The sequence below is a fragment of the Jonesia quinghaiensis DSM 15701 genome, assembly GCF_000423205.1.
Classification (GTDB): domain Bacteria; phylum Actinomycetota; class Actinomycetes; order Actinomycetales; family Cellulomonadaceae; genus Jonesia; species Jonesia quinghaiensis.
Genome location: NZ_AUHN01000010.1, coordinates 1 through 115,343 on the forward strand (window position 1 = coordinate 1; position 115,343 = coordinate 115,343).

The 115,343-nt window shown below is 56.8% G+C and carries 103 protein-coding genes, 4 tRNA genes, 1 other RNA gene and 1 pseudogene (1 of these 109 running past the window's edge); 44 read left to right on the forward strand and 65 right to left on the reverse strand.

The features are described 5' to 3' along the window. Together sucB and G538_RS0109510 are read left to right on the forward strand one after the other, a co-directional pair. Positions 1-1,299 (forward strand): 2-oxoglutarate dehydrogenase, E2 component, dihydrolipoamide succinyltransferase (gene sucB, locus G538_RS0109505; protein WP_029069140.1); only part of this gene is annotated, 1,299 nt, incomplete at its 5' end. A gap of 127 nt (positions 1,300-1,426) precedes the next feature. Further along, positions 1,427-2,356 carry a TIGR01777 family oxidoreductase gene (locus G538_RS0109510; protein ID WP_029069141.1) on the forward strand — a complete coding sequence of 310 codons (930 nt, stop codon included), beginning with the start codon at positions 1,427-1,429 and terminating at the stop codon, positions 2,354-2,356. A gap of 14 nt (positions 2,357-2,370) precedes the next feature. Here the strand turns inward: G538_RS0109510 and G538_RS0109515 are convergent, their stop codons facing one another. Continuing rightward, positions 2,371-3,762 (reverse strand): hypothetical protein, encoded by a 1,392-nt coding sequence (locus G538_RS0109515; protein ID WP_029069142.1) that lies wholly within the window; start codon positions 3,760-3,762, stop codon positions 2,371-2,373. A gap of 72 nt (positions 3,763-3,834) precedes the next feature. After that, the gene (locus G538_RS16065) at positions 3,835-4,872 is read right to left on the reverse strand and encodes a Gfo/Idh/MocA family protein (RefSeq protein ID WP_035834062.1); all 1,038 of its coding nucleotides are present in this window, start codon (positions 4,870-4,872) and stop codon (positions 3,835-3,837) included. A 78-nt stretch (positions 4,873-4,950) separates the two neighbouring features. Between G538_RS16065 and lipB the strand changes: the two genes are divergently transcribed. From lipB to G538_RS0109535, 3 genes are read left to right on the forward strand one after another with little or no spacing between them, the layout of a single operon-like run. After that, entirely contained in the window at positions 4,951-5,622 is a 672-nt protein-coding gene (lipB, locus tag G538_RS16070) for a lipoyl(octanoyl) transferase LipB (RefSeq protein ID WP_051196891.1), read from the forward strand. An 11-nt stretch (positions 5,623-5,633) separates the two neighbouring features. Beyond that, positions 5,634-6,662, forward strand: coding sequence for a lipoyl synthase (gene lipA / locus G538_RS0109530; protein WP_029069143.1), 1,029 nt, complete (start codon positions 5,634-5,636; stop codon positions 6,660-6,662). A gap of 40 nt (positions 6,663-6,702) precedes the next feature. Further along, positions 6,703-7,428: a DUF4191 domain-containing protein gene (locus G538_RS0109535; RefSeq protein ID WP_029069144.1), complete on the forward strand. Its 726-nt coding sequence runs from the start codon at positions 6,703-6,705 to the stop codon at positions 7,426-7,428. 93 nt (positions 7,429-7,521) lie between these two features. On the opposite strand, the gene G538_RS0109540 is transcribed toward G538_RS0109535, so the two are convergent. Then, a complete protein-coding gene (locus G538_RS0109540; protein ID WP_029069145.1) occupies positions 7,522-7,968 on the reverse strand; it encodes an RDD family protein in 447 nt (148 codons plus the stop codon). A gap of 222 nt (positions 7,969-8,190) precedes the next feature. Between G538_RS0109540 and glnA the strand changes: the two genes are divergently transcribed. After that, entirely contained in the window at positions 8,191-9,615 is a 1,425-nt protein-coding gene (gene glnA, locus G538_RS0109545; protein WP_029069146.1) for a type I glutamate--ammonia ligase, read from the forward strand. Between the two features lie 401 nt (positions 9,616-10,016). Next, on the forward strand, positions 10,017-11,366 hold the full coding sequence (locus G538_RS16075) for an AI-2E family transporter (protein WP_084618293.1): 1,350 nt from the start codon (positions 10,017-10,019) through the stop codon (positions 11,364-11,366). A 12-nt stretch (positions 11,367-11,378) separates the two neighbouring features. Here G538_RS16075 and G538_RS0109555 read toward each other — a convergent pair whose 3' ends face one another. Both G538_RS0109555 and G538_RS0109560 read right to left on the reverse strand, forming a co-directional pair. After that, entirely contained in the window at positions 11,379-14,513 is a 3,135-nt protein-coding gene (locus tag G538_RS0109555) for a bifunctional [glutamine synthetase] adenylyltransferase/[glutamine synthetase]-adenylyl-L-tyrosine phosphorylase (protein ID WP_029069147.1), read from the reverse strand. 80 nt (positions 14,514-14,593) lie between these two features. Further along, positions 14,594-15,928: a glutamine synthetase family protein gene (locus G538_RS0109560; RefSeq protein ID WP_029069148.1), complete on the reverse strand. Its 1,335-nt coding sequence runs from the start codon at positions 15,926-15,928 to the stop codon at positions 14,594-14,596. 81 nt (positions 15,929-16,009) lie between these two features. Between G538_RS0109560 and G538_RS0109565 the strand changes: the two genes are divergently transcribed. Next, positions 16,010-17,671 carry an NAD+ synthase gene (locus G538_RS0109565; RefSeq protein WP_029069149.1) on the forward strand — a complete coding sequence of 554 codons (1,662 nt, stop codon included), beginning with the start codon at positions 16,010-16,012 and terminating at the stop codon, positions 17,669-17,671. A gap of 32 nt (positions 17,672-17,703) precedes the next feature. Continuing rightward, positions 17,704-18,540, forward strand: coding sequence for a 3-methyl-2-oxobutanoate hydroxymethyltransferase (gene panB / locus G538_RS0109570; protein WP_029069150.1), 837 nt, complete (start codon positions 17,704-17,706; stop codon positions 18,538-18,540). 95 nt (positions 18,541-18,635) lie between these two features. Here panB and G538_RS0109575 read toward each other — a convergent pair whose 3' ends face one another. Continuing rightward, positions 18,636-18,824 carry a hypothetical protein gene (locus G538_RS0109575; RefSeq protein WP_029069151.1) on the reverse strand — a complete coding sequence of 63 codons (189 nt, stop codon included), beginning with the start codon at positions 18,822-18,824 and terminating at the stop codon, positions 18,636-18,638. A gap of 127 nt (positions 18,825-18,951) precedes the next feature. Here G538_RS0109575 and G538_RS0109580 point away from each other — a divergent pair, with 127 nt between their 5' ends. The 4 genes from G538_RS0109580 to ppgK all read left to right on the forward strand — a co-directional run bounded on the left by G538_RS0109580 (position 18,952) and on the right by ppgK (position 21,712). Beyond that, positions 18,952-19,323 (forward strand): hypothetical protein, encoded by a 372-nt coding sequence (locus tag G538_RS0109580; RefSeq protein WP_029069152.1) that lies wholly within the window; start codon positions 18,952-18,954, stop codon positions 19,321-19,323. 47 nt (positions 19,324-19,370) lie between these two features. Then, positions 19,371-19,925 carry a hypothetical protein gene (locus G538_RS0109585; protein WP_029069153.1) on the forward strand — a complete coding sequence of 185 codons (555 nt, stop codon included), beginning with the start codon at positions 19,371-19,373 and terminating at the stop codon, positions 19,923-19,925. 90 nt (positions 19,926-20,015) lie between these two features. Then, positions 20,016-20,888 carry a type I methionyl aminopeptidase gene (gene map, locus G538_RS0109590; RefSeq protein ID WP_029069154.1) on the forward strand — a complete coding sequence of 291 codons (873 nt, stop codon included), beginning with the start codon at positions 20,016-20,018 and terminating at the stop codon, positions 20,886-20,888. Continuing rightward, positions 20,885-21,712 carry a polyphosphate--glucose phosphotransferase gene (gene ppgK, locus G538_RS16080; RefSeq protein WP_035834064.1) on the forward strand — a complete coding sequence of 276 codons (828 nt, stop codon included), beginning with the start codon at positions 20,885-20,887 and terminating at the stop codon, positions 21,710-21,712. Before map ends, ppgK begins: the two co-directional genes overlap by 4 nt. Before the next feature lie 69 nt (positions 21,713-21,781). Here the strand turns inward: ppgK and G538_RS0109600 are convergent, their stop codons facing one another. The 5 genes from G538_RS0109600 to rnpB form a co-directional block, all read right to left on the reverse strand. Continuing rightward, positions 21,782-22,096, reverse strand: a complete 315-nt coding sequence (locus G538_RS0109600) for a hypothetical protein (RefSeq protein WP_029069155.1) — start codon at positions 22,094-22,096, stop codon at positions 21,782-21,784. Positions 22,097-22,329: 233 nt separating this feature from the next. Further along, on the reverse strand, positions 22,330-22,521 hold the full coding sequence (locus G538_RS0109605) for a hypothetical protein (protein WP_029069156.1): 192 nt from the start codon (positions 22,519-22,521) through the stop codon (positions 22,330-22,332). Positions 22,522-22,792: 271 nt separating this feature from the next. Continuing rightward, complete coding sequence (locus G538_RS0109610; RefSeq protein WP_029069157.1) at positions 22,793-23,107, reverse strand: hypothetical protein; 315 nt, start codon at positions 23,105-23,107, stop codon at positions 22,793-22,795. Between the two features lie 84 nt (positions 23,108-23,191). Continuing rightward, complete coding sequence (locus G538_RS0109615; protein ID WP_157544414.1) at positions 23,192-23,608, reverse strand: hypothetical protein; 417 nt, start codon at positions 23,606-23,608, stop codon at positions 23,192-23,194. 41 nt (positions 23,609-23,649) lie between these two features. Then, positions 23,650-24,017, reverse strand: an RNA gene (rnpB, locus tag G538_RS17470) — RNase P RNA component class A. A 139-nt stretch (positions 24,018-24,156) separates the two neighbouring features. Between rnpB and G538_RS0109625 the strand changes: the two genes are divergently transcribed. Beyond that, positions 24,157-24,933 (forward strand): YaaA family protein, encoded by a 777-nt coding sequence (locus tag G538_RS0109625; protein WP_029069159.1) that lies wholly within the window; start codon positions 24,157-24,159, stop codon positions 24,931-24,933. A 69-nt stretch (positions 24,934-25,002) separates the two neighbouring features. Here the strand turns inward: G538_RS0109625 and G538_RS0109630 are convergent, their stop codons facing one another. Beyond that, complete coding sequence (locus G538_RS0109630) at positions 25,003-25,734, reverse strand: zinc ribbon domain-containing protein (RefSeq protein ID WP_029069160.1); 732 nt, start codon at positions 25,732-25,734, stop codon at positions 25,003-25,005. Between the two features lie 72 nt (positions 25,735-25,806). Next, positions 25,807-26,697 carry a Nif3-like dinuclear metal center hexameric protein gene (locus G538_RS0109635; RefSeq protein ID WP_029069161.1) on the reverse strand — a complete coding sequence of 297 codons (891 nt, stop codon included), beginning with the start codon at positions 26,695-26,697 and terminating at the stop codon, positions 25,807-25,809. Positions 26,698-26,830: 133 nt separating this feature from the next. Here G538_RS0109635 and G538_RS0109640 point away from each other — a divergent pair. Together G538_RS0109640 and G538_RS18335 are read left to right on the forward strand one after the other, a co-directional pair. Then, positions 26,831-26,907, forward strand: a tRNA-Val gene (locus tag G538_RS0109640). A gap of 34 nt (positions 26,908-26,941) precedes the next feature. Beyond that, positions 26,942-27,106 (forward strand): hypothetical protein, encoded by a 165-nt coding sequence (locus tag G538_RS18335; RefSeq protein ID WP_245566841.1) that lies wholly within the window; start codon positions 26,942-26,944, stop codon positions 27,104-27,106. 399 nt (positions 27,107-27,505) lie between these two features. On the opposite strand, the pseudogene G538_RS18340 reads toward G538_RS18335, so the two are convergent. From G538_RS18340 to G538_RS0109670, 4 genes and pseudogenes are all read right to left on the reverse strand, one after another. Next, a pseudogene (locus G538_RS18340) lies at positions 27,506-28,699 on the reverse strand (recombinase family protein); the annotation flags it as partial. 33 nt (positions 28,700-28,732) lie between these two features. Next, on the reverse strand, positions 28,733-28,939 hold the full coding sequence (locus G538_RS0109660) for a hypothetical protein (protein WP_029069164.1): 207 nt from the start codon (positions 28,937-28,939) through the stop codon (positions 28,733-28,735). Beyond that, entirely contained in the window at positions 28,936-29,460 is a 525-nt protein-coding gene (locus tag G538_RS16095; RefSeq protein WP_051196894.1) for a hypothetical protein, read from the reverse strand. The genes G538_RS0109660 and G538_RS16095 overlap by 4 nt, the downstream gene beginning before the upstream one ends. Then, the gene (locus G538_RS0109670; protein ID WP_157544416.1) at positions 29,453-30,334 is read right to left on the reverse strand and encodes a hypothetical protein; all 882 of its coding nucleotides are present in this window, start codon (positions 30,332-30,334) and stop codon (positions 29,453-29,455) included. The genes G538_RS16095 and G538_RS0109670 overlap by 8 nt, the downstream gene beginning before the upstream one ends. Positions 30,335-30,488: 154 nt before the next feature. Here G538_RS0109670 and mobF point away from each other — a divergent pair, with 154 nt between their 5' ends. The 4 genes from mobF (at position 30,489) to G538_RS0109690 (ending at position 38,990) form a co-directional block, all read left to right on the forward strand. Beyond that, positions 30,489-34,034, forward strand: a complete 3,546-nt coding sequence (mobF, locus tag G538_RS16100; protein ID WP_051196896.1) for a MobF family relaxase — start codon at positions 30,489-30,491, stop codon at positions 34,032-34,034. A 336-nt stretch (positions 34,035-34,370) separates the two neighbouring features. Further along, positions 34,371-36,551, forward strand: coding sequence for an ATP-dependent nuclease (locus G538_RS0109680; RefSeq protein WP_029069166.1), 2,181 nt, complete (start codon positions 34,371-34,373; stop codon positions 36,549-36,551). Then, positions 36,527-38,320 (forward strand): UvrD-helicase domain-containing protein, encoded by a 1,794-nt coding sequence (locus tag G538_RS16105; RefSeq protein WP_035834070.1) that lies wholly within the window; start codon positions 36,527-36,529, stop codon positions 38,318-38,320. Before G538_RS0109680 ends, G538_RS16105 begins: the two co-directional genes overlap by 25 nt. A 340-nt stretch (positions 38,321-38,660) precedes the next feature. After that, positions 38,661-38,990: a sulfate permease gene (locus G538_RS0109690; RefSeq protein WP_342664646.1), complete on the forward strand. Its 330-nt coding sequence runs from the start codon at positions 38,661-38,663 to the stop codon at positions 38,988-38,990. A gap of 270 nt (positions 38,991-39,260) precedes the next feature. Here G538_RS0109690 and G538_RS0109695 read toward each other — a convergent pair whose 3' ends face one another. The 4 genes from G538_RS0109695 to G538_RS18480 all read right to left on the reverse strand — a co-directional run bounded on the left by G538_RS0109695 (position 39,261) and on the right by G538_RS18480 (position 43,120). Further along, a complete protein-coding gene (locus G538_RS0109695; protein ID WP_029069168.1) occupies positions 39,261-40,037 on the reverse strand; it encodes an ATP-binding protein in 777 nt (258 codons plus the stop codon). After that, a complete protein-coding gene (gene istA / locus G538_RS0109700) occupies positions 40,037-41,665 on the reverse strand; it encodes an IS21 family transposase (RefSeq protein ID WP_029069169.1) in 1,629 nt (542 codons plus the stop codon). Before istA ends, G538_RS0109695 begins: the two co-directional genes overlap by 1 nt. Before the next feature lie 91 nt (positions 41,666-41,756). Further along, entirely contained in the window at positions 41,757-42,728 is a 972-nt protein-coding gene (locus tag G538_RS16110) for a DNA-processing protein DprA (RefSeq protein ID WP_245566842.1), read from the reverse strand. A 50-nt stretch (positions 42,729-42,778) separates the two neighbouring features. After that, positions 42,779-43,120, reverse strand: coding sequence for a helix-turn-helix domain-containing protein (locus G538_RS18480; RefSeq protein ID WP_342664647.1), 342 nt, complete (start codon positions 43,118-43,120; stop codon positions 42,779-42,781). 286 nt (positions 43,121-43,406) lie between these two features. On the opposite strand from G538_RS18480, the gene G538_RS0109710 reads away from it, so the two are divergent. Further along, positions 43,407-47,444 carry a helix-turn-helix domain-containing protein gene (locus tag G538_RS0109710; protein ID WP_029069170.1) on the forward strand — a complete coding sequence of 1,346 codons (4,038 nt, stop codon included), beginning with the start codon at positions 43,407-43,409 and terminating at the stop codon, positions 47,442-47,444. 31 nt (positions 47,445-47,475) lie between these two features. Here the strand turns inward: G538_RS0109710 and G538_RS18485 are convergent, their stop codons facing one another. After that, positions 47,476-48,102 (reverse strand): helix-turn-helix domain-containing protein, encoded by a 627-nt coding sequence (locus tag G538_RS18485; protein WP_342664648.1) that lies wholly within the window; start codon positions 48,100-48,102, stop codon positions 47,476-47,478. A gap of 162 nt (positions 48,103-48,264) precedes the next feature. Here G538_RS18485 and G538_RS0109725 point away from each other — a divergent pair, with 162 nt between their 5' ends. Then, positions 48,265-48,855: a hypothetical protein gene (locus G538_RS0109725; protein WP_029069172.1), complete on the forward strand. Its 591-nt coding sequence runs from the start codon at positions 48,265-48,267 to the stop codon at positions 48,853-48,855. A gap of 44 nt (positions 48,856-48,899) precedes the next feature. Here the strand turns inward: G538_RS0109725 and G538_RS0109730 are convergent, their stop codons facing one another. From G538_RS0109730 to G538_RS16115, 5 genes are all read right to left on the reverse strand, one after another. Continuing rightward, positions 48,900-49,637: a phosphotransferase gene (locus G538_RS0109730; RefSeq protein WP_029069173.1), complete on the reverse strand. Its 738-nt coding sequence runs from the start codon at positions 49,635-49,637 to the stop codon at positions 48,900-48,902. A gap of 80 nt (positions 49,638-49,717) precedes the next feature. Next, the gene (locus G538_RS0109735) at positions 49,718-50,179 is read right to left on the reverse strand and encodes a hypothetical protein (RefSeq protein WP_051196899.1); all 462 of its coding nucleotides are present in this window, start codon (positions 50,177-50,179) and stop codon (positions 49,718-49,720) included. A 57-nt stretch (positions 50,180-50,236) separates the two neighbouring features. Further along, positions 50,237-51,169 (reverse strand): FAD-dependent oxidoreductase, encoded by a 933-nt coding sequence (locus tag G538_RS0109740; RefSeq protein WP_029069175.1) that lies wholly within the window; start codon positions 51,167-51,169, stop codon positions 50,237-50,239. A 75-nt stretch (positions 51,170-51,244) separates the two neighbouring features. Further along, entirely contained in the window at positions 51,245-51,874 is a 630-nt protein-coding gene (locus tag G538_RS0109745) for a helix-turn-helix domain-containing protein (RefSeq protein WP_245566843.1), read from the reverse strand. A gap of 11 nt (positions 51,875-51,885) precedes the next feature. After that, positions 51,886-52,377 (reverse strand): DUF1648 domain-containing protein, encoded by a 492-nt coding sequence (locus tag G538_RS16115; protein ID WP_051196901.1) that lies wholly within the window; start codon positions 52,375-52,377, stop codon positions 51,886-51,888. Positions 52,378-52,590: 213 nt separating this feature from the next. Here G538_RS16115 and G538_RS0109755 point away from each other — a divergent pair, with 213 nt between their 5' ends. After that, a complete protein-coding gene (locus G538_RS0109755) occupies positions 52,591-54,864 on the forward strand; it encodes a glycoside hydrolase family 3 C-terminal domain-containing protein (RefSeq protein WP_035834073.1) in 2,274 nt (757 codons plus the stop codon). A gap of 150 nt (positions 54,865-55,014) precedes the next feature. Here G538_RS0109755 and G538_RS16120 read toward each other — a convergent pair whose 3' ends face one another. The 4 genes from G538_RS16120 to G538_RS0109775 all read right to left on the reverse strand — a co-directional run bounded on the left by G538_RS16120 (position 55,015) and on the right by G538_RS0109775 (position 57,771). Next, on the reverse strand, positions 55,015-55,635 hold the full coding sequence (locus G538_RS16120) for a TetR/AcrR family transcriptional regulator (protein WP_035834075.1): 621 nt from the start codon (positions 55,633-55,635) through the stop codon (positions 55,015-55,017). Positions 55,636-55,721: 86 nt separating this feature from the next. Further along, complete coding sequence (gene tal, locus G538_RS0109765; RefSeq protein ID WP_029069178.1) at positions 55,722-56,840, reverse strand: transaldolase; 1,119 nt, start codon at positions 56,838-56,840, stop codon at positions 55,722-55,724. 9 nt (positions 56,841-56,849) lie between these two features. After that, positions 56,850-57,368 (reverse strand): peroxiredoxin, encoded by a 519-nt coding sequence (locus G538_RS0109770; protein WP_245566844.1) that lies wholly within the window; start codon positions 57,366-57,368, stop codon positions 56,850-56,852. Beyond that, positions 57,358-57,771 carry a DUF3052 domain-containing protein gene (locus G538_RS0109775; RefSeq protein WP_029069180.1) on the reverse strand — a complete coding sequence of 138 codons (414 nt, stop codon included), beginning with the start codon at positions 57,769-57,771 and terminating at the stop codon, positions 57,358-57,360. The genes G538_RS0109770 and G538_RS0109775 overlap by 11 nt, the downstream gene beginning before the upstream one ends. Positions 57,772-58,186: 415 nt before the next feature. Here G538_RS0109775 and aceE point away from each other — a divergent pair, with 415 nt between their 5' ends. After that, positions 58,187-60,934 (forward strand): pyruvate dehydrogenase (acetyl-transferring), homodimeric type, encoded by a 2,748-nt coding sequence (gene aceE, locus G538_RS0109780; protein ID WP_029069181.1) that lies wholly within the window; start codon positions 58,187-58,189, stop codon positions 60,932-60,934. 93 nt (positions 60,935-61,027) lie between these two features. On the opposite strand, the gene G538_RS16125 is transcribed toward aceE, so the two are convergent. After that, positions 61,028-61,711, reverse strand: a complete 684-nt coding sequence (locus tag G538_RS16125; RefSeq protein WP_051196906.1) for a hypothetical protein — start codon at positions 61,709-61,711, stop codon at positions 61,028-61,030. A 133-nt stretch (positions 61,712-61,844) separates the two neighbouring features. Here G538_RS16125 and G538_RS16130 point away from each other — a divergent pair, with 133 nt between their 5' ends. From G538_RS16130 to G538_RS16135, 6 genes are all read left to right on the forward strand, one after another. Next, on the forward strand, positions 61,845-63,038 hold the full coding sequence (locus G538_RS16130; RefSeq protein WP_051196908.1) for a PucR family transcriptional regulator: 1,194 nt from the start codon (positions 61,845-61,847) through the stop codon (positions 63,036-63,038). Positions 63,039-63,201: 163 nt separating this feature from the next. Continuing rightward, positions 63,202-64,146 carry an ACP S-malonyltransferase gene (locus G538_RS0109795; protein ID WP_029069182.1) on the forward strand — a complete coding sequence of 315 codons (945 nt, stop codon included), beginning with the start codon at positions 63,202-63,204 and terminating at the stop codon, positions 64,144-64,146. A 17-nt stretch (positions 64,147-64,163) separates the two neighbouring features. After that, positions 64,164-65,165, forward strand: coding sequence for a beta-ketoacyl-ACP synthase III (locus G538_RS0109800; protein WP_029069183.1), 1,002 nt, complete (start codon positions 64,164-64,166; stop codon positions 65,163-65,165). A 48-nt stretch (positions 65,166-65,213) separates the two neighbouring features. Continuing rightward, the gene (locus G538_RS0109805) at positions 65,214-65,462 is read left to right on the forward strand and encodes an acyl carrier protein (RefSeq protein ID WP_029069184.1); all 249 of its coding nucleotides are present in this window, start codon (positions 65,214-65,216) and stop codon (positions 65,460-65,462) included. 58 nt (positions 65,463-65,520) lie between these two features. Further along, positions 65,521-66,759 (forward strand): beta-ketoacyl-ACP synthase II, encoded by a 1,239-nt coding sequence (gene fabF, locus G538_RS0109810; RefSeq protein WP_029069185.1) that lies wholly within the window; start codon positions 65,521-65,523, stop codon positions 66,757-66,759. A gap of 199 nt (positions 66,760-66,958) precedes the next feature. Further along, entirely contained in the window at positions 66,959-67,711 is a 753-nt protein-coding gene (locus G538_RS16135; RefSeq protein WP_051196909.1) for a siderophore-interacting protein, read from the forward strand. On the opposite strand, the gene G538_RS0109820 is transcribed toward G538_RS16135, so the two are convergent. The 3 genes from G538_RS0109820 to G538_RS0109830 form a co-directional block, all read right to left on the reverse strand. Next, complete coding sequence (locus G538_RS0109820; RefSeq protein ID WP_029069186.1) at positions 67,699-68,199, reverse strand: DUF3145 domain-containing protein; 501 nt, start codon at positions 68,197-68,199, stop codon at positions 67,699-67,701. The genes G538_RS16135 and G538_RS0109820 overlap by 13 nt on opposite strands. Before the next feature lie 174 nt (positions 68,200-68,373). Next, positions 68,374-68,862, reverse strand: a complete 489-nt coding sequence (gene def, locus G538_RS0109825) for a peptide deformylase (protein ID WP_029069187.1) — start codon at positions 68,860-68,862, stop codon at positions 68,374-68,376. Positions 68,863-68,943: 81 nt separating this feature from the next. Continuing rightward, positions 68,944-69,020: transfer RNA gene (locus G538_RS0109830), tRNA-Ile, on the reverse strand. Between the two features lie 64 nt (positions 69,021-69,084). Between G538_RS0109830 and G538_RS17400 the strand changes: the two genes are divergently transcribed. The 3 genes from G538_RS17400 (at position 69,085) to G538_RS0109845 (ending at position 69,848) form a co-directional block, all read left to right on the forward strand. Next, positions 69,085-69,636, forward strand: a complete 552-nt coding sequence (locus G538_RS17400; RefSeq protein ID WP_051196911.1) for a hypothetical protein — start codon at positions 69,085-69,087, stop codon at positions 69,634-69,636. Positions 69,637-69,682: 46 nt separating this feature from the next. Beyond that, positions 69,683-69,754 (forward strand) — tRNA-Asn (locus G538_RS0109840). Positions 69,755-69,776: 22 nt separating this feature from the next. Continuing rightward, positions 69,777-69,848: transfer RNA gene (locus G538_RS0109845), tRNA-Asn, on the forward strand. A 91-nt stretch (positions 69,849-69,939) separates the two neighbouring features. Here the strand turns inward: G538_RS0109845 and dnaG are convergent. The 6 genes from dnaG to G538_RS0109875 all read right to left on the reverse strand — a co-directional run bounded on the left by dnaG (position 69,940) and on the right by G538_RS0109875 (position 79,044). Then, the gene (gene dnaG / locus G538_RS0109850) at positions 69,940-71,841 is read right to left on the reverse strand and encodes a DNA primase (protein WP_029069188.1); all 1,902 of its coding nucleotides are present in this window, start codon (positions 71,839-71,841) and stop codon (positions 69,940-69,942) included. Between the two features lie 91 nt (positions 71,842-71,932). Next, on the reverse strand, positions 71,933-73,222 hold the full coding sequence (locus G538_RS0109855; protein ID WP_029069189.1) for a deoxyguanosinetriphosphate triphosphohydrolase: 1,290 nt from the start codon (positions 73,220-73,222) through the stop codon (positions 71,933-71,935). A 33-nt stretch (positions 73,223-73,255) separates the two neighbouring features. Continuing rightward, on the reverse strand, positions 73,256-75,139 hold the full coding sequence (locus G538_RS0109860) for a glycoside hydrolase family 13 protein (RefSeq protein WP_029069190.1): 1,884 nt from the start codon (positions 75,137-75,139) through the stop codon (positions 73,256-73,258). 9 nt (positions 75,140-75,148) lie between these two features. Further along, a complete protein-coding gene (locus tag G538_RS0109865) occupies positions 75,149-76,048 on the reverse strand; it encodes a sugar ABC transporter permease (protein ID WP_029069191.1) in 900 nt (299 codons plus the stop codon). 1 nt (position 76,049) lies between these two features. Further along, positions 76,050-77,654, reverse strand: a complete 1,605-nt coding sequence (locus tag G538_RS0109870) for an ABC transporter permease subunit (protein ID WP_029069192.1) — start codon at positions 77,652-77,654, stop codon at positions 76,050-76,052. A gap of 154 nt (positions 77,655-77,808) precedes the next feature. Next, a complete protein-coding gene (locus tag G538_RS0109875) occupies positions 77,809-79,044 on the reverse strand; it encodes a sugar ABC transporter substrate-binding protein (protein ID WP_029069193.1) in 1,236 nt (411 codons plus the stop codon). A gap of 319 nt (positions 79,045-79,363) precedes the next feature. On the opposite strand from G538_RS0109875, the gene G538_RS0109880 reads away from it, so the two are divergent. Both G538_RS0109880 and G538_RS0109885 read left to right on the forward strand, forming a co-directional pair. After that, the gene (locus G538_RS0109880) at positions 79,364-80,437 is read left to right on the forward strand and encodes a LacI family DNA-binding transcriptional regulator (RefSeq protein ID WP_245566845.1); all 1,074 of its coding nucleotides are present in this window, start codon (positions 79,364-79,366) and stop codon (positions 80,435-80,437) included. Between the two features lie 44 nt (positions 80,438-80,481). Next, positions 80,482-82,263, forward strand: a complete 1,782-nt coding sequence (locus G538_RS0109885; RefSeq protein ID WP_029069195.1) for a glycoside hydrolase family 13 protein — start codon at positions 80,482-80,484, stop codon at positions 82,261-82,263. 69 nt (positions 82,264-82,332) lie between these two features. Here G538_RS0109885 and dusB read toward each other — a convergent pair whose 3' ends face one another. Further along, positions 82,333-83,472 (reverse strand): tRNA dihydrouridine synthase DusB, encoded by a 1,140-nt coding sequence (dusB, locus tag G538_RS0109890; protein ID WP_035834155.1) that lies wholly within the window; start codon positions 83,470-83,472, stop codon positions 82,333-82,335. A gap of 219 nt (positions 83,473-83,691) precedes the next feature. On the opposite strand from dusB, the gene G538_RS0109895 reads away from it, so the two are divergent. After that, positions 83,692-84,108 carry a hypothetical protein gene (locus tag G538_RS0109895; RefSeq protein WP_029069197.1) on the forward strand — a complete coding sequence of 139 codons (417 nt, stop codon included), beginning with the start codon at positions 83,692-83,694 and terminating at the stop codon, positions 84,106-84,108. Positions 84,109-84,198: 90 nt separating this feature from the next. Here the strand turns inward: G538_RS0109895 and G538_RS0109900 are convergent, their stop codons facing one another. Then, positions 84,199-85,584 carry a glycine--tRNA ligase gene (locus G538_RS0109900; protein ID WP_029069198.1) on the reverse strand — a complete coding sequence of 462 codons (1,386 nt, stop codon included), beginning with the start codon at positions 85,582-85,584 and terminating at the stop codon, positions 84,199-84,201. 171 nt (positions 85,585-85,755) lie between these two features. Here G538_RS0109900 and G538_RS0109905 point away from each other — a divergent pair, with 171 nt between their 5' ends. The 5 genes from G538_RS0109905 to G538_RS16145 all read left to right on the forward strand — a co-directional run bounded on the left by G538_RS0109905 (position 85,756) and on the right by G538_RS16145 (position 89,420). Continuing rightward, positions 85,756-86,664: a metal ABC transporter substrate-binding protein gene (locus tag G538_RS0109905; protein ID WP_342664649.1), complete on the forward strand. Its 909-nt coding sequence runs from the start codon at positions 85,756-85,758 to the stop codon at positions 86,662-86,664. Then, positions 86,664-87,443 (forward strand): metal ABC transporter ATP-binding protein, encoded by a 780-nt coding sequence (locus tag G538_RS0109910; RefSeq protein ID WP_029069200.1) that lies wholly within the window; start codon positions 86,664-86,666, stop codon positions 87,441-87,443. The genes G538_RS0109905 and G538_RS0109910 overlap by 1 nt, the downstream gene beginning before the upstream one ends. After that, entirely contained in the window at positions 87,440-88,381 is a 942-nt protein-coding gene (locus tag G538_RS0109915) for a metal ABC transporter permease (RefSeq protein WP_029069201.1), read from the forward strand. Before G538_RS0109910 ends, G538_RS0109915 begins: the two co-directional genes overlap by 4 nt. Further along, complete coding sequence (locus tag G538_RS0109920; RefSeq protein ID WP_029069202.1) at positions 88,369-88,767, forward strand: Fur family transcriptional regulator; 399 nt, start codon at positions 88,369-88,371, stop codon at positions 88,765-88,767. The genes G538_RS0109915 and G538_RS0109920 overlap by 13 nt, the downstream gene beginning before the upstream one ends. Positions 88,768-88,868: 101 nt before the next feature. Further along, on the forward strand, positions 88,869-89,420 hold the full coding sequence (locus G538_RS16145) for a DedA family protein (RefSeq protein WP_051196913.1): 552 nt from the start codon (positions 88,869-88,871) through the stop codon (positions 89,418-89,420). A 25-nt stretch (positions 89,421-89,445) separates the two neighbouring features. On the opposite strand, the gene G538_RS16150 is transcribed toward G538_RS16145, so the two are convergent. The 13 genes from G538_RS16150 to hrcA all read right to left on the reverse strand — a co-directional run bounded on the left by G538_RS16150 (position 89,446) and on the right by hrcA (position 104,453). Further along, on the reverse strand, positions 89,446-90,234 hold the full coding sequence (locus G538_RS16150) for an isoprenyl transferase (RefSeq protein ID WP_035834078.1): 789 nt from the start codon (positions 90,232-90,234) through the stop codon (positions 89,446-89,448). A gap of 1 nt (position 90,235) precedes the next feature. Continuing rightward, entirely contained in the window at positions 90,236-90,967 is a 732-nt protein-coding gene (recO, locus tag G538_RS0109935; RefSeq protein ID WP_029069203.1) for a DNA repair protein RecO, read from the reverse strand. 63 nt (positions 90,968-91,030) lie between these two features. Beyond that, on the reverse strand, positions 91,031-92,791 hold the full coding sequence (gene leuA, locus G538_RS0109940; protein ID WP_029069204.1) for a 2-isopropylmalate synthase: 1,761 nt from the start codon (positions 92,789-92,791) through the stop codon (positions 91,031-91,033). Positions 92,792-93,086: 295 nt separating this feature from the next. Further along, positions 93,087-95,123: a variant leucine-rich repeat-containing protein gene (locus G538_RS0109945; protein ID WP_029069205.1), complete on the reverse strand. Its 2,037-nt coding sequence runs from the start codon at positions 95,121-95,123 to the stop codon at positions 93,087-93,089. 124 nt (positions 95,124-95,247) lie between these two features. After that, positions 95,248-97,158: a DUF7937 domain-containing protein gene (locus G538_RS17405; protein ID WP_029069206.1), complete on the reverse strand. Its 1,911-nt coding sequence runs from the start codon at positions 97,156-97,158 to the stop codon at positions 95,248-95,250. Between the two features lie 67 nt (positions 97,159-97,225). Continuing rightward, the gene (era, locus tag G538_RS0109955) at positions 97,226-98,152 is read right to left on the reverse strand and encodes a GTPase Era (protein WP_029069207.1); all 927 of its coding nucleotides are present in this window, start codon (positions 98,150-98,152) and stop codon (positions 97,226-97,228) included. Next, a complete protein-coding gene (locus tag G538_RS0109960) occupies positions 98,149-99,465 on the reverse strand; it encodes a hemolysin family protein (protein WP_029069208.1) in 1,317 nt (438 codons plus the stop codon). The genes era and G538_RS0109960 overlap by 4 nt, the downstream gene beginning before the upstream one ends. A 6-nt stretch (positions 99,466-99,471) precedes the next feature. Beyond that, entirely contained in the window at positions 99,472-99,924 is a 453-nt protein-coding gene (ybeY, locus tag G538_RS0109965) for an rRNA maturation RNase YbeY (protein ID WP_029069209.1), read from the reverse strand. After that, entirely contained in the window at positions 99,925-100,980 is a 1,056-nt protein-coding gene (locus tag G538_RS16160; RefSeq protein WP_035834081.1) for a PhoH family protein, read from the reverse strand. 74 nt (positions 100,981-101,054) lie between these two features. Then, on the reverse strand, positions 101,055-101,414 hold the full coding sequence (locus G538_RS0109975; protein WP_029069210.1) for a histidine triad nucleotide-binding protein: 360 nt from the start codon (positions 101,412-101,414) through the stop codon (positions 101,055-101,057). Between the two features lie 67 nt (positions 101,415-101,481). Continuing rightward, entirely contained in the window at positions 101,482-102,267 is a 786-nt protein-coding gene (locus G538_RS0109980) for a 16S rRNA (uracil(1498)-N(3))-methyltransferase (protein ID WP_029069211.1), read from the reverse strand. Positions 102,268-102,270: 3 nt separating this feature from the next. Then, on the reverse strand, positions 102,271-103,389 hold the full coding sequence (gene dnaJ, locus G538_RS0109985) for a molecular chaperone DnaJ (protein WP_029069212.1): 1,119 nt from the start codon (positions 103,387-103,389) through the stop codon (positions 102,271-102,273). Between the two features lie 44 nt (positions 103,390-103,433). Next, on the reverse strand, positions 103,434-104,453 hold the full coding sequence (hrcA, locus tag G538_RS0109990; RefSeq protein WP_029069213.1) for a heat-inducible transcriptional repressor HrcA: 1,020 nt from the start codon (positions 104,451-104,453) through the stop codon (positions 103,434-103,436). A 141-nt stretch (positions 104,454-104,594) separates the two neighbouring features. Here hrcA and G538_RS0109995 point away from each other — a divergent pair, with 141 nt between their 5' ends. After that, positions 104,595-105,461, forward strand: a complete 867-nt coding sequence (locus tag G538_RS0109995; protein ID WP_029069214.1) for a DUF3097 domain-containing protein — start codon at positions 104,595-104,597, stop codon at positions 105,459-105,461. On the opposite strand, the gene G538_RS0110000 is transcribed toward G538_RS0109995, so the two are convergent. The 4 genes from G538_RS0110000 to lepA all read right to left on the reverse strand — a co-directional run bounded on the left by G538_RS0110000 (position 105,433) and on the right by lepA (position 110,649). Beyond that, positions 105,433-106,311, reverse strand: a complete 879-nt coding sequence (locus G538_RS0110000) for a hypothetical protein (protein WP_029069215.1) — start codon at positions 106,309-106,311, stop codon at positions 105,433-105,435. The genes G538_RS0109995 and G538_RS0110000 overlap by 29 nt on opposite strands. Before the next feature lie 153 nt (positions 106,312-106,464). Next, positions 106,465-107,382 carry a DUF2189 domain-containing protein gene (locus G538_RS0110005; RefSeq protein ID WP_029069216.1) on the reverse strand — a complete coding sequence of 306 codons (918 nt, stop codon included), beginning with the start codon at positions 107,380-107,382 and terminating at the stop codon, positions 106,465-106,467. A 106-nt stretch (positions 107,383-107,488) separates the two neighbouring features. Continuing rightward, positions 107,489-108,769, reverse strand: a complete 1,281-nt coding sequence (hemW, locus tag G538_RS0110010; protein WP_029069217.1) for a radical SAM family heme chaperone HemW — start codon at positions 108,767-108,769, stop codon at positions 107,489-107,491. Between the two features lie 8 nt (positions 108,770-108,777). Continuing rightward, positions 108,778-110,649, reverse strand: a complete 1,872-nt coding sequence (gene lepA / locus G538_RS0110015; RefSeq protein WP_157544418.1) for a translation elongation factor 4 — start codon at positions 110,647-110,649, stop codon at positions 108,778-108,780. A gap of 87 nt (positions 110,650-110,736) precedes the next feature. On the opposite strand from lepA, the gene G538_RS16165 reads away from it, so the two are divergent. Next, positions 110,737-111,276, forward strand: coding sequence for a type II toxin-antitoxin system PemK/MazF family toxin (locus tag G538_RS16165; RefSeq protein WP_084618295.1), 540 nt, complete (start codon positions 110,737-110,739; stop codon positions 111,274-111,276). A gap of 237 nt (positions 111,277-111,513) precedes the next feature. Then, on the forward strand, positions 111,514-111,774 hold the full coding sequence (gene rpsT / locus G538_RS0110025) for a 30S ribosomal protein S20 (protein WP_029069219.1): 261 nt from the start codon (positions 111,514-111,516) through the stop codon (positions 111,772-111,774). A 126-nt stretch (positions 111,775-111,900) separates the two neighbouring features. Here the strand turns inward: rpsT and G538_RS0110030 are convergent, their stop codons facing one another. The 5 genes from G538_RS0110030 to G538_RS16170 form a co-directional block, all read right to left on the reverse strand. Beyond that, complete coding sequence (locus tag G538_RS0110030; RefSeq protein WP_029069220.1) at positions 111,901-112,611, reverse strand: hypothetical protein; 711 nt, start codon at positions 112,609-112,611, stop codon at positions 111,901-111,903. Further along, on the reverse strand, positions 112,608-113,480 hold the full coding sequence (locus tag G538_RS0110035) for an ATP-binding cassette domain-containing protein (RefSeq protein ID WP_029069221.1): 873 nt from the start codon (positions 113,478-113,480) through the stop codon (positions 112,608-112,610). The genes G538_RS0110030 and G538_RS0110035 overlap by 4 nt, the downstream gene beginning before the upstream one ends. Next, positions 113,473-113,835 (reverse strand): GntR family transcriptional regulator, encoded by a 363-nt coding sequence (locus G538_RS0110040; protein ID WP_029069222.1) that lies wholly within the window; start codon positions 113,833-113,835, stop codon positions 113,473-113,475. Before G538_RS0110040 ends, G538_RS0110035 begins: the two co-directional genes overlap by 8 nt. Before the next feature lie 136 nt (positions 113,836-113,971). Beyond that, positions 113,972-114,964 (reverse strand): DNA polymerase III subunit delta, encoded by a 993-nt coding sequence (holA, locus tag G538_RS0110045; protein WP_029069223.1) that lies wholly within the window; start codon positions 114,962-114,964, stop codon positions 113,972-113,974. Between the two features lie 37 nt (positions 114,965-115,001). After that, on the reverse strand, positions 115,002-115,343 hold the 3' end of the coding sequence (locus tag G538_RS16170) for a ComEC/Rec2 family competence protein (protein WP_051196916.1). The gene runs 2,193 nt beyond the window's last position; 342 of the gene's 2,535 nt are visible here — the last part of the coding sequence; its start codon lies off the right edge, out of view; its stop codon occupies positions 115,002-115,004.

The following is a 115,343-nucleotide window of genomic DNA, read 5'->3' on the forward strand; positions in this document are numbered from 1 at the left end:
GGCGACACCGTCGAGGTCGATGAACCACTCCTGGAGGTATCCACCGACAAGGTAGACACCGAAGTTCCTTCACCTGTTGCCGGTGTTCTCGGACAAATCCTTGTCCAAGAAGACGAAACAGTTGAGGTCGGCGCTGTCCTCGCAATCATCGGCGACGGGTCACAACCCGCCCCAGCCGCAGCATCAGCTGCACCGGCCGCTGAATCAGCACCAGCGCCCGCAGCACAAACCCCAGCACCAGCCGCAGCATCGGCCGCCCCCGCAGCGTCCACGCCTGTCGCTCCTGCACCAGCAGCGCAGACTCCCGCTCCGGCTGAACCTGCTGCTCCTGCAAAGCCTGCACAAAATTCCGCGCTCAAGGGTGGTTACCTCACACCTCTCGTGCGCAAATTGGCTGCCGAGAAGGGCGTCGATCTCGCAACCGTCACTGGTACGGGAATCGGTGGGCGTATTCGTAAAGAAGACGTCTTGGCTGCAGCGGAGAAGGCAGCACCTGCTAGCCAACCTGCTCCAGCAGCAACAGGCTCCTCCGCACCATCAGGCGACAGCAAGAAGCCATCAACGATCTTGCCTGTCTCCGACCTTCGTGGAACCACCGAAAAAGCCTCTCGTCTGCGTCAGATCATTGCTGAGCGCATGGTTGAAGCACTGCAGACTCAAGCTCAGCTCACCACCGTCATGGAGGTGGATGTCACCAACGTTGTCCGCCTGCGGACCAAGGTGAAGGAAGCATTCAAGGAGAAGCACGGCGCGAACCTCACGTTCCTGTCGTTCTACGCCTTGGCAGCTGCAGAAGCGTTGAAGGCGTACCCCAAGATCAACGGGGTTTTGGCTGACAAAACAATCACTTACCCCGAGGCAGAACACATCGGCATCGCGGTAGACACTCCTCGTGGGTTGCTCGTGCCAGTTGTGAAGAACGCTGGAGACCTTGACCTCTCCGGTTTTGCCACATCAATTGCTGACCTTGGCGCACGCACCCGTGACAACAAGGTCAAGCCTGACGAGCTTTCTGGCGCGACGTTCACCATCACCAACACCGGTTCAGGCGGGGCGTTGTTCGACACCCCCATCGTTCCAGTTGGCACCTCAGCCATCATGGGCACCGGCACAATGGTGAAACGTGCAGCAGTCGTCAAGGGAGCAGACGGCGAAGACGTCATCGCTATCCGCACCTTCACCTACCTTGCTATCTCTTACGACCACCGTCTCGTTGACGGAGCGGACGCGTCACGCTTCCTCTCCGCAGTGAAGGCACGCATCGAAGAAGGCGCATTCGAGGGCAACCTCGGTCTGTGATGCACTCAATCACACACTAAGCACCACCTCACACAGGCGGGCATCAGGTAAAACTGATGCCCGTCTGTGGCATGTCGCTCACTCCTTCACCCGGCATCAACGGCTCAACCTGATTACTGTTGGAATCATGAACGACACTCGTACACCTCGCACCGTTGTGATTGCCGGCGCTAGCGGACTGATAGGACAAGCCCTATCCAGAGCGCTTCGGGCTCGCGGAGACCGCGTCATACACCTCACCCGTGCTGCCACTGGACGCACACATGCAGCTGATGGTCTCAGTACCGTCACCTGGGACCCAGCTCGGGGGTTTGTGCCCCAGCGTGTGATCGATTCAGCTGACGTTGTCGTGAACCTCGCTGGTGCAAGCATCGGCGGAAAGCGATGGGACAAGGCTTATAAGAAGAAAATTCTTGATTCCCGCGTTAAAGCAACCGCCACTTTAGCCCATGCTATCGCCCGGTCAGACACTCCCCCACGAACGCTCTTGCAGGCATCTGCTACAGGCTTTTATGGGTTCCCTGATAGCGACGTGGATGAGACGTCGTTCTCAGGCTCAACGTACCTTGCAGCTGTCTGCCGTGCTTGGGAAGCAGAAGCAAAATCAGCAATGACTGCTGGCGCCCGGGTAGTTTTCCTCCGCACCGGGATCGTCTTATCCCCGGAAGGTGGGGCGCTAAAGCAACTACTCCTCCCCTTGAAAATGGGAGTTGGTGGGCCACTTGGATCCGGGAAACAAGCATGGAGTTGGATCACTCTTGAGGATCACGTCCGTGCTTGCATGTTCCTCATGGACTCCCCTGAAGCGTGGGGGCCGGTCAACCTGGTTGCCCCGGGGACAGTCTCTAACCGGGTTCTTACCCAACACTTCGCAGAGGCATATCACCGCCCCGCGCTCTTTACCGTGCCATCCCCTGCGCTGCGCCTAGTTCTTGGTGAATTTTCACGAGAAATTACCCGTGGGGTCGTTGTTCAACCACGCATCCTTGAGGAACTTGGCTTCACGTGGCACCACCCCACTGTTGACAAAGCAGCGCAGTGGGCACGCACTCAATAGCGTGTGTTTAGCGTTTAGCTCTCTGATTCATCCGCCGTAGGTGCCGTCACCGAAGCAAGAAGCCAGTCGGCATCTTCCCTGTGGACAACGACACGTGCCTGCTCCTGGTAGGTTGCTTCCGTTGAATCCTCCCCCACTCCTGCAAGTGTTTGGTGGAGCTGGTAGTCCACTATCACAGTTGCAGTGTCCGGGGACAGGTCTTCCACGAGTGCGTCGGCGAATGTAACGTCTGCTTGGGAGACGGAGACTTTCTGTTGGCGTAATGACGCAACGAGATCAGCTGTTTGGGTTGCGATATCGCTGCCTTCCACAGCGAACGACGATGTATCAATCTCCGCAGTGGTGTCTTGCGTTTGATCAATGATGGTTGTGTAACGCAAGGTGATGAGGTCTTGCACCTCACTGACAGCAGTTTCTTCTTCTGCTGTCAGTTGGGGTGTCTCCTCAACGGCGACCACGCCGTCATCAGTTGTACTAGCCGGGGTGCGACGTGGGTCTGCACCAGATCCCCAGGTCATTGCGCCCCAGGTCACGCCCATCAGAACGATGGCGGTTCCTACGATGCCTGCAATGACAGGCACTTTGCGTTTACTGTGAGTTCCTTGGCCCGTGCGCTCACCTGGCGATGTTGTTGGTCGCGGTAGTGCTTGTGACTTACGTGCCGTCTCAGGTGACTCCGCGGGTCGCGGAGTTTCCGATGCAGAGGCTGGTTCCTCTGCTGTGTCATGGAGAGTCAGTGCAGCGTCACCCATCGCATGCGGACCGGCGTGCTCTATAACTGTTGTGAGTTGCTGACTCGCATGGAGTGCAACTCCATTGTCGATCAAACCTGCGCGCGCGAGGTCGGTGAGCACGGCACGTAGTTGCTCAACGATACCCATTGTTCGACGGCGCCCACCTTCCGTGACACCTGGGGTGCGCAATGTTGTCGTGTGGCTGATGAGGACGTTGTCATCTACGTCAAGCAGCAGATCCCCAGTAGCGAGGTGGTCAGGCTCATGCCCTAGCGTGCGCAACGTCATGATCGCAGTGACAAGTTGCGAGAGCACCGACACGGATCCAGCTGGGTCTGCTGGTCGTCGAGCAAGTTCCCTGGTCAGCGGCCGGGTCGGTTCCGTCACAAGCACAACTGCGGTGGTTAGTGCGATAGCGGCGTGGAGTGGCTCCACGTGCTCATGGTTACGGGACAGGTCTTGTGCGAGTTTTTCCCACGTGCCCGCTGCGTCTTTGGCTTGCTGTGCCTGTTCGTACCATTGGACGCGTAAGCGAACGGGTTCACCGTGGCGTTCGGCATCCAAAATGGTGCACGGCCCGTGAGGGGTCAACGCATGAGGGATGAGCACGTTATTAATCGTGATGCCGGCGTCAGCGAGGATCGCGACGTCCGCGTCATGGAGGTGGGACATGGTTACTATTCCACCTCATTGTGGGGGTCAATTTCCCCTTTTCCACAGTGCAGTGGTCCCCACTGTGAGGTGTTACCGCACCTGAGTGACTCTCTCAACGGTGTTGTGGTCAGCGCTGGTCTGCGCAAGGTCAAGAATATGTGCTGTGTACACGGCGTCCTGCGGATCGACAGGTGCACTTCGGTCACCAGCAAGCCACTGTTGCGATTCTCGGTAGAAGTCAGCGTGGTTCCCAGAAGCTGCCGGGACAGGAACAGTTTCGTTGCCTCGGCTCATCCACCCTTCGTGTTGCTCCGTGAGCACTACTGGGTCACTAAATGGCGTTGCTTCTCCTTCGAACTGGGTGACGCAATACGCGCCACGCGACCCCAGTACGCGTGTTCGCGGGCCTGGAGCGCCCACCAGCGCTCCGGCTTGGAGGCGCGACACAACGCCGTTTTCATGGGTCAATGTGAGGAAAACATCGTCATTTGCTGGTGTTGTGAGGGAGCGCACCGTTGCGTGAACGCTGCCTACGGGACCAAAGAGTTGCACTGCTGAATCAACGAGGTGGGCGCCAAGGTCGTGGAGGAGCCCACCAGAGGCTGGGTCGTTCTCTTTCCACCTATTTTTTGGTTCTGGGCGCCACCGTTCCCATCGCCGTTCAAACGTGTGAATGTCCCCTAGTTGGTGAGTGTCAACGAGGTGGCGAAGGGTGAGTTGTTCACGGTCCCATCGCCTGTTCTGGAAAACGGTGAGGGGAACGTTGTGTCGACTCGCGGCGTCAACGATGCTTTGCGCTGCTTGGGTGCCGACGGCAAGCGGTTTATCCACGATCACGGGGATGCCCGCTTCAATGAGTTGTGTTGCTTGATCGTGGTGTGTTGCGCTGGGGCTCACAATGATGACGACGTCGTAGTCATCACGTCGAGAAATGAGCTCTTCCACTGTGGACAAAATCTGCGGTGCACCCCAATCGTCACGCGCCTGGTTAGCCCGATCAGTGTTGTTGGTCACAACCGCGGTGACATTCCACCCTGCCTCCTGAAGGAGCGGGGTGTGGATCTGTCGACCTGCCATCCCATAGCCTGTCAACGCTGCGCGCGGGCTAGATTTCCGGAAGAAAGTCATAGAACCATCCTACTCAGCACAGCATCCACATGTCGGCCCAGTTCGCCCTGATGGTACGCCGGGGGTTACGGTGACGGTGTGGACACCGCTTCGCCCCATGCGACCATCCATTCCATCCCTTTCGCTGACGCGCTGACGCTTCAGCGGCAACTTCATGCCGCCGTTGTTGCAGGCACTGAGCCGCCAAGCGTCATATTTGTTGAGCATGAGGGCGTGTACACCGCCGGGAAACGCACCCGTGCGGCGGAAAAAACACTAGTACCCACCATTGACGTTGATCGTGGCGGAAAAATTACCTGGCATGGCCCAGGTCAACTCGTCGCATACCCCATAGTTCGCCTTGCCCCTCCGATTGATGTTGTTCGCTATGTTCGTGACCTCGAGGAAGCTGTGATGCGCAGTTGTGCACGCTTGGGTGTCGCCACAAAACGCGTGGAAGGTCGCTCCGGTGTGTGGGTCGCTAACCCTGCCGGGATGGACCGCAAGCTGTGCGCAATTGGGGTACGTGTTGCCCAAGGTGTTTCCATGCACGGGATTGCTTTGAACTGCAATAACTCGCTGGAGCCCTACCAACACATCGTGCCTTGCGGTATTAGTGACGCAGGCGTGTCAACACTGAGCCTCGAGGCTGGACACACCATTACAACTGATGATGCTGTCCCTATCCTTGACGAGGAACTACAACACCTCATTGGCCCCCTGACAACTGTTCGCTCCCTGGTGCATTGCGCACCACAGATCTCGCACTGAAGGAGAACTCCATGGCCATTCCCGCAGAGGGTCGTAAGATGCTGCGCATCGAAGCGCGCAACTCCCAAGTACCTATTGAGAAAAAACCAGAGTGGATTAAAACCAGGGCAACTGTTGGCCCTGAATACTCAGACATCAAATCACTGGTCAAGTCAGGAAATTTGCACACTGTGTGCGAAGAAGCTGGCTGCCCCAACATTTACGAGTGCTGGGAAGACCGTGAAGCAACATTCCTCATTGGTGGAGATCAATGCACACGACGGTGTGACTTCTGCCAGATCGACACCGGCAAACCTGCGGAATTTGATGCCGATGAGCCAAGACGCGTTGCGTTGTCCGTTCAAGAAATGGGTTTGCGGTATTCCACCGTAACCGGAGTGGCTCGCGACGACCTGCCTGACGGGGGCGCGTGGCTATATGCCGAAACTGTCCGCCAGATCCATGCCATGAACCCAACCACCGGTGTAGAACTTCTCATCCCGGACTTTAACGCGATCCCCGAACTCCTTGACCAGGTCAATGAGTCCCGCCCCGAGGTGTTGGCCCATAACGTGGAAACTGTTCCGCGAATTTTCAAAGCGATTCGCCCAGGCTTCCGCTACGAACGCTCACTGTCTGTCATTACCCGCGCCAGAGACGCAGGCCTGATCACAAAATCAAACCTGATCCTCGGAATGGGCGAAACAACAGACGAGATCGTTGAAGCAATGGTGTCCTTGCATGAGGCTGGATGCGACTTGTTGACAATCACCCAATATTTGCGCCCCACTCCACGCCACCACCCCGTGGATCGGTGGGTACGCCCAGAAGAGTTTGTGGAATTGTCGAACGAGGCAGAACGTATTGGATTCCTTGGAGTAATGTCCGGTCCCCTCGTTCGCTCGTCATACCGAGCCGGAAGGCTATGGGGCCAAGCAATGGGACGGCGCGGACTTCCCGTTCCAGAGGCTCTTGCCCACCTCAGCGAACCAACAGTGTCACGGCAAGAAGCCGCTTTCATCACCGCACATTCGCCCACGGCGAAAGCCCCTCTCGCCTGATGTGCGCTCAACCGCACAATCCCCGACTAGACTGGTAGCCATGGCTCGCAAGAACACCTCTGCCGATGTCCCTGCGGAAGGCGGCAAGCAGAAGAAACCGAAAAAGGTCCGTTGGTATCACCAGGTACACCAGGTGTACAAACTAACGGTGCAGCACGACCCTGCCACACGGTGGTGGATTCTCGGTTGGGCTGCCATCGTTTTGGCGGTCGCTGTCGTCGTTGGACTCTTGATTAACCAACTGATTTATCTTGTCATCGTTGGTTTGCCCTTCGCTGTGCTTGCTGGCATGTTCGTGCTGGCACGCCGCGCTGAAAAGGTGCAGTACGGGCTTCTTGATGGCCAAAAGGGCGCCTCCCGTGCCGTGCTAAACACGATTCGCCGTGGCTGGTCCTTCCCCGAAGAGCCTGTTGCGATGGATCCCAAGACTCAGGATTTGGTTTTCCGTGGTGTTGGGCGCCCAGGTGTTGTGCTCATTACTGAAGGCCCCGCTAAACGTGTAGAGCGCATGGTTGATAAAGAACAACGCCGGCTTCAGCGTATTTTGCCTGGTGTCCCTGTGACAGTTATTCAGGTTGGCCATGAAGAAGGTCAAGTTCCTGTCGCCAAGCTTGTGCGCACCGTTCAAAAGCTCAAGCCAAAGTTGACCAAAGCAGAACTTGGTGAAGTCAACAAACGCCTCATGGCATTGGGCCAAATGAGACTGCCCATTCCTAAAGGCGTAGACCCGATGCGTGCCCGGCCTGACCGTCGAGGTATGCGCTAATCCGACAATAGCTTTGATGCACCGCGTCTAGGCTTATGACTGTGGGGGTGTCACACGTTTGTGTGACACCCCCACAGTCATAAGCCGTCGTGGTCAGCGGCGAACAATAAATGTTCGGGCGGCCATGTCATGCAAGCCTCGCCCTGAGGAATCCCAGACCACGGCAGGAATGACAAGACTCAATAGAAGAGTACGAATAATCGCGGCGGCGAACCCCACATACCCGTTCGCTGTGTGCTCCGTACGCACACGTATGCCGCATAGACGGTGGCCGATAGTGTGCCCTAGCGTTGCGACCAGAATTATCGTCACACCAACAAATACTCCCAGTTGCCCCAGAGCATGCCCGTTAAACAGAAGCCAAGCAATCCCGCTAGCTACCAGCCAATCAATAATCAACGCAATGACGCGTCGGCCGAGCGGTGCAGGCGATCCAGGGCCCTGTTCAGGGATGTGATACCGACGAAGCGCCGCTTCTCGGCTTCCTTCTTGTGGTGTTTGCCCACCGAGCCAGGAACTGAAGTCTTTGCGTGAAGCCACTCACATAGACTACCCGCCATCTGATGAACACGACCTCACAAGGCAATGTGCTTCAGGTAACGTGGGAGAGGAACGTAGATCCACAGGGTCGGCTACCTGAATGTCACACAGAACGCGAATGTGTAACAACCGCGAAACATAAGGTACACCGCAGGGAAACCCCCACCCCGTAGATTCTTGTACAGCCCAGCATTGAGGGCACCACCGATCAAGGAGTAACGGATGTTCCAAACCCCCGAGGAAGCAATTGCCTTCCTGAAGGAAGAGAACGTCGAGTTCGTCGACGCACGCTTCTGTGACCTTCCGGGCCAGATGCAGCACTTCAACGTTCCGATCGAGCAATTCGATGCGGACGCATTCACCGAGGGCATGATGTTCGACGGATCATCGATCCGCGGTTTCCAGGCCATCCACGAGTCAGACATGAAGCTCGTGCCTGATGTTACGACGGCTTACATCGACCCTTACCGCAAGCGGAAGACGCTCGTCGTCAACTTCTCGATTGTGGACCCATTCACTGGTGAACCCTACTCACGCGACCCACGCAATGTTGCCCAGCGCGCCGAGGCGTACTTGAAGTCAACCGGTATCGCAGACACCGTTTTCTTCGGGCCTGAGGCAGAGTTCTACGCTTTCGACGGTATCCGTTACCAGACCACCCCCGGCTCAACACTGTACGAAATTGAGTCAGGCACCGCTGCGTGGAACATGGGCCGTGAAGAAGAAGGCTTCAACAAGGGTTACAAAACCCGTACCAAGGGCGGGTACTTCCCCGTTTCACCACTTGACCACTTCGCTGACTTCCGTGACGAAATCTGCGCTGACCTCGCTGCTGTCGGGATCGATGTAGAGCGCGCACACCACGAGGTCGGTACTGCAGGGCAGCAAGAAATCAACTACCGCTTCAGCACCCTCACCGCCGCTGGCGATGACTTGATGAAGTTCAAGTATGTTGTGAAGAACTCAGCATGGGCCCAGGGCAAGACTGTGACCTTCATGCCTAAGCCAATCTTCGGTGACAACGGTTCCGGTATGCACTGCCACCAGTCGCTGTGGAAAGACGGCAAGCCTCTGTTCTTCGATGAGAAGGGCTATGGCGGTCTATCTGACATGGCGCGTTGGTACATCGGTGGTTTGTTGAAGCACGCACCAGCAGTGCTCGCTTTCACCAACCCTTCCATCAACTCCTACCGTCGTTTGGTTCCCGGCTATGAAGCACCAGTGAACCTGGTGTACTCGGCTCGTAACCGTTCAGCAGCTATCCGCGTGCCTGTCACCGGTAACAACGCTAAAGCAAAGCGCGTTGAGTTCCGCGTACCAGACCCAACAGCGAACCCATACTTGGCTTTCGCCGCTCAGTTGCTTGCTGGTCTAGACGGAATCAAGAACCGCATCGAACCACCAGACCCAATCGACAAGGACCTGTACGAGCTCCCACCGGAGGAGTACACCCAAATCGCTAAGGTGCCAGAATCACTTGGTGAAGCACTCGAAGCACTCGAAGCTGACCATGACTTCTTGACCGTTGGCGGAGTCTTCCCTGAAGACCTCATCCAGACATGGATCGCTTACAAGCGTGAGAAGGAACTCGAGCCAATGAGCTTGCGTCCACACCCATACGAGTTCGAGTTGTACTACGACGTGTAAATCGTCATAGCTAATCGGCCTGCACTCGTTGGCCGTGATCGGTGCCAATAGTGCGGGCTAGATTGCACACATAGGGGCCAACCACACTTTTGTGGTTGGCCCCAATGGCGTTTCTTGAGTGCTTTAGTTTGTCCCGTGGCCGGTCTACAGGCGCTGGAAACGCCTCCGTATCCCCCACATGACCCATAGCGCCATTGCCACCAGTGTTTTGACGTGAGGTTCGTGTTGTCGCACGCGATGAAGTTCCCCCTCGTGAAGTTCATTGCAGCCTAGCAGGGCACCCCTCGTTACCCCTTGTTGTTTTCAACCGTGATCTTGTCGTATGCATGGAGTTTCCGCCGTCCACAAAAGACAGCTGGTGATACGGTCGAATCAATACCACCCTGCCCAAAGGAATTCTCGTGGACCTCAAGCGAATCTCTGCGTTTACCTCCCGCATGGTTGACGCCTCAAAACGCCTAGCTTTCGCGTCGCCAACAGAACGCGAAAAAGCCAGTGAACTCGGCTTGTCGCTTGATGAGGCACCTACTCCTCGCGACCCTGACGATTATTTGGCCTCTTCCAAGTTCGACAACGAGTACACCGGTGACTGGTTTACCTCACCTCGCCCGCCACGGTGGTTCATGAAAGCGTTATGGATCACGGTCATCACAATATTCGTTGCTATTTTCTTGTGGCGGGCGATGGGGTCACTCACTGGTTTGATCATTAACCTCGTGATTGCTTTGTTTTTGTCACTCGCCCTTGAACCAATGATTATTTGGTTTGTGCGCCGCGGGTGGAAGCGTGGCGCGGCAACTGCGGTCACAATCTTTGGTGCGCTCGTGACGGCTATCGTGGTGGTAGCAGTTTTTGGCCGAATGTTCATCGATCAGGCCACACAACTCATCAAAACTCTGCCTGACATGTACGATTCCATTGCCCTATGGATTGAACGGCGCACCGAGTATGACGTTCCTGAAATGAGTCAGCTCCAAAAGCAACTGATCGATCAAATTGGTTCTGCTGAGGCTGCGAACCAAGCTTTGGCTATTGGTGCCGGGTTGGTGTCGTTCCTCTTTAACCTCTCTGTTGTGCTGTTGGTTGCGTATTACCTGTGCGCTGCTGGCCCACGGTTCCGCGCGTCAATCTGTGCATGGCTGAGCCCAGCACATCAAACTGAGGTGTTGCGACTCTGGGACATCACGCAGCGCAAAATTGCTGACTATATCAACTCGCGTTTCCTGCTTGCCGCAATTTGTTCGTTCTTCACAGCGATATTCCTACAGATCATTGATGTCCCCTACGCCCTACCACTTGCTGTGTTCACTGGCGTGGTCTCACAGTTTGTTCCCACCATCGGTACGTATATCGGTGGCGCTTTACCCATTGTTTTTGCGTTGACAACAGGTAGTTTGACTGACGCGGTGGCCATTTTGATTTTCATTGTGGCGTACCAGCAAATCGAAAACCTGTGGTTGTCTCCGAAGATTTCGGCTCGTGCACTGGAACTGAATCCCGCTGTCGCCCTTATCGTGGTCCTTGGTTTTGGTGCTGTATTTGGCGCACTCGGCGCATTTTTAGCCTTACCTGTGGCCGCAACGATCACCGCGATCGCATCAACGTATTTGCGACGTCATGAGTTGATCGATTCAGAGATGCTCCGTGACCCGCGCGGTGTGGGACGCTCCTCGACGTCATCACCTGAAAAAGACTCTGAACCTCTCGAAGGATCTGAGGACAGCGATCCTGCTGGGACAGAAAGCCGGTAACGCGGGCGGTATCTACTCGTCAATTCCGTAAAATAGTCGTTCCATAACGTTTCGCGCCCGTCGCGCTGCCCGGAGGTAATCTTCCTCTACGAGGTGTGCACTGTCGCTGGTGTATCCCAGGACCCGCCCAACACCACCAAGTGACACCCGATCCTGCGGTAGAACATCCACGTGCGCACCTGTCGTGCGCCCCGACCACAGCACGTTCGCGTCCCGCAGATCAGACGCAAGTTGCCATGCATGGCGCAAAAACGTTGCGTCCTCTGGGGAGACGATTCCCGCGTCAGTTGCTGCCTGCAGAGCTCTCAACGTTTCTGTTGTGCGCAACCCCGAGACCCGATGCCCGTGTTCTAGTTGGATAAGTTGCACCAACCATTCCACGTCACTGATCGCCCCACGACCAAGTTTGAGGTGGTGGTTCGGGTGAACTCCGCGAGGTAGTCGTTCAGCTTCAACTCGCGCTTTGATGCGTCGAATTTCGCGGACCGTTGAAGACGGTATACCACCTTGTGGGTACCGTAGCGGGTCAATGAGTTCTGTGAACTGTTCCCTTAACTCGTTGTCACCAGCCACTGCGCGGGCGCGGAGCAGTGCTTGTTGTTCCCAGGGCTGGAACCACCGCTCATAGTATTCACGGTATGCGTCCAGTGATCGCACCAGTGGCCCGCTGCGGCCTTCGGGACGCAGGTCAGCATCAACATCGAGGCTGGGTTCGGGGTTCGCGTCGGTGAGGATTTTTTTCACCGCTGTCGCCAGTTGCAGTGCATACTGGTTCGCTACCTGTTCTTGTGCCCCATTGATGGGGTGGTACACAAACATCACGTCAGCATCGGACCCGTATCCCATCTCACGCCCGCCCATACGCCCCATGGCGATAATGGCGAACTGCGCTGGGACAGTGTCTAATGACATGGCTTGCGTTACTACGTGCCTCGCGATCCGCAGCGCACCATCCATGGTGACGTCCGCAGCATCGGTAATGCCGTGGGCGACGGCGCGTGGTTCGGTTAAACCCAACAATTTCGCGGTTGCGGTCCGCGCTAGTTCACGGCGTCTAATTGCCCTGATCAGGGTGGTTGCGGTTGCTGCGTCATCGGCACGCGTCAAAATTGCGTCAAGCTCACTGGCTAGGCGCTCTTTACTTCGGATCGTCACGTCTGTGTCATTATCGAGCCACGCAACAGATTCCGGTGAGCGCGATAGTGCGTCTGAAACATACCGTGAGGTAGACAGAAGATAAGCAAGCCGGTTTGCGACTTGCCCGGAGTCGCGCAGCATTTTGAGATACCAGTGGGTGGTACCAAGTTCCTCTGACAGGGTCCTAAACGCCAGCAACCCAGCGTCAGGGTCAGCTCCTTCAGCAAACCATCCCAACATCACAGGCAACAAATGCCGTTGAATGGAAGCCCTCCGTGTCACGCCGTCCGTCAGGGCGCTGATATGGCGCATCGCTCCTTCCGGATGCCGGTAACCAATAGCGCGCAAACGTGCTTGGGCTGCTTTGGGGGCTAGGGAGGCTTCGTCAGCGGAGAGGCGCGCGGTAGCAGGCAACAAAGGCCGGTAGAACATGTCCTCGTGGAGGGACCGGACATCGCGGCGAGTATTTTTCCACGCATTGACCACGGTCTTCGCCGAATCGCGGCGCATGTTCATGGCCCGTCCAAGAATTTCCAGTTCACGTTCCTGAGTGGGGATCAGGTGACTGCGGTGCATGCGACGCATTTGGATGCGATGCTCCATGGTGCGAAGGAGCCGATAGCACGAGGCTAAACGGGTAGCGTGCTCCCGCCCAATGTAGCCACCAGCAACGAGTTGCTCCAACGCAGTCAGCGTTGTAGCACTGTGAATCGTGTCATCGGATCGCCCATGGACCAACTGCAGGAGTTGCATCGTGAACTCAACATCACGCAACCCACCTTTACCCAGTTTGATTTGGCGTGCGGCTTCCTGGGCTGGAACATGCTCTTCAACGCGGCGACGCATCGCCTGCGCATCTTCGACGAAGTTGTCACGCTCCACGGCCGTCCACACCATGGGGTTGAGAACGTCAAGGTAGGCAGTTGACAACTCAGCGTCGCCAGCAACGTGGCGCGCTTTCAACAGGGCTTGGAACTCCCAGGTTTTCGCCCACCGTTCGTAGTAACTGACATGCGATGCCAGAGTCCGTACAAGCGGGCCATTTTTCCCCTCAGGGCGCAGAGCAGCATCGACAGGCCACAACGCTGGTTCTGTGCTCACACCAGAACACGCCACAGCAAGGTCTTGGGCGAGGGTTGCCCCCACCTCACACGCTTGGTCTTCAGTGTGCCCATCAGTTGGTTCCACGACGTAGATGACGTCAACATCTGACACATAATTCAGCTCACGGCCGCCACACTTTCCCATTCCCAACACACTGAGACGCACCTCAGTTCCGTGCGTAGGGTGGTTAAACCGTGCGATAGCGAGAGAAGCTTCCAAGGCTCCTGCAGCAAGGTCAGCGAGGGAAGCCGCAACGTCAGGCATGATGTCAGTGGGTTGCTCATGAGCCAGATCAGTGGCCGCAACTTTCATCAGTAGCCTGCGGTATTCGCGGCGCATCGCATCAATGTAATAGGTGGGGTCTTCAGGCAGCGCTGCACTGTCACACGTTTGCCCAGCAATTGGCGTCGTGGTAGCTGGGTCTGCGTCGACGGACTCTAGGAGCAAAGCCCGTATTTGCGCTTCGCTGAGAGCAGTACCGGGGGTTTCGTCAACAATGTCTTCGAGAAGTTCAGGGCGGCGAATGAGCTCATCAGTGAGCGCAGTAGACAACCCGACAAGTCCAATAAGTTGCCGCACACGCTGATTGATCACAACCGGTAGATTCGCTGGCGGCACTGGCGGGGTGTCTGGCTCCACCAAGTGCCTCAACGTTGCAGCGAGGCGCTGACTAGTCGCCACTGGTTGCTCCGAAATAGCCTCACACAAACGCACAATCCCCAACAATGCGTGGTCTTGATCAGCTGCGAGCGCTAGCGCGTCGAGGAGGGGGTGAGTTGCGGTGATGTCACCGAGGAGGGCGGTGAGTGCTTTGTCGGCGAGGAGGTTCTCTGCACGGCGGGCGTCGGTGAAGCCTAGGCGTACGAGGCGACCGGTGAGTGTGGTGGCGCGGGAAGGATCTGGCATGGTGTCAGGGGCGTGGGTCTCTGGGGTGGTGGGAGATGTGGCGAAGGCGCCGGCTGGTGTGCCGGCGCCTTCGTGGTGCATCAGAGGACTTGGAGTAGTCGGTTGATTTCGAATGGTGTGACTTGGCGTGCGTAGTCGTTCCATTCGGCGCGTTTGTTTTTCAGGAAGTAGTCGAACACGTGTTCTCCGAGGGTTTCTGCGACGAACTCGGAGTTTTCCATGATGTCGAGTGCTTCGTCGAGGTCTTCTGGGAGGGGGCGTATCCCCATGGCGCGTCGTTCGCCGTCGGTGAGGTGCCAGACGTCGTCTTCGGTGGCGTCGGGTAGTTCGTAGCCTTCTTCGATGCCTTTGAGTCCTGCTGCCAGGGTGATGGCGTAGGCAAGGTAGGGGTTGGCTGCGGTGTCGATGGCGCGGTATTCGATCCGGGTGGAGTTTGATTTACCGGGTTTGTACATCGGGACGCGGACGAGCGCTGAGCGGTTGTTGTGGCCCCAGCACACGTAAGACGGTGCTTCGGAGCCGCCCCATAGGCGCTTGTAGGAGTTGACGTATTGGTTGGTGACGGCAGTAATTTCTGCTGCGTGGTGGAGTAACCCGGCGATGAACTGGCGTCCTGTTTTGGACAGTTCGTATTGTGACTCGGGTTCGTGGAATGCGTTGCGGTCCCCTTCGAAAAGGGAGAAGTGGGTGTGCATGCCTGACCCTGGCTGCTCGGCGAGGGGTTTTGGCATGAAGGACGCGAAGACACCTTGTTCGAGGGCAACCTCTTTGACCACGGTTCTGAAGGTCATGAGGTTATCTGCTGTGGTGAGGGCGTCAGCGTAGCGTAGGTCGATTTCGTTTTGGCCTGGGCCAGCTTCGTGGTGGGAGAACTCTACGGAGATTCCCATGGATTCGAGCATGGTGATGACTTGGCGTCGGAAGTCGTGGCCTGCTGGCCGGGCGACGTGGTCGAAGTATCCGCCGTGATCGATGGGGACTAGTGGTCCGTTTTTGGTGGGTGTTTCGAAGAGGTAGAACTCAACTTCTGGGTGGGTGTAGAACGTGAAGCCTTGTTCGCTGGCTTTGTCCATGGCCCGTTTCAGGACGTTGCGTGAGTCTGCGAGGGACGGGGTGCCGTCCGGGTTGAGGATGTCGCAGAACATCCTGGCTGTTCCTTGGGTTTCGCCGCGCCATGGTAACAACGAGAACGTTGTTGGGTCGGGGCGGGCGACCATGTCAGCTTCGTAGACGCGGGTGAGCCCTTCAATGGCGGAGCCGTCGAACCCGATGCCTTCGGCGAAGGCTGACTCGAGTTCGGCTGGGGCGATCGCCACAGATTTGAGCATGCCCAGCACATCTGTGAACCAGAGACGTATGAAGCGTACGTCGCGCTCTTCTACCGTGCGTAGCACGAACTCTTGCTGCCTATCCATAGGTTCCATCTTGCCTGATGATGGGTTGATATACCGAGTGACCACGCGAAAAATCTCAAGAAAACGCAATATGGTTGTGTCATGACGAATTTAAAGGTGGCGATCGCACAGATCGACACGTGTGTTGGCGATGTTGTTGGCAACGTGAACAAGGTGGTGGACTTTACCCGCCAGGCGGCAGCTCAGGGCGCTGACCTGGTGGTTTTCCCAGAGATGACGGTGACTGGGTACCCCATTGAGGACTTGGCGTTGCGTGGTTCGTTCCAGCGGGCTGCTGAGGAAGCGCTGGCGGAGGTTGCGTATCGGCTTTCTGACGGTGATCTTCGTGAGATCACCGTGGTGGTGGGGACGCTCGGTTCGTTGGCTTTGAGTGACCATGTGGCGATGCCGCGTCCTACTAACCGTGCCGTGGTGATTCGTGGGGGCAAGATTGTTGCCGCTTACGACAAGCACCACTTGCCTAACTACGGCGTGTTTGATGAGTACCGCATTTTTGCGCCTGGGAACACCACAACGGTGATTGAGGTTGCTGGGCACCGGGTTGGGTTGGCAATTTGTGAGGACATCTGGCAAGACGGCGGTCCGGTGCACGAGTTGGAACAGGCTGGCATTGATGTGCTCGTGACGTTGAACGGTTCCCCGTATGAGGAAGGTAAACGTGCGCAACGAGTGGAGTTGGCTGCACGGCGTGCAGCTGCGGTGAATGCCCCGTTGGTTTATGCCAACCAGGTGGGTGGGCAAGATGACCTTGTTTTTGATGGGGGTTCCTTTGTGGTGGGGCCTTCTGGTGCGGTGCTTGCTCGCGCACCTAAGTTTGAGGAACACCTGTTGCTGTGGACGTTGACTCCTGGCAGCACGGAAGACCACACAGGTGAGGTCACTGATCTGTCAGACCTTGATGAAGAGGTGTATCAGGCCCTGGTCACGGGCTTGCAAGGGTATGTGACAAAGAATGGTTTCCGCACCGTGGTGTTGGGGCTATCGGGCGGTATTGACTCTGCGCTGGTTGCCGCTATTGCGGCTGATGCGCTTGGTGGCCAGAACGTGTACGGGGTATCTATGCCGTCCCGTTACTCGTCAGAGCACTCAAAGGACGATGCTGCTGACCTCGCGAAACGTCTTGGGGCGCACTATCGGGTGCAGCCTATTGGCCCCATGTTTGATGCGTTCCAAGACCAGTTGGGGCTGGAGGGCGTTGCGGAAGAGAACCTGCAAGCGCGCGTACGAGGCATGACGCTCATGGCGTTGTCCAACGCCGAAGGGCATCTGGTATTGGCGACAGGCAACAAAACAGAGTTGGCAGTCGGTTACTCCACCATTTATGGGGACGCCGTGGGTGGCTATGCGCCTATCAAGGACGTTGATAAATCCCGAGTATGGCAACTGTCACGGTGGCGAAATAACCTGGCGGTTGATCGAGGTGAAATCCCACCGATCCCCGAATCCTCCATCACCAAACCCCCCTCAGCGGAACTTCGCCCGGGGCAGGTTGATCAAGATTCATTGCCGCCTTATGACCTCCTCGACAAAGTTTTGGATGCCCACATCGAGCACGCCGAGGGGCGCCTCGAACTCATTGAGCGCGGTTTTGACCCCGAGATCGTGGATAAGGTGGTGTCTTTAGTAGACCGCGCTGAATGGAAACGCCGCCAATACCCTATGGGGCCTAAAGTGACGGCGTTGGCTTTTGGCCGTGATCGTCGCGTACCGGTAACCTCCCGGTGGCGTGAACCGCACCAGTGACCACCGGTGCACAAGGCAGGAAAACTCACACAATGATTGGACATGAGGTGACGACGCAGACCTCAACGCGTAAGCGTTTCCGCGTGCAGGACTTTGCCCGCAGTAAAGCTGAAGGGCGCAAGCTCACCATGCTGACCGCCTATGACGGGCTGACCGCGAAGATTTTTGACGAGGCTGGGGTGGATATCCTGCTCGTTGGGGATTCCGTTGCAGATAACCTATTGGGTTACGAGAACACCTTGCCGGTGACTCTTGATGAGATGGTTGTCGCCGCCCGTTCGGTGTGCCGCGCCACCAAGTACGCGATGGTGGTTGCTGACTTGCCGTTTGGCTCCTACGAGGCATCTCCGCAGGCTGCTTTTGATTCAGCGGCCCGCATGATGAAGCAATCTGGCGCGCAGGCGGTAAAGATTGAAGGTGGCGACCGTATCGCTGCGCATGTTCGCCTTCTCACCCAATCGGGCATTCCGGTTGTCGGGCACCTTGGGTTAACTCCACAGTCGGAGCACATGCTTGGTGGTAAGCGGGTGCAAGCACGTGATGATGCTGCGGCTGAACAACTCGCCCAGGACGCATTAGCGTTGCAGGAGGCAGGTGCGTGCGCTGTGGTGTTGGAAATGGTCCCAGAGCATGTCGCTGCCCGGGTCACAGAAATTCTCACGATCCCCACCATTGGGATCGGTGCGGGAACTGAAGTTGACGGTCAAGTATTGGTGTGGACCGACATGGCTGGAATGACCTCATGGTCGCCTCGCTTCGCGAAGCAGTTTGGGCAGGTTGGCCAGGCACTTTCCGATGCCACTCATGCGTACATTGATGAGGTTCGCTCTGGGACATTCCCCGCACCTGAGCACACCTTCACCACCTGATACCAAAAGGTCACCGCCCTTGCGTGACCGCTCCCCTACAAGGTGAGTACGATGCCCGCCGTACCGAGGTTCTCTGGTGCGGCGGGCATCGTCAGTTAGTCGCTGTCAGCCTCACGCTGTTTGTCTTCAGCTTCCCACGAGGCGGTTCGGGCTGCCGCTATATCTAGTGCCTTTTGTGCTTGTTCACGGGTGTCGTATGGGCCCATCACGTGCAACCAACTGAACCACCCTCTCCCCTGTTTAACTTGACCTGTTTTGGTGTTGTAAAACCACTTACCCGCCATGCGTTCTCCTTGACGTGATGAAAATAACCCGGTGGAATGGTGGTGACCCTTAAACCTTGAGGTTACTTAACCGATCTATGTTCTCGACAGATCATTTTGTTCTGCCCCCATCCGGAAAGGGTCCCCCATGGCCAACATCAATGACTCCCTCGAACAGGTTCTCGCTCTTGACGGCGCTGTTGCCGTTGCAATCGTTGACTTTGTGAGCGGTATGACTCTTGCTCACCGCTCTAACCAGCAGTTTGATCTTGAGCTTGCGGCAGCGGTCAACTCTGAGGTTGTTAAGTCAAAGCTTCGCGCTGTTGAACAACTTGGTCTAGGCGAGGACGTTGAGGACATCCTGATCACCCTCACCAACCACTATCACCTGATCCGTATTTCAGCGCGCCCTGAACTACGTAACCTTTTCTTTTACGTCGTCATTGACCGCGGGCGCGGGAACCTTGGTTTGGCTCGTCGGGTCATTGAAAAGGTTGATGCGCAGATTGATGGTTTCTGATCGGTAGTGTGTTGTGCGATACGCCCTGTTGTGTGTGAGGAGCTGTAATGTCGCAGTCCAGTGCGCCGATGAACAGTCCTTTTCAGGCGCTGTGTGTCGAGGTTCTTGAGGCGTTGTCTGAGGTGACGCTTGCCGCAGTGATTAGTGCTGAGGGTGAGATGTTGGCTGAGATTGGTGAGGGGTTCGAGGCGTTAAGGACGCTGGCGTTTAATACTGCCTACGCACAGTTAGTGTCGTTGCAGGAGGAGTTTTCTGCGGCGCATTCAACGGTGGTGTCGGGGTGTGGGACGGTCCTGGTTGAGATAGTGCGCCATGATTTTGCGTTGGTGTTGTTGGGGTCGGGCACTGTCAATGTGGCGCTTGCTCACCGGGCGCTCTCTCCGATTATGGCGGATGCTGCGGAGTATATTCCTCCCGTTCCGGGCACTGTGGTCCCGGTTGGGGCACGCCGTGTTGATGCTCCTGAGCAGTCAGTTCCTGTTGTTGAGCCCGAGCAGGTTGCTTTGGAGGCAACAGATTCTGGGTCGATGCGATCAACGGGGACAACTTTCGCGCAGCAGCGGCGCATCGATATGATGCGCTCCACCGCATCAGCGTTGTAGCGTGTGTTTTGTTCTCCTTTGTGGGGCCGTAAGCACTGTTGGTGCAGGGGCACCGGTGAGCCTATCAGCGCAGCCGCCTAGAATGGGGGCATGTCTGCTCAGCGAACCACGTTTGAGCCGCTCGTTCCGGGGACTGTGACCCCGCGGCGGACGGTTCCCCCGCACATTGCCCGTCCAGAGTATGTTGGCAAGCCCGGCCCCACTCCTTTCACTGGATCAAACATTCCCACACCCGAGGTGTTGGACAATATTCGGGTGGCTTCACGGATAGCTGCCCAAGCGTTGCAAGAGGTTGGGCGGGCTATCCGTCCCGGAATAACCACCGATGAGTTAGACGTCATTGGGCATGAGTTTGTTCTTGACCACAACGCCTACCCGTCAACGTTGGGGTACCGCGGGTTCCCTAAGTCGTTGTGCACGTCACTGAATGAGGTCATTTGCCACGGCATTCCGGACAGCACTGTGCTGGTGGACGGGGACATTGTCAATGTTGATATCACTGCGTTCATTCATGGTGTGCATGGGGACAATAACGCCACGTTTACTGTTGGGGAGGTCGATGAGGAGTCGGCGCTGCTTGTTGAACGGACCCGCGAGGCGTTAAACCGTGGCATTAAAGCTGTCAAACCTGGGCGTGAGGTCAACGTTATTGGCCGGGTTATCGAGAAGTATGCTGCCCGGTTTGGTTATGGTTCGGTGCGCGACTATACGGGGCATGGTGTTGGGGAAGCTTTCCACACTGGTTTAGTGATCCCCCACTACGATTCTGCTCCAATGTTTGACACGGTCATGGAGCCGGGCATGGTCTTCACCATTGAGCCGATGCTTACTGTGGGTGGCATCGAGGCTGATATCTGGGATGATGACTGGACTGTGGTCACCACGGATCGTAAGCGAACCGCCCAGTTTGAACACACATTGGTCGTCACTGAGGACGGCGCGGAGGTACTGACACTGCCATGAGTAAAGCAACTGTAGGTTTTGGCATCGACATTGGCGGTAGCGGCATCAAAGGTGCGCCTGTTGATTTGGTCACTGGAGAGTTCACAGCGGAGCGGGTTCGTATTCCCACTCCTCGTTCCTCTACCCCGCAGGCTGTTGCAGAGGTCATTAAGGACGTGTTCTCTGAGTTCGAGGACCTGCCACATGATATTCCTATCGGGGTGGCGTTCCCTGGGCCAATTGATCATGGTGTGGTCCGTATGGCAGCTAACCTCGATGATGCGTGGGTTGGTGTCAACATTGAAACCATGTTGGAGGACTTGCTAGGACAGCGGGTTCACGCGGTCAATGATGCGGACGCTGCTGGGTTTGGTGAAGCCACTTTTGGTGCGGCACGCAATGAAACTGGTGTCATCTTTTTGGCAACGCTTGGCACTGGTATTGGGTCAGCTCTCATTGTTGAGGGCCACCTGGTGCCAAACACCGAGTTTGGGCACTTAGAAATTGATGGCTTTGATGCGGAGTCGCGGGCAGCGGAATCTGCTCGGGCTCGTGAAGATCTTGATTGGGAGCAGTGGGCTGAGCGGTTGCAACGGTATTTCTCTCACGTGGAGATGTTGCTTTCCCCGGACCTGTTTGTCATTGGCGGTGGGGTCTCTAAGCACCATGAGAACTTTCTACCGCTCTTGGAGATGCGTGCACCGATCATTCCAGCGCAGTTGTTCAATGCCGCTGGTATTGCTGGCGCTGCAGCGTTTGCCGCTGACCGCGACCGCTATGAACGCAAGATCGCGAAGCGGGAGAAGGAACAGCTGAAGAAAGAGAAGAAGAAAAGCAAGAGTTAAGTGCTCTTGGTATGCAACGCACGATGCCCGCGGCCTGGACTCCGCGGGCATCGTGTATTGCGTGGTCGCTTACGCAGCGACGAGCGGTGACGGTAGTTCTGGCTGGTTTTCCGTCACTATTGTTACGGGAATACCAGCCTCATCACAGGCGTATCGAGTGGCGTTCACGAAGGACACCGCTACGGGGTTCCTCACGTCAACGCACGACACGTCAATCGTGACCGGGTAGGCCGCGAAGAGAACGGCTGCCAACACGCTACTGGCTTGATCCCGCGCGGTGATATCAATCGGATCATGAAGAGTGATGATGCTGCAGCCTGCTACCACAGCATAGGCAATTGCAGGTGTGTCAGTGTTACATGACGCCATCCCACGCGTAGCCATACTCATTCTTTACTCTCCGATCACACCTGCGGGATCAAGACATGTTTAACCCTATTAACGGTAAAGCAATTTTGCAATAGCTTTACCCGGCGTGTTGCGCCGTTCATCTTGCCTGTGTCTGGCGGAACCGCGGGGTTACAGGGCGATGCGAACTAATTTTTTGTGTACCGAGGGGAGAAGTAACCATCCGTTGACGAATGTGTTGGCCCGCGCGAGGTAAAGGACGGTGCAGCTCACACGCCTTCTGGGGTTAACGGCCTGTGCCGCGCTTTTTCTCCCGTGCCACCAGGCGGCCCATACACGAGCTCACACAGTTCACGGGTTGACCGACGCGCCGCTCGCGTACAGAACATCAAGAGCCAGTAAAACGCCACAGTGAGGGCGACGATGCCACCCACCGTGGTGAGCACAGCGATCCATGTCATGGCCGCCTCGCTTCTATGCCGTGCGCCCGCGCGCTAGATACCTTGGGTGAAGGTTAGATCCATAGTGTTCACACGGTCAATGCCTCTAACAAGTCTGGGCATGACAGTGGCCTTGGGTCGCGCATCCCAAGGCCACTATTTTCTCTATGTCAGGAACGTCAACAGACTTACACCGTTGAAAAAAACTTTTTTCACCGGTGCGAAGACAGACAGCTACTGGACACCCACATTGGGCCTGTTGTGGCTGCTAGCACGTGAAAAGTTGCCGCAGTTATGCCCCTGAAAATACTGAGTTCAGTTGGATCAGCCCGATGATGTTGAGGATGATTCCAAAGACAAAAAGAATCAGAGTGAGCCAACCGATGATGGTCCATGGCAGCAGCATGGTGGAGATCTTACTTAAGCGCCGGTTGCGGGACCGTTCCTGAGCAAGAAGCTCAACAAACCCTTGCCGCAGTATTTCATTGTGGTGCGCCTCAGGTGAGTATTGCCCTGGCTGCTGGTACTGACTATTCGCTGGGAACTGCCCGGTGGCATCTGTTGGCGGTTGCCCATACTGGGTGTGTTGTTGCTCTGGGAAACTCACGGTTCTCTCCTCGCTGCACGGCACTCGTGCCGCAAGCGTAGGTGAGTAGTCCCCATGCGCGGTGGGAGGCGTGCCCGTGCACTCCTAGACTTCATCCCCCGCGGACTTTTCCCCCACTAAGTTCAAATCCACGGTGTCTGCTGCAACGTCGCCCGGTACTGCTGGTGAGACGGAAGATGGGTTCAGAGCACGCAGCAGAGAAACCTGAAGTTCGAGCTGACGCTCCGCGATTTCTAGTTCATACACAGCCCGTTGTTTCTTGCCCGAAAGGGCGTAACACTGAAGAATCACAGCAACGGCAATGACAAACATGGCTAACACGATTACCCCCGAGACAGATGTTGAGTACTCATCGTAATAAAACGGATCGTAGTCGTTTGCCACCCGCCAATGGTAAGTCCAAGCAGCCCATAGAAGAAAAAGCGCACCAAAAGTACCTGTAATGAGTGCGGCAATCTGATACCCGTACCCGCGATGGCGAGCATTATCGTTAAGAGTCACACGGTATATGTATCACGGCTTAGGCTGAGAAAAGTTAAAAGCGGATGAGATGACCGATACGCCGGGTTCTGTGTCCAGCGCTGATCACTCAATGCTGGGTGACGGCCATCCATCTAGGCCATACGTTGCCGCATGGCTCAAGCAGCCTACCCGGACGCTCAGCGAGCAGCTTCACTGCGCCCTGTCTGGCCTTGCTCCAGGTGGGGTTTACCGAGCCACGCCAGTCACCTGGCATGCTGGTGGTCTCTTACACCACCGTTTCACCCTTACCCACACGAAGTGGGCGGTCTATTTTCTGTGGCACTTTCCCGCAGGTCACCCTGGGTGGGTGTTACCCACCACCTTGCTCTGTGGAGCCCGGACGTTCCTCGGGGACGCAATGCGTCCACGCGGCCGTCTAGCCATCTCATCCGCTCCCCCAGAGTACTGTGTCCGCCGATGCCCGCGCATCGGCCAGCTTGTGAGTTCCATTACCTGGGGCACGGTTTTCGCAGGTGAGCGCTTGAACTCACCCACCAACCCGCCCTAGTGGGCGGTATTGTGTCAGGGTGTTGATCCTGCTCCCACCCTCCGAAGGTAAAACCCCAGCAACCACTGGCGCACCCGTTGATGTTGACGCTTTAAGCAACCCCAGCCTCACATCAGCCCGTCAACGGGTCATGAAAGAACTTCAGCGAGTCAGCGCCCAACCAGACGCATTAACTGTGCTGAGTGTTGGGGCGAGCATTGCCCCCGAGGTGGAACGCAACATCACACTCGATCAGCAACCAGCCGCACCGGCGTCTTCGATATATAGCGGGGTGCTCTACGCCGCCGCTCACCTGGGTGAACTGAATGGTGAGGCAGCCATGCGAGCACAAAATTGTGTTGTTACCGTTTCCGCTTTGTGGGGTGCCGTCTCCCCCACCGATGCTATTCCCGCCTACCGGTTATCCATGAACACCAACCTTGGGGATCTTGGGCGCCTCAGCACGCTATGGCGCAAAGAGTTGGATGCCGTCTTGGCACCACGAGCCACAGGTGATGTTGTGGTCGATTGCCGGTCATCAAGTTACATCGCCGCATGGAAGCCCGCAGCAACGCTGCCCACCGAATGGGTCAGCGTCAAAGTGCTACGTGACGTCAACGGGAAACGCAGCGTCGTCTCCCACAACGCGAAACACGCCCGTGGGGTCCTCACCCACCATCTGTTAACCCGTAACGGTGAGGAACCACGTACTGCACAGGCTCTGGCACAGGCAGCGCGTGAGTGTGACCACTTCCTTGAGGTCACACTGCACGACGGCCCGAAAAACACGGCAACCTTAGAGTTAGTCGTCGCCTAGTAACCCGCCCCACACAGGGCAACGCCGCTCAGCGACCGTGTACGTGCTGTGTACACCCCACCGGGGAAACTACGCCACGCGAACGAGGATTCGCCCGCACTCCTCGCAGCGCACTACCGTTTCAGCTGACGCTGAACGGATCTCAGCTAGGTCGCTTGGGTTAAGGTCCAAGCGGCACCCACCACACTGGTTGCCCTGCAATTCAGCAGCACCCAACCCACCACGGTTTGCCCGGATTTTCTCGTACAAAGCCACCAGTGGGGCATCGATCGCTCCGGCAATAGCCTCACGGCGTGCCAAAACGTCAGCGAGGTCAGCATCGATTTGTTGCCACTGTGCGTCACGGTCTTTCTCCGCAGCAGCCAACGCGTCCACCATTTGCTGGTTTGCCGCCTCGACTTTTGCCAAAGCATCCTGGTGTGCCTCAAGGCGCTCCATCACGTCAAGCTGAATCTCTTCTAAGTCGCCTTGACGCTTCGTGAGTGTCTGGATTTCGTGAAGCAGGGCCTGCGCATCCTTCGCGCTTACCGCTCCAGAGTCCAAACGCTGTTGATCACGCGCAGTGCGGGTAGCGACCTGCGTGACGTCGTCCTCCGCTTTTGTCAGTTCACGCGTTAGATCAGCAGCACGGGTCCGTGACTCAACGAGCGCTGCAGAAAGATCGTGAATACGCGCCGTGATGTCAGTAATGGTTTGCAACACCTCAATGGTGGTGCGTTTGTGGCGAAGCTGGTTGACGGTCAGGTCAAGGGCTTGCAGGTCCAGGAGACGGCGTTGATCGGCGACTGGTGCTTGTGGCATGCGTGTGTCCTTGCTGGTGAGGTAGCAGCTGAGCCGAAGCGTCAGCGTGGGTTGCGAGCTGGTGGGTGGGTGTCAGGCGGTGCCGCCCTTGGGTTGGACGCGTGCAGTCCACGGGTCTGTGCGCAACGTGGAAACCCACGTGTCCATGCTATATCCCCGTTGCTCCATGGCGGTCTTCACGGCGCTGGCTGCCACTGGCAGCCAGGGCCACTCTGAGGCGTAGTGCGCCGTGTCAATCAGGTACGGAGTTTGCCCGATGCCCGCCGCCGTTGCGCTCCGGTGGTGCGCTGCTTCCCGGGCATCAAGCGCATCGTGATGCTTGAAGTCTGAAGTGATGTACACGTCAGGGTTAGCGTTCACCGCAGCGTCAAGCAAAGATGCACCGGACCCGCCAAGAACAGCGACAGTGGAAACCCGCGCACCCAAATCACCAGCAACCCGCACCCCTTGGGCTGTTACCGGAATAGCATCAGCGAGGCGCTGTGCAAGATCCCGCAACGACAAGGAATGCTCAAGTTTCCCCACTCGACCCAACCCACACGTTGGGTCCTGGGAGTCAGGGACAAGCGGTGTGGTGTCTTGTAACCCAATAAGGTCAGCCAAGGCGTCATTGACGCCACCCTGGGCGGAATCAGCGTTGGTGTGCGCGGTATACAGCGCACACCCACCAGCAATAAGTTGGTGAATGATGTGCCCACGGTCTGTGTCCGTGGACACCGAATGCACCGCAGAGAACAAGAATGGGTGGTGCGTCACAATCAGGTCAGCACCCCAGTCCAACGCCTCGGTAATTGTCGCGTACGTGGCGTCCACCGCGAAGCAGATGCGCCGCACCGGGGCTGAGCGATCCCCCACCGCCAAACCGACGTGATCCCAGTCCTCAGCGAGGCGTATTGGGTAAAGATCTTCAAGGACTTCAATGACCTGGCCAAGGGTGGCGTCGCTCTGGTTACCGCTATTCATGCCCCCAGCCTATCCGTGCGCCAGCTGTGGCGCGCATTACTCCACGCCGGTTAGGTATTCGCGGCAGATTCCATGTAGAGTTTTCTTCGTTGTCAGGCGCGGTTTCCTGCAGGTCAGGTAACCCGGTTGATGCGGGCCTATAGCTCAGTTGGCTAGAGCGCCACGTTTACACCGTGGATGTCGGGGGTTCGAGTCCCTCTGGGCCCACCAGAAGGTCGTTGTTCAAACCGGCGACATTACCGGTTTGAGGCCTCGACTCAGCGGCTCGCCCCTCGTGGCGGGCCGCTATCGTCTGCACTTCGGGGTCGAAGAACGCGTTGAACGGTTCCCCTGGTTCACCGATGACGGTGCCCTCCTCGCTGAGGTAGAGCTTGTCGAAGAATGCCTGGTTGGCGATGCGCCGCAGTGAGTCATCGATGCTCATGTACAACTTGTAGCAGTCTCTGCCCAGTGCGAGGCAGTCGTCCAGGTGGGCGCTTGCCAGTTCGTACTCCATGTCACCGGCTTCGATCTGTGCTTCGAGGAACGCGAGTCGTCTGCCGATGCGATCCTGCTCCGACTTGAGGAGATCGAGCGGCACCGCTCCTGCATAGTGGGCTTGCAGAAGTTTTGAACGTTCGGCTTGTAGGTCGTCTCGTTCGAGCACGTGTGCGTTGCGTTCTTGCTTCACGGTGGCGTGGAGCTGTGAGAATTGCGCCGTGATGAGGCTTCGCAATGCCTGGATGGTGTGGTCAGGGATTTGGATGCGCCGGTAGTAGTCTTCGACCGCGGCTTCAACGTCAGGCACATACATTGCTTTGCGTTCACAGTTGGTGCGTTTGGCGTGACGTCCGGCACAGATGAAGTACGGATAGATGACGCCACGGCGGCTCTTGGCGTTGGTGACCATGAGTCGGGAGCCGCACTCACCGCAGAAGACGGTGCCTTTAAGGTAGTGATCGTGGGTTTGGGTTTTCTCGCCGGATACTTGTTTTGCGCCGAGCACTGCTTGGACTCGGTACCAGACTTCGGGGCCGACGAGTGGTTCGTGGATGCCGTCATAGGTGGCACCCCGAAACGACACGCTGCCCTTGTAGTACGGGTTGGAGAGCATTTTCTGCACCGTCGATAGCGCGGGTGGCCGTGCTGGTCGTTTCGGTGTGGGCGGTGTGGTGAGGCCACGGTCGATGAGGGCTTCGCGGAGCATTGCAGTTGAGTAGTTGCCCGTCGCGTATGCCTCGAACGCCCACTTCACGATCTCCGCACGCGTGGGGTCAGGTTCAACGATGCGTAGCTCGCGGCCAAGTTCATCGCGCATGGTCACGTTGAGATACCCAATTGGCGCTTTTCCGTTGGTGCCACCTGTCATCGCTTTTTGGCTCATGCCCTTAGAGACTTCGTTGGCGAGGTTGCGGGAGTAGAACTCGGCGATGGTGGACATGATGCCGTGGAGCAGCATGCCCGAGGGAGTCTCGTCAATGTTCTCTGTTGCCGAGACCAGCATGACCCCGGCGTCTTTGAGCGCGACATGGATCGCGACGTCATCGGCTCGGTTACGGGCCAGTCGGTCAACCTTGTGCACGATGCAGTAGGCCACATGGTTGGTTTTGACGTACTCGATCATGCGCATGAGTTCCGGGCGGTCGGCCTTCCGGGCAGACTCCCCGGCGTCGACGAACTCTTCGACCACGATCGCCCCGAGGTCTCGGGCTTTGCGCAGATTCGCTTCGCGTTGAGCGGGAATAGAGAAGCCTTCGTCACGACCTCCGCGTTCAGCTTGCTCTTTCGTGGATACGCGCAGGTATGAGACTGCGATGGCGGTGGTTGCACCGAGGTGTGTGAAGTCGGTGGCGGTAGATTGCTGTGTGGTGCTCACGGGTTGTGTTTCCTCTCCCCATAGGTGGGGCCAACACGAGCAGCCTCTACCGCTCGTGCGGTGCGACTCGTAAAAGGAAACATGACCTGGACGACTCTCAGCGGAGCCAGCCAGGTAAGCCACGATGGGCCAAACAGGACTGCGCACCGCGGCCAAGCCGATGGCCTGACCGCTAGCTTCTTACATCTCTGATTCTATCTCACCGGGCTGACGGCTCCCAGCTGCGCCGCCCGACCCCTCGCGGCCGGTGCGGGTCTGCTCGGTGCGAGCGAGCGCCATTCCGATAAAGAGTTGGGCAAGGCGTTGAAGGTCGGGGGTTTCCCGAAGTTCGGCATGTACTTCATAATCTCGCATTCGGGCAGGGAGGGACGGATTAGGGGCGCTCATGACACCTCCCCGGTTTCAGGGTCGAGGGTTCGGTAGAACTCATCTTCTTGTGCACGCCGAACGTTCACTTCAGACAGTACGAAATCAGTGAACTCGTCATCGCGGTCCTCGATGACGATGTCTTCGATTTGCGGTGCCGGTTCTTCGCCGGGCCAGGTGGTCTGCCGGGTCGGGCGGTCTCGGTCGAGCCGGGTGCCAGAGGCCGCGACCCAGTCGCGGAGGCGTTGTCGGGCGTCCACGAAATCGCGGTGCCATCCCAGTGGTGCTGATCCGTTTTGTTCTGGGTCGTAGGCGCAGAGCCAGTGCAGGTGTAGTGCGGACAGCTCCCACACAAGTTCGGGGTGGTGGTGCCAGAACGGTGGGATCACGCTTGCCGGGAGCCCATATGTTTTGCGGAGCCAGTCAACCCACCGGTTAAGCTCAAGCCACTCGGCTTCCAGTTCATCAGCACTCAGGAGGTTCCAGTTCACTGGGTGTGGTGGCTCTGAAGGAGCATCAAAACTGTCTTGTGCTTCATCCATTCACGCGATGAAAGACCCATCCGTCGTACATATTCCAGTGATAAATCTCACCGGTGCCGCCATCAAGCCATAGATCTGTAATTGGCTCTGGGCAAGAAAAACTGCCCCAGGTGAAGAATGAAGGTGAGATGGGAAGTAGGCCACCGGAGTCACCCATAGAAGCCATGAGCAGATAAAGATGTTGCCGGTTCGAGCGGAGCCTGATTTTCTCCGCGATAAGCTTCTCCACCTTTTTGGTGATGAGATCAGAAGTAGAGAGATATGTGGAGAGACGGTCGAGATAAGGATCTTCTGAGGAATCCGGGATATTGGCGTTCCAGCTTGACAGACGCACTTGCTCTGGTGATTGCGCTGCGACACGATATCCCAAAACGTTTTCTGCAAGCTTCACAGGGGCATCAATATCGACACCTGGTGTTTCGCTTGCACTAATCAATTGTGCGCACAGATGTTCTGATAGCGCGGAGAGATCCCGGTTTGGCGGCAATGTCCACCCATGCTCAAATCCGAGTGCCCAGAAGTCTGAACCGTTGTAACGAAGGTTGATGGCTTCGACGAGGCGGCGCAACTGCGCGGAATTGCGCTGGAAGTTACCGTCAAGCGTTGAAGTGACCTCGGCAATCCCCGTCAGTTGGCCTGCGTCATGCAATGTGAGGTCGACAGCTTTTTGACGTCCATTTTTGTCCTCTAAACGAGGTAGATTCCCCGTGAAAATGTGAAGATAAGCAGCTGCCCGAGCCTCATCAGCATCTGACTGGCCAAACTCGGCCTCGCGTTCACGATGCGCGGCAGGAGAAACGGAGTCCGCAGCCGTGGCGAGTGTTATTCCCTCTCGGCACCAGTCCTCCATCAAATTACGGGGTCTTGTCGGCATAACTTCCATTATGGCCGTCGAAATGTCACGGTTCGAGAGATAGCAATCACGGGTTGTTCCAGCTACCGAACAGTCCTCACGTCCCCGGAACTTTGAGGCTCTGCACTTAGCAAGGGTTCTGCACGGCACACCTGTCATGCAGGAGGCAGCGGCGATGACGGTTTCGATGCGCGTAATGAGCGCGGGTGACGGTTACAAATACCTCCTGCGTGCTGTCGCTGCTGGCGACGGTGACCGGTCACTCTCGACCCCGTTGACGCGCTACTACGCCGAGCAGGGATCGCCACCCGGTAGGTGGGTCGGGCAAGGCCTCGGTGGGATCGGAACCGGTCAGCTCAGCACCGGCGACCAGGTGACCGAAACTCAGCTCCAGTTGCTTGTCGGGATGGGACGAGACCCCATCACCGGTGACCCCCTCGGCCGCGCGTATCAGTCCTTTGTGTCCGTCTCGGAGCGGATCGACGCTCGCGTAGCAGAGCTGGATGGGTTATTGTCGCCTGCCGTTCGCGCGGAACAAGTCGCGCAGATCGAAGCTGAGGAAACCAAACGAGGTACGCGTCGTGCCGTGGCGGGGTTTGATTACACGTTCTCGATACCAAAGTCCGCCTCGGTGTTGTGGGCAGTTGCGGATGCAGGGACGCAAGCGCTGATCGCGCAGGCGCACCATGCGGCGATTGCGGGGATGGTTGCATTCATCGAGCGCGAGGTTGCAGCCACGCGAGTCGGTGCAACCGGCACCGATGGTGCCGCAGCGCAAGTGGATGTCACCGGGGTGATCGCTACGGCATTCGATCATTACGATTCCCGTGCTGGTGACCCGCACTTGCACACGCACGTCGTGATCTCCAACAAAGTCCAGACGGCGCAAGACGGCAAGTGGCGCTCCCTTGATGGCAGGCCGATGCATGCCGCCGTTGTTGCGCTGTCCGAGCTGCATGAGGCGGTGTTTGCTGATCACATGACCCGCACGTTTGGAGTCGAATGGGAAACCCGGGATATGGGTCGTGATCGTAACACGGCATGGGCGATCAGCGCCGTACCTGAGGCGTTGGTATCGGAGTTCTCGACTCGTTCTCGGCATATTGAAGTCGAGAAGAACCGCCTCATCGCTGACTACATTGAGAAGCACGGTAAGCAGCCCACGACGGTGACGATTCTCAAGCTCCGTGCGCAGGCAACCCTTGCAACTCGGCCCGAGAAACAGGTGCGATCCCTGGCGAAACTCCCCTCAGATTGGCGTACCCGCGCAACGCGCTTACTCGGTCAAGATGCAACCCGGTGGGCACAAGACGTTGCAGTGAACCCTCCCGCGATGTTGTTGCGTGCTGATGATGTGCCCCTCGATGTGATTGCTGAGATCGGGCAAGCGGTCGTGGAGGTGGTGGGTGAGAAACGGTCGACTTGGCGGCGTTGGAACCTGCATGCCGAAGCGTCCCGGCAACTCATGGGATGGCGCTTCGCTTCCATGGTGGATCGTGAAGCGGTCACCGGGCTTGTGGTTGACGCGGCCGAGAATGCGTCCCTCAGACTGACGCCGCCCGAATTGGCATCAAGTCCGGTGATGTTCCAACGAGATGATGGCATGAGCCGGTTCCGCCCGAAGCACTCCACCGTGTATTCCTCCAAAACCCTGCTTCAAGCAGAAGACCGCCTCCTGCAACGGTCCCGCGCCACAGCGTCACCGACGGTGACGCTTACGACAGTCGAGCAGATCACCCGTCTTCCTGATGGGGACGGCCGGTTGCTGAGCGATGACCAAGCGACCGCACTTGCGTCGATCGCTGTGTCCGGGCGGACTATCGACGTGCTTGTGGGGGCAGCCGGTGCCGGGAAGACTACCGCGATGAACGCGCTCCGTCGTGCATGGGAGGCCGAACACGGACCCGGTTCGGTTATTGGCCTCGCGCCGTCAGCTGTCGCCGCAGAAGTTCTCGCTGAAGATCTCGGTATCGCTACAGAGAACACTGCGAAGTGGTGGCACAATCACCTCACCCGCGGCACCACGTTCACGGACGGTCAGTTGGTCATTATTGACGAAGCGAGTCTTGCCGGTACTCACTCACTGGATCGCATCACAGGACTTGCCGAAACGGCGGGCGCGAAGGTGCTGCTCGTTGGCGACTATGCGCAATTGCAATCCGTAGACGCAGGCGGAGCGTTCGCACTGCTGGCCGGTGACCGGGACGACGCACCCGAACTGATCGATATTCACCGGTTCAGCAATGAGTGGGAAAAGACCGCATCCCTTGAACTTCGACACGGTCGCACCGACATCATCGACACCTATCTCCATCACGACCGCATCCACGACGGCGACGAAGACACCATGACAGACGCCGCCTATGCAGCCTGGCGTGAAGACACCACGGCGGGACTCGTGTCGGTGTTGATCGCGGAGACCAATGAGACCGTCACCGCGCTCAACAATCGTGCCCGCGCCGATCTGATTCTTGACGGTACGCTGCACCCGAGTCGTGAGGTGGAACTCAACGGCGGGTTGCTGGCCGGTGTTGGGGAGACGATCATTACTCGACGCAACGACCGGCGCCTGCGCACGAAGGACACATGGGTGCGCAACGGTGCACGTTGGCAAATCACCCAGGTCCGTGACGACGGTTCGCTCACTGTACGAGCTGTCGGGCGTCGTTTTGGTGGCGCGATCGTGCTGCCTGCCGCGTACGTGTCTGAGCATGTTGATCTTGGGTATGCCGTCACGGCGCATCGGGCGCAAGGAATCACGACCGACACCGCGCATGCGGTTGTGACCGCGACGACGACGCGGGAGAACTTTTATGTCGCGATGACCCGCGGTCGCAACGCTAACCATGCTTATGTTGCCGTGGACCGACCTGATGATGCGCACGGTGAGTCCCACCCAGGCGATAACGCCGATGCCACTGCCAGGTCTGTGCTCTACGGAGTCATGCAACATGTCGGTGCTGAACTCTCCGCCCGCGAAACTATCACGGCGGAGCAGGAACTGTGGGGCTCGATCGCGCAACTCGCGGCGGAGTACGAGACGATCGCGCAAGCCGCCCAACTCGACCGATGGGCGGCGCTTCTACATGCGAGTGGCCTCACACCTGAACAGACCGAAGATGTGCTTGCCTCTGATGCGTATGGTGCGCTGTCGGCGGAGTTGCGACGAGCGGAGGCCAACCATCACGATGTTGACCGGCTCCTGCCACGTCTCGTGCAGGCACGCAGCGTCGAGGATGCCGATGACATCGCCTCGGTACTGCATGCCCGACTCGCCAAAGCCAGCGCCCGCCCAGCCGGGTCAGGACGCGCCCGCAAACAACCACGCCTGATCGCAGGGCTCATCCCACACGCAGACGGAACTCTGAGCCCAGAAATGCGGCAGGCACTCAATGAGCGACGCGAGCTGATCGAGCAACGCGCGGATGCACTCGTTGACCAAGCCCTCGATGAAGCAGCCGATTGGGTGCAGCCGCTCCTCCCACAACGTCAGAGCAAGGACATGATGACTGGTTGGCGTCGCCGTGCGCGCGTGATCGCCGCCTACCGCGACCGGTACCAAATCACCAGCCCTGACCCGCTTGGACCGGTACCCGAGCGCACCGCACAGAAGATCGACTATGCCCGCGCACACACAGCAGCCAATCAGCTTTGGTTTCCGCCTGTACGAAGCCAGTTCCATGCACCGCACCGTAGAATGAGTCGTTCTCGCGAGCTTTAACCTGCCATTGTTCGGTCCGATACCGTGTTGCTAACAGGTAAAGGTGCAGTCGTACGTGATACTTGTCGGTGATATGTTTCTCATAATGCCATAGGCGACTCGCGCAGCCGAGCCATCGCCGGAGAGCGAGGCAGGCGTGCCACCAGCAACTTCTCAGATCAGACCTTCCAGTGATTCGCTGAGTTGCTGGATCTCTTTAGGGTTCATCTTGAGCGTTCACCAATATCGTGCGTTTGTACAGCTGTTTCTAAACAAAGACGATCTCGGGCGAAGAATCGGTCAGAACCTGCGACAAGAAGGTCGTTCTGAGCTAAACCCAGCGGAGATGACCTAAACGTGCACATTTCACGCATAACCCTCGTCAACTACCGGAATTTTTCTAGCGCCGATGTGCGTCTTACCCAAGGCGTTAACACTATTGTTGGCGAAAATGGATCTGGAAAGACAAACCTCTTCCGTGCAGTGAGACTACTACTCGATGAAAATCTGGTGGGCCGCAATCATGCACTCAATGAGATCGATTTTCACCGCGGTCTGGGTGATTGGCGCGGCCACTGGATTGCAGTAAATATCGAGTTCTCGGACATCAGTAAAGACGAGAGCATGCAAGCTCTCTTCATGCATCGTACCGCCGACGATGATAGCCCTGTAGAGCGGGCAACTTACGGATTTCTGTTTCGCCCCACTCGTGAGATACGTGACCAATTGGCCCAGCTTGCTGATGGCGACATGGCTGGGCTTCAAGCAATCCGACAAACAATTTCTCTCGATGATTATGAAACGGTCATCATGGGTAGAGGGACCGCTGACCTCACGGATCTCGATACCTATCGACGAATCGTTGGTGATTTCGACTCCGTGATTTTTTCCAGAGATGAGAATGGTCACGCTCCAGACTTCCCTGAACTCGGAGTATCAGTTCCACGCTATTTCTCTCTGGCGAAGGAGTTTTCCTTCTCCTACATCGCAGCTCTGCGTGATGTCGTAAGAGACTTTCAGATCAACCGGAATAATCCACTTCGTGTGTTGTTAAATGCGAAAAGTGAGGAGATTCCGCCTGGAGATTTCGATAGCATCGTGGCCCAAGTTGAAGTACTCAATTCAGCGATAGAGAGCCGGAATGACGTGACCGAGATCCGTGATGAGATTCGCTCGACGTTCAAGCAAACGGTTGGTGAAACTTACTCACCAACTTCCCTCAGTATTAAGTCTGAACTACCGCTTGAGGCAACGCGACTGTTCCAATCGCTCAAATTGTATGTGGGAGAGCATGGTGAAACATATGAGGGTGGTCTGAACGAATTAAGCTTAGGAGGCGCTAATTTAGTCTTTCTGACTTTAAAATTGCTTGAATTTCAATATAGAAGTGCTAGAAAAGCGATTGCAAATTTCCTAATTATTGAGGAACCTGAAGCGCACATTCACACCCACGTACAGAAGACGCTGTTTGAGCGAGTGGAGTACAGGAACACGCAGATCATCTACTCCACGCACTCTACTCACATATCGGAAGTTAGCCAGATAGAACGGGTCAATGTCCTAGCCAAAAGTGGAACAGGGTGGCAGGCATATCAGCCTTCTCACGATCTTGATCCTCAGGAGATAAAAGGTGCTCAACGCTTCCTTGACGCGATCCGATGCAATCTGCTTTTTGCAAGAAGCGTAATGCTGGTCGAAGGCGACGCAGAAGAAATACTTGTCCCCAGCCTCATCAAGCAGGTTTATGGAGTCAGCATTGATGAACTCGGATTAAGTCTAATTAACGTCCGCAGCACTGGCTTTAAGACCCTGGCTAACCTTTTTGACGAGAAACGAATTCAAAAATATTGTGCAATTGTTACCGATCTGGACGCCGTCTTCTTTGATACAACAGCAGACGATTCAGACAACGATGTTACTGCTGCGCGGAAGAAGAGGGCGCTAGGTTCATCCTTAACCGGTGCGCAACGCAAAAGAGATCTTGATGAATATGCAGCGCACAACCCATTTGTCCAACCTTATTATGCACGCCACACATTTGAAGTCGACTTCGCACTCGCTTCCGAGCAAAATAGGAACCTTCTCCTTAGCACTGTAGACGAAATATACGTACAAGAAGCTAGCCGGAAGAAGCTCAGAACAGCGTTACTCTCTAAAGAGCCGAGCAAGTTTGGACTTGCTTCACTCAAAATGGCTGAAAAGCTGGGCAAGGGCTGGTTCGCGCTCATGTTCGTTGGTTTTTTGACTCCTGCTGCCACTGTGCCGAATTACATCCTAGAGGCACTTGGATTCTCTGTTCGTTCTCTCCCCACAGAGACTTGGGCTCGTATTCTGCAATATCGCCTTGATTATTGGATGTCGTTGGATGCTCTGACGTCAGAGGCAACTGACGCGATCACATCAACGATTGTACGATTCCAAATTGAAGAAATTGATCTCAGTGAAGCGAATAACCTCATCCAGGGTGTCCACGAAGATCTGCAACTTGACTCTATTGTGAAAGCTTTTGCGCTGTGGCAGAGTTCGACAAATCACTAAATGAAGAACAGCTCGACGCAGTCAACGCAAATGGGAGCGTCCTTTTAGTCGCCTGTCCTGGGAGCGGCAAGACTAGGACTCTCATAGAGAAGATTGCACGAGAACTTTCGCGCGTAAAGAGTCACCGGGAGTATGTTGTTGCGCTGACATACACTCACGTCGCGGCGGATGAGATCCGCGAAAGAATTGGAGCGAGGGGAATTAGTGTTGATCAGCTTTGGGTCGGCACAATCCACAGTTTTTGTCTTGAGTGGATCATCCGCCCCTACTCCATCTATCATGAGTCGCTCCGTAACGGCTTCCGCGTTCTTGACACCTTCGACCAAGAAGAGTTGTTGGACAACATAGCGAAGCAACATGGTCTTAGGAATCGTTATGACTGCGACCATTTCGCTACATCAACTGGATATGCCCTTGACAGCAAGATCGATACAAGACTACGCCCCCGGGTGCGGGCAGTAATTGACCAGTATCATGATGAACTCTCCGCGATGCGAGCCATCGACTTTGAAATGATGCTCAAGTACTCGTTTGACTTAATAAGAGACCATGCCCCTGTTGCTCGTCGGTTGAGTCAGATGTTTCGAATAATCGCGGTCGACGAGTACCAAGACACACGAGAAATCCAGTATCAGATACTCAGCCTTATTTTTAAGGCACCAGGTTCGAACACCCGCCTTTTCATGGTCGGAGACCCCAATCAAGCTATCTTCACTTCACTGGGCGGTCTTGCTATGCCACACCAAGAGTTGATGGCCCTGACGAATTTGGACATTCACCAAATGTCCTTACGTCAGAATTATCGGTCGTCCCGACAAATCGTGGAATATTTCACTCTCTTCGGAGTAGAAAAGGCTGAAATTGTGGCCTCCGGAAACGCTCACGACTGGCAAGGCTGCTTGACCTATGATCGAAACCTTCACCGGGACAACCTAATCGAACACATAGCGAGTCTTGTACGGCATAGCATCGAGAAACTTGGAATTCCCGCTTCCCAGATATGCATAGTTGCCCCGTGGTGGATTCATCTCTCATCCGTGACGAGGGCACTTGTAGAGAGAATGCCTGATTTAGAATTCAATGGTCCTGGACTAACTCCTTTCGGGGAGAATCGGGACAACTTTTGGTACAAAGTTTCACGGATAGCGCTTACAGAAGCTTCACCAAGTCACTTTTTCACAAGGCTTCGCTGGGCAAAGGAAATAGTCGATGCCCTAGTTCATTATCATTTCGTAACTAGTTCCCTTGAGCCTAGAGATTTTTTGCGATTAACGAACAGTATTTCTGTCGAAGAAACCACGGGTATGGCGTTCTTGCGAGCGTTCTTTAATAAGGTTCTTAATGAGTTGAAGATTGAACTTCGTGACGATGATGAGCTAAAGCAACAAATGGATAGCTTTTTCGAGAGGATGAATAGCCGGATAACACGGATACGTTCCTCAGAGGGAGTAGACGTAGATGACCTGCATACTTTTCAGCGAGTTTTCAGGCCGCGTGCGGGTGTTGTCGTCTCCACCGTTCACGGTATAAAAGGTGCAGAGTTTGATACGGTAATAGCTTTCGCCCTTTACGAAGGTGCAATCCCTCACTTTAGTGAACTCGGAAATATTGCAGCAGCGAAGCGTTCACTGTTTGTCATTGGGTCAAGGGCGAGGAGAAATCTCCATCTGATATCCGAGCGTGGGCGCACAAATTATCGTGGAGTTGAGCATCTGCCAACGCAAATACTCGCCAAAACCCAATATCGATACACCGATTCTGTGATTTAAGGGCCGACAAGACAATCTAAGCATTTTGGCTTAGACGTGGTTGCGGATTACCCGCAGTCAAATGGTCAGTGGTTATTTCGTTGTTACGTCTGCCCTGATCTACGGAATGTGTCCAACATAGGTCGTCGAGAATGGCCGAGGCTTCCTCCAGTCACTACCATGTCGTATCCTTGAGGGTGAGGCGGATACTCCTGCCAACGCGCCACTTGTGGCAGACCCTCCAGGTCATTCTTCAACGCATCGCCTCGTCGGAGTTGTTTGTGCGATGGAGAGGAATGAGATCGTGATCCGCTTGCTCTGGACTGGAAGCGTCCACACCCGAAATTTTCTCTGTCGGTACATGCCGACCAATATCCTGCTTGATGCGATCCGCACCCCACGCGGTCTCAAATGGGGTGTGCCAGCGATGCTGTTGGCGATCCCATACTTCTTGATCGCGGCAATCCTTGTACAGGTCATCAATGATGGCGGCCCGACTTGGCTCAATGTGCTTGTCCTCTTGAGCATTTGGAACGGACTCAAGATGTTGTGGATCGGCCCGTTGAGTCTGATGCTGTTTGCACGTCTCCAGGCCAACCGGCTCAAAAACGCCAGACCCAGGAATCAGCAGATGACCCATCATATGTTGGGCGAAGGTGCTGAATATCGTGATTTAGAAACGGCGCGCTGATCCGCGTCATTATCTACACCCGCATCACAAGGGCAAACGATCCGTGCTGTGAACGTTGATCTCGTAGGTTCCGTCAGAGATCACGGCGAGCTGAATGATCGGCACGAACATGTGCCGAGGATCTGTCCAACCGGAACGCTTCGGCGCTGAGTGGCGGCATCGAGCCGGAAGGCGGCTGTTGTTTAGTCGGTGTATCTGAAAGCACGGATGTAACGATCGGAAAGCGCGGGCGCGGGGACCCGGAAGCGCTCCGCGCCCGCGCTATCGATCTCAGTTCCTCGTGCTCTCCTGGTTGGACGCTTCGGCTGTATGCCGGCGCATGTTCGGACCCGCGAGTTGCACGATCTCCGCGCCGGACACGAGCCGGTTCAGGATCGATTCAGCGATCACCGCGTCGTGCAACGACTTGTACCAGTCCTCGGGATCGAACTGGCTCGTTACTGCGGTCGAGCCCTTACCCTCGCGCGCGGCAAGAATGTTGAGCAGCTCGGCCGCGGTCTCGCCCGAGATCGGTGTCGTGAGGAAATCATCAAGCACGAGCAGGTCACACGAGTGGAGTCCTTCAAGGAACCGCAGCCTTGCCGGGTCTGCATGCTGGAACACTGCGAGCTGGTTCGCGAGGTCATCGAGCCGGTAGTACTTTGCGCTGTAATCGCGACGGCAGGCCGCGTTCACGAGTGCTTGCGCGAGGTACGATTTCCCCACGCTTGATGATCCAAGAATGACCAGGTTCGTGGCATGGTCGACCCATCGGCAGGCCGCGAGCCGGGTGACGACTTCTCGGTTCAACGAGCGCCCATCGAGGTAATGAATGTCCTCGATACATGCGGCCGGGTTCGGGGTGCGCGACGCTGCGAGTAGCTTCAAGAGTCGTCGCTCTCCCCGGGCCCGGGCTTCTTGCTCGAGTGCGTGTCTGATTTTCTGCGAGAACGACCACTCATCGAACGCGGGATCGTTAGCGATATCGATGACTGCTTGCCCGAACGCGGTCATGCGCAGCTTCGTGAACAGCGGCATGTCATCGATCGTGAGATGCACGTCACGCATCACTTACCCCCTTTGCCGGTGAGAGCCTGCAGCGAGAAAGCTTCTGGCCCGGACAAATGCGCTCTGCTGGTGTCCCGGTGAACGACCGGCCCAGCCGTCATGCTGCCAGGCCGACGTTGCGGTGACGCGAGAGTGCCCGGCCTCTCGTTCTCCTCTGCCTTGATCGCGGCGATCGTGTGCTTCACACTCGTGTAGCTGATCTGCCGGGGAGGGTCCTCCTCGGTGAGCTGTCGGCAGGCCTGCTCGAGGAGCTGCCTGCCGCTGCGCTTGCCCAGGTCGAGGATATTCATACAGGAGCGGAACCCCTGCGCCTCGATTGATTTCTGATTCAGCACTCGTTCCAGCACGGCCACGCATCCCGGCCCGACTTTCGCGCCCTGCCGCAGGAAGTACGCCCTCGTCCAGAGCCCCGTGGTCTCTGCAAGATACGCCGGCGCATGCTCCGGGTTCGTGACATACTCGCCACGCTTCTGACCGAGGTGATGGGTAGCGATGATCTCGCCCTGCGCGAGGACATCGACACGTTCACCAGTGATGCGTGCGTCAACGTGCAGGCCAGCGAACTCGTAAGGAACGGAGTACTTCACGGTGTCAATTTGAATGTGCCAGTCGCGATGCACTTTCGCTTTTCGCCATACCACTGGCGCCCATCGCTGCGTCGGCAACGGGGCAAGTTCCGCCTGCTCGTACTCGGTGAACCAGCCTATTCGGCTGCGCTGCTCGCCCCGGAACGGGGTGCGCCCGTTCACCCATTCCACGCGTTCAGCGATGGCGTCGTTCAGGTCATCGAGCGAGGTAAACTGGCGATCGGCAAGGAAATGGATGACCCAGTTCGTGACAACTTTCACCCCAGCCTCAACACCGCCCTTGTCGCGCGGCGCAGCAGAACGGGTCGGAACTGCCGCAGTTTGGTAATGCTCGAGGAACTCGGCATAGGCGGCGTTCACGTCTCTGGCGCGCTCGGTTCTGCCGATCTGGTTCGACGCGGTCGACGCGTTATCAGGGACCACAATCAACGGGACACCGCCGAAGAACTCAAACGCCAGCCGGTGAGCGTCAAGCCAAGCCGGGAGCTTCTCATCAAGATAGCCATGGGCGTACACCAGCCCCGAGTACGGCAGCGTCGCGACGAACACCGACACTTTCGTGACCGCTTTCGTGATCGGGTCGGCCAGTTGCATGCGGGTGCCAGCCCAATCGACTTGCATCGTGTGGCCAGGAACGTGCTGGATCGGGGCGGTGAGGTCGTTCACCCGCACATGCTCAGCGACGAGCTGGCAGAACCGTTCATACCCGTAATGGCGGACCCCTGCCGGCGCATCAGCCTGAAGGTACCTCGCCCAGAGCACCTTCAGCGGGGGCTTCTTCCGGTTCAGCCTGGCAGTGATGATCTGTTCGATATTGATCGGCACGAACTCACCCGTCACGCTCTTTCTGCCATCGCTGAAGAGTCGGTCGAGATCTTCCGCGGTGAGCGCGTCGACCTGTGACATATGCTCGAGGCGTTCGCTCTCGAGCACATGTTTGACTTTCGCGATCGTGCGTTGCGAGCAGGACAGCCTGGCCGCGATTTCACGATGCGGGCGTTGCGCAAGGAGCAGCCGCATCAATTGTCGATAATCCGTCATTCGAATCGTTCCCTTTCGCCCCTGACAGGCGTTCGCTGCCAAAGGGTGGGAACATCATCAACCGGGGGTACCGTAGAGCGCTACCGGATGCTTACACGCGTGCTTTCCGATCATTACACGCGCGCATTCCGAAGCGTCGGCTAAACAGCTGTTTCTCGGAAAGCGCCCGGATGTCGTTGGCATTGGTCACGACACTGGCGATGCCCTGAGCAATGAGTCGATGCGGGCCAACGCTCGTGGCACTTGTCACCGGTCCCGGAACCGCACCGACGTTCCGTCCCAGCGAGTATGCCTGTTGAGCCACCAGTAACGAGCCCGACCGTGAACCGGCTTCAATGATCGTCGTTGAACCAGAAAGTGCAGCTTCGATGCGGGCACGGGCCATGAACCGTGCTCGTGTCGGCGTGGCTCCCGGCGGCTGCTCGCTCACCGACAGTCCAACATCACTCACACGTTCAAGCAAATCTCGATGACCCGCTGGGTATGGACGGTCAATTCCACCGGCCATCACCGCAATCGTATGACCCGCAACCGCCAACGCAGACCGGTGTACTTCACCATCTATGCCGTATGCGCCACCAGCGACAATTACTTTCCCATCACTGGCAAGGTAAGCAGAGACATCGTTCGCGACCTGCACGCCGTAGCTGGTTGCCGCACGTGCACCCGTGATCGTGAAGCGATCGTTCTCTGGCATTGCCAGTAGCGACTCATCGCCTTTGACCCAGAGGACATAGGGGGCACTGTCGCCGAGATCGTGGAGCGACGCCGGATAGTTGCCATCGCTGGGAATAAGCGTCTTGAAGCCACCATGCTCAGTGAGGTCGAGTGCTTCTTGGATCAGTCGTGGTTCCACCCGGGGCATCAAGCGTTTACGCCACAGCTGAGCTTCCACGTTATCCAAACCGGGAACCGGTGCGTCGTCGGCAAGCATCGTGACAGTGTTGACCGCGCCGTGAACTGCAAGGAGATGCCCCGTTGTTGCATCAGTGGGGTCCGTGATCATGGTCAGGGCGATCCGTGCCGCACGTTCGTCCGTCGTGAATGCCAAGAGCGTGTCCATGTTCCCGTTCCCTTCGTCGTTGAAGGGAAGGTGAGCATTCGACGCCCGGGTCAAGCATTCATTCGACGGCGGCCTTTGGGTCGAATCGTACCCCCATTGGCTACCACGGCCGAGCGGACGGCTTCGTCGCCGATTCCCAACTGCGCTGAAACTTGACTGAGGGTGAAACCCTCGGCGTAGAGGCGTGCCGCCTCACTTCGTAGCTGTTGGGAATGTTCTGGGGCTCTGCTTGGGTGGCCCGCTCGCCGAGCAATCTCTCGCACCGTCGCACGATGAACGTTGAACCTTCTTGCCAGCTCCTGAACCGGCACCCCCTCGGCGTACCCAGCAAGAAGCGCGACTCGACTCGAGGCACTCAAACGGGTTTGAGACTGACCCGAATTTTTACGCATCGGACCACGGGAATCAGCCGCGAGGTTGGTACCCCTACGTGTTTGCTGTGACTTCGATCCCTTGATAACACGGGAAATCAACGTTCTTCGCGGCTTGCTGGGGTTTGAGAAGTACCTATGGAGGCCCACTTCTGAAGACCTAAACAACGATGTTCAAACCTTCCGCCGTTAGACGCGTCTGAGAGTTAACTACACTCGCCGCCGATGTCTGGCTCACCGTGAATTGTTCTAACGTCACGGGAGCGAGCCTTCACGCGTACGCATTTGATGCGTGTATCGTTGGTGTATGAAGTACCCAGCGCTCGCCGCCCTTCTGCGCACAGCTCGAGAAGCGAAAGGGCTGGATCAAGCCACAGTTGCGCAGCATGCCGGACTGCGGCAGCAAGCGGTCAGCACCTGGGAACGAGGCGGATCACGGCCTCGGCTGAAGCAGCTACCACAACTCTGTTCGTTGCTTGAGCTTGACATCGTTGCCGTTCGAACTGCTGGAGAGTATGAAGACACCAAAGTCACGCCCAGTCAACCACTCCTCCGCTTACTTCCCTTCGCGCAACTAACCGACGAAGCGTTCGAGGCTTTTGTCCGCGACTTGTACCGCGGACTGCATCCGGACTGGGAAGTTACTCGGAATGGTTCGACCGGATACAAGCAGTATGGAATCGATGTCTTCGCTACCGGAAACGGGCAGCGGGTAGGTATTCAGTGCAAACACGAGAAGGTATTTGGTCCATCAGACGTGCAAGCTGCGATCGATGCAGTAATGCCTGAAGCGCGGATCAACGCGGGACTGATTGCGCTGAGTCGGCCTACCGCAACACCCAAAGCGCGGCTCAGGGTCGCAGACCATCTCGGATGGGCGTTGTGGGATGGTGAGGACATTGCAGCCCATGTAAGAGACCTCCCTATTGACAAACAGCTCGTCCTCATCGACGCGTACTTCCCAAGGTTGCGCGAAGAGTTTCTTGGTGTCTCGGCACCGTCACCATGGCTGAAAGTAGATGAATACGAGCCCGCCCTTGCGGGAAGGCTCGGATATGATCGCCGGTTTGACCTGGTAGGTCGAGGTGAAGAGATCGATCGGCTTGGACGACTTATTGCCGATCATCAGCCAACCGTATTCGTGGTTGGGCGCGGAGGCATCGGCAAAACACGTCTCCTTGTCGAGCTTGCGCGTACCGAATCTGATCGTGAGATCCGCTTCGCGTCACGTGGTCCAATCACTCCTGAAATGTTCGAATTGCTCCCGAGCGGAGCGCCCGTCATCGTGCTCGACGACGCACTGAGCTTAGACACAAACGTCATGAGTCTCGTATCTGGAATTCGTAATGCTCGACCCGACGCCAGTATCGTTCTATCGGTGCGGCCCAAGGTCGAACCTGAGCTGCTTTCGGCTCTGTCGATGACGTCAGCGACCGCGACGGAAATTCGGGTCAATGTCATGGAGTTGTCGATTCCAGATGCTGAGCAGTTGGCTCGTGTTGCGCTAGGAGAAGCCGGATCTGATCAAGCCGTCGAGTTGCTCGGCCGCGCTGGCTACGACTGTCCTCTCATAATCGTTGTCGGCGCGCACCTCATCCGAGAGGGCCACCTCCCTTCTGACACATTAGCAGGGAACCCTCAGCTCCGAAGAGAGGTCCTAGTTCACTTCGCTGACGTCGTGACCCGCGGTACGAACGATGACGCTCGCCGAGCCATCTTTGATTCGATCGCTACCGTACAGCCCGCACGACTGGATCAATCCGAGTTCCTTGACGCGCTCGTCGCCCTGAGCGGGCAGTCTGAACGTGTTGTCCTGCAATCCGTGGATGACCTCGAAGACATTGGTGTCGTTATGCGACGGGGGCAGTCGGTCCGCATTGTTCCAGATCTACTCGGCGAAGCGATGCTCGAACGCGCGCTCGTTTCTCGGTCAGGCCTCGATACGAGGTGGTCTATGCAGGTTGCTCAGTTCGTTCGGGGCGATGCACTAACGAATGCCATTCGAAACATCAGTTTGATTGACTGGTATCGACGAGCTACGTCTGAATCGCAACTCGCAGACTCACTCTGGGAGAGGCTGACCCAATCTGTGCTAGAACTCGGCAACTCCGACCGTAAGAGCTTGGTACACGGCATCGAGGCGGTCGCCGCTGTCTACCCAGACCGTGCCATGCGCCTTGCGCAGCTGATCGTTGATAATCCGGCACCCGACGAGGAAGATTCTCTTTCTCGTCTTTGGGGTGGTGAAGGGTATGTCACCGCAACCTCGACGAATCGTGGGCTTACTGGGCTCATTCGGAACGCCTCGTATCATCCGGATTACCTCGAACACGCTATGGAACTTCTGTTGGCCATAAGCCAGGGCGATGCTCGGCCAGAGAACCAGAATCCTGGGCATGCATTCCGGGTGCTGCGCGAGTTAGGCGAGTTCCAACAACACCGGGGCTTGCACCTCAATGAGCACTACGTCGCAGTCGTTGGTAAGTGGCTGGAGAATGGTCGCTTGACGACTGGCCAACCGGAACTGTTATCTCTACTCAAGCCCGCTCTTGCTGACGAAGTCACCTTCACACGCTCGAAAGGTCCGTCGATCGAACTATCTCGTCGATCCATCAATATGGACGTCGTTGCCACGCTCCGCCTTCGAGTCATCGAACTCGCCGCCGGGCAACTCCGGGCTGATTCAGCTACGGCGTTGGCCGCAGTTTCATTGCTCGAAGAAGCCATTCGCTCCGCAGGCCGTGATGAAGAAATGACGTCTGAGCTAGAGACAGTGTTTGGACTTCTCGGAGACATCATATCGGACCCTACGATTCCGCCGAGCGTGCGGCTATCCGGCTACCGTGCGCTCAATTGGCAGGCGAAGTATGGTCACGGCGCGCAAAAGGGTGCCGCCCGCGAGGTCCGCCGTCGCCTTGCTATCGACACGGACTACCAAGTCACGCGTCTCCTGCGTGCTGGCTGGGCAATCGACGAGGACGACGACGAAGACTCAGAGCAGCCAACGAGCCGGTATGAGAGATCGTTTGAAACCTCCCGACGCATGATCGACAGTGTCGTGGCCGAGTGGTCAGGCTCTTTCGATGATCACCAGATTCTGGATCGGTTGCATAGTCTGATACGTGACGAGCAAGCGGCTTCCGGTAGTTTTCTACCTCCAGATCACCTTCTAGTCCGACTTTTCGAAGCGCGACCCGGCGTAGCTCAAGCAGCGCTCTCCAACGTCGCAGTTGGCGATGACGCCGTGATGGCCACCCAACGAGTTGCGCTGATGACGATGTTCGCAAAGGAGGACCCGATCGCAGGTCGCGCTGCACGTGCACTGGCAGACATGGATGAGCGTGGCGCTCATCTTGTCGAGGCGGCCGTAACGAGTGTTCACGGCGACACCATTGGTGGTCAACGTGAGCAGATTATCCGCGACCTTGCCGCACGCGACGATCTTGTTCTAAACAGACGACTGCTGAGTGCTGCACGTTGGTGGGAACCTCGAGACCGCAACCTTGTACTGGACTTGCTGCGAATGGCACCCGTAGATCTCGATTCAGGCGTGGCCGAATCCGCGGCCGAGTTACTTGTCGACGGACGCATCGTGGGATGGTCGGACCTGCCGGACGAAGACAGGAGTTTGCTACTAGGCCGTTTCGTCAGAACACCCTCTCTGGATGGCTACGACTTCGCGAAGTTACTCAACACCCAGATTCGAATGGACGCGTCAAGCAGCTTGCGCTTCCTATTGGACCGCCTTGAGTTCGAGGAACATACCAACAGCGACTACCGTGCGCTGCCGTACTCGTGGGGCGAGCAACTCGCATTTCGCGATTCTGCCTCCTTCTCGCGCACGCTCACTGAACTTGTCGAGTGGATACTGGAGGCTGATGGCTGGAAGCGAGCCTCACTAGGGTCACAGTTGTTCGAACAAATCACCGGCCGGATCGATGCCGAAACACTTGCCGTGTTGCTGGAGCTGATTCGCTCCGAAGACAGCGCGCAGATTCGACTCGCGGTAGATCTCTTGCAGCATGCGCATCGGCACTTTGTTTTGAAACACCCAGATTTTGTTGAAACAGCCCTATCCGTCGCCGGGGATGCGGACGAGGACACAGCGCGAGTGCTCATCCGGGGGCTGCATGGCCCCGCGATTTATGGCACCCGGTCGCGTACAATCGGCGTCGATGATCCCGAGGAAATCGCCCTCCGCGATGGTGCGCACGCGCTTGCACAGCGGCACCCAATGAACTCGCGTGTTCGTTCGTTCTACGAAGACGTGAGCCGACTGGCCGATAACAGGATTGAAGAAGAACGTGTTGATGACAAGTCGCTCTGGGAACCTCGACGGTGGTAACTCAGCGGCCGTCACAGCACGCCGTTGGAGGTCAAGCAGAGCGGCCCGGGTGGCGACCCTTCGGACGAACCGTGCCCCCGTGAGCGAGAACTGCCGACCGAACAGACTCATCCCCAATGCCCAGCTGCGCTGCTACTTGACTGAGGGTGAAGCCCTCGGCATACAGGCGTGCTGCCTCACCCCGCACCTGTTCTGAGTGTTCCGGTGCACGGCTCGGATGGCCCGCTCGGCGAGCAATCTCTCGCACCGTTGCCCGGTGAATGTTGAACCTCGCTGATAACTCCCGCACTGATACCCCTTCGGCGTATCCAGCGAGTAGTTGTTCTCGATTTGAGGCACTCAAACGGGTTTGAGACTGGCTCGAATTTTTACGCATCGGACCACGAGAATCTTCCACGCGGCGGGCTCCAGTACGTGGCTGAAACTTCTTCGATCCCTTGAGAACACGCGAAATCAGCGTTCTTCGTGGTTTGGTGGGGTTTGAGAAGTACCTACGGAGGCCCACCAGAACAGCAAGACACAAAAGAGCGTCAACCATAGCGGTTGGCGCTTTTTTGTTGCGTCTTTTTATGTGTGCGAGTGGACAGGTGCGCGTTTCATAACAACTGATGCCCACCTCAATGCCGTTCGTCAATAGCGGTGAGACGTCACTTACCATTGCAAGAAGTATTTATCATCAGCAACCTTCACGAGCGGACTGCCACCCATGCAGGCAACATTGTTCATTAGTCTGGCTTTCTCCACGATTCTGGGAGTGACACTGCTGTGTTCCGCTTTCCTTTTCCGAACAAAGCTCAGTAAGCCCACCAGAATTGTCTTCATGACGGTCGGATCCCTCCTCACGGTCTCAGCCCTTGCTGCTGGTGCATTTTTGCTTCATGTCGGTAACACTCATACCGACATGTGGGTTGACGGCGTTGACACCGATGACACGTTTACGTTTGAACTACCGCACCACCGGTTCACGGTCTCCGCAAAGGAATATAGCTTCTCCACCCAGCTGTCTTGGGAGGAGATTCTCCAAGAACTTGAACGCCAACACCCCCAGGGTTACAGCGATGGTGAGGACTCTTGGCGGCTAGCCTCGGCAAGCACACCAGTCGTCATCCAGCCCCTTGACGACACTGACGGCGGATACGTGCTGATCTCCCAAACTGCGCGGCTTACCGATCAAAGCGGCCATACCCTGGCGGATTTTCCATTCCCGGTTTCGCCTACGCAGGCCGATTGGGTACCGGCTGCAACGGTCATTGACCTTGCGTTCCCCGCCAAGGACCTCGTCGATTTTTACGAGAAAATTCCCGAAGCGCGCATCGCAGATGATGTTATTAGCGTCCCAAGCTCTGCAGGCAAGAACGTTGACATCACGATCACCGGTCAGGAAGTTTTCGTTGGACTGGCCCAACAGTGACCTCCGCTCGATCGTTACAGAGAGACCTCCCCCCATCACGACCGTCAGCGAATTTTGTCAGCGTCTCGCCGGTACATTGCTGCGTGTTCAACAAAATCTGGGTTACCCGTTTGCCTTGCACGCTCATCAGTGAATTGAGCTAGCGCCTCTAAACGACGCACAATCATGGCAAGCACGTCGTCAGTGTCGAAGTGGACACCATAAGCAGCTATCAATGCAGCGAGCCGTTCATCACGGGACCCATGAATCAGTGGGTCATAGGCGTGCGCATCTTCGGCGAACGGAACAATGCGGTACGCCAAATAGGCAAAGTCCCACAGCCTGGACCCAGGTGAAGCCATGTCATGATCAATGACCCCAACAAGCTCGCCCCCATCAACGATGAGGTTATATGGAGCAAAGTCGTTGTGGCAGATCACCTCCACCGGTGGGTGACTGTCCTGACGCCAACGCACGTTTTGGGTAACAAGCGGGGCACTTGCATCGTGCAATGAACGCAGCAGGCGCGCGGTAGAGCGCAACATGTCCAGGCTCCACGCCACCGATGGTGGCGTCTGCGTCAACACAGTTCCGGGAATGTAGCTAAGTATTTCCCGGTCACACTCATCGAAACCCAGCGCCCGAGGGGTTTGAGTGATCCCCGCGTCGGCGAAACACGCCAATAGGTCATGAACCGCCGGGCTCCACGGGCCAGACACCCGGCGCACAGTGTCACCGCTGCGCACCACCGGGGCCATATTTCCACCAGTCAACGGGAGTTCAACACCGTGAAAACTGTCCATACATCGACCTCCCAGTGTGAGTGAGTAACAACTGCGGAATCTATGCTTTTTCATTCGTAGAAGGCGGCTAGATTGTGAACCTACGCGGATAAAACTGCGGTAACTAGTCGTTGGAGTACGTGCTCAGGGTCATAAAGTATGCGAAACCCATCTTTCACAACATGTGCTGTTCCACCGTCAGGTGGTAACGCAGCCCACTGAGGTGTGGCAAACCCAAACTCCACCTCAAACTTGCTCGCAAGCTCAACGCGACGCTCGGTGAGCGGGCCCCATGTCTGCGTCCTCGTAATGGACGCAACTGTACCGACCGCGTCAATCACCCAGTCGTCTTCCACACTAAAGATCCCCACTGCATCAGTAAGCACGACAACATCCGCATCAGAGTGCATGCCTGCCGCACCGCGTGCCCACGAACCTGCGAGGCCTAACGCAACAATGTCGGGTCGGGAAGCTCCCCACACAACGATGCGTGAGAGTAACGCCTCCACCTCATCGTGGCGTTGGGTAGTAGCAGGGCTAAAAACCCCATCCAACTTGCTCATGCACACAGTGTAAAACTCCCGGGGTGAGTTCGTGGTTGGGGAACACAAGAGCACGGCTCACGCCATCCCTGCGAGCGCTTCGGCGATGTCGCGTTGGATCAGGGCGTGGTTGATTGCTCCGCCGGTTGCTGCGCCTGCACCGATGGACATGGGCACGTTTGCTGCGGGGTTCACCACGTTCCCTGCGGCCCATAGGCCGGGGGTGCTGGTCGCACCGGTGGCGTCAACGGTGACGAGTGTGCCCATGGGGGTGTCCGTTGTGGCGGTGCCTAGTGTGGTGAGGATGGTGTCGTTGAAGGCCAGTGTGGGGATGAGGAAGAGCGCAGCGAGGGCGATGTGTTGGCCGTCGCGCATGGTGACGCCATTGAGGGTGCCCCCATCGATGGTGACGTGGTCGATGGGCCCCTCAACAATGCGGATTCCCCGAGCGTCGAATGCGGTGCGGTCTTCGCCTGTGGGTGGACCAACGGCGTCGGAGAGGTAGATGATGTTAGGGCTCCATTGGCGCAGGAGTTGTGCTTGGTGGATGCTGTTGGGTCCCGTGGCGAGGACCCCGATGGGTTGGTCACGCACTTCGTAGGCGTCGCAGTAGGGGCATACTGCCGCACCTTGGCCCCAGGTTTCTGGGAGGCCTGTGAGGTCTGGGAGGACGTCGGTGAGGCCGGTGGTGACGAGTATGTGGGTTGCTGTGTGGTGGGTGTCGATGGTGGTGGTGACGGTGAATCCAGTGGAGGTTTTGCGCACTGACGTGGCGGATGCGTTGAGGAATTGTCCACCGTATCCGCTGATTTCGGTGCGGGCATCGGCGTAGAGGTCTGCTGGTGAGGTGTGGTCGCGGCCGATGAGTTCGTGCATGTGGTTGGTGAATCGGTTGCGGGGTGTGTTGGCGTCGATGATCAGGACGTTGCGGCGTGCACGGGTGAGGGTGAGTGCTGCGGAGAGGCCTGCTGCGCCGCCGCCGATGATGAGGACATCCCAGTGTGTGGTCATGGGGTTAACCCTCCCCTGTGCCCCGCAGGTTCGACAATGTTCTATGCAGTTTCTGCAAAAAACTATGCCCAGCAGTTACTCGCCGTGGACGTGAATGCGTTCCCCTTGGGCACTGAAGAGGGACAATACTTCGGCTGGGTGTTCGGTGGCGGAGTGGATGGCGTGCGGGGTGTGGGTGTCGAACTCGGCGGCTTGGCCTTTGTCGATGGTGAGTGTCTCTTCTCCCAGGGTGAGTTCCACCGATCCACTGAGTACGTAGAACCATTCGTACCCGCCGTGGCGTTGTGGAACAACGGTGAGGTTGGCAGGGCGCCCGGGAATGATCATTTTGATGGCTTGTACAGGCGCGCCTGGCCCGGTGAGTGGCACCATGACACGGTCACCGCGTTTGATGGGGCGTGGGTGGATGCGCGGGTCTCCGGTGGCTGGTGCGCCAACCAATGCATCGAGGGGCACTCGGTAGAGGTGTGCGAGGTGCATGAGGAGGTCCAGAGTGGGCCGCCGTCCACCTGATTCGAGGCGCGACAGGGTTGAGGCGGACACTCCCGGCGTTTCAGCAACATCGGTGAGGGTGAGGCCGCGGCGTTGGCGGAAGTCTCTGAGCCTGTCTCCCACGGCGTCCATCGCAGCGCTGACTGCGGTGTGCGTATCGGGCAGGTCGGCCTGCTGACGGTGTTGTGGGTTGTGCGGGGGTTTCTGCGCCATAGCTGGTGAGTTTAGTCGGTGACGTGGCTGCGTTGTGGCCGGGTCATCATGATGATCCCGCTGATTGTGGCAAGAACCATCATGGCCATTCCGGTCATCATGAACGCTTCCCCTGTCTCGGTGAGGAAAAACACCACAATGCCGATGTGCACCACACTGACGCCAGCCAAGACGCCAAGCATCATGGTTTGCCCGGCACGGTATGCCGTAGGTGCGTTCCTATCAGTGATCTCCATGGGGTAGTTGAATAGGTGCGGTCGCACTGACAACCACGCGATCCCTGCGATGAGGACCAGGAACACCACCATCATGACGAGCGCCGCCCATCGGGGCCCGTAGTTGTCAGGGTCACCGACGTCTGAAAAGTGGACGGGGACTCGGGGCTCTAGGGTGGGGTATCGAACGGCGAGGAGGGTGCTCGCCGCGATGGTCAGCGCAACACACGTAGCGCGGATGACACGGGCAAGCAGTGGCGTTTGGTGGCGATAGTCAGGTCGGGTCACTGATGGGTTCCTTGTTCATGGGGCACGGCTGAGGGCACAGGGTAACGGCTAACGCTTTGGGCTGTGTGGCGCGCGGGCTGCTGGAAGGCGCAAAGCGCATCGGGAACTATGTGCCACTGTATGCGACCCACCTCACATCAACCACCCACTCCCCCTACCGATCGGTCGGTTATTGTTTTAGACTGTTCCCACAGTCACTGCAAAGGAGCACCCATGACCCCGTCTCAGGCACCTGTCGATATCGACGCAACCCTCGCGGCACTCACCCTGGAGGAGAAAGCATCACTACTCTCTGGGTTGAACTTCTGGGAAACCCAACCCGTATCTCGTGACAACGTTTCCGTTCCATCCATGTGGGTTTCCGATGGCCCACACGGCCTGCGCAAACAAGCAGACGAAGGTGACCACCTCGGGTTAGGGAACTCAGTTCCCGCCACCTGTTTCCCCACTGCCGCAGCACTAGGTTCCACCTGGGATAGTGACCTCCTTGAGCAAGTTGGTGCAGCTCTTGGCCGCGAATCGAAGCACCACGGAGTTTCTGTGCTTCTGGGCCCCGGCGCAAACATCAAACGCGACCCGCGCTGTGGGCGTAACTTTGAATACCTCTCCGAAGACCCTGTCCTGTCCGGGGATCTCGCTGCCGCACTGATTCGTGGCACACAGTCGCAGGGTGTAGGCACCTCACTCAAACACTTCGCAGCCAACAACCAAGAAGATGACCGCATGCGCGTCAGTGCAGAGGTTGATGAACGATCCCTGCGCGAAATTTATCTTGCCAGCTTTGAGCGGGCCATTGCTGGTGGCGACCCATGGACCATCATGTGTTCATACAACAAAATCAATGGAACATACGCGTCCCACAACCACTGGTTGCTCACTGAGGTGTTACGGCAGCAGTGGGGTTGGGATGGACTGGTGGTCTCCGATTGGGGTGCAGTCCGGGATCGCGTCGCCGCAGTGGCAGCAGGCTTGGACCTGGAAATGCCGGGTACTGGTGGGCGCAGTGACGCTGACATTGCAGCTGCTGTTCGCGACGGGTCGTTAGACGAATCCGTTGTGGACACCGCTGTACGCCGCGTCCTTCACCTCATCAATAAGACCATGCCTGCAACGCAGGACCGTACCCCCGTTGACGCAGATGCCCACCATACCCTGGCCCGTCAAGCAGCAGCAGCAGGTGTGGTCCTCCTTCGCAATGAACCCGTTGACGGCACCCAGTTATTGCCGCTGTCCCCCACACAACATATTGCGGTTATTGGCGAATTCGCGCGCACCCCGCGCTACCAAGGCGCAGGGTCATCACAGGTGAACCCCACCAGGTTGGTGAGCGCACTTCATGCGCTCTCGGCACATTACGACGGTACCGTCACATTCGCTCCTGGTTTCACCATCGCAGAGGGCCCAGAACCTGAAGTAACAGAGAGTGAACTGCATGACCAAGCAGTTGCTGCTGCCCGCGACGCTGACATCGCTGTGGTGTTCCTCGGTTTACCTGCAGCAGACGAATCAGAAGGATACGACCGCACCACCATCTCCTTGCCACCGGTTCAACTCGAACTACTCGCAGCCATCCACGCAGTGAACCCGCGTGTTGTTGTCGCCCTAGCCAACGGTTCGGTCGTAACCGTCAGCGAATGGCAAGACCACGCCCCCGCGATCGTCGAGGGGTGGCTTGGCGGGCAAGCCGGAGCGGAGGGCCTCACAGACATTCTCACCGGCGCCTCCACTCCGTCCGGGAAACTCGCAGAGACCATCCCCGTTCGCCTCCACGACGTGCCCGCCTACGAGAACTTCCCCGGCGGGTTTGGCACCGTTCGCTACGGCGAAGGCATTTATGTGGGCTACCGCTGGTATGAACGGCGAGACATCGCCCCGGCATACCCGTTCGGGTACGGATTGTCTTACACAACGTTCACGGTGACAGACACCTCTGTCACCGTGACGGGCACAGGCGCGGACACCAACGCCACTGTTCACGCGACCATCACCAACACCGGTCACCGTGCAGGTGCGCACGTTCTCCAGGTCTACGTTCACGATCAAGATGCCCCACTAGACCGCCCAGACAAAGAGCTCAAAGCATTCACCAAAGTTCACCTAGCTCCTGGGGAATCTACCACCGTCACCCTTGCCCTAGACTCCCGCGCATTTGCCTTCTGGCACCCAGCAGTTGGCCGATGGGTTGTGGGTGGCGGTCAATACCAGATCGCTGTGGGCGAGTCATCACAGGCAATAAACGCCACCCATACGGTCACCATTGATGGCGAAGACGTTCGTCTCCCGGTCACGGACATGAGCACCATGGGGGAACTACGCAAGCACCCCATCGTCGGTGGTGACATAACACCCCTGCTAGACGGGCTAGACCCGGCGTTCCTTGCCATGGTTGACGACATCCCCTCCACCGTTTTTGCCGGTTTCGGTATGTCAAGCCTCGACGCTGATGGCCTAGAAAAACTCATCGCCCGCGCCAACGAAGGCCTGTAACTCAGGCACCATATACCAGCTGCCGCTAACCCAACTCCGTCGGGTAGCGCAGCGCCTCACGGAGCCCCACAGTGCCTGCACACTGTGGGACTCCACTCACGGTGAAACCCACGTGTGCGCACCAAACTTCGGGTGACCTATGCTGCGGTTTTACACCCCACCGATGACAATCGACTCCATGTAGTCCCGCAGCCCAGCAACCATATCTACCTGGCCGTTATCGCCTTGTGCTGTCGCGAGAAGCCACTGAATCTGCAAACCATCCATCAACGCAACAATGTTTCGCGCAGCAGCCAGCGGAACAACGCCCTTACGCAAATCACCAATGTCCTGACGACGCCGCAACTCCAACTCCACTAACGCGACGGTGCGCTCGTAGCGTGTCACAAAAAAGTCATGCGCTGGGTGGTCAACGGACGTTGCCTCCGCGGACAACGCAACAAATAGTTCCACGATCGTACGGCGTTCACTATTGCGTGCAACGACTCGGAGCAGTGCTTGCAACCGGTTCAAGCCATCATCAAAGTCTTCTTGCATGGCTGCTTCGTCTACCTCATCACGGCGTTCCAAAACAGCCTCGAGGAGTGCAACCTTGGTCGGAAAGTGGTGCAACATCCCTGGGTGGGACATGCCTGCTCGGGCAGCGATATCACGAAGTGACGCACCGTGAAAGCCGACCTCCCCGAATAGTTCGAGGGCGGCCTGAATAATCTCGAGTCTTTTGTGACGGCCTCGAGCATTGCCCGCACGGTTGGTCTTCTCTTCATTCACGGCGCTTATCCTACCAGCGGCAACACCCGGTTTCGGTGGTTTACATCACAAAATCTTGTGGCCGCGGTTTAGTGTTTGCGAGCCCTCTAGGCTTGAACGCCCGCCCGCTTGCGCTCAATGGTTTCTAGCAAATCATTCCAGGACTGCACAAACTTGTTGACCCCTTGCTCCTCAAGGAGCGCTGCAACATCGTCGAAATCCACACCGACATCGCTGAGCGTATCCATCACCCAGTAGGCGTCATCGTACGCATGAATGATGGAGTTCCCTGGCACCTCACCGTGCTCCCAAAAAGCCTCCAACGTTGCCCTGGGCATCGTGTTCACCACGGACTCGGCGATGAGTTCCTCAACATACATGGTGTCGCGCAACGCTGGATCTTTTACCCCAGTCGATGCCCATAGTGGGCGCTGAAGGTTTGCGCCAGCAAGGAGGAGTTCCTGCATTTGAGGGCTCGCGGCGTAGGTCGTGAAAACGTCATATGCCACCCTGGCGTTTGCTACCCCCACCCGACCGGTAAGCGCACCGGCACGGGCATCTTCGCGGCCTAACAACCGAGTATCAACCTCGGTATCAACGCGGGAGACAAAAAATGATGCCACCGAGTGAATGGACTCTAGATCGTGCCCTGCCTCACGGGCTTTCTCTAACCCAGCTAGGTAGGCGCCAATCACCTCACGGTAACGCTGCACAGAAAAAATCAAAGTGGCGTTGACACTGACACCCTGGCTCACTACCTCAGTGATGGCAGACAACCCAGCGACAGTTGCTGGAATCTTCACCAAAACACCGGGGCGGTCAACCTGCCGCGCTAACTCAACGGCCTGACGCGCTGTCTCTTGGGCATCATGCGCAAGCAACGGAGAAACCTCGATGGATACTCGACCATCTTGACCACCAGTCGATTCATACACTGGGGCAAACACATCACACGCACGGGCGACGTCCTGCACCATCAGTTCCAAGGCAACTTCTTGTGCGTCCCGATCTCCAGAGGCTCGCAACGCCTCATCATAGGTATCCGAGGCAGCAACTGAGGCAGCAAAAATAGACGGATTAGTCGTCACACCCACCACGGAACGATCCGTGATCAGCGACTCCAATTCGCCACTGTCCACAAGGTCACGGGACAAATCATCAAGCCAGATACTCACAGCTTGGGCGGACAGTCGGTCAGTGGCAGTACGTGCAGCGGCGTTGTCCATAGTGTGAGTCTATGAACCCTCACCTTGTTCCGCATGCGCTACCAGCGCTTGTTCGTAATCTGAGAGGTCCCGGGCTTGACCACGACCGTTCACCACAGCCCACTGCACAACGCCTTGTTCATCAAGAAGAAATGAACCACGCACAGCAATACCGGCGGCTTCATCAAAGACTCCATAGCTACGGGCGACCTGCCCATGGGGCCAAAAATCTGAGAGAACATCAAAGGTGTAGCGTTCCTGTTCCGCCCACGCTTTCAAGGCGAACAGCGAGTCACAGGACACTGCAATGACGCGAACCAGCGCATCCGAAAATAGTGGGGCGTTGTCCTGAAGTTCGCGCAGTTCACCGCGGCAAATACCAGAAAACGCGAAAGGGAAAAATACGAGAAGAACCCGCTGCCCGCGCAAGGCGCTTAAGGTCAGCGGGGTCCCATGCACATCTCGTAATGTGAAATCTGGTGCCGGTTGCCCGATGCTAATCCCAACAGGAGCATCGGGCAACGGCGAAGAGTCATGCTCAGCGGCCACGGCCGCGGTGTGCAAGCTTCGTTGCCGACCAGTCCTCTGCAATGGAGAGCGTCGACATCGCGTGCAACCCAGCAGTGCTGGCAGCTTCTTCAATGTCTGAATGCGGAACGTGCCCGTCCCGGCCTGGCTTCAAGGTGAAAAGCCAAATGTTCGCCCCGTCGTCCAGGGCTGTTTGCACGTCAACGAGCATATCGGTCAGGTCACCGTCGTCTTCACGCCACCAGACGATGACACCGTCAGTGACATCATCAAAGTCTTCGTCGACGAGCTCGCTCCCAACGAGGCCTTCGATGTCCTGGCGGAGGCTGTCATCGACATCATCTCCCCAGCCGAACTCTTGGACTACCTGCCCAGAGGTGAAACCCAGACGATCTACCTGGGAGGAACCAGCGGTCGCTGCCACAGTTGTATGTATCCTTCCGATTCATTGTGAGGTCGCCCTCATACTCGTGAGGCAAACTTAACGCATTTTGGCGCGATTTGCTTGCACCGGCGCTCATCAGGCGAGCTGTTCTCCGCGAATCGGGTCACATAGTGGCCCAACGCGCGGTGTGTACAACCAAATATCTCAGAAATAGATAGGGTAGAGAAGAGGCAACTGTGATGAAGCAGACCGCACAGATTACAGGGAAACGCCTAGGTGTCACCAACATCACGCCCCCCTGCGAGCCCACCCGCTGGAAATGCACTGCAAGTAGTGACAAGAATGAAGACAAAACCGGTTAGGCAAGCATGCTGGCACCAGCCCAGATGCCAAGACCGGGAAGGCGAGGACCGGGGGACCCCCGCTTCTCACGACACGTAGTAGAGGACGGACTGTGGCCGCGAACGAGCAAACCGGGCCCTTGATCAACGGCCTGTTGAGTCAGGTGCCGGATATCGACCCTGCAGAAACCGGCGAGTGGATCGAATCGCTGGACGGACTGATCGACGAGGCAGGCGGCCCACGTGCACGCTACGTGCTCCTGAGCCTCCTCAAGCGGGCCCGGGAACGCAATGTTGCCATCCCCACGTCAGTCAACACCCCCTACGTCAACACCATTGGTGTTCACGAGGAACCATACTTCCCCGGTGACGAGGTCCTTGAGCGCCGTTACCGTTCATGGATCCGATGGAACGCCGCCGTCTTGGTGACCCGCGCACAGCGACCAGAGGTGTCCGTTGGTGGACACATCTCGTCGTACGCGTCAGTTTCCACCCTGTACGAGGTGGGATTGAACCACTTCTTCCGCGGCAAGGACCACCCAGGTGGCGGTGACCAGATCTTCTTCCAAGGTCACGCCTCCCCCGGTGTCTATGCCCGCGCATTCCTCGAAGGGCGCCTGTCTGGTGAACAACTAGATGGCTTCCGTCAAGAGCACTCCTTGGGTGAAGGCAAAGGCTTGCCTTCCTACCCACACCCTCGCCAGATGCCAGACTTCTGGGAATTCCCCACCGTATCGATGGGGCTTGGGCCTGCTGAGGCGATCTACCAAGCGTGGACCAACAAGTACCTGCACAACCGTGGCATCAAGGACACCTCACAGCAGGACGTGTGGGCCTACCTGGGTGACGGGGAAATGGATGAACCAGAGTCACGCGGCATGCTCCAACACGCTGCCCAGCAGCAGTTGGACAACCTGACCTTCGTGGTGAACTGCAACCTGCAGCGCCTCGACGGTCCGGTCCGTGGAAACGGCAAAATCATCCAAGAACTCGAAGCGCAGTTCAAGGGTGCAGGCTGGAACGTCATCAAGGTTGTGTGGGGCCGTGAGTGGGACACCCTGCTCAATGCTGATAAAGACCGCGCCTTGGTTAACCTCATGAACAGCACACCAGACGGTGACTACCAGACCTACAAGGCAAACGACGGCGCTTTTGTTCGCGAACACTTCTTTGGTCGCGACCCACGCACCAAGAAGCTCGTTGAAAACATGAGCGACGACGAAATCTGGGCACTCAAGCGCGGTGGCCACGACTACCGCAAGTTGTTTGCAGCGTACGCAGCTGCTCGCTCACACACTGGCCAACCCACTGTGATCCTCGCGAAAACCATTAAGGGTTATGGCTTGGGTTCCGGGTTTGCTGGGCGTAACGCAACACACCAGAAGAAGAAGGTTGGGCTCGAAGAGCTCAAGACTCTGCGTGACACGCTGCACATCCCCATCACCGATGAGCAACTTGAAGCCAACCCGTACTTGCCGCCCTACTACCACCCAGGTATGGACGACCCCGCGATCGAGTACATGCTCGACCGTCGTCGTCAGCTTGGCGGCTATGTCCCAGAGCGTCGCGACAAGCACGTCGCCGTGACGTTGCCTGGTGACAAAACTTATGAGGTGCTTTCCAAGGGTTCCGGCAAGCAAGAAGTCGCCACCACCATGGCGTTCGTCCGTTTGCTCAAAGAACTCATCAAGGACAAAGAATTCGGTCACCGCATTGTGCCGATCATCCCTGATGAAGCTCGCACCTTCGGTCTTGACTCGATCTTCCCCACCGCGAAGATCTTCAACACGCTGGGTCAGAACTACCTCGCAGTTGACCGTGACCTCATGCTCTCCTACAAAGAGTCTGAGTCCGGCCAAATCATGCACACCGGCATCAACGAAGCCGGTTCCGCATCTGCCTTCCAAACAGTGGGAACGTCATACGCCACCCACGGTCAGCCGCTCATCCCGTTCTACATCTTCTACTCGATGTTCGGGTTCCAGCGCACCGGTGACCAGTTCTGGGCAGCCGGAGACCAACTCACCCGTGGCTTCATCATTGGAGCAACGGCAGGGCGCACCACACTGACCGGTGAAGGCACCCAGCACGCTGACGGCCACTCCCCCCTCATTGCGGGAACAAACACCTCTGTGGTCCAGTACGACCCCGCATACGGTTACGAGATCCGCCACATTGTGCGCGACGGTCTCAAGCGCATGTATGACGAGTCCGACCCACGCGACCCGAACATCATGTACTACCTCACCGTGTACAACGAGCCCATGCAGCAACCTGCAGAGCCCGAAGATGTTGATGTTGACGGCATCCTGCGCGGTATCCACCGTGTAGCTGCCGGCGAAGGCGATGGGCCCCGCGTTCAGTTGCTGTCCTCTGGTGTCGGTGTGCCATGGGCTTTGGAAGCTGCTGAACTGCTCAAGAAAGACTGGGGCGTTGTCGCAGATGTCTGGTCAGTAACCTCATGGAACGAACTACGCCGTGACGGTCTTGCTGCTGACCAGCACAACTTCCTCAACCCAGGTCAAGAACAGCGCCAGGCGTACCTGACCCAGAAGCTCCAAGATGCTCAAGGTCCGTTCATCGCAACCAGCGACTACGACCACCTTGTGCAAGACCAAGTACGCACCTGGATTCCAGGTGACTACGCAGTGCTTGGTGCAGATGGTTTCGGGTTCTCCGACACTCGCGCTGCCGCACGTCGCTACTTCAAGATCGACGGCCCATCCGTTGTCGTGAAGGCTCTGCAGGAGCTCGCCCGCCGCGGCGAGGTGTCCGCAGAACTTCAGGCACAGGCTATCGAGAAGTATGACCTGCACAATGTGGCAGCTGGCACCTCTGGTTCTGCTGGCGGAGATGCGTAAAGCTCACTCGCGCAAGCAATAGACCTGCACATAACGGTGGGGGCCAACTCAATTGAGTTGGGCCCCACCGTTTTTGATTGTGCTGGAGCGTGATTAAGCGTTCGCCCCTGAGTTGACGTCGCGCACGAGCGCGGCATCCACGGCATCTACTTCATCTGGTGAAGAGTGCTCCAACAGCTCCGCAAGGAACCGTCGAGCATCAGCAAACCGTCCAGCATCCAAAGATGCCCGAACAACCTGCACACCGGCTTCTGGAAGGTGTTGGCGGGCAATCCAGTGGCCAACTCCTAACAGGTAAGCCTCAGACGCCAAGTCGAACTCACGAAGCAACATCAATGCGGTGGCAAGGGCTGCTCCTGAGTCATCGCGTGACACCGCTGCGTTCAGGCGCCGGGTGGCGTCTTCAGGGTTTTCCGGTAGTGACAAACGTGCAAGCTGCACAAGTGGGAACCACGCTTTGGGGTGTCCTGCATATTCTTCAGCGAGCGCCCACAGGCTGCTGCGGTATTTCTCGTCGCGGGATGTTCGGGCGGTGATGTCGATCTCGGCGGCGAGTGGATCATCGTGTTCTGTGCCGTCCTCGGCACAGTTGCGGCCAACGACGTCAACGAGCGCAAGGAAAGCGTGCTCGTTGTTTGGGTCTTCTGCGAGCATGGCTCGCAGTGCGTCCTCTTGGATGACGTTCTTGGCAGGGTGTGGTGTTTCCCGCCGTCGTCCTACAGTTGACGCCGTCGTTGTTCGTTGCAGTAACTGTTTGATTCTGGGCATGAGGGCCATACAAAGACTCTACCCTTGTTTTGGCTTTTCTTGGCGGTAACTTGGGCTGACCTGTGGTTTTCATCCGTGGCGACCCGCCCGGTGAGTGGACCGTTGTTGTGGGAAACCCACAAGTGCTGCTTATGCTCGGAACATGACATCCCCAGTTTCCCAGCCAGCAGAGCTCATTGGTCATGTGCCTGCTTCTGAAGCAAACCAACAACGGGTGCGCGAAGGTGCCGGTTTGTTGACGTCGGCTGCCTTGAAGAAACTCGACGAAGACCTTCCGTGGTACCAGACTTTGCCTCGCGAGGAACGCCAGTGGGTGGGCCTTGTTGCACAACAAGGCATCACCGCATTCATCGACTGGTATACCTCTGCCGGCCAGTCTGGCCGGACACCTGGTGACATGTTTTCTGTTGCACCACAGGACCTCACTCGTTCCATTTCGCTGCAGCACACGTTGCAAATTGTGCGCTGCGTTGTTGAGGTTGTTGAGGCTTACAGCGACCGGTTGGCAGCCCCCGGCCAGGAACGTGACCTGCGTGAAGCAGTGTTGCGCTATTCGCGTGAAGTCGCCTTTGAAGTGGCGGAAGTTTACGCTCGTGCCGCTGAAGTGCGTGGTGCTTGGGATGCCCGGTTAGAGGCTCTCGTCGTTGACGCGATTGTGCGTGGCGACCGAGACAAAACTTTGCGATCTCGGGTTTCTACACTGGGCTGGTCTGGGACCGGCAAAGTTGTGGTCATGGTTGGCTCCACTGCATCAGCATTTGACGATGTGAAATCTGCTGATCTGCGCCGTGCGACGCGCCGCGTTTTCGACGATGTCCTGGTTGGCATTCAGGGTGATCGTTTGGTTTTGGTGTTGGGCGGTCATGGTGATTTGGTGTCGGCTGCGGAGTCGCTGGCACCTCGTTTCGGTGCGGGTCCGGTCATCATTGGCCCTGTTGTCCCAACATTGGATGATGCCCCACGTAGCGCTTCTGCGGCTCTTGCAGGCCTGGAGGCTGTCTCTGCTTGGCCGGGAGCTCCGCGACCTGTTGGTGCTGACGAACTCTTGCCCGAACGCATGCTTATTGGTGACCCTTTGGCTCGTGTTGCACTTGTGGCGCAAGCTTTTGAGCCCCTCTCCGGCTCGGGTGGTTCATTGTTAGAGACTTTGTCAGCATACTTAGGCACTGGGCGTTCTTTAGAGGGTGCTGCTCGTGACTTGTACGTCCACCCCAATACTGTGCGTTATCGCTTACGTAAAGTTGCCGAGTTGACTGGGTGGGACCCGCTCGACGCTCGTGAGTCGTTTGTGTTGCAGGTTGCTTTAGCGGCAGGGCGGCTCCCAGAACCGTTGTGACACTAACCATTTTTCGATTTTCTCTCCAAAAGTTTCTCGGCGTTTCTGCTGGTGTTCTCGTGGTGACCATGAACGTATTGTTTGCTTCCTACAAAACAGGTGTGCGGACTTGGTACACGTCAGTACCGGGCGAACAGCGCCACTATCAGGCAAAGTAGGTACCGTGCTTGCAGTAGTTTGCCCGGGACAGGGCTCCCAGACACCGTCCATGCTTGAGCCGTGGCTTGAGCTTCCTGCGACCCGTCCTTTCCTTGAGGAACTGAGTGACGCTTCCTCCGTGGACCTTATTGCCCACGGCACGCTCTCTGACGCTGACACTATCCGTGACACCGCAATAGCTCAGCCACTGATTGTTGCTACCTCACTATTGGCGGCTCAGGCAATCTTCGGCGTTGATCCGCTGGCTGCTCGCCCATCTGTTGTTGCAGGCCACTCTGTTGGAGAGTTCTCCGCAGCAGCACTTGCTGGCGCCATGAGCCCGGCGCAAGCCGTTGGCTTAGTTGCACACCGTGCTCGGGCTATGGCTCGCGCTGCGGCGGCTGAGGTTACCGGAATGGCAGCTGTTGTCGGCGGGAAGCCTGATGAGGTTCTTGACGCCATTGACGCTGCTGGTTTGTCTGCGGCAAATATGAACTCTGCTGGCCAAGTTGTTGCTGCAGGTTCGGTGGAAGGCATCGAGAAGCTGGTTGCCAACCCTCCTACTCGGGCACGGGTTATCCCATTGCAGGTCGCCGGAGCATTCCACACCCGGTTTATGGCTAGTGCGCAAGATGAGTTCCGTGAGATTGCGGCCACTTGGCCGACTGCTTCACCGCACACCCCACTACTCAGCAACCGCGACGGGGCAGCATTCACCGGGGGTGAGCACGGTCATGGAACGGGCAGCGACGTTGTTGAACGTCTCGTTCACCAAATCACGTCCCCTGTCCGGTGGGACCTGTGCCAAGAGACACTCGGCAACAGCGGCGTTTCCGGCATTCTTGAGCTTGCCCCAGCAGGCGTGCTCACTGGTCTTGCTAAGCGCTCTTTGCCTGGTGTGGAACTTTTCGCGGTGAAATCGGCTGCTGATGTTCCTGCCGCACTTGACTTTGTCTCTACACACGCCTGATAACACCAAGGAAACCGATGGCAACGCTTAAGCAAGCAGCAGGGTCCCAGTTCTCGCGCATCTACGGATTCGGTGCTTACCGGGGTGAGAACGTCGTCACTAACGACGACATCGCTGGGCCGATTGATTCCTCTGACGAGTGGATTCGCCAGCGCACCGGCATCATCACCCGCCGCCGTGCAGACGCCGACCTGTCTGTGATTGACCTCGCCGTGAACGCGGCACAAGATGTCCTGAACACTACCGGGATCGCTGCCAGCGACATTGGCGCAGTCATCTTGTCAACGGTCACCTACTTTCACCAAACACCTGCAGCAGCTGCGATTGTCGCGGAACGTATTGGCGCAAACCCTGCTGCTGCGTACGACATTTCTGCGGCATGCGCCGGGTACACCTACGGTATTGCTCAGGCCGATGCGTTTGTTCGCGCCGGTACCGCCAAATATGTGTTGGTCATCGGCGCCGAAAAAATGTCGGACTTCATTGACCCCACGGACCGCTCTATTTCCTTCCTACTAGGAGACGGCGCTGGGGCAGCAATTGTTGGACCATCAGATACCCCCGGCATCGGGAAGACCGTGTGGGGTGCTGACGGCACAAAAGCTGGCTCTATTTACCAAACCCACTCATGGCAAGAAATGGGTGCTAACCCAGAACTCGGGTTCCCCACACTGCGCCAAGACGGTCCTTCCGTGTTCAAGTGGGCAAGTTTCAAAATGGGACCAGTTGCTTTGGAAGCTATTGACGCAGCGGGCCTGACCCCACAAGACATCGATGTGTTTGTGCCTCACCAGGCAAACATGCGTATCATCGACCAGTTGATCAAGCAGATCAAACTGCCTGAACACGTTGTCGTCGGCCGCGATATCGCGGACACAGGCAACACCTCCGCAGCATCCATCCCCCTGGCAGCGCACCGCCTTCTCGCTGAAGGCACCGCGAAGTCTGGAGACGTGTGCCTGCAGATCGGCTTTGGCGCCGGCCTCGCCTACGCGGCACAGGTCATCGTCCTGCCGTAACCCACCAGACGAAGCGTTGCTTCATCACTGAAACAAGGAGAAACACTTATGGCTTACACCGAACAGGAAGTCCTCGCTGGCCTCGCCGAGATCGTCGCTGAGGAAACCGGCTTGGCCGTTGAGACAGTCACCGCTGATAAGTCCTTCGTCGACGACCTCGACATCGACTCACTGTCAATCATGACCATCGTGACTCACGCTGAAGACAAGTTTGAGGTCACCATCCCTGACGAGGCCGCAAAGGACTTCAACACCGTCGGCGACGCTGTGAACTTCATCGTCGGCGCCCAGGGCTGATTCATCACCCCGTGTGGGGTGCCCGCGCACCCCACACCCCCACTGTCCAAGGAGAGTCATGTCGACCAACGTAGTTGTAACCGGTCTTGGTGCGACCACCCCGCTCGGCGGCGATGTCGCATCAACGTGGAAAGCAGCGCTGGCCGGTGAGTCAGGTGCCCGCACGCTCGATAACGACTGGGCGGAAAAGTACGGGATCGGCGTGAATTTCGCCGCTCAAATCAAGGTGAAGCCAGAAGAAGTATTGGCTCGCCCTGAGATGAAAAAAATGGATCCCTCCGCGCAGTACGCAATCATTGCCACCCGTGAAGCTTGGGCTGATGCAGGATCCCCCGACGTCGACCCCACACGTCTCGGTGCCGTTGTGTCCTCGGGTATTGGTGGCATTTGGACAACATTGGATGGTTGGGACACACTCCGGGAACGTGGTGGACGCCGCGTTCTTCCGATGACAGTACCCATGCTCATGCCCAACTCCCCTGCTGCGTATGTTGAGTTGGAAATCGGTGCTCAGGCTGGTGCTCATGCTCTCGTTTCTGCCTGCGCATCCGGTGCGGAAGCAATCGGTTACGCCGTTGACATGATTCGGCTCGGCCGCGCCGACGTTGTCGTCGCCGGTGGAACTGAAGCCTGCCTCCACCCCATGCCTCTTGCTGCTTTTGCAGCGTCACGCACCCTGTCACAGCGCAATGACAACCCTGCTGGCGCATCGCGCCCATACGACCAAGACCGTGATGGCTTTGTCATGGCAGAAGGTGCGGGGATTGTTGTTCTCGAAAGCGAAGAACATGCAAAAGCACGCGGTGCAAAAATTTACGCCCAGGTCTCCGGTGTCGGTCTTTCTTCAGACGCCTATCACCTGACCTCACCCGAACCTACCGGGCGTGGGCAAATCGCTGCTATGACGATGTCATTGAAGAATGCTGGCGTTGACTTGTCAGACGTTCACCACGTCAACGCACACGCAACGTCTACAACCGTGGGTGACCTCATCGAAGCTCGCGCTGTTCGTACCCTCTTTGGTGACAACGCAGACCAAATCAAACTTTCAGCCACTAAGTCACTCACCGGGCACCTGCTTGGCGGCGCGGGCGCACTTGAAACTATTTTCACTGTGCTTGCTGTTCATGACCGCGTGGCACCACCTACCATCAACGTGGACAATCCCGACCCAGAACTTACCTTGGACTTGGTCCGGGACACCCCCCGCGAACTACCACGTGGTGATATCGCCGCATTGAACAATTCCTTCGGATTTGGCGGGCACAATGTTGCCCTTGTGGTTCGCAACGCTTAAGTTCTCACACAACTAGGTGCCGTACTCAAAAGCACATTACTGGGACACAGTGAACACGATGGCCTGACGTGACAACGTCGGGCCATCGTCGTGTTTGTGAAACCTCTCCCAGTGTGCATCCCGTGACCAGCAAAATTAGGCTAACCTAACTGACAGCAGTTTCTCATTTTTTGATGGTTTTTGACACAAGGAGTGCACCATGGGGCGCGGAATCAACGGAGTTATTCTCAAAGTCCTGGGGGCACGGGATATCACGTTAACCTTGCAGAACAAAACAGAAATCACCCCGTCACTCCTTCGGCTCCATTTCCACGCACCAACGCTCTTTGCCCACCTCAGCCCGGGGCCTGCATCATGGCTGCGTTTTTGGTTTCCCGACACACGGGGCGGATCTAAGGAATATCAAAGGGCTTACACAATTGCTCAGGCTCGGCCGGAGAGCAACGAAATCGACGTTGATTTTGTGATCCATGAACCAGTTGGCCCGGCCAGCGAATGGGCCACATTAGCCTCTCCCGGCGACACCATCACAGTGCAATCTTTAGGTTCTGAACCTTTCTCACGTGCCCCAGCTGCCAACGGTTTACTTCTCTTTGCGGACGCTAGCTCAATCCCAGCAGCCAATAGCATCATTGCTCAGTGGCCTGCCACACTGCCCATCACTGTGTTCACTGAAATAACTGATGAAGGTGACACACTTACCCCGTTGGCTTACCACCCCCAGTTGGAGCGACACAACCTACTTCATGGCCAATGGGCAGCAGATCACTTGAGTGAATTCTTCACTCGCCCTGGATGGCAGGTGTGGGCCGCCGGTGAAAGCGGGTCAATGAAGAACATCCGAAAAGCAGCAAAAGCCCGCCCCGGTGCAGCTACGGTGCACACCCAAATAGTCGCCTATTGGATTAAGGGGAAAGCGATGGGAACCGCACGTGAGGTTCAGCCAACCTGATGCAACCAACGCACAGGTGCACCATCACCCGCATAACGGAATGGTTCGAGCTCGGCGTCCCAGGCACTACCCAACGCAAGATCAAGCTCTCGACGCATTCTGTGTGAGTCGTATGCATGTTCCATCGCCGCACGAATACGGGTTTCGGGTACAACAAGATTGCCGTGGACATCAGCGTGAGCATGGAACACCCCTAAAGACGGAGTGTGGCTCCAGCGTGAGCCGTCTGCTCCAGCAGAAGGATCCTCGGTAACTTCGAAACGAAGCTGATCCCACCCACGCAGGGCTGAAACCATTTTCGCTCCCGTACCTTGCATCCCTTGCCATGACAGTTCGGTTCGCATCAGTCCACGAGCAGCGGGTTGTGGGGTCCACTCACAATGCACCCTCACTCCAAGGACATTGCTGACCGCCCACTCAACGTGGGGGCACATAGCCTTTGGTGCAGAATGCACAAAGAAAACACCACGTGTTATGGCACGAGCCATCTGATCCTCCTTGGGTGAGGTGCGTCTTCCCCTACGACCTCATCCGGAGTTGCACGTGCCACGTGCTGTGACCATCTTGCCTGATAACCACTAGGGGCGCAATGCAAAACATCGCACACTCCCCATAGGCTTTCCTACGGTTCACCAACGAGACGGCAAAGCGCCATCTGCGCGTCACAGGGACGCGCGAAGCTCCTGCATAGCGCGCTTACGAACAGAGCGTTCAAGACGATCGAGGTAGAGCATGCCATCGAGATGATCTACCTCATGCTGCAGGCAGCGTCCCATAAGGTCAGTACCCTCAACGATGACTTTCTTACCATCGAGATCAGTGCCTTCAACACGGGCGTACAACGCTCGCCGGGTGGGGTACCACAGGCCTGGCACTGAGAGACACCCCTCGTCGCCATCCTGAAACTTCCCTTCGGAAACTTCAACGATCACAGGATTAATGACGTATCCGAGGTCATCATCCACGTTGTATGCGAAGGCACGCAGGTTCACACCGATTTGGTTCGCCGCCAACCCAGCACGGCCTTCATAATCGACAGTTTCCATCAAGTCTTCGATAAGACTTTTGACCCCAGCATCAATGTGGGTGATTTCTTCACACCGGGTACGCAGCACGGGATCAGGAACAACCCGTATGTCTCGCATCGCCATGGCTTCCCTCCCGTGCTGCTCCCGCAGCGTGATCCAGCGCTGTGCACACTTGTCTAGCTATCACACTAGCCCGTGCCCTCGTGGTGCCCCAAGCAGGACTTGAACCCGCGACCAAGAGATTATGAGTCTCCTGCTCTAACCAGCTGAGCTATTGGGGCGCAGGTTCTAGATTAACGTGTTTCCGACCTGTTTTTTGCCACTTTCTGGCATTAACGTGGTGTCATGTTGTTCACGCGAGCACACCTCCCCACCTCCATTCGCACCGTTGTGCGCGAAGCCTCTACACAAAAGGTCCTCGCCTGGACTCCTGTGCAGAGATCAACACTCCCTGAGGAGTTTCTCGTCGCCACCTCAGATGCGCTAATTTTCGCGAAACTGCATGACCCCGACTCGGAAACTCCCACCCCAGCACGCTCATGGCCGTGGGCACACATTGATCGCGCCGCGTGGGACCCCACCACCTCTTTACTAACAGTGACGTTCACCACCGCCGCTGAGGCATTGACGGCACCCATGCCCACAAAAATACCTGTGCGGTTCCTCACAACTATTCGGGAGCGCATTGAACACTCTGTTGTCATGAGTGAGACTGTCCCCTTGAAAGATGGCAGGAAAGCGCGGGTAGCCCTACGCCGGCCCGTCAATGGAGAGCTATTCATTGAAGTTCTCCACGACACACCACACCCCACACCTGGTGAAAAAGATCGGACAAAAATTGACGATGTCGTCGCCCGCTTCCATGACTTGTCCGGAGCACCGCTGAAAACCTGCTAAAGTTTTACCTGCGGATCACGCGTGCCAAGAGGCATCTGTGAGTCCTTCCCGCGTAGCTCAACGGCAGAGCATCCGACTGTTAATCGGACGGTTACTGGTTCGAATCCAGTCGCGGGAGCAACAACTTCATAGGGACACGATCCCGCGTAGCTCAACGGCAGAGCATCCGACTGTTAATCGGACGGTTACTGGTTCGAATCCAGTCGCGGGAGCAGAAAAGAGCGGAAGGCATCAGCCTTCCGCTCTTTGCGTGTGGGGATCATCCTCTGATCACTGGTCGTGTTGACACCTCCCAGCGCTGCGCTAGTCCGTACCCCGAAGTTGGCGGCGCTGGGTTTCTAGGTCCAAAAGCAACCGATATACCGTGTTGTACCCCTCTGGGTCACTGGCATACTCCATACGCTGCAAACGAGACTTCACATCACCGATCTGCCGGGTGATCCCCATATCGATAAACGCTCGAACAATTCCGTGTACATAACTGTCCATGGCATCGGGCCGGTCTTCTGGTAACGGCGCCACGGACAACTCGTTGATGAGAGGCTGAACCGGCAGTGGTGCGCTATCGAGCACCACTGCGACCCATTCTGATGCGCTGAGACCATGTGCGTGCCCTACGCCCCCTGCAGCGCGTACCGCATCAAACACTGCCCGCCACGCGGGAACAGCGAATGCCTCCCCCGGCAACGAGTCCATGACAGCGGCGGGCACTGCGTGCGGTTGCTGCAAGAGCACCTCAAGTGTTTGGCGTTCAAGGCGAGCCACCGGGTCCTTCGCATCAACGGACAGGGCGTGGGCTGCCGCATTAACAGGTTCACCAGTGCCAGCGGCGTTTGGGCGCCCCTGACCTCGTCCAGCTAACTGAACGGCTGAACGCACTGACTCAAATTCCATGCCCAGCCAGCCAGCTAACAGGCGGGTGTACTCAGGGCGCAAGGCATTATCACGGATCGCCGCGACCACGGGGGCGCACTGCCGTAGCGCCGCAACACGCCCCTCCGCGGTGTTGAGGTCGAAACTATTGATCGTGGTTTTGATAACAAACTCGAACATCGGCACTCGCGCCTCAACAAGAGCACGCACCGCACTAGGCCCTTTATCTTGACGCAACTCGCAGGGGTCCATCCCTGACGGCTCGACGGCAACAAAAGTTTGAGCCAAGAAACGCTGATCCTCCCCAAAGGCACGCATCGCCGCTTTTTGCCCGGCCGCATCACCATCGAACGTGAAGATAATCGCGCCGCCCACCGAATCGCCGGAAGCTAACCGCACTCCCCCGCCTGTGTGGGTGTCCCCAATGAGCCTGCGCACAAACCGGACGTGATCAGACCCAAACGCGGTGCCACAGGTTGCCACGGCTGTGGTGACCCCTGAGAGGTGCGCTGCCATGACGTCGGTGTATCCCTCCACAACGACGACCTGTTTGTCTTTTGCGATGTCACGTTTGGCGAGGTCAATCCCATACAGCACATGAGATTTACGGTAAAGAGTGGTCTCTGGGGTGTTGAGATACTTGGGGCCTTGATCGTCCTCGTAGAGCCGGCGCGCACCAAACCCGATCACTTCACCTGTGACATCACGAATGGGCCACATGAGGCGGCCTCGGAATCGGTCATAGATGCCTCGTTGCCCTTGGGACATCATGCCTGTTGCGATGAGTTCTTCAGTGGTGAACCCTTTGGACCGTAAGTGGTTCAGTAGGTGATCCCACCCCTTAGGGGCGTATCCGACCCCAAAGTGTGCAGCATCTTCGCGGGTAAAACTACGTTCCGCGAGGAATGCGCGCGCCGGCGCCGCTTCAGGGGACATGAGGTGGTCTTGGTAGTACCGTGAGGCAACCCGGTGCGCGTCTAGCAGCCTAGCCCTGCGGCCCGGTTCCTCCCCGCGCCGTTCGCCGCCTTCTTCGTACCGCAGCGTCAAACCTGCACGTCCAGCTAAGTACTCCACGGCCTCGGTAAAGGTAAGGCCATCGACTTTTTGGACGAAGCTGATGACGTCTCCGCCCTCACCGCACCCAAAACAGTGGTAGCGCCCTACTTGGGGGCGCACATGGAAGGACGGGGACTTTTCATCGTGGAAGGGGCAAAGCCCTTTCATGGATCCAACCCCAGCAGTTTTAAGCGTGACGTGTTCGCCAACAATGTCTTCAATGCGGGCACGTTCGCGGACAGCGTCAACGTCCTCGCGTTTAATCAAGCCAGCCACGTGTTGGTCCTTCCGGTGCGTCGCGATGTCAGCAGTATGTTCCGCGAAGGGGTTTCAAAAAGGTAAAACAAGTCAGTGTCAACCACTGGTGTCATAGAAACAGTGTCTCTCCCCGAGAGCACCAACGTTCATGCCATCTCAGTGCTGACACATCGGTGAGGGAAGCTACTTGGTCAATGACTACTCGCAAGCGTGCGGCATCGTCACGGGCAACATGCCAGTCACCACGGAATGCAGGTTCCAGCGCTTGCGCACCGTGCATGGTGAGCGCTTTGACGAGGTCTTCAATGATGCTGCGTTGATCGATGTAGGTGCGTTGGGTTTCGCGTGGCGCCATCACATAGGCCACGGCTAAACCTTTGAGGACAAGGATCTCGGCGAGGGTTTCGTGGGGCACGATCAGGTGGGCGTTGTACCGTGTGAGCGGGCCGTCGCCGTATTCTTCACGGGTTGCGCCCTGAGCTGCTTGAGCGAACCTTCCGATCAACTGGGAAGTGGAGTCCTTCAGTACCGCGAGTGCCCGACGCGAACCATCAAAGTCGGTGCTGAGTAGGCGAGCTGAGCGCAGGCGGGCGATGGCTGCACGGAGGTCGTCAGCGGAGACGATGTGCCCGTACCAGTCAGTGGTGTAGTCAATAACGCGTGTTTGCTCATCGTCTGCGTTGAGCATGGCGAGGTCGAGGGTTCCCCCAGCGATGGCATCTTCGACGTCGTGGACGGAGTAGGAAATGTCGTCGGCGAGATCCATAACTTGTGCTTCCATGCAGCGCTGCCCCTCAGGGGCACCCTCACGGAGCCAGTCGAACACAGGGAGGTCATCGTCGTAGACACCAAACTTGTGTGTGCGTTGGCCGTCCTTTTCAGGACGGTCAGGGTAAGACCAGGGGTATTTCACTGAGGCGTCGAGGGATGCACGAGTGAGGTTGAGACCTGCAGGTACGCCAAGCGAACTGAAGACCTTGGCTTCTAGGCGCGTGAGGAGTCGCAGCGTCTGGGCGTTGCCTTCGAATCCGCCGATATCTTTGGCGATTTCTGCGAGCGCGCGTTCTCCGTTGTGTCCGAATGGGGGGTGTCCGAGGTCGTGGGCGAGGCAGGCTGCGTCAACGATATCTGGGTCGCAGCCGAGCGCTTTTCCTAGTTCTCGTCCTACTTGTGCTACTTCAAGGGTGTGGGTGAGGCGGTTGCGGATGAAGTCGTTACTTTCTGGCCCCAGCACTTGGGTTTTATCGGAGAGGCGGCGCAGCGCGGAGGAGTGCAGGATCCGTGCGCGGTCGCGTTCAAAGGGAGTGCGGTTGGGGTTTTTCGCTGCTTCTTGGACGAGGCGCTCGGTGTCGGCGTCTCCATAGCCTGTTGCGAGTTGTCCTGCCACACGTGTTGTCACAGTGCAACCCTATCCAATCGGTGGGCGTTTTCCCTATCTGATGCGCCACATGTGGACGGCGGGGCCTATTCCGGGCAGGGTGTACGCGTTTCCTGTGGTGGGTAAGGGCTGGTTGCCGTAGAGCGTGGTGGGCTGTTGAGGCTGTGTTTCGTGGTGGCTGGCGGAGGTGGTGGCAATGCTTGTGGGGATTGTGGCGCCGCTCCAGGGTGCGCGGGCGATGCTGATGAGGATCGCTTCGTCGTTGTTTTCGCGGAGGTAGACGACGGCGTCGGTGTCTGTGTGGATCCACCGTAACGATCCGGTGGCTAAAGCTGGGTGAGCGGCGCGCAGTGTGATGAGTGTGCGGTACAAGTCGTGTGTGGTGGCGTCCCAGCGTGTTGGGTCATTCCACGGCATGGTTTGACGCGCGTGTTCTCCGTTTGTGCCGGTGAGTCCAACTTCGTCGCCGGCGAAGACGACGGGGCATCCAAGGTAGGTGAAGAGTAGTGCGGCAGCGAGTTCTACGCGTTCGGGTGTTCCGACGAGTGTTCGCAGTCGCGGTGTGTCGTGGGAACCGAGCATGTTCCATTGCGCTTGGAGTGTGGTGAAGGGGTAGACCGAGTCGAAGGTGCGCATGGTGTCGACCATGGTGTGCCCGTCGATACGTGGCATCGTCGCAGGTAACCCGAAGGCGGGGATGGTGGCGTCGTCTGCGGCGAGCCACCCCCAGATTGGCCGGGTGAATGCGGAGTAGTTCATGTTGCCGTGCCATCCGCCGAGGCCGAGGTCTGCGGAGGCGTCATGGAAGTGTTCGGCGATGAGTAGTGCCTCGTTGTTGAGGCCGGTCATCGTGGTGCGAATGGTGGCGGCGATGTCGTGTGTGGTGTCTTGGTCGCGGTAGCGGCCTGTCATGTTGGCGACATCCACTCGCCACCCGTCGAGGTTGAAGGGGGCTTGCATCCATCGTCCGATGACCGATTGTGGGCCGTTGATCATCGCGTTGCGTAGTTCGTGTGAGGTGTAGTTCAGTTTTGGCAGGGAGTCGTGTTCGAGCCAGCACACGTACCCTGGTTCACCCGGTGTCCAGTAGTAGTAGGAGTGTTCGGGTGCGGTGGGGTCACTGTTGGCGCGTTGGAACCATTCATGCCCGGCGCCGGTGTGGTTGGTGGTGATGTCTCCCATGATGCGTAGGCCGCGGTGGTGGATTTCGGTGGCAAGCCGTTCGTAGGCGGAGTTTCCACCTAGGAGGGGGTCGACTTCGTCGAATGTTGATGCGTCGTATCGGTGGTTGGACCGCCCGGGGAAGATGGGGGTGAGGTATACCGTTTTCACGCCGAGGTTGTGGATGTGGTCGAGGTGTTCGACGATGCCGTCGAGGTCTCCGCCATAGAAGTGTTCGCTGACTCCTGCTCCCGATGCAATGGGTTCGGTGTTCCAGTCGGTTGCCGGGATCGCCCACGGGGGAAGGTCGGTGTCGCTGAGTGCAGGTGCTGTGGATGAGCGGGCAAATCGGTCGGGGAAGATTTGGTAGATGATTCCTTCGTGGACCCATGCTGGTGCGGGCGCGTGGGTGGTGAGTTGGTAGTCGTTGGCATCGGGGACGTCGTGCAAGAACCAGCCGCGCTGATTGAGCCACCCGTACCCGTTGTCCAGCACGATGAGGAAGCGATAGTTGGTGCGTGGGTTGTGGACGAGAACGTCAGCCTCGTACCAGCGTTCATCAGCTGTTTCATGGGTGAGTAGCGCTGTGGCGAGCCGTGGCTCACCGTCACGTACCATCCGTACGTGCACTGCCTGTTCGTTGATGCCCGCCGGCACTCGTAACCGTACGGTCACGGTCTCCCCCAGCTGGGGTGTCATTGTGGACACGTACAGGCTGGAACCGTCGTGGTGTGGTGGGAGATTGACGTGAGGTGCACGGGGAGTGTCGGCGGGCATTGGGCTAGGTTATCCCTTCACGGAACCGGCGGTCAGGCCGGACACAATGTACTTTTGCAAGAACAAGAACAGCACAACAATGGGGATTGCGGCGAGTACCGCACCGGCGGCGAAGAGCCCCCATGGTGCGTTACGTTCGTCGGCTGCCCATTGGTAGAGCCCCACAGCGAGGGTCATTTTGTCGGTTTGGGAGAGCACCGTTTTCGCGATGATGAATTCCCCGTATGTTCCGATGAACGACAGCAACCCCACGACGGCCAGGATTGGTGACACCAGGCGCAAGATCATGGTCCAGAAAATCTGGGCGTGGGTTGCCCCGTCAATTTTTGCTGCCTCGTCGATTTCGTGCGGCACGGTGTTGAAGAACCCATACATCAAGAAGGTGTTCACACCGAGTGCTCCACCAAGGTATACCGCGATCAAACCGAGTTGGTTGTTGGCTCCAAGGAAGGGGAAGACTTCACGCAGAGACAACAGCAGCAGGAAGATCGCTACCACAGCAAGCATTTGAGGGAACATCTGGATGATCAACAGTGCGGTTAACGATGCGCGGCGCCCGGTAAACCGGAACCTGGAGAACGCGTAGGCCGCTGCCCCACCCATGAGGACTGTTCCAATGGCGGTGACAGTGGAGATAAAGAGCGAGTTAAGAGCCCAGTCACTAAATCCGGTGTCAAAAAGGTTGGTGTAGTTGATGAGACTGAACTCGGAGAACAACTCGTTCGAGCCAGTGAGTGTGGTGCGTGGTTTCAGTGACGCACTGAACACGTAGATGAGGGGGAACACCGCGTAGGCGATACCGAGGACACCAACAATGTGGCGCCAACCGACTTGTTTCCACCACGATGCTCCGCGGAGTTTGCCGTCCCGTAGCGTGTAGGAGGTCTCTGGTGTTGTAACAGCGGACATCTTAGAGCTCCTCCAGTTGCTTTGTTTTGCGGAATCCGAGCCAGGAAATCACTCCCACAAAAATGAAGATCAAAATCGACACGGCAGAAGCCAGACCATACTGTTTCACACCTGATTCGAATGCCACGGAGTACACCATGGAGATCAGAATGTCCGTGGAACCAATCATCAGTGGGCTTCCACTGAAGTTCGGCCCACCGCCAGTGAGCATATATATCAGGGCGAAGTTGTTGAAGTTGAAGGCAAAGCTGGAGATCAACAGTGGTGCTGTAGAGACCATGAGCAACGGCAGAATGATCGAGCGCAATACGCGCCACGGTGAGGCGCCATCAACCTTTGCGGACTCCAGAACATCTCCTGGAATCGACTGCAATGTCCCTGTGCAAATGAGGAACATGTAGGGGAACCCAAGCCATAGGTTCACCATGATGATGGAGAACTTCGCGAGCCACGGGTCCGTCAGCCACGGCACGGCTGCGCCACCAAGGATAACTTCGTTGATAAACCCGAACCGTTCGTTGAGCATGCCACGCCACACCAAGGCAGACAGGAAGCCTGGGAACGCGTAGGGCAAAATCAGCAGTGAACGATAGATTTTGCGGCCCCGCACCCGTGGATCGTTGAATACCAGTGCAAGTGCTAGGCCGAGGGCGAATGTGGTGGCAACCGATAAGAAGGCGAACGCAAACGTCCACACGAGGATCTGGAAGAACGGCCCAGAGATGCGTGAGTCGGTGAACATTTTGGTGAAGTTCTCAAACCCCACACCAACTCGCCACCCTGGGGTGAGTTCTTCACCATCAGGCGAAACAAAATTCCCTCGGTCATTCGGGGCGTATTCGACACCTGTTTCAAGGTTGGTCATGCGGTCGCTGGACTCGTCATATTCCAACAGTGAACGGTAAACATATGCGTTGGTGGCATCTGTGGTCCGCAGTGATCCATCATTAGGGTCATCGCTAATGGGGACTCTGAGGTTGACTACTTCATCTTGGCGTGCGGCGATATCTCCAAACCCAAGAACTGTGTACCCGTCAAGTGCAGTAATGCGGGTTCCATCTGTTGTTGCATCGACGTTGGTGAAACCTTCTTCACTATCTCCAACACGAGGTTCGCCGTTGTCAACGATTCCAAAATGGATATCGCCATCGCTGTCTTCCAACACGGTAAGCGGGTACCCTGCAGTACCTTCGACTCGCTTCTCGTTGTATGACAGGATCGCGGAGATCGCGTCTTCCTTCGTGGAGTTATGTCCATCACCGTAGTTAGTAAACGCCACGTACCCGGTGTAGGCCATCGTGAACAATTGGTACGTGAAGAGGAACAAAAGCCCTGGGTAAAGGTATTTTCCGGGGATCGCACGCCGCGAAAAATACACCCAGTTCGCCACGATGACTGCAACCACGAGGCCGGCGAAAAGACCCCAGGTACCCACAGCCCACGCCGAGAGCAAACCGTAGACACCACCGGCGTTGAAACCTGCCATGACGGCAAGTTTCACAAAAAAGCCTTTACTGATGTTACGGGCCGCAGAGGCGTCACCCAGTGGACGCGATGGCCGCTTCTTCGAGTGCGGCGGTGAACCCGCCTGCTGCCCGACTGACATGTTTCTCCTTCGAGGATTGTCCCCGCGTAGCCTGACGGCTGAGGGCGTTTTCACTAAGTGTGGTTCGTGGTGTGGCGGTGACGCCTCGGGGGTCCCGCATGCGCAAGACCCCCGAGGTGTGTCAGTTCACTGCGGGTGTGAACTGTTGTGATGATTAGCTACCGGACATCGCTTCTTCGATGTTGCTGATCATGCTGTCCCACGCGGCGGGGGCGTCCTTCTCTTGGCCTGAGAAGATCGCAACTTGGGTTGCTCCCCAGAAGCCCCACACGGCTCCCATTTCTGGAAGTGATGGCATAGGAACACCCTTAGCGGCAACCTCACCAAATGCGACTGTGAGTTCGTTGTCGACCTTTTCCGCTGATGCGGTCAGCGCGGGCTGGCGCCCACCCGCAGCGTAGAGTGCGTCAGCTGCTTCTTCGGTGGACAGGAAGTTCACCACAAAGTCATTCGCGAGCACTGGGTTTGCGGCCTTTGCGGAGATGTAAGCGCCCTGTACACCAGTGAAAGGCTGAGCTGGTTCACCACCTGCCGAAGGAATCTCGTGGATGGAGATATCCATTCCTTCAGCAGCGAACTCACTGGCATACCACGGCCCAGTGATCATGTAGGGCGACTCGCCCGCCAAGAATGCTTCTTTGGCTTGGTCGCCGCCGATGTTTGAGTCGATGATGCCATCGTCACCGAGCTTCTTCAGGTATTCAGCGAACGCGTGCCCAGCGTCGCCTCCCATACCGATCTCTGCTGTGTATGCGCCGTTTTCGTATGCGAATACCGGAGCCCCAAATGATGTTTGCAGCGGGTACATGTGGTACGCGTCGCCTTCAGCACCTTGCTGGAGCAGGACAGGGTACTTGGCGTCAAGGTCTTCGCCTTGTTCGATCAGTTCATCGAAGGTGGCAGGTGTTTCGGAGACGAGTTCGTCGTTACGGACCAACGCAATTGATTCAATCGAGTAAGGAACACCGTAAGTTGTTCCTTCATAGGTGAACGCCTGGGTTGAGATTTCAGTGAACTCAGCTGCTTTGTCACCCAATTCCACAGGAGCTACGACACCATTGGACACGAGCTCGCCAAGCCAGTCGTGCGCTCCAACGATCACATCTGGGCCTTCGCCAGTGGGAACTTGTTGAATGAACTCAGTACGGATGTCTCCTGATGCCTTTTGCACCACCTCGACATTCACGTTGCGCTCAGTCTTGAACGTTTCAATGACATCGGTGAAGTCGTTGATTCGGGTTTCATCAACCCAAATCACCATTGAGCCCGATGGGGCAGCTTCTGAAGCCGTAGGGTCAGATGTTTCTGGGGAGTCAGACTCGCCAGAGCATGAGGACAAGACGAGAGCCATGCCAAGGACCGCAGCTACTGCTGGGATGCTTCGTTGCATCGTTGATCTCCAATGAAGACGGGGATGGGAACGGAATGATCATGGTCGATCACCCTGATGGACTAGACACTAGGTGATTTTCGCCCACATTTGCAAGCCGTTGCAGAAACTTTCATGCAACGATTGGATATCGCTTGCAACAGGCCGTACACTCACTGTTCAGGACACGGCCACAACCACCGATCTACCAGGGAGCAACGACGTTCCTGCGTTAGACTCGGGTCCAAGACCACCCCTTGCAAGACCTTGCAAAACCCACCCACCCGGTCGCCCGCACAGCGACCCACGCACGACAACGAAATCGACAAGGAGGTCCGAGGTGTCGTCAGCCATCAACCTGTCGGGCCCGCACAAAACCCGCCTCACCGACCTCGCCGAACAAGCAGGGGTATCCACCGCCACAGTGTCCCGCGTGCTTAACGGAAAACCCGGAGTCGCAGCAGAAACACGTCAAGCCGTCCTCGCCGCGTTGGACCTACTGGGCTATGAACGCCCCGACAAACTACGCAACCGGTCAGCTGGGCTGGTCGGCCTGATCGTCCCCGAACTCACCAACCCCGTTTTCCCAGCCTTCGCACAAACCATCGAATCTCTGCTCTCGCAACGCGGATACACCCCGCTGCTGTGCACACAGTCCCCCGGCGGCACAACCGAAGACGAATACATCGACATGCTCAAAGACCACTCCGTCGATGGAATGCTCTTTGTTGCCGGGCTCCACGCAGATACCAGGGCAAACCACCAACGCTACGAACTACTTCGCACCCAAAACACCCCGCTGGTCTTCGTCAACGGATTCGCATCAGAAATAGAAGCCCCTTTCATCTCCTGCGACGACGTCGCAGCGATGGACTTAGCCGTACGCCATCTCGTTTCCCTAGGGCACCAGCGCATCGGGCTAGCCATCGGACCAGACCGTTTCATCACCTCCCAACGCAAAATCCGCGGGTTCCGCGAAGCACTCACCCGCCACCTTGGAATCCTCGACACTGAACAGCACGTCGCCACCTCATTGTTCACTGTCGAAGGTGGTCAAGCAGCTGCCATGGAACTACTCGAAGCCCGTCACACCGCCATAGTCTGCGGTTCGGACCTCATGGCACTTGGCGCAGTACGCTCCGCACGACAACAAGGGCTACGCGTCCCCGAAGATGTATCGATCGTGGGATACGACGATTCCCCGCTCATTGGGTTCACTGACCCACCGCTCACCACCATCCGCCAACCAGTAGCAGCGATGTCCGGAGCAGCAGTCTCCGCACTGGTGTCCCTGATAGAGGGGGCATCAACACCGCGCAAGGAACTGTTGTTCCACCCAGAACTCATTGTTCGCAATTCAACTGGCACATCGCCTGACGCCCGGGTACATGTGTATCAAGGGCACCAAACCTGATCGCCGCATCACAACCCAGACCCAACCCACCGAACGGAGAACCCGTGGCACTGACACTCACCACGACGTCGCCAGATGTAAGCATCCTCCACACCCCCCACAGTGGCCCAGCACAATGGTGGCGCAATGCCGTCATCTACCAGGTGTACCCCCGCTCATTTGCTGACGCCAACGGCGACGGCATCGGCGACATCGCAGGAATCACCCAACGGCTAGACCACCTACGCGAACTAGGCGTCGACGCCCTGTGGCTCTCTCCGTTCTACAAATCTCCCCAAGCCGACGCCGGGTACGACGTTGCTGACTACCGCCAGATCGACCCACTCTTTGGCACCCTGGACGACTTCGATGCCATGGCCGCCAAGGCCCGCGAACTCAACCTCAAAGTCATCGTTGACCTCGTCCCCAACCACACCTCCGATGACCACGAGTGGTTCAAAGAAGCCCTCAGCGCTGGCCCCGGCTCTCCCGAACGCGACCGCTACATGTTCCGCGACGGCAAAGGGAAAAACGGGGAACTGCCACCCAATAACTGGCAATCAATCTTTGGTGGCCCTGCATGGACCCGTGTCGACCAGCGCTGGAATGCCAGCGAAGACGGCATCGCAGACCAGCAGTGGTACCTGCACATGTTCGACACCCGTCAACCAGACCTGAACTGGGACAACGCAGAGGTCCGCGAAGACTTCGAATCCATTCTGCGGTTCTGGCTTGACCGCGGAGTCGACGGATTCCGCATTGACGTCGCACACGGCATGGTTAAAGCAGCTGGCCTACCAGACTGGAACGGTCTGACCTCCATGGTGGAAGGAACCACCGCCGAAGGCGCTACCCAAATCAAAACTGATGGCACCCCTAACGAAGATGGTGGCAACGGTGGCGGCAACTCTGGCCCAATGTTCGACCAAGACGGGGTCCACGAAATCTACCGGTCCTGGCACAAAGTCATGGAAACCTACGACGGCGACCGAGCACTTGTCGCTGAAGCTTGGGTTGAACCCCTCTCACGGCTAGCAATGTACGTCCGCGAAGATGAAATGCAACAAGCATTCAACTTCTCCTATCTCACCACCAAGTGGGATGCAGCAGCCCTACGCACCGTCATCAACGCATCAATCCGCGAAAACGACAACGTCGGTGCGCCCACAACATGGGTGCTGTCCAACCACGACGTCGTACGCCACGCATCACGCATGGGCCTAGCAACCGGGGAACTCAACCCCAACGGCATCGGGAAAAACGACCCACAACCCGATGCTGCACTTGGACTGCGACGGGCACGCGCAGCAACACTACAAATGCTCGCGCTACCAGGGTCGGCGTACCTCTACCAAGGCGAAGAACTGGGACTACCAGATCACACCACCCTGGACGATCAGTACCGCCAGGACCCCGCTTGGGAACGCAAGGGCCACACCGAAGCTGGTCGTGACGGGTGCCGCGTCCCCATCCCGTGGGAAGCGGACAGCCCCGCCTACGGATTTTCCACAACCGGACAATCCTGGTTGCCACAGCCTGACACGTACAAAGCTTGCGCAGCCGACGTGCAAAAAGCGACAGCCAACTCCACGTTCTCCATGTACCAGCGGGCACTGAAACTTCGCCGGGAACACAACCTTGGGCTTGGCTCCCTAGGGTGGGTCACGGAATTTGAGCACACCGGAGAAGTACTCGCTTTTGAGAACAACAACATTATTGTGCTCACCAACATCGGTGGCGACGCCATCGAGTTGCCACAGGGCACACGAGTTGTGTTGTCTAGTGCGCCAATGCATTCGGCGCTGACCGTTGAGCGTGATGTCTGCGTGTGGATTGTGCGCGACTAGTTAGAGTTCAGCTTCTTGATAGGTCAGGGGTCGCACACATGTGTGCGACCCCTGACCTATGCCTGCTAGCTACCCGCCAGAGACTGACAGTTCTGCTTCTTCTAGGCGACGGCGGAACTCTTCGGATAATTCGCGTGAGTCCAACCACCCCTCGGGCAGGTGTGGCCGTTTGGGGGTGCCAGCGCGCCCACGTTGACCTTCAGCGATTTCGCCAGGGTAGGGCGCATCAAGATCTAGTGCGTCGAGTTTGGTGCGTAAGTCAGCAAGAGAATCAACCAAAGCCAGCCCATGACGGGCATCACCGCCTACTGCGTACCCTTTGAGGTACCAGGCCATGTGTTTACGCAGATCGCGCAGCCCACGCCCCTCATGACCGAAGAACTCCACCATGTATTCACCGTGACGGTAAATAGTGTCAGCGACTTCACGTAGACCCGGCTGCACGCGTTCAGGGCGGCCAGCAAACGCTGCGGTGAGATCAGCAAACAGCCACGGTCGCCCTTGACAGCCACGACCAACAACCACGCCGTCACAGCCGGTTTGGCGCACCATCTCTAGCGCATCGTCGGCTGTCCAAATATCACCGTTTCCAAGGACCGGTATCGTTTTTACTTCTTCTTTCAATGCCCGGATAGCACCCCACTGGGCGTTGCCGGAGTAGTGTTGCGCTGCGGTGCGCGCATGCAAAGCAACTGCAGCGACGCCAAGATTTTCTGCGGTTCGCCCCGCTTCAAGGTACGTGATGTGATCGTCATCGATCCCCATCCGCATTTTGATTGTCACTGGTACGTCATAGGGTGCTGCTGCGGTTACTGCGGCATCGATGATGCGGGTGAACAGTTCGCGCTTCCAAGGGAGGGCCGCTCCCCCGCCCTTGCGTGTGACCTTGGGGACTGGGCAGCCAAAGTTGAGGTCAATGTGATCGGCACGGTCTTCACCGGCAATGATTTTTACTGCCGCACCCACTGTTGCTGGGTCGACGCCGTACACCTGGGCGGAACGAGGTTGTTCATATTCTTCGAATGACACAATGCGCAAAGATTCCTCGTTGCGTTCCACAAGCGCCCGGCTTGTCACCATCTCCGCCACGAAGAAACCCTCGCCCTGCTCACGGCACAATCTCCGGAAGGCAGTGTTTGTCACGCCGGCCATGGGAGCGAGAACAACAGGTGTGGCGCTCACGTGCTTTCCGATGCGCAACGGGGGCATCACGGGTGTATCAACGGTGGGTGTGTGGAGTGTTTCAGGCACCAGTCCATTGTGTCATCGCTGTGCAGGCCGATGCGGCTCAAGAACCTGGATTCTCATCACACTGTGTACCTCTTTTTATGGTGGTGAACACCTCGTAGGCCGATGCGCTTCTTGACTGTCACATTGCGGCGACCTGTGACATAAATGGAGTGGGGAAAGCCGAAGGAGGAGGTCATCATGTATCACCGCAACTATGTGGTTCGCGCGCTGTCTTTTATGGGCATTGCTGCCGTGACGCTCACGGGGTGTCTTAGTGAGCGTTCTGAAGAACCTGCAGATGAACGACACGTTGACGTGATTATTGAAGAAGTTGATATATCTGAAACGTGGGACGGCAACGAGGCAGACCTTGGGGCACGGGTAGAGGACGGTGCCATTGTGTATATGTCGGCTGGGTCTTCTTCGTGCCCGGCAACCATTGAGGCCGTGTCACAGGAGGGTAAAGATATTTCCCTGCATGTTAAGCAGTACCCGGCTGATGCAATATGCACCATGGATTATGTTCCGATAATGCAACGCATTACTCGTGAGGATCGCGATCCTTTCCCCGCAGATGCTGTCGTTGAGGTCGAGAACCCCAACCGCTTTCAGTAGAGCTGGGATGAACGGGTAGTACGCCAAGGGGGTGAAGAACCGTGATGGTTCTTCACCCCCTTGCGCGGTGCATATCAATCAGGCGAAGAGTTAAGCACCGATCAGTCGTACCGCGAGGTATTCGCGCACCTTGTCGAGCGCCACGCGCTCTTGTTCCATGGAGTCGCGGTGTCGAATGGTGACTGCGTTGTCTTCCAACGTGTCAAAGTCGACGGTGATGCAGAAGGGTGTTCCGATTTCGTCTTGACGACGGTACCGACGTCCAATAGCACCTGCGTCGTCGAAGTCCACGTTCCACGTACGCCGTAGTTCAGCGGCGAGGTCACGGGCTTTAGGTGAAAGATCTGCGTTCCGCGACAGCGGCAACACAGCAGCTTTCACCGGCGCGAGACGGTAGTCCAGGCGCAGCACTGTGCGCTTGTCTACCCCACCCTTGGAGTTCGGGGCTTCGTCCTCGCTGTAGGCCTCCACCAAGAACGCCATTAAGGAACGGGTCAAACCTGCCGCAGGTTCGATGACGAACGGGAAGTACCGCGTGTTCTCTGCTTGGTCGAAGAACGACAGGTCTTTACCGGAGTGCTCTGAGTGAGTTTTCAGGTCGTAGTCTGTCCGGTTGGCGATGCCTTCAAGCTCGCCCCATTCTCCACCAGTGAACCCGAAGCGGTATTCGATGTCGACTGTGCGCTTGGAGTAGTGCGAGAGCTTCTCTTGTGGGTGTTCGTACAAACGGAGGTTGTCGGGGTTGATACCGAGGTCGACGTACCAGGCTTTACGGTCGTCAATCCACTTTTGGTGCCATTCTTCGTCTGTTCCAGGCTTGACGAAGAACTCCAGTTCCATCTGCTCAAACTCACGGGTACGGAAAATGAAGTTACCTGGTGTGATTTCGTTGCGGAAGGACTTTCCAATTTGGCCGATGCCAAAGGGAGGCTTCATGCGTGAAGCACCTTGCACGTTGGAAAAGTTTACAAAAATGCCCTGCGCGGTTTCTGGTCGCAGGTAGTGCAACCCCTGTTCATTATCAACAGGACCGAGGAAGGTCTTCAGGAGACCTGAGAAGTTTTGAGGCTCCGTCCACTCACCCTTTTTCCCACAGTTTGCACAGCCAATTTCGTCCATGCTTTGGGGCGCACGGCCTTTTTTGTACTCAAACTCTTCTTGGAGTGTGTCCATGCGGTAGCGCTTGTGGCATGAGGTGCACTCAATGAGCGGATCGGTGAAGACTGCAACGTGCCCAGAGGCTTCCCACACTGCCCGTGGCAGAATGACGGAGGAGTCAATTCCAACGACGTCTTCTCGCCCGCGCACAACTGTTTGCCACCATTGGCGCTTGATGTTCTCTTTGAGCTCCGCACCAAGTGGCCCGTAGTCCCAGGCGGAACGCGAACCGCCGTAGATTTCTCCACTTTGAAAGACGAAGCCTCGACGCTTCGCGAGGGAAATGACATTATCGAGACGTGAAGGCGTTGCGGCCACAGTCATCACTCCAACTTGTTCTGATGGCCCCACATGGCTCGTAGGGCGTTTTGGGAAAGCTGTAAATCAGGGAACAACCTACGTTACCTTCATTGTGCCCAAAGAACGCCATCGGCGTGGTGACGAGAATCATTTTGACCAACACCACACAAACTATTGATAATGGATCTCATGAACGCCAAGCGCATCCTCGCCGCAGCCCTTGCCCCAACCTTGCTTCTCGCCGCATGCTCCACTCCCGAGCAGGAGGATGACACACTCAACGTTTTAGCCTCGTTCTACCCCCTGGAATACCTTGTCCAAGAAATTGGGCAAGACCGGGTCACCGTTTCGTCGCTCACCCCTCAAGGCGGAGAGCCTCACGACCTCGAACTGGCACCTGCACAAACAAAAGACATCTCAGGTGCAGACCTTGTGGTCTACCAATCAGGTTTCCAAAGCGCCGTCGACAAAGCCGTCGAAGCACGCACCCCCGAACACGTATTTGATGCCGGGGTCTACGCAACACTGGCGCTCACAGAAGACGACGGACATGACCACAGCGCAGACGACGGACATGACCACGAAACCGACCCACACTTTTGGCTAGACCCCAAACTCTATGCCCAAGCCGCACAAGATCTTGCAGGCGAACTCTCAGAAGTCGACCCAGAGGGAGCTGAGCAATACCAAGCAAACGCACAGAGCATCGTCGACAAACTGACAGTCCTTGATCAGCAATATTCCACTGAACTTGCCACCTGCCAACATGACACTGTTGTCGTTACCCACGCGGCGTTTGGTTACCTCGCACATGAATACAACTTCAATCAACTCGCGATCAGCGGAATCGACCCAGAGGCTGAACCAAGCCCAGCCCAAATACGCAACGTGCGATCACAAGTTGAAGAGCTGGGCTTGAAGACAATCTTCTTCGAAACTCTTGTTTCGCCGAAAGTCGCTGAGACCCTCGCCGCGGATCTCGGCATCGACACAGGTCTTCTCGACCCTATTGAAGGGCTTGTGAACACTGAGGAAACCTACTTCAGTATCATGGAGAACAACCTCACCCAACTGAAGACTGGACTCGGCTGCGCATAATGAACGAATACCCCATCGTTTCTGCGGACAATCTCCATGTGCATCTCGGCAATAGCCACATCTTGCGCGGTGTTTCACTCGCCGTCAGCCGCGGCGAAGTTGTTGCAGTACTTGGGGCAAATGGTTCAGGTAAGTCCACACTCATCAGAGCACTAACCTCGATCATTCCCGTCACATCGGGAACCATCGAGTTGTTTGGGCAAGCCACTGGGGCAAGCGCCCCATGGGCAAAAATTGGATACGTACCACAACGCATCACCGCACAGTCTGGGGTCACGGCGTCCGCCAGCGAAGTCGTTGCTTCTGGGCTACTACATGGGCGCACCATTCGGCTCCCGCGCGGCGCTAAAGCTCAAGCACACGCTGCACTTGAATCGGTTCACCTCGCTGATCACGCACACCTGCCACTCAGCGCGCTATCTGGGGGCCAACAACAACGCGTCCTCATTGCCAGGGCACTCATACGCAACCCAGAACTCCTCATCCTTGATGAACCAGTGGCTGGGGTTGACCACCCATCCCAAGAAGCATTTGCAGCAACTCTCAAAGATCTCGTTGACCAAGGGCGCACAATCATCGTGGTACTCCACGAACTCGGAGAATTCGAAAGCCTCATCACTCGAACCGTTGTCCTGCGGCACGGACGCATCATTCATGACGGGCCAGCCCCACGAGCCTCTATCCGCCATGCAGAACCTGACCATGACCACGTTCACCCACACGAAGGGTACGTTGAACAAGGTTCCGCACTACTCCCAGAACTTGGATTCGACCAATGAGCCCTCTGCTGGACATGCTGAGCGACCCACTCATGCAACGCTCACTCATCGCAGCGGCTGTCGTTGGCTTAACTGCGCCCATTATGGGAACCTACCTTGTTCAACGCAGGTTATCCCTTCTTGGTGACGGCATAGGGCACGTTGCACTTACCGGCGTTGCTCTTGGCTGGATCATTGGTTCGGCGATGGGTCTCGTTGAACGTGACGCCCTTGCCGTGCCGGGCGCGATTTTCGCCGCGATCATAGGTTCCGTCGCTATCGAGTATGTTCGAGAAAAAGGACGAACCAGCGGTGACGTAGCCCTAGCCCTGTTGTTCTACTCCGGGATTGCGGGCGGAGTTGTCCTTATTTCCATTGCTGGGGGCACAAACGCCAACCTCATGGGGTACTTGTTTGGCTCGATCTCTACTGTCACTGAACTCGATCTTGCGTTAACGGTCTTCCTGGGAATTCTGATCTTCCTCGTAGGTATTGGCCTGCGAGCTGTGCTCTTCGCAGTCTCCAACGATGAGGAATTCGCTCGAGCATCAGGGCTCCCCGTTCGGGCAGCGAACCTCACCATAGCCATCGTGGCAGCACTAACTGTCACCGTGTCAATGCGCGTTGTTGGCCTCCTCCTCGTCTCTGCAGTCATGATCGTTCCTGTTGCTGCAGCTCAACTACTGGCAACAACCTTTAAACGCACCATGACTATTGCCATGGGCATCGGCGTCATCGTTTCCATCAGTGGATTGACCATCACCTACTGGTACCCACTCTCCCCCGGCGCCACGATTGTTCTCCTAGCAGTGGCAGCCTACATTGTGGCTCTGCTCATCCATACACTTCTTGGGCGACGGCGCATCACAGCACGCGACCCCCACCCAGACCTCCCTGACGACGTAGACTTGGTTGCTGCAGGTACGCAGACAACCAGGAGTGACCAATGCAAAGAATGACCCGTCAGCGTCAATCCATCGCCGACATGCTGGCTGCGACCAGTGACTTCAAATCCGCACAACAACTCCATGACCTACTGCGTGAACGCGGTGAACCCGCAGGCTTAGCGACCGTTTACCGTACGTTACAAAACCTAGCCGACGCGGGCGAACTAGATGTTCTGCGCACCGAAGACGGTGAAATGTTGTTCCGTCAATGTGAACGCGGAGAACACCACCATCACCTGGTCTGCCGTTCCTGCGGAAAAACGGTAGAGATCGATGGCCCAACAGTCGAAGACTGGGCAACACGCGTTGGCCGAGCCCACGGATTCAGCTCAATCGAACACACCATTGAGCTATTTGGCACCTGCGAAGAGTGCGCTGCTCGCCCGGCCTCGTCATGACGCCACACTAAATGCGGGATCGCCAGAACCCGGCTGGTTCTCATGACGGGAGTTGTGTCACACACCGGCCCCACATGGCCGAGCAAGGGTAACCTAATAAGGTGCCTCAACCCGCAGCCGATGCGCCGTTCCTTGAACTTTTCCTCTTCTTCTTTGGAATAGTTTTTGTCCGCACCCAAGTCACCTACTGGCTAGCACGCGCCGTCGCTCACCAGGCCGTCAAGCGCGCCGACTCACGCACACCCCGATTGAAGCGACTCACAGCATGGATGTCCCGCGACTCCACACAACGTGGAGTGCTCACTGTCCAACGATGGGGGCCACTTGCTGTATTTGCCTCATTTTTCATGACGGGCACAAAAACAGTGATCAATTCAGGCGCCGGGCTCATCAAGATGCCCTTCGCCCTGTACCTGCCCACCATGGCACTCGGCTGCATCGCCCACGCACTCATTTACGCACTCGTCGGGTGGGCAGCGTGGACAGCAGCGTTACAAGCGGCTGCAGGGTCACCACAGGGGCTTAGCCTACTTCTCATCACTATTACTGCCGTGGCAACTGGGCTCTACGTTCACCGCCGCAAGCGAAGGAAAACGGCAGCAGCGGTGTCTTCTGCGCTGCCACACAACGACTCGCCCCACCAAGCACCGTAGCCCTTGGCGGGACTGAGCACTGACATCACGACGTTGTGATCGGTTTTGGTTTATCCACAGCACCACCGTAGCGGCGGTCCCTCCGCGCATACTGCTCAACCGCCCGCCACAGTGAGCGACGGTCGAAATCTGGCCACAGTTCATTCATGAAAACCAACTCGGCATAGGCTGATTGCCACAACATGAAGTTCGATGTTCGTTGCTCACCAGATGACCGAATGAACAGATCAACATCAGGTAAATCTGGTTCATCAAGGTACCGGGCGATAGTTTTCTCAGAAATTCGGTCCGGTTTGACCCGACCAGCCGCAACATCTGCAGCGATAGCAGACACCGCATCGGCAATCTCAGCCCGCCCACCATAATTCACACACATATTGAGCGTGCACACAGTGTTTTGGCGCGTTAACTCCTCGGCGTCACGTAATTCCCGGATGACTGACGGCCACAGTCGCTTCGACCGACCAGACCACCGAACCCTTATGCCCCACTCATTCATAGTGTCACGGCGGCGGCGAAGAACATCTTTATTGAACCCCATGAGGAACCGGACTTCGTCTGGTGAACGCTTCCAGTTTTCTGTGGAAAACGCATACACCGACACGTGACGAATACCGATCTCAATGGCACCAGCCATGACATCAAGCAGAGCAGCCTCCCCCGCTTTGTGGCCTTCCGTGCGCGAAAGGCCACGCTCATTTGCCCACCGTCCATTACCATCCATAACAATCGCCACATGTTGCGGAACGAATTGGCGCGGGATCGAGGGAACCCGCTCTCCGGAGGGGTGCGGTGGAGGAGCAATAGGGCTCACATCAGGGCCTTTCCACGAGACGAAGCGCACGAATAGTGCGTTCAAGATGGTATTGAGTAAACGCAGCAATCAGTCCGCTCGCTTCACGCTGGCTGCGTTCAGGCGACGCCAAAACAATCGGCCAGTCGCCGCTCAGCAAAGCTGCCATATGCGCGAACGTTTGTGGTGCAGGTGACGCCGCACCTGGTGGACGACACGCCCCACAGACGGCGCCTCCCGAGGCGACCGCATACGAGGTGTGCGGTCCAGGTGCACCACACTGCGCACACACATCAAAGGAAGGAGCGTAGCCGGCCACTGCAAAAGAGCGCAGCAAGTACGAGTCAAGAACGAGCTCAGCAGGATAGTGACCCAATGACAACGCCCGCAATGCCCCGGCAGCAAGCCAAAATTGTTGGACCGCAGGCTCACGTTCCGCGACTGTTAAACGGTCTGCCGTTTCCACGATGGCACTCGCTGCGGTGTAGCGGCCATAGTCTGCGCAGATTTCTTTTGCGTAAGCGCCAATCGTGTCAACCTGCGTGACCATGTCGAAGGTGCGGCCCTCATTGAGTTGAATATCAATGTGCATGAACGGTTCCAGGCGGGCCCCAAATTTTGAGCCGGTACGCCGGACGCCTTTTCCTACAGCCCGCACCTTGCCATGTTCGCGCGTGAGGAGCGTGATAATACGATCCGCCTCACCCAGTTTCTGGGCGCGCAGCACAAGTGCATCATCACGGTAAAGGGGCATAGTTCTATTGTCCCCCATGGGGGCGGCAGTGCCGCACCCCCATGAGTAGACCTTCACACAATGTCAACGACGATCTTCCTCAACCGGTACGCGCCCGGTGCGGTTAATTGCGGAGATAATTGCCTTCAAGGAGGCCGTGGTGATTGACGGGTCAATGCCAACCCCGAACAGAACCTCGTCGCCTACCTTGCATTCCACATAGGCCGCAGCCGATGCGTCACCACCAGCAGCTAGTGCATGTTCTGCATAGTCCAACACCACAACAGGGGCACCATATGCTGACAGAGCATTCACGAAAGCATCAATGGGACCGTTCCCGTGCCCGGTAAGGGTCATAGGTGAGCCATTGTCCACGAGGTCAATTTCCAAGGAATCCGCTTCGCCCTCAGCGGAGCTAGCCCGCGTTCCCAGCAAGGCAAACCGGCCCCATGGAGCGAGGTTGCTCCCTGGCGCGACAGGCAGATACTCGTCGGTGAAAATCTTCCAAATGTCTTCTCCGGTGACTTCGGTGCCCTGAGTGTCCGTGACACTTTGCACCACACGCGAAAATTCAATTTGGAGGCGACGAGGCAAATCAAGGTGATGTTCGCTCTTCAACAAGTACGCCACTCCGCCCTTACCCGACTGGGAATTGACACGAATGACAGCTTCGTAACTACGGCCAACATCTTTTGGATCGATGGGCAGGTACGGAACCGCCCACACAAGATCATCAATGGATGAACCTGCCTGCGCAGCGCGGGAATCCATAGATTCCAGCCCTTTCTTGATGGCATCTTGGTGTGACCCTGAGAACGCGGTAAAGACTAGGTCACCTGCGTAGGGGTGCCGTTCGGGGACTGGCATTTGGTTACAGTGTTCAACGGTTCGCCGGATTGTATCAATGTCACTGAAATCAATCTGCGGATCGATCCCTTGGCTAAAGAGATTCATGCCCAAGGTAACGAGATCAACGTTCCCGGTTCGTTCCCCATTACCAAAGAGACACCCTTCGATACGGTCTGCACCGGCCTGGTAACCCAACTCTGCGGCCGCAACTGCCGTGCCACGGTCGTTATGTGGGTGCAGAGACACAATGACGTTCTCACGGTGATTCAGGTGACGACTCATCCACTCGATGGAATCTGCGTACACATTAGGGGTAGCCATTTCTACCGTCGCGGGCAGATTGATGATGACTTTGCGATCTGGTGTTGGTTCAAGAACCTCAAGAACCTCATTGCAGATTCGCACCGCGAATTCCAGTTCAGTGCCGGTGTACGACTCAGGTGAGTATTCGTAAAAGATGTCTGTCTCGGGCAGTGTCTCTTCGAATTTGCGACACAACCGCGCGCCTTCCAAAGCGATGTCAACAATGCCGTCTTCGTCTTTGCGGAACACCACGTCGCGCTGCAGAATCGACGTCGAGTTGTACAGGTGAACAATGGCTTGCTTGGCACCATGCAAGGACTCAAAAGTGCGGGCAATCAAATGTTCCCGCGACTGTGTCAGGACTTGAATAACCACGTCATCAGGAATGTGCCCGTCCTCAATGAGGAGGCGAACAAAATCGAAATCGGTCTGTGAGGCTGACGGAAAACCAACCTCAATTTCCTTGTACCCCATGGAAACAAGGAGCTTGAACATACGCAGTTTGCGATCGGCGTTCATCGGTTCGATAAGTGCTTGGTTTCCGTCTCGCAGGTCAACCGCGCACCATCGCGGGGCTGAAGTAATCGTGCGGTCGGGCCACGTCCGGTCTGAGAGTTCAACTGAAATGAGATCACGGAATGGAACGTATTTGTGGATAGGCATACCGGAGGGGCGCTGTGCTGGTGCAGTCATGTTCCTAGTTTCTGTCTGGGGAGTACGCAGAAATTATTCTGCGGGGACTGTGCCGGCACACACCGACCGCCGCGACGAGAGACCGGCTCTAAGCCTCGTCGCGGCACAGAAGAAGAAGGGTGACTTGCATGTCGCTGTCCACGTTGTCCACTGTACAACGACTCCCCCCGAGTCGCTTACGGTGTTTCAGAGAACGAACACCGCCGTACAACGACGTGCGGCCTCTACCTGAAAGAGGTAGAGGCCACACATAGTTCAGGGTCACTGCATGACAACTGAACTTTCACTCAACAGATCACAGAGCGCCGAGGTACTGGGTCAACACTCCCATGTTGTCCATCCACCACTGCTCATCCGTGAGATTTCCTTCGGTCTGCAGGCGCAGCACGTTTGACGCGAGGATTCCCATCGAATCAGCGGATGACTGACCTGAGGAGATAGCCCAGCCTTCAGACTCTTTTCGAGCGACAAGTCGCAGTTCATCAAGGCCGAGTTCTTCGAACGCAGGTACGTCCTTGATGCATACGCTGACTGTCATCACATCAGCTTTCACACCAACACATTCACTGGAAAGGTCCAATGCAATTGAGGTGCCCTCAACCTGTCCGTCAATGGTCAATGAATCGAGTTTCAGGTAAGCGGTGTCGCCTTCTTGACGATCTACAGAAAATGCTGCGCCTGACACAGTGAATTCGTTGAAGATAGCTTCGATTTCCTGTAAGTCCGCGTCTGCTAAGCCAAGGTCAGGCTGAATCACACCAGTGCGGCGTTCTGCAGTGACGTAGTGAGAGGACAACCCTGCAAAGTCAAAGGTCTTCACGGAGTCAAACGCCGACGCCACAAGATCTGTTGCCGCCTGCTCGGGGCTGTCTGCGTATGAGGGCTCTGGAACCTTGGAGAAGTCGGCCTCGACACCAATCATTGCGCCTTGCAGATCAACTATGGTCAGGCTTGGGCTGATGTACCAGCCATTGCCTTCTTTCACGGCAATCAAAGCGAACGTTATGTCTTCTTGAGGGCCTGTTTCGGTGTTACCAAGGCTGTCAAGGAGTCCATCAAGTGGTGAAGATGGACCGGATCCAAAGGAGTCATCGGTTCCCCACGGGTCATCAGACGTAGAACCAGATCCAAAGTCAGAACCTGCTGAACCAGTCCCGTATAGCGACTCGTAGAGTTCGGCGATTTCTTCATCGGTGAGGATGCCTTTGTACAACTCAGCGAAGTCTTCTTCCGACATCGCATAGTCGTTGGGGTCGCTTGTGGAGGAGTCACTACCGAAGGGATCAGTTGAGGTGTCTGAACCGGACAGATCGGATCCGAATGGGTTGTCTCCCAAGTCAGATTCGAGACCGTCAAGACCAGAGTTCAGCGCTTCAGCAGGAATGACCAGGTCTTGTGCGGAGAACTCAACCGGGAAAGCATCCTTGGCAGCGGTCTCAAGCTCTGTAGCAACCTCGTCCGTTGACGGGAACTGTCCGCCAGCTTCAGTGATGATGTCACCGAGCGGTGAACTTTCTACATCAGCGAAAATCTCATTAATCGCTGCTGACATTTTGGCATCATCAACGTCAAGAGTGAAGTCACCAGTGGATAGTTCCACTCGGGCGTAGTCTTCTGTGAGTTCCTCGACGGAGAACGTGACATTGTCCGCAGTGAGATTGAATGAACGGTAGAGATCGAGGAGGTCATCTCCGAACTCTTCGGTGCCCGTCTGTTCATCAATGTGTGAAGAGAACTGCTCCATAACATCGGCCGTGTATTCGCGATCGATGGGCGACAGTGATTCATACAGGGCAACATCATCGGACTCGGTCAGTGCATCCATGAGTTGCTGAGCAGCAGCCTCGGGACTTTCTGCGCCACCCATCTTGGAGAACACGAAGTGGTTCAGCGCGAAGGCGCCAGCGCCGACAACAGCAAGTGCACCAACACCCACGCCAATCCAGAGGCCACGTCGGCTCTTCTTCGTAGGAGCATCTCCTGGAGCGGCCTCGGGGGACGGTGCAAATTCTGGACCAGGAACCTGACCGGTAGGCATTGGAACAGGAGGAAGATTTTCCTGCTGAGCGGAAGCAACAGTTGGTGCAGCAGCCTGCTGCTGCGGCTGAGGCACTGGTGCCGCCTCAAGTGGCGTAGAAGTGCGTGAGGCGAGCGCTTCGTTCACAGCTGGGTCGCCCAACTGCCCTAGCCATGTCACTAAGTCTGGGTAGGTGGAAGGATTGCGTGCAATCGCTGGCCGCAGGTCAGGCCGGTGCATGGCGATGTCCTGCAAAGTTACGCCAGGTGTTGTCGGATCGAGCGCTTGTTCAAGTGTGTAATCTTCAGGTTTCATGATGTCCCTTGTTGTGGGGTAGACCGGAACAGACTACAGGCAATACCCTACCGAGCGGCATTGTTTTACATACAAATTGAGGGACGCCATTGGTTGGCGCCCCTCAATGACATTCAATGTTCAACTACTTAGCTGATGTTCCTCGTCGCGCTAGTGCCGCGTCAATGTCGGGGTCACCGACACTTGCGAGCCACTGCAAAAGAGCCTCGTATGTTGCCGGGTTCGCGGCAAGGGCCGGTCGCAGTTCAGGGGCGACCTCCGCAATCCTCGCCAGCACTACTGGATCAGTTGAAGGGTCTTGCGCCTGCTCCCACGTGTAGGAATGCGCATCTGCAACGGGTGCAGACTGAGCCACCGAAAGCACCTCTTCACGGGTCAACGACTGAGTATCGGCAGTGTTTGGCCGACTGTCATCAACGGAGGGTGGCGAGTGTGGCGAAACTGGCCGCATCACCGCAGTACTGTCCACAGGTGTTCCTTGATCTGTTCCTGATGAACGTGGCATCACTTGGGTTCCGTGAGCTGATTGCCGCGACGGGGAACTAGTCCCCACTGACGCAGCAGGCGATTGGGTCCCGTGCCCCGCAGTGGTTGGCTGGTGCGCGCTGGCAACGGTGGGGTGCTCCTGTGATGTGCTATATGCAGTGGCCACATGTGCTTCAGGTTGTTGTGCTGGCGCAACACTTGGGAGCATTCTTTCAGACCACGTGTAGGCATCGGCGTTTACCGGACGCTGGGCAGCGCCACTGCGGAAGTACTCACGCGCACCTGCGTGGCCAAATACCGCGATTAAGCCCAGTACTGGGAACACGAGAATGAACATCAAGTGGGCTAGTGACATCCCCCAACCCTGTGGCGATGCATTCGCTAGCACTACACCACCGATCAAACTCACCGCGAGCGCAATGATTATTGCTGGACGCGCTGCGGCGCCTTTGGCGCGCAGCGACCGCAGCGCTAGCGCGCCTGCTGCGAGAACTGCACCAGCTCCAACGATTACTTGGACCAGTTGGCCCGCACCTTGATCCTGTCCCAAAGACTCGCCAGAAATGGTAAAGACAAGAACATAAATGAGCAGGTACCCAGCCGCCCACCACACAAGAACTCCAAGAAGACCGGTAATCTCCTCGATGTTCACTGCAGGCTCTTCACGGCGAGTTGTGCGACGTTCCCAAGCTGGGGAGGAAATCAACGCTGCTACTGCTGGAAGGAAGAGGAAAAACACACCGTATATGAGTGACATGGGCAGAATTCCACCAGGGAAGATCATGTCCACGGCGAGGTCTGACGGCAGTGAATTTGTTGCCGGTTCAGCGAAATGCGCAAGTACTAGCCACGAAACACCCACCGCGATAACGACACGACGCCAACCAGCTGAAAAACGCACTGCAGCAAGTACAAATGGTGCAACCGCAATGGCCAGAGCAATCACCAACGCCAGAATGAACACTGTTTTGATGTCACCAGACACTCCCTCAGTCATCGCACTGACGATGAGAGTCAACAGGCCCAGAGCGACCACGCCACCCAGGGCAATGATCACGGCTAGCCTGACATTTTGCGTTGGCCCCGTGTCTTTATCGATCGGCCCCAACTCACTGGCACGAGTTTGAGCAGCGAGTGCTGTTCCCACTCCTGCGAAGAGGAAAGCAAGACCAAAGAGAGTTAACTCATCAACAAGGAGGGCGTCAATAACAGCCCACACGACAAATCCAACAAACGGAACTGCACTCAGCCTGCGCACGATCCTCGTTGTGGCGACCGTCCAACCACCAGGTAGCACGCCTAACCGAGCGAGATACGGCAGTGTCAACACCAGGAAGGAAACGACCACAGCGAGCAGGAACGCTGGCATTTCACCGCCTGTGTGTGACCCATCCTGGCGGGCCAGAAGCGGCGCAGCGAGCGAAAGACCCAAGGTGACAACTGCCACCGCGTCTCTGACATAGTCACTTTCAGGTATTGAGGCGAATGACTCTTTGAGCCTCCGCGGCTCGGCCGAGGTCATTTCGGCGGTTAGTCCGGGTGTACTCATCAGTGTTCCTGCCTTCGTTCAGAGTGCTGGATCGAGGTCGTGACGCTGGTTGTGCGGACTGTGCGCCTCAGAAACCTAGTTTGTGCAGCAGCTTTGGATCGCGTTGCCAGTCCTTTGCCACTTTGACTCGTAGATCAAGATACACACGGCAACCCAAGAGTGCTTCGATTCCCACACGGGCTTGACTACCCACCTTGCGTAGTCGAGTGCCCTGTTTACCGATAATGATCCCCTTTTGGGAATCACGCTCGACGAAAATCGAGGCGTGGATGGTCAGATAGGGCTTGCCTTGACGTTCCTCTTCGATCATTTCCTCAACGATGACCGCTAACGAGTGCGGCAACTCATCGCGAACTCCTTCAATCGCGGCTTCGCGAACAAGCTCAGCGATCATGACCGATTCGGGTTCATCAGTTAGCTCACCGTCAAGATAGAACTCTCCACCCTCAGGCATATATGACACCAACAGGTCAGTCAATTCTGTGACCTGGTAACCGCCGACCGCCGATACTGGAATGATTTCTTGAAACTCCATGAGCGTTGAGACGTCAAGCAGATGTTGCGCTAGCGCTTCTTTCGACACGAGGTCTGCTTTTGTCACAGCGGCGATGACCGGCGTCTTCACGCGGCGCTCATTGAGTTTCTCCAGCTGAGCAGTGATGAAGCGGTCCCCTGGTCCAACTTTTTGGTCTGCTGGCAGGCAGAACACGATGACGTCAACTTCACTGAGGGTGGACTGCACAAGGTCGTTGAGTCGCTCACCAAGGAGTGTACGTGGGCGGTGAAGCCCAGGGGTGTCCACCAAGATGAGTTGAGCGTCAGGCCGGTGCACGATCCCGCGAATAGTGTGGCGGGTAGTTTGCGGTTTGCTCGTGGTGATGGCGATTTTCTGCCCCACTAAGGCATTCGTCAAGGTCGATTTTCCAGCGTTGGGCCGCCCGACAAGGCACGCGAAACCTGAACGGTGTTCTGGCTGTTGAGGTGAGGTGGTCATAGTGTGCTCTCCTTGGAGTCGTGTGTCGCGCTCAACGATGCGTCGGCGTGGTCTGGCATAGTCTGTGCCGCAAGATCGCGCACTAGCACGGTAGCAAGTTGTTTTCTGCGCCCATGGAACGTGTCAGCGGTGATTTCAAGATCGAGAATAGTCGTGTGAGAACCTGCAATGGGAATCATGCCCAGACCTTTAGCAAAAAGACCAGCGATCGTATCAACATCGGGGTCTTCTAAGCGTCGATCACACAGGTCACCAAGTTCGTCGAGCGTCATTCGGGCTGGCACCCGTAGCGCACCGTCTTGTGTCAGTTCAGTTTCCTGTGGGGCAACATCGTGCTCGTCAGTGAGATCTCCAACGATCTCTTCGACGATATCCTCGATCGTCACGAGCCCAGCAATTCCACCATATTCGTCGACAATCATTGAGATATGTTGCGCCGACTCTTGCATGTCCCTCAAGAGATCTGCCGCGTTTTTTGACTCTGGGAAAAATGCTATGGGTCGCATCAGATCAAACGCTGTTCGCGAATGAGGATCTGAGGAGTTCAGCAGCACCCTAGCGGTGTCTTTGAAGAACAACACACCTAGTACATCATCCGTCGAAGCACCCACCACGGGGATGCGTGAAAAGCCCGAACGGACAAATAACCGTTGTGCTTTAAGCAGTGGTGTAGCAGCGTCAATGGTGACCATATCGGTACGCGGCACCATCACAGCTCGTGCTGTGGTTTCATGCAATTCAATAACGGAACGCAACATGTCACGGTCTTCGTCCTCGATCGCACGGGACTCGTCAACCCTGTCTACAAGCTCTCGCAACTGTTGTTCATCATCTTCACCGCCGCGCTCTTCCAGGTGTGGGGTGGGCGAAATCGCCCACTGAGTCAGTGCAGCAACAACCGTTAACAACCCAGAGAGAGCCCCAAGAACAACATCTGGGCGCCGGCTTCCCAACCGTCGAGGGCTCATACGGATGAGCACCAGAGAAATCAACGTTGATAAAGCGGCAGCTATCAAGACCACAAGCCACCACTCATCAAGAACCGCAGCAATAGAGACCGTGATGCACGCGGTAGCTATCATTTCAGCAGCAATGCGCATGAACGATAGTGCGTGCACGGTGCGCTCTGCATCCTGCGTCAGGCGCTGGATACGGTTGCCCGGCACTGGGCGGTCAGCCACCAACTGGGCGACTGTGGAACGCGTAATACGGTGAAGCGCAGCCTCCGAAGCAGAAAGCAACGCAGCAAGGATTAAACCGGCCAGAGCAAAAATGACCAGCAGAGCAACTGGGGCACCGTCAAGGAGATGCATCGTGAGTTATCTACTCGCTAAGAATGTGAGGAGAAGATGACGTTGCAGGGAGAACATTTCGCGTTCTTCTTGAGGCTCGGCGTGATCGTAACCCAGGAGGTGCAAGATGCCGTGTGTGGCAAGGAGGAGCATCTCTTCGATGTGTGAGTGCCCGGCCTGAACCGCCTGCTCTGCTGCGACGTCAGGGCAGATCACAATGTCGCCAAGGATGCCCTCGTCCGCGGGATTCTCCACTGATCCCGGCCGCAACTCATCCATAGGAAACGACAACACATCAGTTGGTCCAGGAATGTCCATCCACTGCACGTGAAGTTCAGAGATCGTGTCTGGGTCCACGAACATGATGGATAGTTCGGTGCGTGGGTGAATGTGCATCGCTTCGAACACGTACTTCGCTAAGGCTGCGAACTCCGCCTCGTCGATAGAGACGTCAGATTCGTTATTGACCTCAATGCTCACTTAGGAGCCCTCCTGTGTGCTGCGGGGAATTGAACGTGGCGCCCCTGATCCACGATGGTGATTCTGGGTTGTGTCCCAGCGTGCATAAGCATCAATGATGTCACTGACAAGACGGTGACGAACGACGTCGCCAGATGCTAAGTACACGAACTCGATGTCGTCTACACCTGTGACGATATCTTGAACGATTCGCAGCCCAGAAGCCACCCCAGACGGGAGATCCGTTTGCGTGACGTCACCTGTGATAACCATTTTCGAATGATTCCCCAAGCGCGTGAGGAACATCTTCATTTGTTCACGTGTCGTGTTCTGAGCTTCATCCAAGATGATGAACGCATCGTTGAGAGTGCGACCACGCATGTACGCCAGCGGCGCGACCTCGATGGTGCCCGACTCGATCAACCGAGTAATAGCGTCAGGATCGATCATGTCGCGCAACGCATCATACAAAGGACGCACGTAAGGATCGATCTTCTCCGTCAATCCGCCAGGCAAAAAACCTAGACGCTCCCCCGCCTCAACAGCGGGGCGCGTCAAAATGATTCTCGTGACCTGTTTCGCTTGCAAAGCCGAAACAGCTTTTGCAACAGCCAAATAAGTCTTGCCGGTGCCCGCCGGTCCGATTCCGAAAGTAATCGAGTTGGAGTCAATAGCGTCAACATATTGCTTCTGCCCCAGTGTTTTGGGGCGAACCGCCCTACCCTTTGACGTCAAAATGTTGAACGCCAACACATCGGCTGGTCGGTGATTAGTTGCCGCAGTGAGCATCGCAATTGAGCGCGTGACAATGTCCGGTGTCAAAGGCGTACCTTGCTCAACAACTAGCACCAGCTCATCAATGAGCCGCGAGGCAAGGGCAACATCAGCAGCGGGCCCACGCAGTGACACAGAATTACCGCGAACATGAAAAACCACCGGACCGAACCCTTGCTCAATCGCTCGAAGCACAGTGTCGGCAGGCCCAAGAAGCATCGACATCGACACGTGTGATGGAACAACAACCCGGTGTTCAACATCAAGTTGATCGGCCGCGCGGTGAGGAGGCGGTGTGGTCATAGAGGTGTTTTTCGCTCCAAAAGTGGGTTAAGCAGTCGCAGTCTATCTGAGGAATTACCACGACCGAAGATCATTTATGCTGGCGTCCACCCTAGCCGCTGCCCGCCAAGGACATGCCCGTGAACGTGAAAAACTGACTGCCCGGCATTCGGCCCGCAGTTGAAGATGAAACGGAACTGGCCATCGGCGAGTTCAGATGCAACTTCATCAGCAAAAGTCACCAACTGCGCGAGAAGTTCTGGCTCTGCTTTTGCCACGTGAACGACATCCCCAAAGTGCCTTTTGGGCACGACAAGAACATGCATCTCTGCTTGTGGATTGATATCGCGAAACGCAATGACGTCATCGTTTTGCTTGACAATGTCAGCGTCAATTTTTCCCGTAGCGATCGAACAAAACAAGCAGTCACTGTGCTGGTTACTCGTAGCTGTCATACCCATCAGCCTAGCGCGATTTCGCGTCGTGGTCGTGGCGGCATACGCAGTGGTTCCTTGGTATCGCCTACCAACGCCGCGCCATGGCGCTCAGCACTGCTATGGCAGCGGGACCGGCAGTAGATGTCCGCAGGACGTGTGGGCCCAGTAACGTCAACGTTCCGCCGGCCTGAACAAAAGCATCTCGTTCAGCATCACTGATGCCTCCCTCAGGACCAACTATCACCAGCACCTCTGGCTGAGCAACCGACTCGTCCCTGTGCTGCAATCCAGCAATCGCATCGATGTCTACCAGCCCTTGAGTGGCTTGTTCGTGCAAGATGAGTGCCACACCCCCAGCAGCAGTTGTCGCAGCGATACGCGACACCAACGCTGACGATGACACTGGTTGCTCAACCTGCGGAAGACGGGCACGGCGCGCTTGCTTTGTCGCAGCACGAACTGTTGTTTGCCACCGAGCATGTGACTTAGCTGCACGCGGCCCACGCCACACCACGATGGACCGGTCTGCTTGCCATGGAATGACGGCATCAACACCAAGTTCTGTTGCTGCTTCAATAGCTAACTCGTCACGATCACCCTTTGCCAGCGCCTGCACCAAGACAAGGCTGAATGCGGGTTCAGGTTCATGGTTAATCTGAGTGACCTGAAGTGACAGGTTCTCACCTGATACAGCCTCAATCACGCAGGTTAAACGCACACCATGCCCATCGACAATGTCGATAATTTCGCCAGCGCCTCGGCGCTGCACAACACCAGCGTGCCGACCTTCAGCACCATCGAGAGTGAAAACGTCGCCCACAGTGAACTCAATGAGACGCGAAGATTCTAGGAAGAAGACCGGTGCACTCATCAATCAGCGACCAGAGAACTTTTCACGCAGTTTGGAAAACACTCCATGGTTACTGGACGACACGCGGCCCGCGGGACGTTCTTCGCCACGTAGCTGAGCAAATTGCTGAAGCAACTCAGCTTGTGCTTCGTCGAGGCCTACAGGAACTGTGACATCAATGTGGATGTTTAGGTCACCACGGCCGCTTCCGTGGAGGTGACCGACACCTAGACCACGAACTGTGACAATCTGCCCCGGCTGTGTACCTGGTTCCAGATCAACTTCGCGTTCGCCGTCAAGAGTTTCTAAACTCAACACAGTGCCCAACGCTGCTGCGGTCATCGGCACTTCAATGGTGCAGTGAATGTCATCGTCACGCCGAGTAAAGACTGGGTGTTTGCGCTCTCGGATTTCGAAGTACAAGTCACCAGCGGGGCCACCACCAGGGCCAACTTCGCCTTGACCTGACAGCTTCATTCGCACACCGTTTTCCACACCAGCGGGAACATCCACCGAAATGGTTCGACGTGAGCGAACTCGCCCTTCACCTGCACATTCGGAACAGGGTGTGGCAATTGTTGTACCGAACCCTTGGCACGCAGCACACGGCGCAGTGGTCATCACCTGGCCCAGGAACGACCGGGCTACGCGCTGAACAGAGCCAGTACCGTGGCACACTGAACACGTCGTTGGTGACGTACCTGGCGAGCAACAGGTGCCATCGCAGGTCCCACACACAACGGCAGTGTCCACCTCAATATCACGCTTGACACCAAATGCGGCGTCCTTGAGATCAATATCCAACCGCAGTAATGCGTCTTGCCCTCGGCGGGTGCGAGGAACCGGGCCACGCTGGGCGCTACCGCCACCGAAGAACGTTTCAAAGATGTCCTGGAAACCAAAGTTTCCGGCCCCTCCGCCACCTCCACCAGGAGCTGTCGGATCCACACCAAGATCGTATTGCTGACGCTTTTCTGGGTGGGACAACACATCGTAGGCGCGCTGCACATCTTTGAACTCGTCCTCAGCACCGGGGCCAGCCACATCAGGGTGGAGTTTCCGGGCCATCTTACGGTAGGCCTTTTTGATGTCGTCAGCGCTTGCGCCGCGGTCGACGCCAAGTGTTGCGTAGTAGTCGTTCACGTGTGCTCTCTGTGCTTCCTTGTGGTTGGGGCAGGGCGGGGCGGTCAGTGGGACAAAATCCGCGACAAGTAGCGGGCAACAGCCCTCACTGCTGCGATGGTCCCTGGGTAGTCCATACCCGTTGGTCCAATCGACCCGAGTGCACCAAGTGACTCAGTCGAAGACCCATAGTGGCTTGTGATGACGGAGGTTTCACGGAGCCCATCAAGCCGCGTTTCTCGGCCGATGCGCACAGTCACTGCGCCATGATCGTCTGCGATCTCTGAGAGAAGTTTCAACAGGACAACTTGCTCTTCGAGAGCTTCAAGTACCGGGCGTAGTTGAGTAATGACAACACCGTTACGAGTAAGGTTTGAGGTTCCAGCCAGAACGAGACGGTCCTCGTTTTCTTCATCCAGCGTCGCTGTCAGTAGATCCACGAGTTGGCTGTAGACATCAAAACTATCACCGCTGAACAGGTGTGCTGCTGCACGCAATCGTTCACCAACATGTGGTTGACGTTGCCCTACCGCAGTGTCATTCAACGTTGCCCGCAGTGTCACCAAAGCCTCATCAGTGACCGTTGGGTCAATGTCGAGGTGTCGCTGTTCTACTCGGCCAGTGTCTGTAATGACCACCATCAACACCCGTGATGGGTGGAGGCGGACAAGTTCAAGGTGACGCACCGTAGATTTCCGCAGAGAAGGGTACTGGACCACAGCGACCTGTCCAGTGATCTGCGCCAAAAGGCGCCCTGCCCGATGCACAACATCGTCGAGGTCAACAGCACGATCGAGGAAAGTCTTGATGGCATTTCGTTCAGCACTCGATAGCGGTTTCACATCTGAAAGACGGTCCACGAACACCCGATACCCGAGATCTGTGGGAATTCGCCCGGCGGAGGTGTGTGGTTGTGCAATCAGGCCAGCGTCTTCTAACGCGGCCATATCGTTGCGGATCGTTGCCGGAGAGACCCCTAAGCCGTGTCGCTCGGCAATGAGTTTGGACCCCACGGGTTCGCGTGTGCTGACGTAGTCCTCCACAATCGCGCGGAGCACTTCCAGCCTGCGTTGATCGGCTTGCATGGCGGCTCCCTTCCCTCACATCTTGGCACTCGCAGTTTGTGAGTGCCAATTCTACCGGGTTTTGTTCACAGTGAGTTGTGATTGTGGCCTTGACCGGGTGTCGGCACCATGTGATGCCACTATGAACGGTAATCTGCCCACGTGACATGGGATAGATATGGACAAGATGTTCTCGGTCAGCGCAAGAACACGCCCTCAGCGCCGCAGGTTCCCCAGGTGCCCGCGGCTCATGACCTCGTGGTGGAAGAGGTGACTACCGGGTGGGTGGGAGCTGTTGTCGGCGTGGAAAAGTCAGGGGGTATGCACATTGTTACCCTCGAAGACCGGCAAGGACGCACACGATCTTTCCGGCTTGGGCCAGGTTTCTGGGTCGACGGCCGTCCGGTAACGCTGGTGCCGCCACAAACCTCCGCGCGCCGCCCCCCTCAACGTACTGCGTCGGGATCAACAATGCTTGGTGCGCAACGTGCACGCGTGGCACGCCCATCACGTATCTGGGTTGAAGGGCGTCACGACGCCGAACTTGTTGAGAGGGTCTGGGGTGCGGACCTGCGTCATGAAGGGATTGTGGTGGAGATGCTTGACGGTGTTGACCACCTTCATGACCGACTGAATGAGTTCTCACCGACCACTGATTCACGCGTTGGCGTCCTGGTTGATCACCTTGTTCCCCGCAGTAAAGAATCACGTATCGCGGAAAGTGTCACCCAAGAATGGGGGCAAGATGCCGTACTCGTCCTAGGACACCCTTACGTCGATGTGTGGCAAGCAGTACGCCCACAGCGCCTCGGGTTAGAAGCTTGGCCCGTCATTGAACGTGGTGTGGAATGGAAACGCGGCATACTCGCCGAATTAGGTTGGCCCCATAATTCTCAGGCCGATGTTGCTGCCGCTTGGCAACGCATCCTTGGAACGGTGCGGTCCTACACCGACTTGGAGCCCTCACTGCTGGGAAGAGTCGAAGAACTCATTGATTTTGTCACTGTTGAGCCGCTTGAGGGTCGTTAGAATCCCCGTGCTGCAGATCTGCCATCGCAAACATCACCATGGGATGTGCTTTCACATGCCCAAACAGTGAGAACCTGGCCGCAATAACGGGCATGCTGCATTCCAACATCATGCCAAATTTCTCACCCCAGCTACTCGTTCGGGTGGAGGATTTATTACCTACTTCAGCCCGAGTGAGCCCCCTACCCACAAGTGCTGTCACCAGCCAAAGAACAGGCGCTTCAAGCAGGCTAAGAACGAACATCAAACTGACCACCAAGACAGCAATCGCTCCAAATAATGCAGCATAGATAATGAGCCCCGGACCGACAAAGATCGACGACTCCTGGTGCACGCTTGACGTGACGTCGAAAAAGTTGACCAAAGCGAGTCCGGCAACGAGGGCAGCGGGAACTGCACGGGCAAAAAACGCCACAATGAGAGCTAGCGGTTGGCGCAGAACATCCTCACGTGTCACTAAAGCAGCGGAAGAACCCGCTATCACGGCATTGTGCCCAGTGACCCCGTACTCCGCCTGTGACCATGCGATGGCAACCCAGCGTGGAATGTTCATCGCGAGCATAATGGCACCCATGACAAAATAGTGTGCAGATAGAGCATCTGTCTTGAGCATCGGCAGAACGATAGCCCACAATGCGAGAGCTCCCCACGCAAGTGAAGACAGAGCAAACCACGGAACATACCGGCGTCTCGCCTGACTGATCAGTTGTACGTCTGCCTCACCAAGCACGCTGTGCGCACGCGCCAGCGCATAGCGAGCACGGTAACGCCCTAAGGCGACCGAGTGTGCTGGAGGAATAGCCTCCCCTTGCACAACATGCGGAGGTAACTCGTGGCTCTGTTCAGTCATTGCATACTCTATTCTCGTAGCGCACTCGCGCACGGGAGCTCGTGCAGTGATCCGATGATGCAAAGATACTGAACACCTGCGACTAAACGGGCAGTAGACACAACAAAACTTGCCGGGAAAATTAAGAGGTTCCCGGCAAGTTTTGTTATTGCGTTACGGCGCTGGGTACTCGCCAATGAGTCGCTTGTATACCCACGCTGTGGCAAGGAGACCAACAGGTACTGCGACAAGCAAACCAACGAACAGAAGAAGCGTGCCAGCAAAGGAGACCAACCACACGAGGAGCATCAGCACAATCGCGGTTGGGAAGTTATTCCAGGCCAGCATGACTGACGCTTTGATGGCTTCCGTTGCATCAAGGCGCTTGTCGATCGCGAAGTACAGTGCGAACATCCCGAAGAAACTCACCACAAGAGAACCGATACCGGTTGGACTCAACAGCGCATTCGCAACGGCGATGAGAACAGCAACCAGAATTGGGGAACCCAAACCGGAGAAGTCGAAGAAGTCGCTGAATGCCAACTTCTTGCCGTTGACTACCTGCAGCGTAGCTTTGACAAACATCACGCCCGCAACCATTGCGGCTACTCCCACAACGAGGGCGAAGAAGAACAAGCCACCCAACGAGGCAACAGCAAAGATGTCTGGGCTACCGGATGCTGCCCCAAGGCCCACCACTGAACCAAAAATGAGCGAGATAACAAAAAGGATCACGCCGTAGACGAGGATCCCACCAATGTAGGCCCCTGCGTTCTGGGTGAATTTGCTCCACGCCCACGAGAAGCCTTCGCCAACCTGCACACCGTAGCCTGGGCCAGGCTGTGCATTGGGGGCTTGCTGATAGGGCTGCTGCGGCCCTGACTGCCCGTAGCCAGGTTGCTGGTATGGCTGCCCCTGTGGAGCACCGCCAGTTTGGTTAGGGTCTGTTTGACCGTATCCCTGCTGCTGGTAGGGATATGGGGGTTGTTGCGCACCGGGTTGGGCGCTTGACGGTTGCGCTGGACCCGTGGGCTCGCTGCCTGATGGCTGCTGTCCGTACGGGTTTTGCGAGGGGTCATTATTCATAGTCATGCGCTCTCCTAAGATGGACGCTACGTACGGCCAACATAACCCGCGCACTCAAAAAATGCACACGTTTCTCACGGCTCATCCACGTCAAATGATGGGGTGAAGAGCCCTATGTGAGATCGCGAACAATAGCGTCTGCTAGCAGACGTCCACGCCTTGTCAGTATTAATGTGCCGCGGACTGCCTCATGTGGGTCAACGAGACCGTCAGCAATTATTTGAGCGACACGGGGGCGGGCATCGGCCGTTAAAGCGCTAACCGGTAACCCCTCACGCATACGAATACCCAACATCACACGTTCCAGCTGTGCATCAGCGGCAGTGAGGATTTCACGGCCAGCAGCCGGAGAATTGCCCTGCTCAAGTGCGGCAGCATAGCGCACCGGGTGCTTGACATTCCACCAACGAATGCCAGCTTTCTCGCCTTCTTCAACTTTCCCATTAACCAACGGTGCACCACCGAGATAAGAGTGCGCACCAGGGCCCACACCCCACCAATCGTGCCCGCGCCAATAGGCAAGGTTGTGCCGGCATGGTTGGGGTTCGCCCACCTCGTTACGCCGGGACCAATTGGAGATTTCATACCACTCGAACCCTGCGTCAGACAGAAGTTCGTCAACACGTTCGTATTTTTCTGCTTGATCATCTGCCGACGGCAAAGCGATCTGCCCGCGGCGGACCTGCGCAGCCATTTTTGTGCCGTCTTCAACTACCAGGGCATAGGCAGAAACGTGTTGAGCCCCTGTGGCAATGGCAGTTCTGACTGAGTCTTCCCAGTCTGAGAGCGACTCCCCCGGTGTTCCATAAATGAGGTCCACAGACGTTTGGAGCCCGGCATCGTGCGCCCACTGCACGACGTGCGGAACATTTGCTGGATTATGGGTACGTTCCAGCGTTGCGAGAACGTGAGGAACCGAGGACTGCATGCCGATGCTCACCCTCGTGAACCCTGCAGCGGCCAACGTACGTAAATACTCAGGGGTCACTGAGTCTGGATTGGCTTCAGTGGTAACTTCAGCATCGGGCGCTAAACCCCACACGTCGCGCACCCGGTGCAACAAACGAACGAGGTCCTCAGCAGGAAGCATCGTTGGGGTGCCACCACCAAAGAACACAGTAGTGACTTGCCGGTCAGGAAAGCCTGCCTGACGTAACGCCTCACCTGCCAAGTCAATCTCTTGGCACGCGGTGTTGGCAAAGTTCCGCTGACTTGCTCCCCCACCGAGTTCAGTGGCGGTATAGGTGTTGAAGTCACAGTAACCACACCGCACCGAACAGTAAGGAATGTGAATGTACACACCAAAGTTGCGGCTGTGGGCGTGGTGGGCTGTCCACTGTGGCAATTCACCTGACGCTGGGGCGTCCTCCCCTTCAGGTAAAGCAGGTGACATAAGGTTTGCTACTTCTTCCGCGAATCGCCTTGCTCGGAGGTCAGTGCGGAGATGAAGGCTTCCTTCGGTACTTCAACAGTTCCGATGGTCTTCATGCGCTTCTTTCCCTCTTTTTGCTTCTCCAAGAGCTTGCGTTTACGAGAGATGTCACCGCCGTAGCACTTCGCCAGCACGTCTTTACGCATGGCTCGAATCGTTTCTCGAGCAATAACACGAGCACCAATCGCAGCTTGGATGGGCACTTCGTATTGTTGGCGCGGGATGAGTTCCTTAAGTTTTGTACACATCTTCACGCCGTAGGCATAGGCAGCGTCTTTGTGGACAATAGCGCTGAACGCGTCTACCCGCTCTCCTTGAAGAAGGATGTCAACCTTCACGAGTTCCGCCGATTGGCTGCCTGTCACGTCATAGTCCAGTGAGGCATAACCACGAGTACGGGACTTCAACGCATCAAAGAAGTCAAAAACGATGTCAGCAAGAGGGAGGATGTAGCGCATTTCAACACGGTCCGCTGACAGGTAGTCCATACCCTGAAGTTCACCGCGGCGTTCTTGACACAGTTCCATAATCGCGCCGATGTACTCGCTAGGCGCAAGAATGGTCGCTTTTGATACTGGCTCTTGAATGTCTAGCAGTTTGCCGCCGGGGAACTCCGAGGGGTTCGTTACGTTGATCCATGTTTTGTCTTCCAACTGCACGTCGTAGATGACGTTAGGGGCCGTTGAAATCAGATCAAGGTTAAATTCGCGTTCTAGGCGTTCACGAACGATTTCGAGGTGAAGGAGACCGAGGTACCCTACACGGAAGCCGAATCCCAAGGCCACAGAGGTTTCCGGCTCATAGTTCAACGCGGCATCGTTGAGTTTCAACTTATCCAGTGCGTCACGCAATACTGGGTAATCCGACCCGTCAATGGGATAAAGCCCGGAGAACACCATCGGTTTAGGGTCTGAATACCCAGATAGTGCGCTTTCCGCAGGCTTCTTCGCGTTGGTCACTGTGTCACCAACTTTGGATTGGCGCACATCTTTCACGCCTGTGATGAGGTAACCGACCTCACCAACACCAAGCCCCTTGGTTGGGATAGCTTCAGGTGACGACACACCAATTTCCAACAATTCGTGATGCGCCTTTGTCGACATCATGACAATGCGCTCGCGTGGGCTGAGGTTGCCGTCCATGACACGCACATAGGTAACTACGCCACGGTACGAGTCGTAAACAGAGTCGAAGATCATCGCACGTGCTGGTGCCTCGGCGTCACCAACAGGGTTGGGAATGGCCTGAACGATCCGGTCGAGGAGCACCTCAACACCCTCACCAGTTTTCCCCGACACACGTAAAACGTCATCGGGGTCGGTTCCCACCAAGCCAGCGATCTCTTCGGCAAACTTCTCAGGCTGGGCGGCTGGAAGATCAATTTTATTGAGAACTGGAATGATCTCCAGCTCGTTTTCCATTGCGAGGTATAAATTCGCCAACGTTTGGGCTTCGATGCCCTGCGCAGCGTCAACCAACAACACGGCACCTTCACAGGCCGCAAGAGAGCGAGAAACTTCATACGTGAAGTCAACGTGCCCTGGAGTGTCAATCATATTGAGCGCGTACGGAGTGCCCTCAACTTCCCATGGCATGCGCACAGCCTGGGACTTGATCGTGATACCGCGTTCACGTTCGATGTCCATACGGTCAAGGTATTGAGCGCGCATTGAGCGCGCATCCACCACACCGGTCAGTTGGAGCATGCGGTCGGCGAGGGTCGACTTACCGTGGTCGATGTGCGCGATGATACAAAAATTGCGCAACAGTTCAGGGGAGGTCGCCGCGGGCTGGATGCGAGCTTGGCTGGCTGCCGAAGGGATGGGAGTCACGGGGATCATTCTTCCATGTTTGGCCTGACAAGATGAATCGTGTGGCTATGAAGCAGGCCACTTACCATAACTCACCGAGGCCGCTACGGTTCTGCTATGTCTTCTTTCCCCTGGCGACGCATCGGCGCTGCGCTTTTTCGCGCTCTGCGCCCACGCGCATCACGACCACCACACACCCCTCAGCCCAATCAACAGTCTCCTCGCCAGTCAACACCGGCGACACTCCCCCACTCTGACGCACCACGAAGGGCCGGCCAATACCCCGGCGACTACACAGGCAGCTTTACTGCTACCTACGATCCACACATTGATGGCAACGCTGACCCCGGTGAAATAGTTTGGGCCTGGGTCCCGTTCGAAGAAGACCACACGCAAGGCAAAGACCGACCTGTACTTCTCGTGGGGCGCGATGATCAGTGGCTCCTTGGGCTCATGCTGAGCTCACGCGACAGAGATCAACGTATGGCGTCAAACTGGGTAGAAATTGGCTCAGGTCCTTGGGATTCACAGGGCCGCCCCAGTGAAGTACGAGTAGATCGCATTATCCGCGTCAACCCATCGTCAGTTCGCCGGGAAGGCGCAGTCCTGCCCCGCGGTCTTTTTGACCAGGTCATCGCAGCGACACGGCGGTTCTAACTCACACGTCTATGGCCACTGTCCGTGCGCAAAGTCACGCGAAACATGCCCCTCTATACGCCAGGTCTCCATTGGACTTGGCTGAAATGGTTGGTAGCATTATCAGTTGCATGTCCGTCAAGGTCGGCGGGCATCGTTCCAGTACCTCACCACGGGTTCCCCACCCCAGTCCCGGTGCTGGAAAAGCCTTCTACGACCTGTCAGCTCACCACAAGGTGAACAAAAGAAAGTCCTAACGTGGCAAACATCAAGTCCCAGATCAAGCGCATCCGCACCAACGAGAAGGCTCGCCTTCGTAACAAGGCCGTACGGTCCGAGGTTCGGACATACGTACGTTCCGTTCGTGACGCTGTTGCTGCTGGCGACAAGGAAGCAGCAACCACTGCTCTCCGTGCCGCTACTCGCAAGCTTGACAAGGCAGTTTCCAAGGGTGTTCTCCACAAGAACCAGGCAGCGAACCGCAAGTCGGCTCTTGCCCGGGCCGTGGATTCACTCTGATTCACAGTTCGCTGTGAATGCTTAACACATAACAATGGCGCCGCTCCCGTGTCTCGGGGCAGCGCCATTGGTGTATTACGCGGATGCTTCTCAACGCACATGCAAGTCGGGTGGAGCCGTTTTCAGTTAGCGCACTGATGCGCGGCGCAAAGCAAAGTACTGGGCGGCTAAGGCTATCGCTCCCACCAACACTCCGCCCACCACACCACTCACCCATGTTGCATCTGCGATCCACTCTGGGATCGCTGGTGCAGCTAAAGCCACTCCCGCGACGAGAACAAAAACCAGCACAATCGCTCCAATAATCGGGCCTTTTGATCCAGCTTTAACAAACAGCGAACCGAAGGCGCCACCTATGCTGAGGGCTACAAAAGTGATTGTTGCTGTCAGCAATCCCACGCGCAGGTAGTTGTCCGTTCCGAAGATCGCGACATCAAAAACATACGCTCCAACAAACCATTGGTTTGTTAGTTTTTCGATGCTGCACAAGGTTACGGCAATCAGTCCTGCATAGATGCTCTGCACACCGAAATACAGGGCTGTTCCTGCGCTGTACGCCCGGCGGGTGGTGCCCATGGACATTCCGAAAGGGAAGGTCGTCGCGACGGCTTGCACTCCGAGATAGACAAAGAAACCGGTGATGCTCCATACGGCACCGCCATTATTACGAAACCCTTGGATGACCTCAGGTGAGTCCATATCCAGCCCGAACCGTGCCATGGCAATGGCGACGATCATCGACACAGCAACAACACTGAGGTACACAAAAAATGGAACGCCGAAAACCATTTCGCGTTTGTTGAGGTGTAGGCGGGTTACAGCCAGGCTGCGGATCATGATTTCACTCCTTGTTGATTGTCTCCGATAGCTGCCACGAGGTCGTGGAGTGGGAGATCGCGAACATCAAGACCAGCTGGAACAGATGATGGCACTGGGCCGGCAAAAGTTGCTGTGGCCAACGAGCCAACAGCCCGTACCGTCATTGCCGCGTTCTCATCTGCCCACGTGCGCACGGTTTCAGCGCGCCCAGACACTTCATACCCAAGACTTTGTAAGTCATCTGCGGCGGCGTCTAGGTGCACTTTTCCGTGGTGCAGAACGATGACATGGTCAAAGATAGATTGCATCTCCCCAACAAGGTGTGTGGACAGAACAATGGTTCGCGGGTGACGTGTGTAGTCCTCAATGAGGACTTCGTAGAACTTGTGCCGCGCTGAGACATCGAGCCCTAGATACGGTTCATCGAAGATGGTGATGGGTGCGCGTGAAGCCAGCGTCATGGTGATGGCTAGTGCAGAGAGTTGACCTCGTGAAAACTTCTTTGTGTCCGTTTTGGTTGGTAGCCGGAAGTTCTCTGCTAGTTCCTGTGCATAGTCACTATCCCAGTGGGGGTGGAAGGCTGGAGCGATCCGTAGTGCATGGGTGAGTTTATAGTCATCGGGGTAGCGCTGGTTGTCGCGGATGAAACACGTCTGCGCAGCAACTGCGGCTGACTCGAAAGGTCGTTTTCCGTGCACTTCCACTCGGCCGTCAGTGGGCTGGTCGTGCCCGGCAATGAGGGACATGAGGGTTGTTTTTCCGGCTCCGTTGGAACCGAGGAGACCACAGATTTGCCCAGTCTTTATGGATGTTGTTACCTCGTCAAGAGCGGTGACAGAGCCGAAACGACGTGTTACACCGCTGAGATTGATGGCGTTGTCAGTCATGTGGGTACTCCTGTGTTATCAGGGTGATGAGTGCCTCAAGGTCAATACCGAGGGCGTGGGCATCGTGGACAAGCTGCTGGACGTTCGTGGCAATCAATTCGTTCTTTTTCCTGTCATGCAGCACTCTGCGCGCGCCTGGGGCAACAAACATGCCAATGCCTCGTTTTTTGTACGCGATGCCTTGGTCAACAAGGAGGTTGAGTCCTTTTGCGGCTGTGGCTGGGTTGATCCGGTAGAACACTGCCAATTCGTTGGTTGACGGCAAGTGGTCTTCTTCGTTGTAGGTTCCACGCACGATGTCGTTCGCGATGGTGTCTGCGATTTGCTGGAAGATGGGTTTTGAATCATCGAACACCTCATCACCTCACTGGTTCATTACTCATGTAACTAACCTACGAAACTACTGTTGCTTCTGTCAACCCCAGAAACACAAAAGAGTCCCACCTTTGTCACATCAACAAAGGCAGGACTCTCTTCACTAACGAGTCAAGTTAGCGCTCTTGGTTCGCGCACTCAGCAATCACTCGCACAGCACGTTCAACGGCAAACACCGGGTCTCGGCCGGCACCTTTCACCTGATGATCCGCTTCCGCAACAGCAATGATGGCTTCTGCGAGCGCATCGGGTCGCCAGCGCACGAGTTCTTTGCGGGCCCTGTCGATTTGCCATGGTGCCATTGCCGTGTCTTTTGCGGTCCGCCCAGATCGCATTCCTGCGACTTTGGCTAGTGCTCGCAGTTTCATGGCGAGCGCTGCAACGAGTGGGACAGGATCAGCTCCGGTTGCCAGGGCGTGGCGCAGGAGGGTCATGGCTTCTGCGGTGTTACCTGCTGCTGCTGCGTCTGCGACTTTGAACCCTGTCGCTTCGACGCGTCCCCCGTAGTAGCGTTCCACGACTGTGTCAGTGATGGTCCCTTGGGTGTCACTGACGAGTTGTTGGCATGCGGCTGCTAGTTCGCGGGTGTCGGCGCCGAGGGCTCCGACGAGTGCTCGCACAGCGTCGGTCGTTGCTCGTCGCCCTGCGCGTTGGAATTCTGCTGATGCGAATGACACTTTGTCGGTGTCTTTTTTTAAGGGGTCACATTGCACGGTGGGAACGCCCGCTGCTTTGAGGGCGTCGAGCATCTTTTTGCCGCGCACACCACCGCGGTGGGCAAGGACGAGCCAGACATCGGATGCTGGTTGTTTGAGGTACTGGGGGATGTCTGCGATGAGGGCGTCGCTGGTCGCTTCACAGTTATCGATGATGACGAGGCGCGCCTCGTCAAAGAGTGACGGACTAGTGAGGACTTGGAGCATTTGCGCTTGGTAGGTGGCTGCTGTCAGCGTTGTGCGTTCGACGCCTGGGTCTGCGGCTTGGGCTTTTCGCAGGAGGGTTTCTAGTGCACGGTCAACCAGTAAGCCTTCAGCTCCTTGGACCAACACGATGGGCGCAAGGTCAACTGTGTCCCAGGTGGCTGTGGTGCGTGATGTTCTGGTGGCCATACGGCTAAGCGTGTCATGGTTCTCCCGTTGATTCCAACTATCTTCCTCCCTGTTGCACCGCGCACCCGTGGACCACCAGCTCGTCGCCCACTGCACTGATCTCAAAGTTGTGGCACGTGTCCGTCCGCAAGGGCACTGCGGGTTGGTACATCGCCAAAGCATCTTTGTGGGGGTGTCCATAGGTATTTCCGCGCCCCACCCCAATGAGTACAGCATCTGGGTTAAGCACGTCCGCTAGTAGTTGACTTTGGCTTGCAGATCCGTGGTGCGACATTTTCACGATGCGTGTAGATGCCTGGCTGATGCGCACGGCCCCCTCGGCGGTCAGAGTGTTGGCTAGTCGCTCCTGAGCATCGTGTTCTACATCTCCAAGAAACGT

Bases quoted from the DNA above. Each gene is read 5' to 3' on its own strand.
- G538_RS0109860 (WP_029069190.1), bottom strand. From the start codon at position 75,139: ATGCCCGCCGACACTCCCCGTGCACCTCACGTCAATCTCCCACCACAC.
- G538_RS0109635 (WP_029069161.1), bottom strand. From the start codon at position 26,697: ATGAATAGCGGTAACCAGAGCGACGCCACCCTTGGCCAGGTCATTGAA.
- G538_RS0109735 (WP_051196899.1), bottom strand. From the start codon at position 50,179: ATGAGCAAGTTGGATGGGGTTTTTAGCCCTGCTACTACCCAACGCCAC.
- G538_RS0109690 (WP_342664646.1), top strand. From the start codon at position 38,661: ATGCCGACCAATATCCTGCTTGATGCGATCCGCACCCCACGCGGTCTC.
- hemW (WP_029069217.1), bottom strand. From the start codon at position 108,769: ATGTCACCTGCTTTACCTGAAGGGGAGGACGCCCCAGCGTCAGGTGAA.
- ppgK (WP_035834064.1), top strand. From the start codon at position 20,885: ATGAGTAAAGCAACTGTAGGTTTTGGCATCGACATTGGCGGTAGCGGC.
- fabF (WP_029069185.1), top strand. From the start codon at position 65,521: ATGTCGACCAACGTAGTTGTAACCGGTCTTGGTGCGACCACCCCGCTC.
- G538_RS0109820 (WP_029069186.1), bottom strand. From the start codon at position 68,199: ATGGCTCGTGCCATAACACGTGGTGTTTTCTTTGTGCATTCTGCACCA.
- G538_RS0109660 (WP_029069164.1), bottom strand. From the start codon at position 28,939: ATGAGCGCCCCTAATCCGTCCCTCCCTGCCCGAATGCGAGATTATGAA.
- G538_RS0109915 (WP_029069201.1), top strand. From the start codon at position 87,440: ATGAGCCCTCTGCTGGACATGCTGAGCGACCCACTCATGCAACGCTCA.
- G538_RS0109510 (WP_029069141.1), top strand. From the start codon at position 1,427: ATGAACGACACTCGTACACCTCGCACCGTTGTGATTGCCGGCGCTAGC.
- G538_RS0109960 (WP_029069208.1), bottom strand. From the start codon at position 99,465: ATGCATCTCCTTGACGGTGCCCCAGTTGCTCTGCTGGTCATTTTTGCT.
- G538_RS0109555 (WP_029069147.1), bottom strand. From the start codon at position 14,513: ATGCCAGATCCTTCCCGCGCCACCACACTCACCGGTCGCCTCGTACGC.
- holA (WP_029069223.1), bottom strand. From the start codon at position 114,964: ATGGCCACCAGAACATCACGCACCACAGCCACCTGGGACACAGTTGAC.
- G538_RS0109800 (WP_029069183.1), top strand. From the start codon at position 64,164: ATGGCAACGCTTAAGCAAGCAGCAGGGTCCCAGTTCTCGCGCATCTAC.
- G538_RS0109560 (WP_029069148.1), bottom strand. From the start codon at position 15,928: ATGGATAGGCAGCAAGAGTTCGTGCTACGCACGGTAGAAGAGCGCGAC.
- G538_RS17405 (WP_029069206.1), bottom strand. From the start codon at position 97,158: ATGAGTACACCCGGACTAACCGCCGAAATGACCTCGGCCGAGCCGCGG.
- G538_RS0109875 (WP_029069193.1), bottom strand. From the start codon at position 79,044: ATGCAACGAAGCATCCCAGCAGTAGCTGCGGTCCTTGGCATGGCTCTC.
- dusB (WP_035834155.1), bottom strand. From the start codon at position 83,472: ATGCCCCCGTTGCGCATCGGAAAGCACGTGAGCGCCACACCTGTTGTT.
- G538_RS17400 (WP_051196911.1), top strand. From the start codon at position 69,085: ATGTTGTTCACGCGAGCACACCTCCCCACCTCCATTCGCACCGTTGTG.
- hrcA (WP_029069213.1), bottom strand. From the start codon at position 104,453: ATGCAAGCCGATCAACGCAGGCTGGAAGTGCTCCGCGCGATTGTGGAG.
- G538_RS16130 (WP_051196908.1), top strand. From the start codon at position 61,845: ATGACATCCCCAGTTTCCCAGCCAGCAGAGCTCATTGGTCATGTGCCT.
- leuA (WP_029069204.1), bottom strand. From the start codon at position 92,791: ATGACTGCACCAGCACAGCGCCCCTCCGGTATGCCTATCCACAAATAC.
- tal (WP_029069178.1), bottom strand. From the start codon at position 56,840: ATGGACAACGCCGCTGCACGTACTGCCACTGACCGACTGTCCGCCCAA.
- G538_RS0109670 (WP_157544416.1), bottom strand. From the start codon at position 30,334: ATGCCGACAAGACCCCGTAATTTGATGGAGGACTGGTGCCGAGAGGGA.
- G538_RS0109745 (WP_245566843.1), bottom strand. From the start codon at position 51,874: ATGGCGCAGAAACCCCCGCACAACCCACAACACCGTCAGCAGGCCGAC.
- G538_RS16065 (WP_035834062.1), bottom strand. From the start codon at position 4,872: ATGACTTTCTTCCGGAAATCTAGCCCGCGCGCAGCGTTGACAGGCTAT.
- G538_RS16110 (WP_245566842.1), bottom strand. From the start codon at position 42,728: ATGGACACGCTCTTGGCATTCACGACGGACGAACGTGCGGCACGGATC.
- G538_RS0110030 (WP_029069220.1), bottom strand. From the start codon at position 112,611: ATGATCCGCAGCCTGGCTGTAACCCGCCTACACCTCAACAAACGCGAA.
- G538_RS0110005 (WP_029069216.1), bottom strand. From the start codon at position 107,382: ATGACTATGAATAATGACCCCTCGCAAAACCCGTACGGACAGCAGCCA.
- G538_RS0109600 (WP_029069155.1), bottom strand. From the start codon at position 22,096: ATGGCTACGCGTGGGATGGCGTCATGTAACACTGACACACCTGCAATT.
- G538_RS0109730 (WP_029069173.1), bottom strand. From the start codon at position 49,637: ATGGACAGTTTTCACGGTGTTGAACTCCCGTTGACTGGTGGAAATATG.
- G538_RS16165 (WP_084618295.1), top strand. From the start codon at position 110,737: ATGTCTTCTTTCCCCTGGCGACGCATCGGCGCTGCGCTTTTTCGCGCT.
- G538_RS0109515 (WP_029069142.1), bottom strand. From the start codon at position 3,762: ATGTCCCACCTCCATGACGCGGACGTCGCGATCCTCGCTGACGCCGGC.
- era (WP_029069207.1), bottom strand. From the start codon at position 98,152: ATGACCACCTCACCTCAACAGCCAGAACACCGTTCAGGTTTCGCGTGC.
- G538_RS16135 (WP_051196909.1), top strand. From the start codon at position 66,959: ATGGGGCGCGGAATCAACGGAGTTATTCTCAAAGTCCTGGGGGCACGG.
- recO (WP_029069203.1), bottom strand. From the start codon at position 90,967: ATGCCCCTTTACCGTGATGATGCACTTGTGCTGCGCGCCCAGAAACTG.
- G538_RS0109535 (WP_029069144.1), top strand. From the start codon at position 6,703: ATGGCTCGCAAGAACACCTCTGCCGATGTCCCTGCGGAAGGCGGCAAG.
- G538_RS0109585 (WP_029069153.1), top strand. From the start codon at position 19,371: ATGTCGCAGTCCAGTGCGCCGATGAACAGTCCTTTTCAGGCGCTGTGT.
- G538_RS16095 (WP_051196894.1), bottom strand. From the start codon at position 29,460: ATGGATGAAGCACAAGACAGTTTTGATGCTCCTTCAGAGCCACCACAC.
- G538_RS0109605 (WP_029069156.1), bottom strand. From the start codon at position 22,521: ATGACATGGATCGCTGTGCTCACCACGGTGGGTGGCATCGTCGCCCTC.
- def (WP_029069187.1), bottom strand. From the start codon at position 68,862: ATGGCGATGCGAGACATACGGGTTGTTCCTGATCCCGTGCTGCGTACC.
- G538_RS0109695 (WP_029069168.1), bottom strand. From the start codon at position 40,037: ATGCGTGACGTGCATCTCACGATCGATGACATGCCGCTGTTCACGAAG.
- lepA (WP_157544418.1), bottom strand. From the start codon at position 110,649: ATGATCCCCGTGACTCCCATCCCTTCGGCAGCCAGCCAAGCTCGCATC.
- G538_RS18485 (WP_342664648.1), bottom strand. From the start codon at position 48,102: ATGGTAAGTGACGTCTCACCGCTATTGACGAACGGCATTGAGGTGGGC.
- panB (WP_029069150.1), top strand. From the start codon at position 17,704: ATGATTGGACATGAGGTGACGACGCAGACCTCAACGCGTAAGCGTTTC.
- G538_RS18480 (WP_342664647.1), bottom strand. From the start codon at position 43,120: ATGCGTAAAAATTCGGGTCAGTCTCAAACCCGTTTGAGTGCCTCGAGT.
- G538_RS0109580 (WP_029069152.1), top strand. From the start codon at position 18,952: ATGGCCAACATCAATGACTCCCTCGAACAGGTTCTCGCTCTTGACGGC.
- glnA (WP_029069146.1), top strand. From the start codon at position 8,191: ATGTTCCAAACCCCCGAGGAAGCAATTGCCTTCCTGAAGGAAGAGAAC.
- G538_RS0109710 (WP_029069170.1), top strand. From the start codon at position 43,407: ATGAAGTACCCAGCGCTCGCCGCCCTTCTGCGCACAGCTCGAGAAGCG.
- G538_RS0109975 (WP_029069210.1), bottom strand. From the start codon at position 101,414: ATGACAGCTACGAGTAACCAGCACAGTGACTGCTTGTTTTGTTCGATC.
- G538_RS0109870 (WP_029069192.1), bottom strand. From the start codon at position 77,654: ATGTCAGTCGGGCAGCAGGCGGGTTCACCGCCGCACTCGAAGAAGCGG.
- G538_RS0109740 (WP_029069175.1), bottom strand. From the start codon at position 51,169: ATGACCACACACTGGGATGTCCTCATCATCGGCGGCGGCGCAGCAGGC.
- map (WP_029069154.1), top strand. From the start codon at position 20,016: ATGTCTGCTCAGCGAACCACGTTTGAGCCGCTCGTTCCGGGGACTGTG.
- G538_RS0109910 (WP_029069200.1), top strand. From the start codon at position 86,664: ATGAACGAATACCCCATCGTTTCTGCGGACAATCTCCATGTGCATCTC.
- G538_RS16160 (WP_035834081.1), bottom strand. From the start codon at position 100,980: ATGACCACACCGCCTCCTCACCGCGCGGCCGATCAACTTGATGTTGAA.
- G538_RS0109805 (WP_029069184.1), top strand. From the start codon at position 65,214: ATGGCTTACACCGAACAGGAAGTCCTCGCTGGCCTCGCCGAGATCGTC.
- G538_RS0109630 (WP_029069160.1), bottom strand. From the start codon at position 25,734: ATGCCACAAGCACCAGTCGCCGATCAACGCCGTCTCCTGGACCTGCAA.
- G538_RS16125 (WP_051196906.1), bottom strand. From the start codon at position 61,711: ATGGCCCTCATGCCCAGAATCAAACAGTTACTGCAACGAACAACGACG.
- G538_RS0109980 (WP_029069211.1), bottom strand. From the start codon at position 102,267: ATGAGTGCACCGGTCTTCTTCCTAGAATCTTCGCGTCTCATTGAGTTC.
- G538_RS0109755 (WP_035834073.1), top strand. From the start codon at position 52,591: ATGACCCCGTCTCAGGCACCTGTCGATATCGACGCAACCCTCGCGGCA.
- istA (WP_029069169.1), bottom strand. From the start codon at position 41,665: ATGACGGATTATCGACAATTGATGCGGCTGCTCCTTGCGCAACGCCCG.
- G538_RS0110035 (WP_029069221.1), bottom strand. From the start codon at position 113,480: ATGACTGACAACGCCATCAATCTCAGCGGTGTAACACGTCGTTTCGGC.
- G538_RS0109575 (WP_029069151.1), bottom strand. From the start codon at position 18,824: ATGGCGGGTAAGTGGTTTTACAACACCAAAACAGGTCAAGTTAAACAG.
- G538_RS0109920 (WP_029069202.1), top strand. From the start codon at position 88,369: ATGCAAAGAATGACCCGTCAGCGTCAATCCATCGCCGACATGCTGGCT.
- G538_RS0109945 (WP_029069205.1), bottom strand. From the start codon at position 95,123: ATGAAACCTGAAGATTACACACTTGAACAAGCGCTCGATCCGACAACA.
- lipA (WP_029069143.1), top strand. From the start codon at position 5,634: ATGGCCATTCCCGCAGAGGGTCGTAAGATGCTGCGCATCGAAGCGCGC.
- G538_RS0109725 (WP_029069172.1), top strand. From the start codon at position 48,265: ATGACGGTCGGATCCCTCCTCACGGTCTCAGCCCTTGCTGCTGGTGCA.
- G538_RS0110000 (WP_029069215.1), bottom strand. From the start codon at position 106,311: ATGACTGAACAGAGCCACGAGTTACCTCCGCATGTTGTGCAAGGGGAG.
- G538_RS0109865 (WP_029069191.1), bottom strand. From the start codon at position 76,048: ATGTCCGCTGTTACAACACCAGAGACCTCCTACACGCTACGGGACGGC.
- G538_RS0109565 (WP_029069149.1), top strand. From the start codon at position 16,010: ATGACGAATTTAAAGGTGGCGATCGCACAGATCGACACGTGTGTTGGC.
- mobF (WP_051196896.1), top strand. From the start codon at position 30,489: ATGACGGTTTCGATGCGCGTAATGAGCGCGGGTGACGGTTACAAATAC.
- G538_RS0109895 (WP_029069197.1), top strand. From the start codon at position 83,692: ATGTATCACCGCAACTATGTGGTTCGCGCGCTGTCTTTTATGGGCATT.
- G538_RS0109905 (WP_342664649.1), top strand. From the start codon at position 85,756: ATGAACGCCAAGCGCATCCTCGCCGCAGCCCTTGCCCCAACCTTGCTT.